This window comes from Rhodococcus sp. SMB37 (assembly GCF_004345605.1).
In the GTDB taxonomy this organism is placed as follows: Bacteria; Actinomycetota; Actinomycetes; order Mycobacteriales; family Mycobacteriaceae; genus Rhodococcus.
The window spans coordinates 1-114590 of sequence record NZ_SLVY01000004.1; the positions used below are offsets into that span (position 1 = coordinate 1).

The 114590-nt window shown below is 66.2% G+C and carries 119 protein-coding genes, 2 tRNA genes and 1 riboswitch (1 of these 122 running past the window's edge); of the genes, 73 read left to right on the forward strand and 48 right to left on the reverse strand.

Annotated features, from left to right (window positions below; translation table 11 throughout):
- Nucleotides 1-121 precede the first annotated feature (121 nt).
- The 5 genes from EV641_RS07705 to rpmB form a co-directional block, all read right to left on the reverse strand.
- The gene (locus EV641_RS07705; protein ID WP_132471390.1) at nt 122-985 is read right to left on the reverse strand and encodes a DUF559 domain-containing protein; all 864 of its coding nucleotides are present in this window, start codon (nt 983-985) and stop codon (nt 122-124) included.
- 178 nt (nt 986-1163) lie between these two features.
- Nucleotides 1164-1421, reverse strand: a complete 258-nt coding sequence (rpsR, locus tag EV641_RS07710; RefSeq protein WP_054719669.1) for a 30S ribosomal protein S18 — start codon at nt 1419-1421, stop codon at nt 1164-1166.
- 10 nt (nt 1422-1431) lie between these two features.
- Nucleotides 1432-1737, reverse strand: a complete 306-nt coding sequence (rpsN, locus tag EV641_RS07715; protein ID WP_132471391.1) for a 30S ribosomal protein S14 — start codon at nt 1735-1737, stop codon at nt 1432-1434.
- Between the two features lie 2 nt (nt 1738-1739).
- Nucleotides 1740-1904 carry a 50S ribosomal protein L33 gene (gene rpmG, locus EV641_RS07720; RefSeq protein ID WP_054719658.1) on the reverse strand — a complete coding sequence of 55 codons (165 nt, stop codon included), beginning with the start codon at nt 1902-1904 and terminating at the stop codon, nt 1740-1742.
- Entirely contained in the window at nt 1904-2140 is a 237-nt protein-coding gene (gene rpmB / locus EV641_RS07725) for a 50S ribosomal protein L28 (protein WP_054719655.1), read from the reverse strand. The genes rpmG and rpmB overlap by 1 nt, the downstream gene beginning before the upstream one ends.
- A 118-nt stretch (nt 2141-2258) precedes the next feature.
- Here rpmB and EV641_RS07730 point away from each other — a divergent pair, with 118 nt between their 5' ends.
- From EV641_RS07730 to EV641_RS07770, 9 genes are all read left to right on the forward strand, one after another.
- Nucleotides 2259-3500 (forward strand): GTP-binding protein, encoded by a 1242-nt coding sequence (locus EV641_RS07730; RefSeq protein WP_132471392.1) that lies wholly within the window; start codon nt 2259-2261, stop codon nt 3498-3500.
- Entirely contained in the window at nt 3497-3754 is a 258-nt protein-coding gene (locus EV641_RS07735; RefSeq protein ID WP_132471393.1) for a type B 50S ribosomal protein L31, read from the forward strand. The genes EV641_RS07730 and EV641_RS07735 overlap by 4 nt, the downstream gene beginning before the upstream one ends.
- Before the next feature lie 84 nt (nt 3755-3838).
- Complete coding sequence (locus EV641_RS07740; RefSeq protein WP_132471394.1) at nt 3839-4987, forward strand: RNA-guided endonuclease TnpB family protein; 1149 nt, start codon at nt 3839-3841, stop codon at nt 4985-4987.
- Between the two features lie 137 nt (nt 4988-5124).
- Complete coding sequence (locus EV641_RS07745; RefSeq protein ID WP_054720727.1) at nt 5125-5814, forward strand: response regulator transcription factor; 690 nt, start codon at nt 5125-5127, stop codon at nt 5812-5814.
- Between the two features lie 8 nt (nt 5815-5822).
- Nucleotides 5823-7202, forward strand: a complete 1380-nt coding sequence (locus tag EV641_RS07750) for a HAMP domain-containing sensor histidine kinase (RefSeq protein WP_132471395.1) — start codon at nt 5823-5825, stop codon at nt 7200-7202.
- A gap of 149 nt (nt 7203-7351) precedes the next feature.
- Nucleotides 7352-8578, forward strand: coding sequence for a trypsin-like peptidase domain-containing protein (locus EV641_RS07755; protein ID WP_132471396.1), 1227 nt, complete (start codon nt 7352-7354; stop codon nt 8576-8578).
- A gap of 74 nt (nt 8579-8652) precedes the next feature.
- Complete coding sequence (locus EV641_RS07760; protein ID WP_241996929.1) at nt 8653-9150, forward strand: molybdenum cofactor biosynthesis protein B; 498 nt, start codon at nt 8653-8655, stop codon at nt 9148-9150.
- Nucleotides 9151-9963: 813 nt separating this feature from the next.
- Complete coding sequence (locus tag EV641_RS07765) at nt 9964-10773, forward strand: MspA family porin (protein WP_132471398.1); 810 nt, start codon at nt 9964-9966, stop codon at nt 10771-10773.
- A 53-nt stretch (nt 10774-10826) separates the two neighbouring features.
- Nucleotides 10827-11465, forward strand: coding sequence for an MspA family porin (locus EV641_RS07770; RefSeq protein WP_132471399.1), 639 nt, complete (start codon nt 10827-10829; stop codon nt 11463-11465).
- An 85-nt stretch (nt 11466-11550) separates the two neighbouring features.
- Here the strand turns inward: EV641_RS07770 and mscL (EV641_RS07775) are convergent, their stop codons facing one another.
- From mscL (EV641_RS07775) to EV641_RS07790, 4 genes are all read right to left on the reverse strand, one after another.
- The gene (gene mscL / locus EV641_RS07775) at nt 11551-11979 is read right to left on the reverse strand and encodes a large conductance mechanosensitive channel protein MscL (protein WP_132471400.1); all 429 of its coding nucleotides are present in this window, start codon (nt 11977-11979) and stop codon (nt 11551-11553) included.
- 120 nt (nt 11980-12099) lie between these two features.
- On the reverse strand, nt 12100-12798 hold the full coding sequence (locus tag EV641_RS07780) for an SAF domain-containing protein (protein ID WP_132471401.1): 699 nt from the start codon (nt 12796-12798) through the stop codon (nt 12100-12102).
- A gap of 111 nt (nt 12799-12909) precedes the next feature.
- Complete coding sequence (locus EV641_RS07785; RefSeq protein WP_132471402.1) at nt 12910-13197, reverse strand: FmdB family zinc ribbon protein; 288 nt, start codon at nt 13195-13197, stop codon at nt 12910-12912.
- A gap of 61 nt (nt 13198-13258) precedes the next feature.
- Nucleotides 13259-13861, reverse strand: coding sequence for a 5-formyltetrahydrofolate cyclo-ligase (locus tag EV641_RS07790; protein ID WP_132471403.1), 603 nt, complete (start codon nt 13859-13861; stop codon nt 13259-13261).
- A 61-nt stretch (nt 13862-13922) separates the two neighbouring features.
- On the opposite strand from EV641_RS07790, the gene EV641_RS07795 reads away from it, so the two are divergent.
- The 5 genes from EV641_RS07795 to EV641_RS07815 all read left to right on the forward strand — a co-directional run bounded on the left by EV641_RS07795 (nt 13923) and on the right by EV641_RS07815 (nt 18137).
- The gene (locus tag EV641_RS07795; RefSeq protein ID WP_054716083.1) at nt 13923-14834 is read left to right on the forward strand and encodes a UTP--glucose-1-phosphate uridylyltransferase; all 912 of its coding nucleotides are present in this window, start codon (nt 13923-13925) and stop codon (nt 14832-14834) included.
- A gap of 63 nt (nt 14835-14897) precedes the next feature.
- Nucleotides 14898-16160, forward strand: a complete 1263-nt coding sequence (gene glp / locus EV641_RS07800; protein WP_132471404.1) for a gephyrin-like molybdotransferase Glp — start codon at nt 14898-14900, stop codon at nt 16158-16160.
- Nucleotides 16157-16792, forward strand: a complete 636-nt coding sequence (locus tag EV641_RS07805) for a GNAT family protein (RefSeq protein ID WP_132471405.1) — start codon at nt 16157-16159, stop codon at nt 16790-16792. Before glp ends, EV641_RS07805 begins: the two co-directional genes overlap by 4 nt.
- Before the next feature lie 265 nt (nt 16793-17057).
- Nucleotides 17058-17912, forward strand: coding sequence for a gephyrin-like molybdotransferase receptor GlpR (gene glpR / locus EV641_RS07810; protein WP_132471406.1), 855 nt, complete (start codon nt 17058-17060; stop codon nt 17910-17912).
- A gap of 149 nt (nt 17913-18061) precedes the next feature.
- A tRNA-Ala gene (locus EV641_RS07815) sits at nt 18062-18137 on the forward strand.
- Between the two features lie 69 nt (nt 18138-18206).
- Here the strand turns inward: EV641_RS07815 and EV641_RS29680 are convergent.
- Both EV641_RS29680 and EV641_RS07820 read right to left on the reverse strand, forming a co-directional pair.
- Nucleotides 18207-18440 carry a helix-turn-helix domain-containing protein gene (locus EV641_RS29680; RefSeq protein WP_241996935.1) on the reverse strand — a complete coding sequence of 78 codons (234 nt, stop codon included), beginning with the start codon at nt 18438-18440 and terminating at the stop codon, nt 18207-18209.
- A complete protein-coding gene (locus EV641_RS07820) occupies nt 18359-18958 on the reverse strand; it encodes a cupin domain-containing protein (protein ID WP_241996938.1) in 600 nt (199 codons plus the stop codon). The genes EV641_RS29680 and EV641_RS07820 overlap by 82 nt, the downstream gene beginning before the upstream one ends.
- Nucleotides 18959-19002: 44 nt before the next feature.
- On the opposite strand from EV641_RS07820, the gene EV641_RS07825 reads away from it, so the two are divergent.
- A complete protein-coding gene (locus EV641_RS07825; RefSeq protein ID WP_054713306.1) occupies nt 19003-19428 on the forward strand; it encodes a pyridoxamine 5'-phosphate oxidase family protein in 426 nt (141 codons plus the stop codon).
- Here EV641_RS07825 and EV641_RS07830 read toward each other — a convergent pair.
- From EV641_RS07830 to EV641_RS07865, 8 genes are all read right to left on the reverse strand, one after another.
- The gene (locus EV641_RS07830) at nt 19391-19774 is read right to left on the reverse strand and encodes a TfoX/Sxy family protein (RefSeq protein WP_054713305.1); all 384 of its coding nucleotides are present in this window, start codon (nt 19772-19774) and stop codon (nt 19391-19393) included. The genes EV641_RS07825 and EV641_RS07830 overlap by 38 nt on opposite strands.
- Nucleotides 19774-20226, reverse strand: a complete 453-nt coding sequence (locus EV641_RS07835; RefSeq protein WP_132471407.1) for an SRPBCC domain-containing protein — start codon at nt 20224-20226, stop codon at nt 19774-19776. Before EV641_RS07835 ends, EV641_RS07830 begins: the two co-directional genes overlap by 1 nt.
- Nucleotides 20219-20554 (reverse strand): metalloregulator ArsR/SmtB family transcription factor, encoded by a 336-nt coding sequence (locus EV641_RS07840; RefSeq protein WP_054713303.1) that lies wholly within the window; start codon nt 20552-20554, stop codon nt 20219-20221. The genes EV641_RS07835 and EV641_RS07840 overlap by 8 nt, the downstream gene beginning before the upstream one ends.
- Before the next feature lie 132 nt (nt 20555-20686).
- Complete coding sequence (locus EV641_RS07845; RefSeq protein ID WP_132471408.1) at nt 20687-22024, reverse strand: LLM class flavin-dependent oxidoreductase; 1338 nt, start codon at nt 22022-22024, stop codon at nt 20687-20689.
- Nucleotides 22021-22797 (reverse strand): 3-oxoacyl-ACP reductase, encoded by a 777-nt coding sequence (locus tag EV641_RS07850; RefSeq protein ID WP_132471409.1) that lies wholly within the window; start codon nt 22795-22797, stop codon nt 22021-22023. The genes EV641_RS07845 and EV641_RS07850 overlap by 4 nt, the downstream gene beginning before the upstream one ends.
- A 58-nt stretch (nt 22798-22855) precedes the next feature.
- Nucleotides 22856-22947: riboswitch (TPP riboswitch) on the reverse strand.
- A gap of 43 nt (nt 22948-22990) precedes the next feature.
- Complete coding sequence (locus tag EV641_RS07855; protein ID WP_132471410.1) at nt 22991-23581, reverse strand: DUF998 domain-containing protein; 591 nt, start codon at nt 23579-23581, stop codon at nt 22991-22993.
- Between the two features lie 4 nt (nt 23582-23585).
- Complete coding sequence (locus tag EV641_RS07860) at nt 23586-24353, reverse strand: ABC transporter permease (protein WP_132471411.1); 768 nt, start codon at nt 24351-24353, stop codon at nt 23586-23588.
- Nucleotides 24350-25102, reverse strand: a complete 753-nt coding sequence (locus EV641_RS07865) for an ABC transporter ATP-binding protein (RefSeq protein WP_054713300.1) — start codon at nt 25100-25102, stop codon at nt 24350-24352. The genes EV641_RS07860 and EV641_RS07865 overlap by 4 nt, the downstream gene beginning before the upstream one ends.
- Before the next feature lie 112 nt (nt 25103-25214).
- Between EV641_RS07865 and EV641_RS07870 the strand changes: the two genes are divergently transcribed.
- The 4 genes from EV641_RS07870 (at nt 25215) to EV641_RS07880 (ending at nt 28182) form a co-directional block, all read left to right on the forward strand.
- Nucleotides 25215-26318 carry a histidine kinase gene (locus EV641_RS07870; RefSeq protein ID WP_199233181.1) on the forward strand — a complete coding sequence of 368 codons (1104 nt, stop codon included), beginning with the start codon at nt 25215-25217 and terminating at the stop codon, nt 26316-26318.
- Nucleotides 26300-26959 (forward strand): response regulator transcription factor, encoded by a 660-nt coding sequence (locus EV641_RS07875; RefSeq protein WP_241996939.1) that lies wholly within the window; start codon nt 26300-26302, stop codon nt 26957-26959. Before EV641_RS07870 ends, EV641_RS07875 begins: the two co-directional genes overlap by 19 nt.
- Before the next feature lie 175 nt (nt 26960-27134).
- Entirely contained in the window at nt 27135-27278 is a 144-nt protein-coding gene (locus EV641_RS29415; RefSeq protein ID WP_199233201.1) for a hypothetical protein, read from the forward strand.
- A gap of 46 nt (nt 27279-27324) precedes the next feature.
- A complete protein-coding gene (locus tag EV641_RS07880) occupies nt 27325-28182 on the forward strand; it encodes an SDR family oxidoreductase (RefSeq protein WP_132471412.1) in 858 nt (285 codons plus the stop codon).
- Here the strand turns inward: EV641_RS07880 and EV641_RS07885 are convergent.
- Nucleotides 28159-28683, reverse strand: coding sequence for a DinB family protein (locus EV641_RS07885; RefSeq protein WP_132471413.1), 525 nt, complete (start codon nt 28681-28683; stop codon nt 28159-28161). The genes EV641_RS07880 and EV641_RS07885 overlap by 24 nt on opposite strands.
- A 20-nt stretch (nt 28684-28703) precedes the next feature.
- Nucleotides 28704-29183, reverse strand: a complete 480-nt coding sequence (locus tag EV641_RS07890; protein ID WP_054713298.1) for an FABP family protein — start codon at nt 29181-29183, stop codon at nt 28704-28706.
- Nucleotides 29184-29263: 80 nt separating this feature from the next.
- On the opposite strand from EV641_RS07890, the gene arcA reads away from it, so the two are divergent.
- Complete coding sequence (arcA, locus tag EV641_RS07895; protein ID WP_132471414.1) at nt 29264-30475, forward strand: arginine deiminase; 1212 nt, start codon at nt 29264-29266, stop codon at nt 30473-30475.
- Between the two features lie 25 nt (nt 30476-30500).
- Here arcA and arsC read toward each other — a convergent pair whose 3' ends face one another.
- Complete coding sequence (gene arsC, locus EV641_RS07900) at nt 30501-30848, reverse strand: arsenate reductase (glutaredoxin) (protein WP_054713296.1); 348 nt, start codon at nt 30846-30848, stop codon at nt 30501-30503.
- 127 nt (nt 30849-30975) lie between these two features.
- Between arsC and mscL (EV641_RS07905) the strand changes: the two genes are divergently transcribed.
- From mscL (EV641_RS07905) to EV641_RS07930, 6 genes are all read left to right on the forward strand, one after another.
- Nucleotides 30976-31419 (forward strand): large conductance mechanosensitive channel protein MscL, encoded by a 444-nt coding sequence (gene mscL / locus EV641_RS07905; RefSeq protein ID WP_054713295.1) that lies wholly within the window; start codon nt 30976-30978, stop codon nt 31417-31419.
- A gap of 99 nt (nt 31420-31518) precedes the next feature.
- Entirely contained in the window at nt 31519-31878 is a 360-nt protein-coding gene (locus EV641_RS07910) for a GntR family transcriptional regulator (protein WP_054713294.1), read from the forward strand.
- A gap of 457 nt (nt 31879-32335) precedes the next feature.
- Nucleotides 32336-33940 (forward strand): BCCT family transporter, encoded by a 1605-nt coding sequence (locus EV641_RS07915; protein ID WP_132471415.1) that lies wholly within the window; start codon nt 32336-32338, stop codon nt 33938-33940.
- A complete protein-coding gene (locus tag EV641_RS07920; protein WP_054713293.1) occupies nt 33937-34347 on the forward strand; it encodes a hypothetical protein in 411 nt (136 codons plus the stop codon). The genes EV641_RS07915 and EV641_RS07920 overlap by 4 nt, the downstream gene beginning before the upstream one ends.
- Nucleotides 34344-35645 (forward strand): cyclopropane-fatty-acyl-phospholipid synthase family protein, encoded by a 1302-nt coding sequence (locus EV641_RS07925; protein WP_132471416.1) that lies wholly within the window; start codon nt 34344-34346, stop codon nt 35643-35645. The genes EV641_RS07920 and EV641_RS07925 overlap by 4 nt, the downstream gene beginning before the upstream one ends.
- 97 nt (nt 35646-35742) lie before the next feature.
- The gene (locus tag EV641_RS07930; protein WP_132471417.1) at nt 35743-36516 is read left to right on the forward strand and encodes a hypothetical protein; all 774 of its coding nucleotides are present in this window, start codon (nt 35743-35745) and stop codon (nt 36514-36516) included.
- Between the two features lie 45 nt (nt 36517-36561).
- Here EV641_RS07930 and EV641_RS07935 read toward each other — a convergent pair whose 3' ends face one another.
- Nucleotides 36562-38115: a phospholipid carrier-dependent glycosyltransferase gene (locus tag EV641_RS07935; protein ID WP_241996945.1), complete on the reverse strand. Its 1554-nt coding sequence runs from the start codon at nt 38113-38115 to the stop codon at nt 36562-36564.
- 23 nt (nt 38116-38138) lie between these two features.
- Here EV641_RS07935 and rsmI point away from each other — a divergent pair, with 23 nt between their 5' ends.
- From rsmI to EV641_RS07950, 3 genes are all read left to right on the forward strand, one after another.
- Nucleotides 38139-39005 carry a 16S rRNA (cytidine(1402)-2'-O)-methyltransferase gene (gene rsmI / locus EV641_RS07940; RefSeq protein ID WP_054716592.1) on the forward strand — a complete coding sequence of 289 codons (867 nt, stop codon included), beginning with the start codon at nt 38139-38141 and terminating at the stop codon, nt 39003-39005.
- 77 nt (nt 39006-39082) lie between these two features.
- Nucleotides 39083-40480: a sodium:alanine symporter family protein gene (locus EV641_RS07945; protein ID WP_054716581.1), complete on the forward strand. Its 1398-nt coding sequence runs from the start codon at nt 39083-39085 to the stop codon at nt 40478-40480.
- Between the two features lie 329 nt (nt 40481-40809).
- The gene (locus EV641_RS07950) at nt 40810-44784 is read left to right on the forward strand and encodes a WD40 repeat domain-containing protein (RefSeq protein WP_241996946.1); all 3975 of its coding nucleotides are present in this window, start codon (nt 40810-40812) and stop codon (nt 44782-44784) included.
- Here EV641_RS07950 and EV641_RS07955 read toward each other — a convergent pair.
- The 5 genes from EV641_RS07955 to EV641_RS07975 form a co-directional block, all read right to left on the reverse strand.
- Nucleotides 44729-46021 (reverse strand): aminodeoxychorismate synthase component I, encoded by a 1293-nt coding sequence (locus EV641_RS07955; protein WP_132471419.1) that lies wholly within the window; start codon nt 46019-46021, stop codon nt 44729-44731. The genes EV641_RS07950 and EV641_RS07955 overlap by 56 nt on opposite strands.
- Before the next feature lie 12 nt (nt 46022-46033).
- Nucleotides 46034-46933, reverse strand: a complete 900-nt coding sequence (locus tag EV641_RS07960) for an RNA polymerase sigma-70 factor (protein WP_132471420.1) — start codon at nt 46931-46933, stop codon at nt 46034-46036.
- Nucleotides 46930-48078, reverse strand: a complete 1149-nt coding sequence (locus EV641_RS07965; protein ID WP_199233182.1) for an FAD-dependent oxidoreductase — start codon at nt 48076-48078, stop codon at nt 46930-46932. The genes EV641_RS07960 and EV641_RS07965 overlap by 4 nt, the downstream gene beginning before the upstream one ends.
- 118 nt (nt 48079-48196) lie before the next feature.
- The gene (locus EV641_RS07970) at nt 48197-49342 is read right to left on the reverse strand and encodes a DUF2786 domain-containing protein (RefSeq protein ID WP_132471421.1); all 1146 of its coding nucleotides are present in this window, start codon (nt 49340-49342) and stop codon (nt 48197-48199) included.
- Between the two features lie 44 nt (nt 49343-49386).
- On the reverse strand, nt 49387-49884 hold the full coding sequence (locus EV641_RS07975) for a MarR family transcriptional regulator (protein WP_132471422.1): 498 nt from the start codon (nt 49882-49884) through the stop codon (nt 49387-49389).
- A gap of 112 nt (nt 49885-49996) precedes the next feature.
- Here EV641_RS07975 and EV641_RS07980 point away from each other — a divergent pair, with 112 nt between their 5' ends.
- Nucleotides 49997-50512 (forward strand): DUF1772 domain-containing protein, encoded by a 516-nt coding sequence (locus tag EV641_RS07980; protein WP_241996949.1) that lies wholly within the window; start codon nt 49997-49999, stop codon nt 50510-50512.
- Between the two features lie 12 nt (nt 50513-50524).
- On the opposite strand, the gene metG is transcribed toward EV641_RS07980, so the two are convergent.
- On the reverse strand, nt 50525-52081 hold the full coding sequence (gene metG / locus EV641_RS07985) for a methionine--tRNA ligase (protein WP_132471423.1): 1557 nt from the start codon (nt 52079-52081) through the stop codon (nt 50525-50527).
- Between the two features lie 22 nt (nt 52082-52103).
- Here metG and EV641_RS07990 point away from each other — a divergent pair, with 22 nt between their 5' ends.
- The 6 genes from EV641_RS07990 (at nt 52104) to EV641_RS08015 (ending at nt 57478) form a co-directional block, all read left to right on the forward strand.
- Nucleotides 52104-52934 (forward strand): TatD family hydrolase, encoded by an 831-nt coding sequence (locus tag EV641_RS07990; RefSeq protein ID WP_132471424.1) that lies wholly within the window; start codon nt 52104-52106, stop codon nt 52932-52934.
- Between the two features lie 42 nt (nt 52935-52976).
- Nucleotides 52977-54035, forward strand: coding sequence for a maleylacetate reductase (locus tag EV641_RS07995; RefSeq protein ID WP_054717926.1), 1059 nt, complete (start codon nt 52977-52979; stop codon nt 54033-54035).
- A gap of 109 nt (nt 54036-54144) precedes the next feature.
- Entirely contained in the window at nt 54145-54609 is a 465-nt protein-coding gene (locus tag EV641_RS08000) for a DoxX family protein (protein WP_054717923.1), read from the forward strand.
- 372 nt (nt 54610-54981) lie between these two features.
- Nucleotides 54982-56109 (forward strand): resuscitation-promoting factor, encoded by a 1128-nt coding sequence (locus EV641_RS08005; protein WP_054717920.1) that lies wholly within the window; start codon nt 54982-54984, stop codon nt 56107-56109.
- A 39-nt stretch (nt 56110-56148) separates the two neighbouring features.
- Nucleotides 56149-57054: a 16S rRNA (adenine(1518)-N(6)/adenine(1519)-N(6))-dimethyltransferase RsmA gene (gene rsmA, locus EV641_RS08010; RefSeq protein WP_054717917.1), complete on the forward strand. Its 906-nt coding sequence runs from the start codon at nt 56149-56151 to the stop codon at nt 57052-57054.
- 220 nt (nt 57055-57274) lie between these two features.
- On the forward strand, nt 57275-57478 hold the full coding sequence (locus EV641_RS08015) for a cold-shock protein (protein ID WP_054717914.1): 204 nt from the start codon (nt 57275-57277) through the stop codon (nt 57476-57478).
- A gap of 80 nt (nt 57479-57558) precedes the next feature.
- Here the strand turns inward: EV641_RS08015 and EV641_RS08020 are convergent, their stop codons facing one another.
- Together EV641_RS08020 and EV641_RS08025 are read right to left on the reverse strand one after the other, a co-directional pair.
- Nucleotides 57559-57828: a hypothetical protein gene (locus EV641_RS08020; RefSeq protein WP_132471425.1), complete on the reverse strand. Its 270-nt coding sequence runs from the start codon at nt 57826-57828 to the stop codon at nt 57559-57561.
- A 67-nt stretch (nt 57829-57895) separates the two neighbouring features.
- Nucleotides 57896-58864, reverse strand: coding sequence for a YafY family protein (locus EV641_RS08025; RefSeq protein WP_132471426.1), 969 nt, complete (start codon nt 58862-58864; stop codon nt 57896-57898).
- Between the two features lie 86 nt (nt 58865-58950).
- Here EV641_RS08025 and EV641_RS08030 point away from each other — a divergent pair, with 86 nt between their 5' ends.
- The 5 genes from EV641_RS08030 to EV641_RS08050 all read left to right on the forward strand — a co-directional run bounded on the left by EV641_RS08030 (nt 58951) and on the right by EV641_RS08050 (nt 65063).
- Nucleotides 58951-59877, forward strand: a complete 927-nt coding sequence (locus EV641_RS08030; protein WP_132471427.1) for a 4-(cytidine 5'-diphospho)-2-C-methyl-D-erythritol kinase — start codon at nt 58951-58953, stop codon at nt 59875-59877.
- A gap of 50 nt (nt 59878-59927) precedes the next feature.
- The gene (locus EV641_RS08035; protein ID WP_132471428.1) at nt 59928-61715 is read left to right on the forward strand and encodes an ABC-F family ATP-binding cassette domain-containing protein; all 1788 of its coding nucleotides are present in this window, start codon (nt 59928-59930) and stop codon (nt 61713-61715) included.
- Nucleotides 61716-61950: 235 nt separating this feature from the next.
- Complete coding sequence (locus EV641_RS08040; protein WP_054720288.1) at nt 61951-62388, forward strand: DUF6069 family protein; 438 nt, start codon at nt 61951-61953, stop codon at nt 62386-62388.
- 148 nt (nt 62389-62536) lie between these two features.
- Nucleotides 62537-63964 (forward strand): wax ester/triacylglycerol synthase domain-containing protein, encoded by a 1428-nt coding sequence (locus EV641_RS08045; protein ID WP_241996950.1) that lies wholly within the window; start codon nt 62537-62539, stop codon nt 63962-63964.
- Nucleotides 63965-64175: 211 nt separating this feature from the next.
- Nucleotides 64176-65063 carry a universal stress protein gene (locus tag EV641_RS08050; protein WP_132471429.1) on the forward strand — a complete coding sequence of 296 codons (888 nt, stop codon included), beginning with the start codon at nt 64176-64178 and terminating at the stop codon, nt 65061-65063.
- Between the two features lie 25 nt (nt 65064-65088).
- Here the strand turns inward: EV641_RS08050 and EV641_RS08055 are convergent, their stop codons facing one another.
- Nucleotides 65089-65688, reverse strand: coding sequence for a hypothetical protein (locus tag EV641_RS08055; RefSeq protein WP_241996952.1), 600 nt, complete (start codon nt 65686-65688; stop codon nt 65089-65091).
- A gap of 118 nt (nt 65689-65806) precedes the next feature.
- Between EV641_RS08055 and ppsA the strand changes: the two genes are divergently transcribed.
- Both ppsA and EV641_RS08065 read left to right on the forward strand, forming a co-directional pair.
- On the forward strand, nt 65807-68092 hold the full coding sequence (gene ppsA, locus EV641_RS08060; protein WP_132471430.1) for a phosphoenolpyruvate synthase: 2286 nt from the start codon (nt 65807-65809) through the stop codon (nt 68090-68092).
- The gene (locus EV641_RS08065; protein ID WP_347238227.1) at nt 68089-69087 is read left to right on the forward strand and encodes a nitroreductase family protein; all 999 of its coding nucleotides are present in this window, start codon (nt 68089-68091) and stop codon (nt 69085-69087) included. The genes ppsA and EV641_RS08065 overlap by 4 nt, the downstream gene beginning before the upstream one ends.
- Nucleotides 69088-69141: 54 nt before the next feature.
- On the opposite strand, the gene EV641_RS08070 is transcribed toward EV641_RS08065, so the two are convergent.
- Together EV641_RS08070 and EV641_RS08075 are read right to left on the reverse strand one after the other, a co-directional pair.
- The gene (locus tag EV641_RS08070) at nt 69142-70053 is read right to left on the reverse strand and encodes a universal stress protein (protein ID WP_054717174.1); all 912 of its coding nucleotides are present in this window, start codon (nt 70051-70053) and stop codon (nt 69142-69144) included.
- Nucleotides 70054-70144: 91 nt separating this feature from the next.
- Entirely contained in the window at nt 70145-71680 is a 1536-nt protein-coding gene (locus EV641_RS08075) for an acetyl-CoA acetyltransferase (RefSeq protein ID WP_132471431.1), read from the reverse strand.
- Nucleotides 71681-71772: 92 nt separating this feature from the next.
- Between EV641_RS08075 and EV641_RS08080 the strand changes: the two genes are divergently transcribed.
- From EV641_RS08080 to EV641_RS08095, 4 genes are all read left to right on the forward strand, one after another.
- Nucleotides 71773-72420 (forward strand): TetR/AcrR family transcriptional regulator, encoded by a 648-nt coding sequence (locus EV641_RS08080; RefSeq protein ID WP_132471432.1) that lies wholly within the window; start codon nt 71773-71775, stop codon nt 72418-72420.
- Nucleotides 72421-72511: 91 nt separating this feature from the next.
- Complete coding sequence (locus EV641_RS08085) at nt 72512-72997, forward strand: nuclear transport factor 2 family protein (RefSeq protein WP_054715495.1); 486 nt, start codon at nt 72512-72514, stop codon at nt 72995-72997.
- 41 nt (nt 72998-73038) lie between these two features.
- The gene (locus EV641_RS08090) at nt 73039-73473 is read left to right on the forward strand and encodes a VOC family protein (RefSeq protein ID WP_132471433.1); all 435 of its coding nucleotides are present in this window, start codon (nt 73039-73041) and stop codon (nt 73471-73473) included.
- A gap of 60 nt (nt 73474-73533) precedes the next feature.
- Entirely contained in the window at nt 73534-74571 is a 1038-nt protein-coding gene (locus EV641_RS08095) for an enoyl-CoA hydratase/isomerase family protein (protein ID WP_132471434.1), read from the forward strand.
- Between the two features lie 23 nt (nt 74572-74594).
- Here EV641_RS08095 and EV641_RS29685 read toward each other — a convergent pair whose 3' ends face one another.
- Together EV641_RS29685 and EV641_RS08105 are read right to left on the reverse strand one after the other, a co-directional pair.
- Nucleotides 74595-75209, reverse strand: a complete 615-nt coding sequence (locus tag EV641_RS29685; RefSeq protein WP_054715487.1) for a hypothetical protein — start codon at nt 75207-75209, stop codon at nt 74595-74597.
- A gap of 105 nt (nt 75210-75314) precedes the next feature.
- Nucleotides 75315-77009 carry a peptide chain release factor 3 gene (locus EV641_RS08105; protein ID WP_132471435.1) on the reverse strand — a complete coding sequence of 565 codons (1695 nt, stop codon included), beginning with the start codon at nt 77007-77009 and terminating at the stop codon, nt 75315-75317.
- Between the two features lie 205 nt (nt 77010-77214).
- Between EV641_RS08105 and EV641_RS08110 the strand changes: the two genes are divergently transcribed.
- A complete protein-coding gene (locus tag EV641_RS08110) occupies nt 77215-78849 on the forward strand; it encodes a fatty acyl-AMP ligase (protein ID WP_132471436.1) in 1635 nt (544 codons plus the stop codon).
- Nucleotides 78850-78900: 51 nt separating this feature from the next.
- Here EV641_RS08110 and pth read toward each other — a convergent pair whose 3' ends face one another.
- From pth to EV641_RS08130, 3 genes are all read right to left on the reverse strand, one after another.
- A complete protein-coding gene (gene pth, locus EV641_RS08115; protein WP_054715483.1) occupies nt 78901-79473 on the reverse strand; it encodes an aminoacyl-tRNA hydrolase in 573 nt (190 codons plus the stop codon).
- Nucleotides 79474-79619: 146 nt separating this feature from the next.
- Entirely contained in the window at nt 79620-80222 is a 603-nt protein-coding gene (locus EV641_RS08120; RefSeq protein ID WP_054715479.1) for a 50S ribosomal protein L25/general stress protein Ctc, read from the reverse strand.
- 211 nt (nt 80223-80433) lie between these two features.
- Complete coding sequence (locus EV641_RS08130) at nt 80434-81606, reverse strand: aminotransferase class V-fold PLP-dependent enzyme (protein ID WP_132471437.1); 1173 nt, start codon at nt 81604-81606, stop codon at nt 80434-80436.
- 155 nt (nt 81607-81761) lie between these two features.
- Here EV641_RS08130 and egtA point away from each other — a divergent pair, with 155 nt between their 5' ends.
- Genes egtA through egtD form a run of 4 tightly spaced genes read left to right on the forward strand, consistent with a single transcriptional unit; the run spans nt 81762 to nt 85993 of the window.
- Nucleotides 81762-82988 carry an ergothioneine biosynthesis glutamate--cysteine ligase EgtA gene (gene egtA / locus EV641_RS08135; RefSeq protein ID WP_132471629.1) on the forward strand — a complete coding sequence of 409 codons (1227 nt, stop codon included), beginning with the start codon at nt 81762-81764 and terminating at the stop codon, nt 82986-82988.
- A 2-nt stretch (nt 82989-82990) separates the two neighbouring features.
- Nucleotides 82991-84298, forward strand: a complete 1308-nt coding sequence (egtB, locus tag EV641_RS08140; RefSeq protein WP_132471628.1) for an ergothioneine biosynthesis protein EgtB — start codon at nt 82991-82993, stop codon at nt 84296-84298.
- A complete protein-coding gene (gene egtC / locus EV641_RS08145; protein WP_132471438.1) occupies nt 84291-85040 on the forward strand; it encodes an ergothioneine biosynthesis protein EgtC in 750 nt (249 codons plus the stop codon). Before egtB ends, egtC begins: the two co-directional genes overlap by 8 nt.
- Nucleotides 85037-85993 carry an L-histidine N(alpha)-methyltransferase gene (gene egtD / locus EV641_RS08150; protein WP_132471439.1) on the forward strand — a complete coding sequence of 319 codons (957 nt, stop codon included), beginning with the start codon at nt 85037-85039 and terminating at the stop codon, nt 85991-85993. Before egtC ends, egtD begins: the two co-directional genes overlap by 4 nt.
- A 26-nt stretch (nt 85994-86019) precedes the next feature.
- Here the strand turns inward: egtD and EV641_RS08155 are convergent, their stop codons facing one another.
- Nucleotides 86020-87792 carry a GMC family oxidoreductase N-terminal domain-containing protein gene (locus tag EV641_RS08155; protein WP_132471630.1) on the reverse strand — a complete coding sequence of 591 codons (1773 nt, stop codon included), beginning with the start codon at nt 87790-87792 and terminating at the stop codon, nt 86020-86022.
- 2 nt (nt 87793-87794) lie between these two features.
- Entirely contained in the window at nt 87795-88469 is a 675-nt protein-coding gene (locus EV641_RS08160) for a hypothetical protein (RefSeq protein WP_132471440.1), read from the reverse strand.
- A 162-nt stretch (nt 88470-88631) separates the two neighbouring features.
- Between EV641_RS08160 and EV641_RS08165 the strand changes: the two genes are divergently transcribed.
- Nucleotides 88632-90047, forward strand: a complete 1416-nt coding sequence (locus EV641_RS08165) for an amidase (protein WP_132471441.1) — start codon at nt 88632-88634, stop codon at nt 90045-90047.
- 99 nt (nt 90048-90146) lie between these two features.
- On the forward strand, nt 90147-90566 hold the full coding sequence (locus EV641_RS08170) for a cupin domain-containing protein (protein WP_132471442.1): 420 nt from the start codon (nt 90147-90149) through the stop codon (nt 90564-90566).
- A gap of 12 nt (nt 90567-90578) precedes the next feature.
- Here EV641_RS08170 and EV641_RS08175 read toward each other — a convergent pair whose 3' ends face one another.
- Nucleotides 90579-91412, reverse strand: coding sequence for a helix-turn-helix domain-containing protein (locus EV641_RS08175; RefSeq protein ID WP_199233183.1), 834 nt, complete (start codon nt 91410-91412; stop codon nt 90579-90581).
- Between the two features lie 15 nt (nt 91413-91427).
- Here EV641_RS08175 and EV641_RS08180 point away from each other — a divergent pair, with 15 nt between their 5' ends.
- Together EV641_RS08180 and EV641_RS08185 are read left to right on the forward strand one after the other, a co-directional pair.
- Complete coding sequence (locus EV641_RS08180; RefSeq protein ID WP_054720550.1) at nt 91428-91946, forward strand: hypothetical protein; 519 nt, start codon at nt 91428-91430, stop codon at nt 91944-91946.
- 100 nt (nt 91947-92046) lie between these two features.
- Nucleotides 92047-93261, forward strand: coding sequence for an MFS transporter (locus EV641_RS08185; RefSeq protein WP_132471443.1), 1215 nt, complete (start codon nt 92047-92049; stop codon nt 93259-93261).
- Here EV641_RS08185 and EV641_RS08190 read toward each other — a convergent pair.
- Nucleotides 93212-93475, reverse strand: a complete 264-nt coding sequence (locus EV641_RS08190) for a LuxR C-terminal-related transcriptional regulator (RefSeq protein WP_054715870.1) — start codon at nt 93473-93475, stop codon at nt 93212-93214. The genes EV641_RS08185 and EV641_RS08190 overlap by 50 nt on opposite strands.
- A gap of 149 nt (nt 93476-93624) precedes the next feature.
- Here EV641_RS08190 and EV641_RS29690 point away from each other — a divergent pair, with 149 nt between their 5' ends.
- Together EV641_RS29690 and EV641_RS08200 are read left to right on the forward strand one after the other, a co-directional pair.
- Complete coding sequence (locus EV641_RS29690) at nt 93625-93768, forward strand: alpha/beta hydrolase fold domain-containing protein (RefSeq protein WP_241996961.1); 144 nt, start codon at nt 93625-93627, stop codon at nt 93766-93768.
- 148 nt (nt 93769-93916) lie between these two features.
- The gene (locus tag EV641_RS08200) at nt 93917-95002 is read left to right on the forward strand and encodes a hypothetical protein (RefSeq protein WP_132471444.1); all 1086 of its coding nucleotides are present in this window, start codon (nt 93917-93919) and stop codon (nt 95000-95002) included.
- Nucleotides 95003-95091: 89 nt separating this feature from the next.
- Here the strand turns inward: EV641_RS08200 and EV641_RS08205 are convergent, their stop codons facing one another.
- The 5 genes from EV641_RS08205 to EV641_RS08225 form a co-directional block, all read right to left on the reverse strand.
- Nucleotides 95092-95757: a hypothetical protein gene (locus EV641_RS08205; RefSeq protein WP_054715873.1), complete on the reverse strand. Its 666-nt coding sequence runs from the start codon at nt 95755-95757 to the stop codon at nt 95092-95094.
- A 183-nt stretch (nt 95758-95940) separates the two neighbouring features.
- Nucleotides 95941-96570 carry a DUF2461 domain-containing protein gene (locus EV641_RS08210; RefSeq protein ID WP_132471445.1) on the reverse strand — a complete coding sequence of 210 codons (630 nt, stop codon included), beginning with the start codon at nt 96568-96570 and terminating at the stop codon, nt 95941-95943.
- A gap of 33 nt (nt 96571-96603) precedes the next feature.
- Nucleotides 96604-97581, reverse strand: coding sequence for a ribose-phosphate diphosphokinase (locus EV641_RS08215; RefSeq protein ID WP_054715861.1), 978 nt, complete (start codon nt 97579-97581; stop codon nt 96604-96606).
- Nucleotides 97578-99047, reverse strand: a complete 1470-nt coding sequence (glmU, locus tag EV641_RS08220; RefSeq protein ID WP_132471446.1) for a bifunctional UDP-N-acetylglucosamine diphosphorylase/glucosamine-1-phosphate N-acetyltransferase GlmU — start codon at nt 99045-99047, stop codon at nt 97578-97580. The genes EV641_RS08215 and glmU overlap by 4 nt, the downstream gene beginning before the upstream one ends.
- Before the next feature lie 81 nt (nt 99048-99128).
- Nucleotides 99129-99200 (reverse strand) — tRNA-Gln (locus tag EV641_RS08225).
- Between the two features lie 210 nt (nt 99201-99410).
- Here EV641_RS08225 and EV641_RS08230 point away from each other — a divergent pair.
- The 15 genes from EV641_RS08230 to galE form a co-directional block, all read left to right on the forward strand.
- The gene (locus EV641_RS08230; protein ID WP_054715858.1) at nt 99411-100004 is read left to right on the forward strand and encodes a TetR/AcrR family transcriptional regulator; all 594 of its coding nucleotides are present in this window, start codon (nt 99411-99413) and stop codon (nt 100002-100004) included.
- A 206-nt stretch (nt 100005-100210) separates the two neighbouring features.
- Nucleotides 100211-100849, forward strand: coding sequence for a ScbR family autoregulator-binding transcription factor (locus EV641_RS08235; RefSeq protein ID WP_054715855.1), 639 nt, complete (start codon nt 100211-100213; stop codon nt 100847-100849).
- 9 nt (nt 100850-100858) lie between these two features.
- Nucleotides 100859-101188 carry a helix-turn-helix domain-containing protein gene (locus EV641_RS08240; RefSeq protein WP_054715852.1) on the forward strand — a complete coding sequence of 110 codons (330 nt, stop codon included), beginning with the start codon at nt 100859-100861 and terminating at the stop codon, nt 101186-101188.
- 24 nt (nt 101189-101212) lie between these two features.
- The gene (locus EV641_RS08245) at nt 101213-101851 is read left to right on the forward strand and encodes a PIN domain-containing protein (protein WP_132471448.1); all 639 of its coding nucleotides are present in this window, start codon (nt 101213-101215) and stop codon (nt 101849-101851) included.
- A 95-nt stretch (nt 101852-101946) separates the two neighbouring features.
- Nucleotides 101947-105603 carry a transcription-repair coupling factor gene (gene mfd, locus EV641_RS08250; RefSeq protein ID WP_132471449.1) on the forward strand — a complete coding sequence of 1219 codons (3657 nt, stop codon included), beginning with the start codon at nt 101947-101949 and terminating at the stop codon, nt 105601-105603.
- Nucleotides 105604-105610: 7 nt separating this feature from the next.
- Nucleotides 105611-106273 carry a MazG family protein gene (locus EV641_RS08255; protein ID WP_054713803.1) on the forward strand — a complete coding sequence of 221 codons (663 nt, stop codon included), beginning with the start codon at nt 105611-105613 and terminating at the stop codon, nt 106271-106273.
- 221 nt (nt 106274-106494) lie between these two features.
- The gene (locus EV641_RS08260) at nt 106495-107403 is read left to right on the forward strand and encodes a glycosyltransferase family 2 protein (protein WP_241996962.1); all 909 of its coding nucleotides are present in this window, start codon (nt 106495-106497) and stop codon (nt 107401-107403) included.
- A gap of 3 nt (nt 107404-107406) precedes the next feature.
- Nucleotides 107407-108186 (forward strand): NAD-dependent epimerase/dehydratase family protein, encoded by a 780-nt coding sequence (locus tag EV641_RS08265; RefSeq protein WP_054713801.1) that lies wholly within the window; start codon nt 107407-107409, stop codon nt 108184-108186.
- On the forward strand, nt 108176-108592 hold the full coding sequence (locus EV641_RS08270) for a hypothetical protein (protein WP_132471450.1): 417 nt from the start codon (nt 108176-108178) through the stop codon (nt 108590-108592). The genes EV641_RS08265 and EV641_RS08270 overlap by 11 nt, the downstream gene beginning before the upstream one ends.
- The gene (locus tag EV641_RS08275; RefSeq protein ID WP_132471451.1) at nt 108589-109557 is read left to right on the forward strand and encodes a glycosyltransferase family 2 protein; all 969 of its coding nucleotides are present in this window, start codon (nt 108589-108591) and stop codon (nt 109555-109557) included. Before EV641_RS08270 ends, EV641_RS08275 begins: the two co-directional genes overlap by 4 nt.
- An 11-nt stretch (nt 109558-109568) precedes the next feature.
- A complete protein-coding gene (locus EV641_RS08280) occupies nt 109569-110378 on the forward strand; it encodes a polysaccharide deacetylase family protein (RefSeq protein ID WP_241996963.1) in 810 nt (269 codons plus the stop codon).
- A complete protein-coding gene (locus tag EV641_RS08285; protein WP_199233184.1) occupies nt 110371-111771 on the forward strand; it encodes a hypothetical protein in 1401 nt (466 codons plus the stop codon). Before EV641_RS08280 ends, EV641_RS08285 begins: the two co-directional genes overlap by 8 nt.
- Entirely contained in the window at nt 111762-112748 is a 987-nt protein-coding gene (locus EV641_RS08290; protein WP_132471452.1) for an EAL domain-containing protein, read from the forward strand. Before EV641_RS08285 ends, EV641_RS08290 begins: the two co-directional genes overlap by 10 nt.
- A gap of 186 nt (nt 112749-112934) precedes the next feature.
- Complete coding sequence (locus EV641_RS08295; RefSeq protein ID WP_241996964.1) at nt 112935-114302, forward strand: sugar transferase; 1368 nt, start codon at nt 112935-112937, stop codon at nt 114300-114302.
- A gap of 73 nt (nt 114303-114375) precedes the next feature.
- Nucleotides 114376-114590, forward strand: the beginning of a protein-coding gene (galE, locus tag EV641_RS08300; RefSeq protein WP_132471453.1) for a UDP-glucose 4-epimerase GalE. Its footprint extends 793 nt past the window's final position; the window shows 215 of its 1008 coding nt (coding positions 1-215); it begins with the start codon at nt 114376-114378; its stop codon lies off the right edge, out of view.

Genomic DNA, 114590 nt, shown 5'->3' on the forward strand with positions numbered 1-114590 from the left:
CAATATCCGGCCGCGGAAGACACTCGGCTGGAGGAAGCCATGTAACGTGCTCGCGGAGTTGATCGCGGGTGTTGCGTTAGCGTCCTGAATCCGCCAGGTACACGCGACGACAGGTGCACACTCAAACCGGAGCGCCGGCGGCGCGAAGCCGGAGCCGGACCCTGTTCACGATCGACGCCGGCCGGCGTCGCAGCTGCTCGGAGTTCACCCGGATCATCGACCAGCCGAGCGACTCACACGCCTCGTATCGCTCGATGTCCCGCGTGCGTTGTCGTTCGTCCGTCCAATGATGGATTCCGTCGTACTCGACGGCGGTCCGCCACCGTCGCCATCCCATATCGGCTCGCGCGAGTATCCGGGAGCCGTCGACGATCGGCACTTGCGTCTCGGGGACGGGAAGCCCGCCGCGGATGAGTAACAGCCGAACACGGGTCTCCGGAATCGACTCGGCTCCGGGGTCGACCTGAGGGAGGACGTCGCCCAGCTGTGTGAGTCCGCGCTCGCGGGGATGACGCTCGGCGAGCTCGTGGATGTCGCGGGGAGTGAGGTGAGTGACACGGCACAACGCGTCGAGCTGGGCGATCGCATCGTCGGGGTCGAGCCATCGGCCCAGGTCGAATCCGGTCCGCGCCGGTGTGGTGACAGCCATCGAGTCGAGGCGACACACCTCGTCGTCGAGGAGAGTGTCGCCGTGGATCACGAGTCCTGCCGCGGCACGTCGGCTACCACTGCGGATGAGTTCGGCCGGCGCGCGCGTATCGATCCACTTGCACCCGTGCAGGGCAGCAGCCGACCAGCCGGCAAGTACGCCCCTGCGTCCCGACCACAGCCATGCTGCCTGCGCACGAAGTATCGGCGTCACCGACACTTTCGGATCGATATACACGCCCCGGTGTACCCGGCGAAAGCTCCGGAGCTGCCCCTGAGTCAACCGGCCCGCAGTCACCGCTTCGGTGCCGAGGAACGGAACGTCGAAATCCCCCACGTTCGAGACATTGCCTGATGTAGGCAGTTCGCGGAAGTGCCGATTCGCGCCCTGTGGATAACTTGATCGAGTGTGCACAACTCGGCGCGGAAACGTCCGAATTACGACAACAACTGCACACTCGACGACGAAGGCGCCCCTCCCGAATGTTCGGGAGGGGCGCCTTCGAGCGTGTGTCCTACTTGCTGCTGACGTAGGGCAGCAGAGCCATCTCGCGCGCGTTCTTGACGGCGATGGCGACCTCGCGCTGTTGCTGCGGGGTCAGGCCCGTGACGCGGCGGCTGCGGATCTTGCCGCGGTCGGAGATGAACGTGCGGAGCAGGTTCACATCCTTGTAATCAACATGGTCGATCTTCGCCGCGAAGAGGGGGTTCTTCTTCGGCTTGCGGCCCTCGACGGCCCGCGACTTCTTCGACGGCCCTCGTTTGACTGCCATGTTTCGCTCCTCACCAGCTCGACTTGTGGACGCCGGGCAACTCCCCGCGGTGGGCCATCTCGCGTACACGTACTCGCGAGAGCCCGAACTTACGCAGGTGGCCGCGTGGGCGACCGTCGGCAGCGTCTCGATTGCGCAATCGTACCGGACTGGCGTCGCGGGGCAGGCGCTGGAGGGCGGCCTGTGCTGAGGCGCGCTCCTCGTCGGTGCTCGTCGGTCTGCGGATCGTGTCCTTCAGGGCTGCGCGACGCTCGGCGTAGCGCGCGACTATCAGCTTGCGTTGTTCGTTGCGGGCGATCTTGGACTTCTTGGCCACGGCTACTTCTCCTCTCGGAAATCGACGTGCCTGCGAAGCGTCGGATCGTATTTTCGCAGGACCAGGCGGTCGGGGTCGTTGCGGCGGTTCTTGCGGGTGACGTAGGTGTATCCGGTCCCGGCCGTCGACCGGAGCTTCACGATCGGCCGGATCTCGTTTCGTGCCATCAGATCTTTTCTCCTCTCGCGCGCAGCCGGGCGATCACTGCGTCGATGCCGTCGCGGTCGATGGTCTTGATGCCCTTCGCGGAGAGGGTGAGCGTGACGCGTCGCCCCTCGGACGGGACGAAGTACGTCTTGCGCTGGATGTTGGGGTTCCAGCGCCGGCTGGTGCGGACGTGGGAGTGCGAGACGGATTTCCCGAATCCGGGGGAGCGCCCGGTGACCTGGCAGTGCGCCGACACGATGTGTCCTTCCTGTCGGCCGCCCCGTAGAGCGTAACGACAATCATTTTCGACAAATGGCGGGGCCGACTGTACGCTGCCGAATGGCTAATGACAATCATTATCGAAAGGAGGCGCGGTGGATACCAGGACACCGCTGATCCTCGTGGCGGGTCGGGGCGGAGTCGACACTCGTGATGCAGGCGCGGCACAGGTCGCCAACGGGTTCCTGCGGACGGGCACGATCGTCGTCCACCACGACCTCTCGCACGTCGGCGATGGCATCGTGCACCGCACGGTCACCACGTCGGACGATCGGCGACACGAAGCACTCGAACTCGCGCACGCCTGTGTGTCCTGCACCCTGCGGGAAGATCTCCTGCCGTTGCTGCGCCGGCTGCACAGACGATCCGATGTCGACCGGATCGTGCTCCACCTCGACCCGCAACTCGAACCCGAGGCACTGAGCTGGGCGATCGAGCACGTCGTCGTCGCAGATGTCGTCGGGCAGATCGACGGTCCCGCCTCCCGTGACGTGCGCATCGACGGAGTCGTCACGTGCGTGGACGCCGCCACGTGGATGACCGATGCCACCGGCGACGAGGACATTGCGACCACACCCGACGACGAACGCACCGTCGCCCAGGTGGTGGTGGGACAGGTCGAGTTCGCAGACGCTCTCGTCGTCCGGCCCGGAGCCGACGGCTGGGCACAGGCCCGGCTCCACGCCGTCCTGGCCAGGCTCGCACCCGACGCGCCCATCGCGTGGAGCATGAACCCCGACGTCGAGGCACTGCTACAGCGGATCCCGTCCAGCGCGCGACGCGGGGAGATCTCCGATGCACACTCACCGCTGTTGCGCGGCCAACCACCGCTCGACGACGACTGCGGCATCCGGCTGCTCGAATTCGGCGCACAGCGACCCTTTCATCCCCAGCGACTCCACGAGGCGATCGACGTCCTGCTCGACGGAGTCGTGCGCACTCGCGGCCGCGCCTGGGTTGCGACCCAGCCCGACAATGCGCTGATCATCGAGTCTGCGGGGTGTGGACTGCGCGTCGCGCACGGTGGACCGTGGCTCGCGTCGATGCCTCCCGGACAACAACAGGGCATCCCCGATGCACGCCGTGCCATGGCTGCTCTGCGCTGGAGCGACACCTACGGAGACCGCGACAGCTCTCTCGTCGTGCTCGTCCACGACGCCGATCCCGACACCGTGCTCGGTGCATTGCGACACGCCCTCCTCACCGACGACGAATTCGCCCACCCCGAGCTGTGGCCGACGTGGGACGACCCGTTCGGCCACTACCACCAGGACCCGTGCGCAGATCTGCCGACCGAACGCACGGAATCAGGCTCTGAAATGAGAGGTCACCCATGAAATCCGGTCTCCACCCCGACTACCACCCGGTCGTGTTCCAGGACGCGAATACGGGATCGACGTTCCTGACGCGCTCGACGATCACCTCTGATCGCACGGTCGAGTGGTCGGACGGCAATACCTATCCGCTCGTGGTCGTCGACGTCACCAATGAGTCGCACCCCTTCTGGACAGGAACGGCCCGCGTGCTCGACGCCGCCGGACGCGTCGAGAAGTTCGAACGCAAATACGGGACCAGGCGTCCCCGCTGCTGACCGGAGAACGTAGCGCGCAAGCCTGGTCCTTCAGGGCCGGGTCAGCGCATCAATCATGTCGGTGGTCGTGGCTACGGTCTTGCTGTGCAGCTTCGATACCAGTACCGCGTCTACCCGACGCCCAGGCAGCAGCACATGCTGGCCCGCTCGTTCGGATGCGCACGGGTGGTGTTCAACGATGCACTCCGGGCACGGCAGGACGCGTACGCGGCCGGGGTGACGCTCTCGGACACCGACGTGCAGAAGCAGGTGGTCACCGCAGCGAAGAAGACCCCACCACGGGCGTGGCTGGCCGAGGTGGCGTCGGTGGTGTTGGTCCAAGCCTGTCAGGACGCGCGGCGCGCGTACCGCAACTGGTTCGACTCGATGTCGGGGAAGCGCAAGGGCCGCAAGGTCGGCCCGCCGCGGTTCCGGTCCCGCAAAGACAACCGGCAGGCGATCCGGCTCACCCGCAACGGGTTCTCGCTGCGCCCGAACCGGAAGCTGTACATCGCGAAGGTCGGCGAGCTGAAAGTGTCGTGGTCGCGGGATCTGCCGTCGGTACCGTCGTCGGTCACGATCATCAAGGATGCCGCGGGCAGGTACTTCGCCAGTTTTGTCGTCGAGACGACCGACGATCCGTTGCCGGAGTGCGACGCGGAGGTCGGTATCGACCTGGGGCTCGCGACGTTCGCGGTGCTCTCGGACGGGAAGGTCATCGAGTCCCCGAAGTTCCTCCGCCAGGCCGAACGGCGGTTGAAGAAAGCGCAACAGGCTCTGTCCCGCACACAGAAGGGATCGAAGAACAGGGTCAAGGCGCGTATCCGTGTCGCCCAGGCCCATGCCATGGTGGCCGATGCCCGCAAGGATTGGGCGCACAAGCAGTCCACGGTGATCATCCGCGAGAATCAAGCGGTGTTCGTCGAGGATTTGTGTGTCACCGGGTTGGCGCGAACCAGGTTGGCGAAGTCGGTGCACGATGCCGGGTGGGCGATGTTCACCCGCATGCTGGAGGAGAAAGCCGCCCGGTATGGGCGGACCTTCGTGAAGGTGGACCGCTGGTTCCCGTCGAGTCAGCTGTGCTCGACGTGTGGGGTGCTCGACGGGCCGAAACCGCTTTCGATTCGGGAGTGGCAGTGCGCGGCGTGTGGGGTGGTTCACGACCGCGACCTCAATGCTGCGAAGAACATCCACGCCGCAGGACGTGCGGAGTGGTTAAACGCCTGCGGAGGGACCGTAAATCCTGCCGTTTAGCGGGAGGTAAGTCCCTGTGAAACAGGAACCCACCGGAGTGGCGCGTGGTGCTGCGGGAGGAATCCCGGTCGTTCACGGCCGGGAGGACGTCAACCGTTCTCAGGCACCTCTCAGCGGTCGGGGCCAAAATGGTGCGCATGCGCATCTTGGTGGTCGACGACGACCGGGCGGTGCGGGAATCCCTGCGCCGGTCACTCAGCTTCAACGGCTACACGGTCGAACTCGCGACCGACGGGCAGGACGCGCTCGAGAAAGTGGCCGCCGCCCGCCCGGACGCGATGGTGCTCGATGTGATGATGCCCCGCGTCGACGGGCTCGAAGTGTGCCGTCGGCTGCGGAGCACGGGCGACGACCTGCCCATCCTCGTGCTCACCGCCCGCGACTCGGTGTCGGAGCGAGTTTCCGGCCTCGATGCCGGCGCCGACGACTATCTGCCCAAACCGTTCGCACTCGAAGAACTCCTCGCCCGGCTCCGGGCCCTGCTTCGCCGCGCCACCCCGGATCCGGACGGTGGACTCGAAGACGCCATGCGCTTCGAAGACCTCACCCTCAACCCCGCGACACGCGAGGTCACCCGCGGGGACCGGCAGATCAGCTTCACCCGCACCGAGTTCGCGCTCATGGAAATGCTCATGGCGAACCCGCGTCGGGTGCTCACGCGTAGCCGGATCCTCGAGGAGGTGTGGGGCTACGACTTCCCGACCTCGGGCAACGCCCTCGAGGTGTACGTCGGATATCTGCGTCGCAAGACGGAGGCCGGCGGTGAACCGCGGCTCATCCACACGGTGCGCGGCGTCGGTTACGTGCTGCGCGAGACTCCTCCGTGAGTGGGCAGATGAGACCCCCCATGCTGTTGACCCGGTCGGTGCCGTTGCGCACCCGGGTCACGCTGCTCGCCGCGGGGGCGGTGGCTCTCGCGGTTGCGGTGACGTCCATCGCCGCCTACATGGTGGTTTCGCGTGCTCTCTACTCCGACATCGACAAGCAACTGCAGGCCCGTGCGTCTGCACTCGTCGAATCCAGCACGCTGATCACCTACGACCCCCGCTACATCGGCGGTGCCCAGCTCTACAGCTCCGATATCAGCGTCGCGCTCGTCTACCCGGATCTCGGCCGATACGTACCGCCCGGATCGTCGGTACCGATCGGCGCGCCGGAACTCGCCGTCGCGGAAGGTGAGCTGGAGTCGTCGTTGCGGACTGTCGACCAGCAGCGGGTCCTGGCGCAACAGATCCCCGACGGCAGCACCATCGTCATCGCGCAGCGGTTGCGACCCACGGTGGAGGTGCTCAACCGCCTCGCGAGCGTGCTGTTCGTCGTCGGCGGGTGCGGAGTGGTGCTCGCCGCGGCCGTCGGCGCGACAGTGGGCCGCACCGGTCTGCGGCCCGTGGCGCGGCTGACCGCCGCCGCCGAACGTGTCGCGAGGACCGATGACCTGCGACCGATCCGGGTGACCGGGCACGACGAACTCGCGCGCCTCACCGAGAGCTTCAACATGATGTTGCGGGCGCTCGCAGAATCGAGGGAACGACAAGCACGGCTCGTCGCCGATGCCGGCCACGAATTGCGCACGCCCCTGACGTCCCTGCGGACCAACATGGAACTGCTCATCGCCGCGAGCCGCCCGGGGGCGCCGAGCCTGCCCGACGAGGACATGGCCGAACTCCGCGAAGACGTCGTGGGTCAGATCGCGGAACTGTCGACACTGGTCGGCGACCTCGTCGATCTGGCCCGGGAGGAGGCGCCGGAGACGGTATTCGAGGCCGTCGACATCGCTGAGGTCGTCGATCGCAGCCTCGAGCGCGCACGGCGACGTCGCACGGAGATCGATTTCACCGCAGTCACCGAACCGTGGTTCGTGTTCGGCGACCACGCGACCCTCACCCGTGCAGTGGTCAATGTCCTCGACAACGCCGCGAAGTGGAGCCCGGCCGACGAGGACGTGGTGGTGAGGATGCATCAGATCGGCCCCGGGCTCATGGAATTGACCGTCGACGACGCCGGGCCGGGTATCCCCGAGGAAGAGCGGGAGCTGGTGTTCGAACGGTTCTATCGTGCGACCACCGCGCGGTCGATGCCCGGTTCGGGGTTGGGATTGGCGATCGTGCGGCAGGTCGTGATGAAGCACGGCGGGACGATCGCGGTGGACAGATCGGAACGCGGTGGTGCGCTCATCCGCATCGTGCTTCCGGGCACGCCACAGCTCGACGCCTAGTAGTGCACAGAGCCCAGGAGTGGACAGAAGGGTAATTGCCAGGAAACTGTGAGCCGATTCTTCAGGAGCTTCTCAGCCGACAGGTCCATATTGGATGGAGTACACACCCTCCACTCGGATCGACTCGAAGGACGAAGGCGACGAACGAAATGACCGACGACCCCACCCACGGTTCCGGACAGCCTGCGCCCGGACAACCCGGTCCCGCGCAGCCGCAGCAACCCCACCAGTACGGAACCCCACCGACGGCTCCTTACCAGCAGGCACCTCAGCCCACGCAGCCGCGGAAGTCCGGACGTACTGCCCTCGTCGTGGGCGCCATCGCCTTGGCGGTCGTCAGCGGCGGTATCGGTGGCGCAGTGGGAGCATTGTCGATGCGCGATTCCGGGTCGGGCGCCGGCGTGACGAACGCACTCGACTCACCTAGGCCGGAAACCACGACGGTGGCGAATGCCCCCGAGGGAACCGTGCAGGCGGTCGCGCAGCGGGTCGTGCCCAGCGTTGTGCGCATCGAGGTCGTCGGACGCACCGGTGCCGGTGAAGGGTCGGGGGTCGTTCTCTCCTCGGACGGGCTGATCCTGAGCAACAACCACGTCGTCACCGGAGCCGGTCAGGGAGCCGAGCTCACGGTGTACTTCTCCGACGGATCGTCTGCGCCGGCCAGCGTGGTCGGGACGGACCCGATCACGGACATCGCGGTCATCCGCGTCGAAGGTCGCGACGATCTCACCCCGATCGAGATGGGCAACTCCGACAATCTTCAGGTGGGGCAGCCCGTGGTGGCGGTCGGGTCGCCGCTCGGTCTCGAGAGCACCGTGACCTCCGGAATCGTGTCGGCCCTGAACCGGCCCGTCTCGACCAGCGGCGAGACCGGTAACCAGAACACCGTCATCGACGCGATCCAGACCGACGCCGCCATCAACCCGGGCAACTCCGGTGGTGCGCTCGTCGACATGGAAGGCAACCTGGTCGGAATCAACACCGCCATCGCGACCTCGGGTCAGCAGTCCGGGTCGATCGGACTCGGCTTCGCGATCCCCGTCGATCAGGCGCGGCGCATCGCCGACGAACTCGTCGGCACAGGAACCGCGACGCATTCGCTCATCGGTGTCCAGGTCCCGGCACAGGCAGCCGTGAACGGGGCCGCCGTCGCCGAGGTCGTCCCGGACGGGCCTGCCGAACGTGCCGGGATCCCCGCCGGTTCGGTCATCACGAAGGTCGACGACCGGGTCGTCACAGACGGCGATTCCCTGATCGCCGCGATCCGCTCGCAGGCACCCGGCACCACGGTGAGCGTCACGTACACCGACGCCCAGGGCAACAACCCGACGACGGTCGATGTTCAAACCGCCTCCGACGCGGATGGTGGCCGATGATTCAGGAGGCAGACATCATGGAGATTGTCGAACATACAGCGCGTCCGGAAGACCTGCGAACTACCTTTGACTCCATGGAACTCGAAGCCCCCCGAAAGGGCCGCGCACTTGTCGTCATCGTCGACGACCGCGTCTCGCACGGAGACAGCCCCGACTCGACCGGCCCACTGGTGACGGAACTGCTTGTCGAAGCCGGTTACGTCGTCGACGGTGTCGTGTCGGTCTCGGCCGACGAGGTCGAGATCCGCAACGCGCTCAACACCGCGGTGATCGGGGGAGTGGATCTCGTGATCTCCGTCGGCGGAACCGGCGTGACCCCGCGCGACGTGACCCCGGACGCGACCGCGGACGTGCTCGATCACGAGGTCCGGGGGATCGCCGAAGCTCTGCGGTCGTCCGGTCTGGCATCGGGAGCCGTCGACGCGGGTCTGTCGCGCGGTCTGGTCGGGGTGTCGGGTTCGACGCTCGTCGCGAACCTTGCGTCGTCGCGTGCGGCGATCCGCGACGGTATGGCGACGTTGTTGCCGCTCGCGACCCACGTGATCGACGAGTTGTCGCGAGTGGAGGAGTAGCACCATCTCTGCCGACGACAAGACGGACGGCGACAAGAACGACAGCACTGCACCGTCGGACAGCACTACGCCAGAGCAGAGGAGCCGCGCCCGGATCGACCGGGCGCGGCTTGCTCGGATCTTCGGTGACGCACTTCCGGACACGACGAAGGACGAACGCGGGGTCGGTGAAGACCGATCGGGCGACTCCGACGAATGGCTCGAGCGCCAGGTACCGCCCCATCACGGCGGACTGTGATATCAGTCACTTTGCATAGGGTAACTTAAGTCTTGCGCCCGGCTCAGTGTCGGCGTGTCGCAACCCGTTCGTAACGCCATGTTTCCCCGCGAGGTGGGGCTGCGGCGCGCGTGGTGAGTGTTCATGGTCACAGACCCACCCCATGTATCTGCACTGAAAGTGCACGTAATCGCGGCAATTACCTGCATGAATGTCCGAATCTTGATGACGGCACCCAATGGGTGCAGGCCAGTCCGAAATCTTGGGGTGAATCCCGGTAGCGCATATCTTGCGTTTCCCGCTTGTGTCTGACTGTGTTTCGTGAGAGTTCCGGTGGTCAGCTGTAGCCATTGCCTCGAGATTGGTCACGGTCTAATCTCCTCACAGGTTCGATCAGGTCAAGGAAAGGTCGCAGGGGCCAGCCTTTGATCACGAATCGGTAACGCAAACCGTGCGGACGTTGATCAACAACGAGTTCACCGGCGGCAACGACCGGCGGTGAGCTCTGTGTGGGATACGCCTCGCGGACGGCTAGGGCGACCAAGTTGTCGGACGCGGGCGCGCATACCGGCACGCAGAGAACGGATGAGGCATTCATGAAGATTCAGACGCGACGCGGTTTCCGAACCGCCCGCAACGCCACGGTGGCGGCGGCCGCTGTGGCCGGTCTGGTTCTCGGATCGGCCGGGGCAGCAAGTGCCGAGGTCAATGATCAGAACCGGATCGTCTCCGACGGCCACGAGGTCATCGTCACCCAGGAGGACACCTTCATCAACGGTGTGCCCCCGATCGGTGGCAGCCCGCTGAGCCGTGAGTGGTTCCACAACGGTCGCGGCCTCGCCCACATCGTCGGACCCGAGTCAGCTGACTTCGAGGCAACGACCTTCCAGTTCGGCTACCAGGTCGCGTGGGCGGCATCGCTCGACGGTGCGATCGGGTTCAGCTGGACCACTCCCAGCCTGGACACCGACATCAAGGCGACCCGCCCCGCGGTGTACACGCCTGTTGAGATCCCGAAGCGCGACGAGAACGACAATCTGATTCCGGCGTTGGACGATAAGGGCAAGCCCGTACTCGACGACAAGGGTAATCCGGTCTACGAGACCGAGACCTTCTATCAGGACAGCGGTGAGAGCGGCGATCTCAAGGTTTCCGAGGTCACGAACAAGGTCGGCAGCATTCTTCCGCAGGCCACTGCTGCTGTCGAGCTGACCCCGGCGCCGGGCATTGCGGAACTCGTCGTTGCCGAGGGCCAATTCGACGGCGACTTCAAGGAAGTGCAGATCGCGAACGTCCACGGTGCTGCCACCGGCGTCATCGGTCCGGTCTCGGTTCGCCCGTTCGTTCGTGCGATCACGGACAACGGCGACAACGTCACCACCTACGGCCAGGTCTGGACTCTCTGAGTCCGGTCCGAGCAATCCCGCAGTAAATCCCCACCACCTAGTACGGAGTAATCATGGGAATCAAGTCGCGTGGCTTCAAGGCCGCTCGCAACAGCGTCCTGGCCGGTGCCGCCGTTCTCGGCATGGTCGTCGGTGCCTCGGGTGCCGCTTCGGCCGAGGTCAACGACCAGAACCGCATCGTCTCCGACGGCCTCGAGGTCGTCGTGACGCAGGAAGACACCTTCATCCACGGCGTCCCGGCACTCGGCGGCAGCCCGTTCAACCGCGAGTTCTTCCACAACGGCCGCGGCACCGTGAACCTCCTCGGGGAGAATGCTGCGAAGGAATCCGGCACCACCATGCAGTTCGGCTACCAGTTCGCATGGGCAGGCAGCATCGACGGCGCCATCGGCGTCACCTACTCGACGCCGGGCCTTGGTGTGGACGCCAAGCTCGGTGGCGACGTCACTGCAAAGGTCACCGATATCCTCCCGCAGGCGTACGCCGAGCTCGAGCTGACCCCGGCTCCGGGCATCGAGGAACTCGTCGTCGCCGAGGGCGAGTTCGACGGCGACTTCAAGACCGTTCAGTTCTCGAACGTCCACGGCACCGCCTCCGGCGTCCTCGGCGCTGTCCAGGTGCGTCCGTTCGTCCGCGCGATCACCGCGAACGGCGACAACGTCACCACCTACGGTCAGGCCTGGACCGTCTAAGACGGACCACCCGGCGTAAGCCGGCGCTCCACAAGCTGGGCCCGCTCGCACTGCGAGCGGGCCCAGCTTCGTCTGCCTGTAGCGGCTACTCCGGCAGTGGCTTTGCGTGTGCTCCGCCCTGACCCGACTGCGCAGCCTGGGATTCGAGGATGTCGCGGATCTGGATCAGCAGGTCTTCGGCGCTGGCCTTCTCGTCGGATTTCTCGGTCGCGAAGCGCTTCTTCGCCGCGTTGGCCGGGACGATGAGCACGAAGTACACGACCGCCGCGATGATGATGAAGTTGATGGCCGCAGAAATCACGGCGCCGATGTTGATGAAGGTCGACGGGTTGTCGGCGAGGATCTGGAAACCCCACCCCATCTCGTTGTCGCCGCCGAGAGCGGCGATGAGTGGGTCGATGATGTACTCGGTGAAGGCTGTCACGATGGCGGTGAACGCGGTGCCGATCACCACCGCGACGGCAAGATCGAGGACGTTGCCCCTCAGCAGAAAGTCCTTGAAACCCTTCAGCATGGCGCTTTCCCTTTCGGCCTGACCGCATGAATGCGGCATCGACGTGTCCGTGAGGCGGCGTGTTCCGCATCACATGCCGATAGAGGGACGATAAACCGCGGAGACCGTCTATGTGGTCTGTCAGTGGAGGGTGACGGTCAATGCGCTCGTCAGCGACGCGGCCGCCACCGACATGGCCTGCTCCTGCTCCAGAGCAACCAGGATCACGCGTTCGCGCTGATCAGAGGACTCTTCGTGCTGGGCGAGCACCACCACGGCTCCTCGGGCCAGCACGTGGGCATCGCCCATCGCGGCATCGGACTCGCCGGTGACGGTGAGGACGTCCACTTTGTCTCCCGCGCGCAACAACCGGCCGACCCCCGCGTCGGCAAGCCGGATGGGCACGACCCGCGCATCGTCGGCACCGACGGCGGCAGCCGCAAGCCGGGGGCCGAGGATTCTCGTATCGACGAGCGCTTCGCCGGCAGGTACCGGACCAGCGAGTGTGTGGCCTAGGGCGTCGGCGAGATCGGTGAGCGTGCCCGTGACGAGAGCGGAGGTGTCGCGATCGGCGAACTCGACGTCGTCGGCGGTGAGCGCGACACCCGGAGTCAGATCACGAGCCGCGACCACCACAGCGGTTCGTTCGGTGGCGGGATCGTTTCGGAGCGCGAAGACCGCGGCGAGGACGACGAGGAGTGCCGCGATGACGCGCCTGACGGCAACGCTGCGGGCCCAACCGGGGTGCAGCAGGGGCCGGATGCGGTCGGGAAGGTTCGGCTCCAGCGACGACGCGGGTCGCGGAGCGAGGTCACGAAACGGCGAAAGTCCGACGGGCATGGTCCGAACCTAGGGCTCGGATCTGCCCGCCGGACCTGAGAAACCGGCGAATCGGGCAACCTGTGGATGAACATGGTGCCTGTGGACAACTCCGGGGAGGAGTCGGGATCGTCAGCTGGCAGCTGCGGCCGTCGAGGTCGACGTCGTGGACGCCGCGGCGGGCGCCGGGTCGGACTTGGTCTCGGTCTTGGCGGGAGTAGCGGACTCGCTCGAGGTGCTGCCGCTGCGCGAGTCGGTGCGGTAGAAGCCGCTACCCTTGAAGACGATGCCGACGGAGTTGAAGAGCTTACGAAGCTTTCCGGCGCATTGGGGGCATTCGGTCAGCGACTCGTCGCTGAACGACTGCACGATATCGAACTTGTTGTCGCAGGTCGTGCAGGCATAAGAATAAGTGGGCACCGGGGACTCCTCCGCGTATGAGATCGGCTTTAGCACTCTACAGTCGACAGTGCCAACAAATCTAGGGTCTGTGTTGTTCCGCACGCTCGCCGGAGCCGAGGCGGACCAGCCCCGATCCCGGCGTGAGCGCCCACCCCATACGAATGTCGTGCGGATCCTCGGGCAGTTCGTCGACGAGTTCGTCGTCGCGCACCACCGCAACGATCCGCGCATCCGGCGCGGCCAGGTGGAGCGTGCGGTCGTAGAACCCGGCGCCCCGGCCCAGCCGCACGCCACGACGATCCACCGCCAGAGCCGGGACGAGAACGGTGTGTGCCCGGCCCACGGTCTCGGGCGGCAGTACGTCGCCTGTGGGTTCGTGAAGCCCGAAACCTGCCGCGACCAGTGTGTCGGCGCCGAGGAAATGCGCCCAGCACAGCGGTGTGTCCGGCCGGGTGATCGGTACGAGGACTTCGGCTCCTGCATCGGCCAGTGCGTCGAGCATCGAGATCGCACCGGGTTCGGACCCGACGGGCACGTACGCGCACACGGTCGTGTCGGCGGGAACGAGTGTTGCGGCTAACGTGGCCAAAGCGGCATTCTCGCTGCGGCGCCGTTCGGTGCTGAGGATGCGCCGTCCATCGAGGACCTTGGTGCGCCAATCGGCCTTGGTCGGGGGATGCATAGTCGTCAACCTTAGGATCACCGAGCCATCACTTCGCCGGCAAAAGTTAGGGTGGGAACTTATGACGAACAATTCGACCGAGGTCGCGCGGCATTTCAGAACCGCGGTCGTGCCGGCAGCGGGTATGGGTACGCGTTTCCTTCCCGCCACCAAGACCGTGCCGAAGGAACTGCTCCCCGTCGTCGACACGCCGGGCATCGAGCTGGTGGCGGGCGAGGCTGCCGAATCGGGTGCCGAGCGTCTGTTGATCGTTACCTCGCCCGGCAAGGACGGCGTGGTTGCGCACTTCGTCGAAGATCTGGTCCTGGAGTCCAAGCTCGAGGCGAAGGGCAAGTACGAGCTGCTCGCGAAGGTCCGGAAGTCGTCCGGAATCCTCGAGGTGGACTCGGTGATCCAGGCGCAGCCGCTCGGGCTGGGGCACGCGGTGTCGTGCGCCGAGGATGCGCTGGACGACGACGAGGACGCCATCGCGGTGCTGCTGCCCGACGATCTCGTGCTGCCCGTCGGTGTCCTGGAAACTATGCAGAAGGTGCGCACCAAGCGCGGCGGTTCCGTGCTGTGCGCGATCGACGTGCCGAAGGACCAGGTGAGTGCCTACGGCGTGTTCGACGTCGAGGTCGTGCCCGACGCCACCAACCCCGACGTGCTCAAGGTGCTCGGCATGGTCGAGAAGCCGGCCATCGAGGATGCGCCGTCGACCTTCGCTGCGGCGGGCCGCTATCTGCTCGACCGCGCGATCTTCGACGCGCTGCGTCGCATCGAACCGGGTGCAGGTGGCGAACTCCAGCTGACCGACGCGATCGCACTGTTGATCTCCGAAGGTCACCCCGTGCACGTCGTGGTTCACCGCGGCACTCGACACGATCTCGGAAATCCCGGTGGCTACCTGCGTGCTGCGGTTGACTCTGCGTTGAACACCGAGGAGTACGGCCCCTCGCTTCGTGAGTGGCTGGTCGAACGTCTCGAACGGTGACGTCGACCGGGTGATCTGTGAACGGTGACGCTGGGTAGTGCGGGCTGGAGGACGAGTAGCGGTATGCGGTCGGTTGAGGATCAGCAGACCAGGGTGACGGCGGCGGCCGTGGCACCCAGGCCTGTGCGGGTGGCGATCTCCGAGGCACAAGGCCTGCTCTGCGCAGAAGAAGTGGTCACCGAGCGGCCGTTGCCGGGATTCGACCAGGCCGCGATCGACGGCTATGCGGTCCGCAGCGTCGACGTGCAGGCGGTGGGCGCTCGCCCCGATCCGGAATCCGGCGAGGAATCCGCCGAGGTGACGCTGCCGGTCGTCGGCGAAGTTCGTGCGGGCTCGCGCCAGCCGATCCGGTTGCAGCCGCGACAGGCCGTGCGCGTCGATACCGGTGCGGCGCTGCCCACACTCGCCGATGCCGTGCTCCCGCTCGAGAGCACCGATCGGGGCGACGCCCGGATCAAGGTCCTCGAACCGGTCCGGTCGGGCGAATACGTGCGACGCACCGGCGACGACGTGCAGCCCGGCGACGTGGCGGTGCGCGCGGGCGCGATCATCGGCGCCGCGCAGGTGGGTCTGCTCGCTGCGGTCGGGCGCGACAAGGTGCTCGTGCATCCGCGGCCGCGACTGTCGGTGATCTCGGTCGGTGGCGAACTGGTCGACATCGACCGCACGCCCGGGCCGGGGCAGGTCTACGATGTGAACTCCTATGCGCTGGCTGCGGCCGCGCGTGACGCCGGCGCCGACGTCAATCGGGTGGGGATCGCGAGCACCGAGCCGAAGCGGCTGCGTGAGGTGGTCGAGGGTCAGCTGATCCGTTCCGAGATCGTGGTGATCGCAGGTGCTGTCGGTGGCGGTGCGCTCGACGACGTCCGCGAGGCCCTGACCGATCTCGGGAAGCTCGAGGTCGAGCGGGTGGCCATGCATCCGGGTTCCGTTCAGGGATTCGGGCAGCTCGGACGCGACGAGGTGCCCACCTTCCTGCTTCCGTCGAATCCGGTCAGTTCTCTGGTCGTGTTCGAGGTGATGGTGCGTCCGCTCATCCGGATCGCGCTGGGTCGACGTCAACCGATGCGCCGGATCGTCACGGCCCGCACGGTGGCTCCGATCACGTCGATTCCCGGACGCAAGGGATACCTGCGCGGGCAGCTCATGCGCGACGAGGCGACGGGCGACTACCTGGTGCAGGCCCTCGGTGGCGCTGCGGGCGGGTCGTCGCACCTACTTGCGACACTAGCGGAAGCGAATTGCCTGGTGTTGGTTCCGCCGGATGTGTCCGAGATCCGCACGGGCGACCCGGTGGATGTGTCGTTCCTCGGGCAGCGTGGATGAGTCGTCACCCCGGGTGGCCGGCCGATCTGGGGCCGCTTCGCGTCGCGGGTGGGTTGGTGACGGTGCGGTCGGTGCGTCTGAGGGATGCCGCCGCGTGGAGTCGGCTGCGCACGCGTGACCGCGACCATCTCGAGCCGTGGGAGCCGACGGGGGAGTCTGCGTGGGAGATGCGCCACCACATCTCGGTGTGGCCGGGTCTGTATCGGAGTCTGCGCGCGGAGGCCCGCAAAGGGCTGATGGTGCCCATGGCGATCGAGCTCGATGGTCGGTACTGCGGCCAGATCACCGTGGGCAACATCGTGCGCGGTGCGCTGCGGTCGGCGTGGATCGGGTACTGGGTCGAGAAGGAAGTCAACGGGCTCGGGGTGGCGACGGCGGCCCTCGCTCTCGGGCTCGATCACTGCTTCGGCCCCCTCGGTCTACACCGTGTCGAGGCGACGGTGCGTCCGGAGAACGAGCCCAGCCGCGCGGTCCTGCGCAATGTCGGCTTCCGTGAGGAGGGCCTGCTGCAGCGGTACCTCGATGTGCACGGACGGTTTCGTGATCATCTTCTCGTTGCGATGACGGCCGAGGAAGTGCCAGGCTCGGTCGCAGACCGATTGGTGAGCAGTGGCCGCGCGACCTGGGCCTGAGTGTCCGTCTCTGTCCGATTCGGGGTGAAGCATGTGCTGCGTGTAATGCAAGTTACGTGCAACATGAGTAACAATCCCCAGCGCAGATATATATCTGTGTGACTAGAGTGAAGAGTGTGTCACATGGTTTCGCGTGACTCGTGTGACGGCAGTAGCCGTCTGAGTCGGCGTTTCTGTAGGGATAAGAGTGATGATGCCGTTAACCTGGGAAAGGTCAGTGGCGTCGACGGACTGGTAGGCGACAACTGGGAGGAGGGCCGCCGCAATGCCGAACTCACTCCTGTGGATCGGGCTGGTTGCCGTGTGGTTGTTCGTCCTGGTTCCCATGCTGGTCACGAAGCGTCCTCGTATCCGTCAGACGACCGACGCCGCACTCGCAACACGGGTTCTGCATCGCGGTGACGAGAAGCCGAAGGCCCCCCGTGGGCCCGCGGCGGGTCACCGCACTGATCCGAACTGGCGTCCGAGTCGTGATCACACGCACCGCCATGCGGAGGCTCGTATGAACACTCAGACCGACGACAGGCCCGACACCGAACTCGAATTCACCGATCTGGACGATGCCGCGCCGGGCAACTCCGACGAATACCAGTACGAGGTCGACGGGCCGCCGGTTCGGCAGAGCGTTCCGCGCCGCCGCGGCCGAGGCGGATTCGATCCGCAGGCCGACGCAGAGGCGTCGGCCGAACGTTACGAGTTCCGCCAGCGCGCCGTTCTGGGGCTGCTCATCGGCGCAATCATGACTGCGGCGCTGGGCTTGATCCTGTCGCCGGTGATGTGGTGGGCATGTGGCCTCGTGGTGGCAGCGTTCGTCGGCTACCTGTTCTATCTGCGCCGCCAGGTCCGACTCGAACAGGATATTCGTCGGCGCAGAATGGCCCGACTGCAGCGGTCGGCGGCAACCGGGGTACATGTGCGCGGCGAGGGGGACTTCGGCGAAGTTCCGTCGCGGCTCCGACGCCCGGGGGCGGTGGTTCTCGAACTCGACGACGAAGATCCCGAATTCGAGCATCTCGACAGGTTCGATGACGAGTACGACGACTACGCCGACCCCGACTACGTCGGCCCGGGTTACGACGAACCCGACGACTTCCCGGTCCGGCGCGCCTCCGGCGCATGACCGGAAAACCGGAAGAATCGACTTCGAAAAGCCCACACCACCCGGTGTGGGCTTTTCTGCTCGTGGAGCTATGACCTGCGTGTATGGACCGATTTCGTGTTGGCGGTCTGCGTTTGCTAAGGTTTGCGAGTTGGTTCTACGGAACCTTCGGGGCTGTGGCGCAGTTGGTAGCGCGCTTCGTTCGCATCGAAGAGGTCAGGGGTTCGATTCCCCTCAGCTCCACCATTTTCGAGGGCACGATCTCAATCCGGATCGTGCCCTTCGTCGTAGGTTGCGTTGCGTGTCCGACCGACGTCACGCCCCGGTTCGCCGGAAGTCGCTCGGGTTGGTGCCTCGAACTCGTTTGAATGCTGCGCTGAATCCGAACGGATCGGAGTACCCGACGGCGCGGGCAACGTCCGCTATGGTTGCCCCCTTCTGCTCGATCAGTAGATCCGCTGCGAGTGTCATGCGCCGGCGGGTGAGGTAGGCCAGCGGAGGTTCACCGACCAGATCGGCGAACCGCTTGGCAAGGGTCGACCGCGACACCCCGGTGCGGTGGGCGAGCGAAGAAACAGTCCACGGCGCCGCCGGGCCGGTCGAACGACTCGCGCAGCGTGCACACCAGCAACCAATCCAGCAGTCGGTCCAGCACGACCTGCTGCCTCCGGAACGTCGATGGAAGCCTCGGCTGCGAGGTGGTCCAGCACGGCATCGCCTGTGCCCCCGGCGCCCACGCGCAGCACGACAGGAAGCTCGTCCAGCAGCGGGCGGCTGATCGCACTGCGCACCGGGTAGGAGCCGACGATCAGTGTGGTGCCGCCGTTGTCTTTGGAGTCACTCCAGCCTCTCCGATGTCGAGTGCCGCCCTCCTCGGGCGCTGCGCAATGCTCACCACACGCGATCGGTTCCGCCCTCGTACCGACTTCGTCCACGAAGGTGAACGTCCCAGGCCCCCGCACAACGATCGTCTCGTGGTCACCGAGTGGCTCGGGTGGGCAATGTTCCGTGACGATCCAGCTCGACCCACCGACAACGGTGCACAACGTCAGGGGCGCGCCGTCCACGAAATGCAGTGCCCAAGGCGGTGACTTGATCTCATGTTTCCGTCATAAGCACCGCTGCCGATTCGCTGACCGGCCAGGACCTGGAGTTCCTCGGTCGCCCGCTCCACGGGTTCCTGACCGTGGCCGGAGGGCCGCACCCGCAGCCCCGGCCGGTGTGGTTCGAGGCCACCGCCGAGGGCAACGTCCAGATCTTCACTTCTCCCGACTCACTGAAAGTACGGCGTCTGCAACGTGATCCCTGGGCCTCGATCGTCGTCGCCGCCCCGGTCGGCGAACGTGAACGGTGGATTTCGGTCGCCGGCCGCATCACGGTCGAATCCGATGGGGCGCACGAATTGTGTTCACGACTGGCCGCTCGCTACTGGGATATCGGCGACCCGGACCGTGCTTCCGTCCTCGCCGAAATCCTGGCTGCAGAACAGGTTCGCATTGTCATACGCCCCGAGACCGTGCGCCGGTACGCGCTTTGACCGCTGCTTTCCCGCGCGCGAGCCGGTTGTGGTCCATCGCGATCGCGACCCAGTAAGACAGGCTCTCGTCGTCGCGGATCGCTTCCGCAGCGACGTCGATCCAGCCGGGGCCCATCGTGCGTCCGGCGCCCATTTCGGCCTGCGTCGCTCCGGGTCTGCTGAGGAGCTCGTCGTGTCGGTCTGCGGCGACGCGCACCAGCAGACCACCGTCTTTCAGCGCGCTGACGACCATTTTCTCGTCGACCATGAACGCTCGACCGCCGAACATCGATACCTCGCGCGTCACCGACTCCGCGTCGAGCAGTTCGCGGAGGCGTTCGATCAGGGCAGTCTGCGCGGCAGTCATCAGCGCCTCCTTGGGCCATCCTGCTCGAGCGGCTGCCACTCGTCCGGTCCGGCGTCGCCGCCGGAGCCCGCGGTGGCCAGACGGGGGAGAAAATGTGCCCACCCGTGGGCGTGCCCGGGCACTTCGGTGTCGGGAAGGTCGGAGTGGATGAGGTCGACGCGGGTGCCGCCGGCAACGGCGGTGAGCCGGAACTCGACCGTCGATGCTCCGACGGGCAGGACCGTGTTCCCCACAAATCCCCACGAGACGACCACCCGAGTGGGGTGGTCGACGTGAAGATACTCGCCGCGCACCGGATATCCGGCGATGTCGACGGCGAAGCTGCCGCCGGGTCGCGGGTCGAGTTCGGCATACTGGCCCATCCACGCTGTCATCCCGGAGTTCGTGGTGAGGTACTCGAACACCGTCTCGGGAGACGCGGCAATGTCGATCGAATCTCGGAACTCAGCCATGGTTCTCGGCCTCCCTCGCCTCGATCACGGTCTTGAGCGCGGACAGCTTCCGCGGCCAGAAATCGTCGAGGTACGAACGCACCGCGGCAAGACCGTCGGTGTCCACTGCGAACAGATGGCGTGTGCCGTCGCGAGTGCTGGCTGCGAGGCCCGCTTTCCGGAGCACGCCGAGGTGGTGCGACGTCGTCTGTTGGGACAATCCGACTTCCTCGGCGATGGAACCCACCGGGTGTGGACCGGAGCGAATGACCCGTAGGATCGCCCGCCGGTTCCCGTCGGCAAGCGCCCGCAACGCACTGTCGAGGTTCACCGCGGCCTCGGCACCCATTGTTCGCCTCCGCTCGTCGAGTGTCACGACAATAACACAAATATGTATTTGTACTCATGGCTATACGTGGACTTGGGCACTCGGGACGGTGATCCGAAATGAATCATTGGCCGACGCACCGTGGTTCGTGCTCTATCCGACCACCGCACTGTGCCTGTGTGGCAGTGCCGGCACCTCCAGCTCCAGCGAATCGCGCAAGGTTCTGCCTGGGTACTCGGTGCGGAACAGGCCGCGACGCTGCAATTCCGGCACCACGAGGTCGACGAAGTCGTCGAGGGAATCCGGGTAGGCAGGGCACATCAGGTTGAAGCCGTCGCAGGCACCGGCGACGAACCACTCCTCGATTCGGTCGGCGATCGACTCGGGTGTGCCGATCATGGTGGCGTGACCGCCGCCGGCAGCGAGAAATCCGAGCAGCTCTCGCAGGGTCGGTCGTTGCGTCTCGATGATTCGTTGCACCGTCGCGTACCGCCCCTGTGGGCCGGTGAATTCCGAGATGGGCGGCAGGTCCGAGACCGGAGCGTCGAGGTCGTGGCCGGTGTAGTCCTGGCCGGTGAAGGCCCCGAGCTGGGCGAGTGCGCCCTCGATGTCGAGATACGCGTCCAATTCCGACTTCTTCGCCTGCGCTTCGTCGTCGGTGCGTCCGACGTAGGTGACGAGACCGGGCAGGATCGCGATCGATGTCGCGTCACGTCCTGCGGCGGCGGTGCGGGCACGTAGGTCGGTGGCGAATTCGAGCGCCGCCGGAAGATCCCAGGCAACCGAATACACGGCCTCGGCGTGGCGGGCCGCAAGGTCACGTCCGGTGTCCGAGGCGCCGGCCTGGAACAACACCGGGCGTCCTTGCGGGCAGCGCGGCACCGTGAGCGGACCGTCCACACTGAAGTGCCTGCCGCGGTGATCGATCCGGTGGACCGCGGCGGCATCGAGGAAACGCCCGGCCGAACGGTCCGCGATCACGGCGTGCTCGTCCCACGAATCCCACAGCGCGACAATCGCGTCGATGAACTCCTCCGCCCTTCCGTACCGTTCGGCGTGGGCAGGCAACGAACCGAATCCGTGGTTGCGGGCTTCGGCGTCGAACATCGATGTCACGATGTTGGCGCCGGCGCGTCCACCGCTGATGTGATCGAGCGACGCGAGCATGCGTGCCGCGTGGAACGGCGTGTAGAAGCTTGCTGACACCGTGGTGACCAGCCCGATCCTCTCGGTGGCCCGCGCCATCGCCGACAGCGCGGTGATCGGTTCGAGAAACCACGTCGTGCCTGCCGTATACGCGGGGTTCACACTGTGGCCGTCGGCGAAGAACACCGCGTCGAGGCATCCCCGCTCGGCGGTGCGTGCGAGTTCCTCGAAATAGGCGATATCGCCGATGCGCTCCGCGGCGGAGTCCGGGTGCCGCCACGCCGAAGAATGGTGGCCGGTGCCATATAGAAATGCGTTGAGATGCAGGGTGCGCACCGCCATCAGTTCATCACCAGTCCGCCGTCGACGACGAGGTTCTGCCCGGTGACCGCGCGCGACCAGTCGGACGCGAAGAACAACACGGCGGCGGCGAAATCCTCCGGAGTCGTGACCTTACGCAGCGGTGTCGAGCCGGCGATCAGGTCGAAGACCTCCGGGGGTGTAGCGGACGATGCATCGGTGGTGCGCAGGAGCCCGCCCGACACCATGTTCACGCGGATGCCTTCGGGGCCCAGATCCGCAGCGAAAGTACGGGTGGTCGACAGCAGCGCCGCTTTGGCTGCGGTGTAGTCGTGGTACGGCACGACCGGGTTCTGGAACAGGTTGGTCCCGATGTTGACGATGCTGCCTCCGCCGGCTTCCCGCATTCCCGGCAGAGCGGCCTGGATGGTGTTCACTGCACCACCGACGATGCCTTCGAGCTGGGCTGCAAACGCGCCGTAGCCGATTCGATCCGCTTTTTCGCGGGCGTCACCGTTGAACGAGAAGTCGGGCAGGGCGTTGTTCACCACGGTGGTCACCGGACGGCCGAAATGTTCGCGCGCGCGCTCGAACACAGCCTCTACTTGTGTGCGGTCGGTGACGTCGGCCTGCACGGCAATCGCGCGTTCGGTGCCGATGCTCTCGGCGAGAGCGCGGGCCGTGTCGCTGCTGCGCCGGTAGTTCACGACGACGGACGCGCCTTCGTCCGCGAAAGCCTGTGCGATGCTGCGGCCGAGCCCTCGACCGGCACCGGTGACCAGGACGATCCGATTCTCCAGCGATGTTGTTGTGGGCATTGTCGTGACGCCTTCCCTTCGGACCGAAGGGATACGCAGGCGGCATCGGACCGGTGGTCTGTCGCCGACTCGGCATCCCTTCGCTCGCATGATCGAGATCAGGTGCTACGGGTGTGTTCTCAGCCGTGTCCGGCACCCCGTGTCGAGTTTCCAACGCCAGGTTAGCATCTCGATTCGACCATGCTGCAGTGCGTCACGTTCCGGCGTGGAGGAACAGCAACGCGAGCCACACCCAGCCGACCGTGATCACCATCCGCTGCACAAGTCCGGCGAACCGGGAATCGTTCTCCCACGCCTGACCGAACACGACGAAGCCGATGGTCAGCGCGACGGCGGTCGACCCCGAGAACCAAATCCATCCAGCGCCGGGCACGGTGAACACGGTGACGATCGCGGCTGCCGGAAGTGAGGTGAACACGACCGCGCCTGCCTGGTCGTGAATCTTGTGGCGGCGCGTGTATTCCGTCGGTGTCCGGTCCGGTGTGCCCGGCGGATATCCGCGCATGGCATCCATCGGGAAGAGTCCCGAGATCATGAGCGACACCCCGAACACCCCGATCGCCACGCCGAGCAACACACTGCCGAATGTGTGGGCGACGCCGACCGCTCCGACGGTCACTGCTGCACCGCACACGATGAAGTTGGTGGCCTGAATCCAGCCCCGGCGGCTCAGCGCGAGCGCGCTGACGGGCTGGCGCACCGGGTGGTAGCCGGGGCGGGACCACCCGTCGACGAGGAAGATCACGACGAAAACCGTGAGTGCGATCGAACCGATGATCGTCACTCGATCATTCCCACCGGAAGAGCGCAGCTGCGACCACGACACCGACCACGATCGTCACGCCGAGCGCGGCGAAGTGGGCCGGGTCTGCGGGGCTTCCCGCCCAGGCTGCGGACATGGCCTCGACCGAGGCGCCGAACGGCAGCCACTCTCCGACCGTCGCGACCGGGTCGGGGAGCGCGTCGCGGCTACCGAACAAGCCGCCTGTCGCGCCCAGGGCGAAGAAGGCGACAAGTCCGATCGCCACCGCGGAGTTCGGCGTCGGGGACACTGCCGCGACGATCATTCCCACGGCGTACATCGCCGCCATCGCGAGCACGAACACACCGACGGCGGTGCCGAGATGCACGGGGGGACTGGCGTCGAAGAAAGCAGTGGCGACGACGATCGCTACACCGAGCCCGACCAAGGTCTGCAGCACGCTGACCACGACCTGGGCCACCAGGACCATCGCGGGCGACGCCGGCGTCACCGACAGTCGTCGCAGAATGCCCGTGCGCCGGTAGTACGCGAGGAAACTCGGCATATTGATGACGCCGATCGAGGCAATGATGATCGTGAACACCAGTGGGAGCACGAAGACATCCAGCACAGTGCGCCCGTTCGCCACTTCTTCGGTGCTCGCCGACGAGGCACTCATCACCAGGATCAGCAGGGGAAGGCCGATCGGAACGACGAGACCCGCCGTGTCGCGTGCGACCATCTTCGCCTCGCACACGATCAGCGTGAGCCAGGCAGCGGGCCCCGGACGATAGGTTTCGACCACGGTGCTCATTCCGTCTCCTCCAGTTCTCGTCCGGTGAGCGCGACGAACGCGTCGTCGAGGTTCTCCGCCGCCGCTCGTGCGACGAGGCCGTCCGGGGTGTCCAGTGCGACGATGTTTCCTGCGTCGAGCAGCGCCACGCGGTCGCAGAGGTGCTCTACCTCTTCCATCGCGTGGCTGACCAGCAGAACTGCGACGTCGTCGCCGCGCAGACGCTCGATCGTCTTCCACATCTGTCGCCGCGCGCGGGGATCGAGGCCGGTGGTGAGTTCGTCGAGGATGACCACACGTGGTCGTCCGACGAGGGCGAGCGCGATCGACAGCCGCTGCTGCTGGCCGCCGGAAAGCTTCTCGAACCGGATGCCGCGTTGCTCGGTGAGGCCGACCATCTCCAGAAGTTCGCAGGCAGGCATGGGTTTCGGATAGAAGGTGCGATACAGCCCGACGAGCTCGGCGACGGTCAGCGAACCGTGCAGGGTGGCCTGCTGCAACTGAACACCCAGAACCTGACGGAGGCGGGAGCGGTCACGGTGCGGATCGAGGCCGAGGACACGCACACGTCCCCCATCGGGATTCCGCAATCCCGCGACCATCTCGACGGTCGTGGTCTTCCCCGCGCCGTTCGCGCCGACGATGCCGAGGGTCTCGCCGATTCCGAGTGTGAAGCTCATGTCGTCGACCGCGACCTTGTCGCGGTACCGCTTGTGGAGGTGTTCGGCAACGATCGCCTGTGGAGTGGTGCCCGGGGCGCTGGTGTCCATGACTCCGACGTTAGGAGCCGAGCGTGGGTGATCGCGCGTGCCGGATGTCAGGGATGCCGACCATGACTTTCGGCACCCGCCCGGTGTCGCGGTCGCGGCTTAGAGTGGTGACGTGCATCGATGGACACCAGAAGGGCTGTCGGGCGTGGCGATGCTCGTCGTCTCGGTCGTGGTGGGCGGGCCGGTACTGTTCGGCGCCGCTCGGACGGAGATCCCGCGCGCCGTATGGATCGTGCTGTTCGGTGTCCTGCTTGTCGCCCTCTTCGCCGCCGCTGTGACCACACGTCCATCCACGATCGGCAAGGCGTCGTGGGCGGTGGCGGTCGTCGCGGCATGGGCTGTGGTGTTGACCGCGCCGGAAATGGGTCTGCTTCCGATTCTGCTGGTCGTCGTCGCAGCCGTGAGCGTCTACGTCGTGCCGGTTCGTATCGGCCTGATCGTGGTGGCGCTCAATACCCTCGTCATCGGGTTGGCCACGGCGCAGCAGACCGGTGATGCGGGTGCGACGATGCTGACCGGAGGCTTCTACCTCTTGATCCAGCTGGCGACGGTGTTCAGCTCGGTGTCGCTGTTGCGGGAGCAACGAATGCGGCGAGAGTTGACGGAGGCCCATGTCGAGTTGCAGGCCGCGACCGTCCTGCTGTCGGAATCTGCGCGCACCGCCGAACGATTGCGGATCTCCCGCGACTTGCACGACCTCATCGGTCACCAGCTCACTGTTCTCGCGCTGGAACTCGAGACGGCGCGGCATCGAGACGGTGAGCGGGCCCGTGAACATGTCGAGCGAGCGAACCGAGTCGCGCGGGAGTTGCTCGCCGATGTCCGGTCCACGGTGGGGGAACTGCGAGTCGAGCCACTCAACCTCGCAGCCGCCCTGGAGCAGGTGGTGCGCGACCTTCCCGGGCTCGATGTGCAGATCGACGTCGCACCCGACGTGGATGTCGGAGAAGAGCACGCGGCCGCTTTCGTGCGTGCTGTGCAGGAGATCGTGACGAACGTTCTCCGCCACGCCGATGCGCGCGTGCTCCGAATCGAGATCTCGTCGGAGGGCGGCGGTGCTGTCCTGTCCGCGGTGGACGACGGTGCCGGAACCCGCAAGCTGCGTGTGGGCAACGGTCTCCGAGGCATGGCCGAACGGTTCGAGGCCCTCGGTGGGCATGCCACCTTCGACGGGAACCGCGGTTTCCGGGTCAGGGCGTGGGTACCGGCCTCATGATCCGTGTCGTGGTGGTGGACGACCAGACACTCGTGCGGCAGGGGATCACGAGTCTGCTGGAGGTCGCCGAGATCGAGGTGGTCGGTGAGGCCGACGACGGCCGTGCGGCCCTCGGCGTCATCTCGTCGACCCGCCCGGATGTGGTTCTGCTGGACCTCAGAATGCCCGGGTACGACGGAATCTGGACGCTCGAACAACTGCGTGAGCAGGACACGGCGGTGCCGGTGCTCGTGCTCACCACCTTCGACGATGATGCACTCGTACTCGATGCGCTCCGCGCCGGAGCTCGCGGGTACCTGCTCAAGGACGTCACTCTGGACCAGCTGACGCACGCGGTGCGCACACTGGCCGACGGTGGCACACTCATCGCCCCGTCGATCACCGACCGCCTGCTCCGGGCGATCCGATCCGGACCGTCCCCGACCGGGCCCGACGCCTCGCCCGCGCAGGACCTCACCGACCGCGAACTGGAGGTACTGCGCCTGATGGCAGCGGGCTTCGGCAACCGTCGGATCTCCGAGGCGTTGTTCCTCGCGGAGGGCACGGTCAAGAATCACGTCTCCTCGATTCTGCTCAAACTGGGAGCCCGCGACCGCACCAACGCGGTACTGAGAGCGCTCCACGATGGAGTTCTGCGCTGAGTGGGTCGCGGGCGGTTCCTGCCGACTTCTCGATGGCCGGGCGGCTGCTACGCATGGCGGCGCGTTCGCACACAGACATCGGCGTGCTGTGAGGAGAGTATCGATCTCGTAATCGCACGTCCGGCTATGGCGCGGACCAGGAGAACCCGGCACACTGTGTGACATGGACCATAGGATGAGTGACGACGAATTGCGGCGTGCCATTCGGGTGCTGCGCGACCGAGCGGACCTCGCACGAAACGAGGGTCGCCAGGACGACGCCGACATGCTGGAACGGACCATTCACGAATACCAGCAGGAGATGTCGCAGCGGCTCTGAGTGAAGGTTGCGGGTTATGGAGCGTCGTGGCGGTTAGGGTGACGCCATGGCGATCAAAGATCTGCGCGGCACGAGGTTTCTGATCACGGGCGCGGCCAGTGGAATCGGCCGTGCGCTCGCTCTGGCGGCGGCCGACGAGGGTGCCGAAGTCATCCTCACCGACCTCCACGCTGATGGCCTCGACGACGTCGTGACGGAAGTCCGCAACCGCGGTGGGGCGGTGCTGCATTCCGCGGCGTTCGACATCTCCGATTACGACGCCGTCACCGCGTTCGCGAACGAGGTCCACGAGCGATGCGAGTCGGTCGACGTCGTCGCCAATGTTGCGGGGGTATCGGTGTGGGGCACGGTCGACCGGCTCGAGCACAAGCACTGGAAGCTCATGGTCGACGTCAACCTCATGGGGCCGATCCATGTCATCGAGAACTTCGTACCGCCGATGATCGCGGCGCGACGTGGCGGGCACATCGTCAACGTGTCGTCGGCTGCGGGGTTGCTCGCGCTTCCCTGGCACTCGGCGTACAGCGCCAGCAAGTTCGGACTGCGGGGTGTGTCGGAGGTGCTCCGCTTCGACCTCAAACGCGACAAGATCGGTGTCTCGCTCGTGGTGCCGGGCGCGGTGGCGACGCCGCTGGTCGACACGGTGCAGATCGTCGGGGTCGACCGCGATGCTCCCGCAGTTCGCAAGCTCACCGGGCGATTCGTGAAGCATGCGGCCTCACCCGAGAAGGTGGCGGGTTGCATCCTCACGGGAATCAAGAAGAACCGCTTCATGGTGTACACGTCGTTCGACACCCGGTTCGGTTTCTGGTGGGCCCGAAAGTTCGCGCCGCCCTACAACCTCGTCATGCAGGGCGCCAACGACTACTTCCGCAAGGTCCTACGTTCGAGCATGACGAAGTAGCCGGAGCTGGCCGATCTCGGCGACGTTCTTCGTGAGTTCGACGTCGACCCATGCGACCGTGTGAGCGACGGTCTTGTCCGGGTCGCCCTGCCACGGAAACGGCGCGGGCGAATCGAGGTCGTCGTCGGTCATCGCGTCGAGGACGGCCACCCACTCGTCGTGCAGGTCGCGTAACCGGGCGATCGAGGCCTCACCGCTACCCGGCCACGTGATCTCGGTGCGGTCGCGTGGGGTGCGGCCTTGCATGTGGTCCAGTGTCACCGTCCACCACCACTCGATGTGCCACATGACCCACGCGATCGTGGGAACCGGAATCGGATCGAGTTCGGCCTCGTCCCAGTCGGGGATCCACAGGCCGTCGGCGCGTTCGTGGACCGTCCAGCAGAGGCCGGTGGGCTCCCACAGGAAATCGTCCGGCACGAGCTGATCGAGGTGAAGTTCGAACAGTGACCAGGTCAGGTCGAACTGCCAGCGCAACAGGCCTTGTCGAGAGGACGGCATTCCCCGTATCCCTTCGGGTTTCAGTTCGCGCGCTGGAGTTGCGCGCGAAGATGGTGGGTGAGCGGTGTGTCGGCGTGTGCCATCCACAGGTCATAGGTGAGGGTGTCGCCGTCGAGGACGTATCGGCGTGCGAGTTCGTGTACCGGCTTCGAGTCGGGGGAGCGTTCGAGTACGACAGTGACCAGGTCGAGCACGCCGTGGCTGAGCCGGCCGCGCTGGATCTCGACGAATCCGGTGGGTTGCGACACGAGTAGTTCGATGTCGTTGCCGCTGTTCCGGAGATATCCGTTCTCGGTGTGGAGCGGTCGGGCCTCAGTGCGGTGGCGGGTTCGGCTCACGTACATCAGGAACGGTTTTCCGGGGATCGAGGCGAACTCGATCGTCTCGTCGTACGAGAAGTCTTCGATGGTGGGGTAGTGGCCTTCGCCGCCTCCCACCCAGCGACCCGCGAACGCAGCAAGTTCGCCGAGAGGATCGTTGTCGGCCGGATTGTCGGACATGGGGAACTCCTCGCGGGCTGCGCGTGTGTGGGCTGGGCGTGTGCGCCCTCCATCCTCCCGTAGAGAGTTACCGTTGTCGCATGAACCAGCAGTGGGGTGTCGATTCCGAGGTGGGAGCGCTCACCTCCGTGATGCTGCATCGACCCGGCGCGGAACTCGAACGGCTCACACCCCGGAACAACGATCAGCTCTTGTTCGACGCGTTGCCGTGGGTGGCGCGGGCCCAGGAGGAACACGACGCGTTCGCCGACGTGTTGCGGAGTCGCGGTGTAGAGGTGCTCCTCCTTTCGGACCTGCTCACCGAAACCCTCGAGGTCTCCGGAGCGGCGCGGGTGCAGAGTATTTCGTCGGCCGTCGATCCGCGTCGGCTCGGTCACGCTCTGGCGCAGGAACTCGCCGGCCACCTGCGCACCACACCCGCATCCGAGCTCGCACGAATCCTGATCGCCGGAATGACTTTCGACGAACTGCCGGCGGCGGGGATGGGTTCGGCGCCGTCGCTCGTGCGAATGATGCATCACGGCCCGGACTTCGTCATCAACCCACTCCCCAACCTGCTCTTCACCCGGGATTCGTCGTTCTGGGTGGGTTCGCGCGTGGCGATCTCGACACTCGCGCTGCCCGCGCGTCGACGGGAAACCAACCTCACCGACCTCATCTATGCATTCCATCCGAAGTTCCTCGGTGTGCGACGCGCGTACGAATCGCACACAGCTCCCGTCGAAGGTGGCGACGTGTTGCTTCTCGCACCCGGCGTGATCGCAGTGGGAGTCGGGGAGCGGACCAGCCCGGCAGGGGCAGAAGCATTGGCGCGCAGTGTGTTCGAAGATGGCCTGGCGCATACGGTGCTCGCTGTGCCGATCGAGCAGCGACGGGCGTCGATGCATCTCGACACGGTCTGCACGATGGTCGACGTCGACGCCGTCGTCATGTATCCCGCCATCCGCGACACGTTGGAGGCATTCACGATTCGACGAGAGGACGGCGCTGCGCGGATATCGGGGCCTCGGCCCTTCCTCGAGGCGGCGGCCGACGCAATGGGAATCGAGAAGCTCCGGGTGATCGACACGGGGCTCGATTCCGTTGTCGCGGAACGGGAACAGTGGGACGACGGCAACAACACCCTCGCGGTTGCGCCGGGCGTGGTCGTTGCGTACGAGCGAAACGTCGAAACCAACACGCGGCTCGAGAATTCCGGAATCGAAGTGCTGCGGATCGCCGGGTCGGAGCTGGGCTCCGGCCGCGGCGGTCCGCGATGCATGTCGTGCCCGCTCGCGCGGGCGGCACTGTAGGTCGGGTCGGGGTGAGGCGGACCGTTCAGAGAATGTCGCGGACCTTGTCGACGGGGCGCGCGAGCACTGTTCCCTTGTCGGTGACGACAAGGGGGCGTTCGATGAGGATGGGATTCTCGACCATCGCGACGAGCAGTTCGTCCTCGGATGCCTCGGTGAGGTTCAGCTCCTTGTAGAGCGATTCCTTCTTGCGGATCGCTTCGCTGGGCCGTAGACCCGCGTCATCGAGGAGCTTGCGTAGTCCGTCGCGCGACGGCGGGGTCTCGAGATACTTCACGATCGTCGGTTCGAGGCCCTCCTCGCGCAGAAGTGCGAGGGTGTTGCGAGACGTGCTGCAGCGAGGATTGTGGTAGATCGTTGCGGTGTGTGCCATGTCTCGATTGTGCACTGCCGCTGGGAACGCCGGAAATGTCTCTGTTGAGGTCGGAGGCGGGGCCCTTTAATATTTCCGAGTTGATATACCTACTCGAAGTGGCTCTATTGTGAAAGGCCCGGGGGATATGCTCAAAGGTTTCAAGGACTTTCTGCTGCGCGGAAACGTCATCGAACTCGCAGTTGCCGTCGTGGTCGGCGCCGCTTTCACTGCGATCGTCACTGCGTTCACCGACAACATCATCAACCCGCTCGTTGCGGCGGTCGGCGGCGACGACGAGATGGGCTTCGGCTTCAAGATCATTGCGTCGAACGAAGCGACCTTCATCAATCTGGGCGCCGTGATCTCCGCGATGATCAATTTCGTCATCATCGCCGCAGTCGTGTATTTCGTCCTGATTGTGCCGGTCAACGCTGCGAAGGCGCGGTTCGCACCGGACAAGGAGCCGGAGGACGAGCCGCTGAGCGAGACCGATCTGCTCATCCAGATCCGCGACCTGCTCGAGACGGGCAGCTACAACACCGTCGACGACGACACAGACGGTCGCCACAGCGACAAGGTGCGCGTCTGACCTTCGCGATCGCTCGACCGGACCGGCGGTCCCGTGTATTGCGGGGCCGCCGCTCTTCTTCCGGTCGAAACCTCTGAAGGACGCTGCTAGCCTGCAGTAATGCTCGATATCGTGATCGATTCGGACTCATCCGTCCCACCGTTCGAGCAACTCCGACGGCGGATCGTGGAACTTGTCCGGGATGGGGAGTTGATCGCCGGAACGAAGCTGCCCACCGTGCGTGGAATGGCAGAGACCCTCGGGATCGCGCCGAACACGGTGGCGAAGACCTATCGGGAGCTCGAGCAACTCGGAGTACTCGAAACACGCGGACGGGCCGGGACGTTCATCGCGGATTCGGGCGACCCGACACGCTCGCTCGCACAACAGGCGACGATCGAGTACGTCGCATCTGCGCGTGTACTGGGAATGTCCGACGAGGAGATCATCGAGTTCGTCGAGGCCGCGCTGCGCGCCTGACGGACGACCTTCGCGCGATAGCACAGCGTAGCCCGCCGCCCTCACCTCGGTGCTTCGGCAGAATCGGTCGCGGAGATGAGATGATCGAGAACCATGGCACGGAACAACCACTACGAGGCGTTCCCGCGACAAGTCTCGACCTTTGCAAGTCCACGCTGGATGCGGCCACCTGATCAGGGACTTTCGGGTCCCGGCTGTCCCACGCGGCACCGGCAACATATGGAACAAATTGCACTTCGAATGATTTCGCCGCAACGATAGATCCATCGTCGGCATTCCCGAAACCAGATCGACTTCCTGGGCCCGCCACGCCACTCGAGTCAACGGCGTCATCCACTACCGTCGCCACGCACCGGGGGAACAGTGGCTCGGACGGCGCAGGAAATACCGCACAGTGTGCCGATCGAGTTCAGCGAAAGCGGCACAATTTCGAGTCAATGAAGGAAAGTTGGGACATATGACTGTGCCAGACGACCGGACTCACGACGCAGAAGCCGCTGTGGCCGTCGGACCACCGGATACTCCGTCGACCGACCCACCGCGCATCCGCACAGACCGCGTCGTGTTCGGAATTTCCGCGGCCCTGGTTGTCGCCATAGTCGTGTGGGGCCTCGCGGCTCCGGACAGCTTCAACTCCGTGACCGGATCCGTTCTCGACTGGATCGTCATCGAGATGGGCTGGCTGTTCGTCATCAGCGCCACAGCGTTCGTCATCTTCGTGTTGTGGATCGCGGTGAGCAGATACGGGAAGATCCCGCTCGGCAAGGACGACGAAGTACCCGAGTTCCGCACCGTCAGCTGGATCGCCATGATGTTCAGCGCCGGGATGGGCATCGGACTGATGTTCTTCGGCGTGTCCGAGCCGGTGTCGCACTATGTGACACCGCCGCCCGGCACAGATGGTGGAACGGGCGTGGCGATGGCGACCACGATGTTCCATTGGAGCCTCCACCCGTGGGCGATCTACGCGGTAGTGGGTCTGGCGATTGCATACGGCACCTTCCGAAAAGGCCGGAAGCAACTCGTGAGCGCCGCGTTCATCCCGCTTCTCGGACGCCGTACCGAAGGTCCCCTCGGCAAGCTCATCGACATCCTCGCCCTGTACGCAACGCTGTTCGGAACTGCTGCGTCGCTCGGCCTGGGCGCACTTCAGATCGGATCGGGATTCGAGGTCACCGGGTGGCTCGAGGTCGCCGGTGTGGGGCTTCTCGTGGCGATCGTCGCGGTACTCACCCTCGCGTTCGTCGCGTCCGCCGTCTCGGGTGTCGCGAAGGGCATCCAATGGTTGTCCAACATCAACATGGTGCTCGCCGGAGTGCTCGCGCTGTTCGTGTTCGTGCTCGGACCGACGATCTTCATCCTCAACCTCATCCCCACCACGCTGGGCGCCTACGCCGCCGACCTTGCCGAGATGTCCGCTCGTACTGCGGCGTCCGGACCGGAAGCGGGCGAGTGGTTGTCCAGTTGGACGATCTTCTACTGGGCCTGGTGGATCTCATGGGCGCCGTTCGTCGGGATGTTCCTGGCGCGGATCAGCCGTGGTCGCACCATTCGTGAGTTCGTGATCGGCGTGATGATCGTGCCGAGTGTCGTGAGCTTGTTGTGGTTCGCCGTCTTCGGTGGCGCCGGGATCAATCAGCAGGAGGAAGGGTACGACATCGCCGATGCCGGAAGTGTCGAAGCGCAGCTGTTCGGGATGCTCGATCATCTGCCGCTCGTGGGCATTTCCACCGTCGTCGTGATGGTGCTCGTCGCGATCTTCTTCGTCTCCGGTGCCGATGCGGCATCGATGGTGATGGGCAGCCTCACGCAGCGGGGAACGCTCACACCGAGTCGCGGCATCGTGGTGTTCTGGGGTGGCCTGACCGGTGGTGTAGCAGCGCTGCTGCTGTGGACGGGCGGCTCCGAGGCGCTCAACGCACTACAGACGATGACGATCATCGCGGCCGCCCCGTTCGTCATCGTGATGATCGGCCTGTGCGTGTCGCTGTACCGCGACCTGAGACGAGATCCGCTGATCACCGGTGGTCGACGACGGCGATTGCTCCGACGCGTCGAGTGACCTCCGAGCGTGCGGCCTTCGCGGTCGAGGTGACGGATCCGCAACCGGGATGCAGTGTCCTCCTGATCGGAGCGAAGACCGCAGCCGACGCGTTCGCGGTGCGTGTCGGACAAGGAGGCGTGATCCGTACCAGCGTCACCTTGGCCGACGCGACCGGCGCCTCCGATCTCGTCTGTGCGTTCGGGGTGCCGGAGTTCCGCGGTAGCGATGTGTCGCGGCTCGCCGGCATCACCGACCTGCTCGGACCCGCCGGGCAATTGTGGGTGTTCGATTCGGCGGGGCACGGCGATTCGGCCGGGTCGCTGTCGATGCAGATCAGCACGACGCTTGCGCGTGCAGGACTCGCGATCGTCGACATACTCGAAGGCCGGTGCGTGATCGCGCTCTGTGCCATGGTGAAGGGATGAGCGCCGCACGCGACCTCCTGTCTACCTTCGAAGAGTTTCTGCGAGTGCCACTTCCAGTCCACCTCCGGTGCTGGGACGGCTCGGAAGCGGGGCCGCCCGATGCCGCTGCACGAGTCGAATTCCGCAACCGCCGGGCGCTGCGCCGCGTGCTGTGGGCCCCCAACGAACTCGGATTGAGCCGGGCCTACATCAGCGGCGACCTCGCGGTCGACGGCGATCTCTATGCGGTTCTCGGTATCCCGGACCTAGTCGGCAGACTCGGCAGCCGCCCGCTGCGCGACACCTCGCCGCGTGAGCTCGCGCGCCTTGCCCGGAAGTTCGCCGCACTCGGCATCGTCGGGCTCCCGCCGCGACCACCATCGGTCGAGATTCCTCGCCGGCGCGGCGCCCTGCACAGCAAGCGGCGCGACGCGCAGGTGGTCTCGCATCATTACGACGTCGGAAACGACTTCTACAGGTTGTTTCTCGGCCCGTCGATGGTGTACTCGTGCGGCTACTGGGCTCGGCCCGACACCGGTACCGGTGGCCTCGAGGACGCACAACACGACAAGCTGGATCTGGTCTGCCGCAAACTCGGACTCGAGCCGGGCATGCGACTGCTCGACGTCGGATGCGGGTGGGGATCGATGGCCCTGCATGCGGCCCAGCATTACGGCGTTGACGTCGTGGGCGTCACACTCAGCGCCGAGCAGCGCGACTTCGCGAGGGCACGAATAGCCGATGCAGGAATGTCGGATCGCATCGAAATTCGGTTGCAGGACTACCGGGACGTCGACGGGAGTGCTTTCGACGCCATCTCGAGCATCGGAATGTCGGAACACGTGGGGGCCGCCAAGCTCCCCGAGTATGCGCGCCACCTGCACGAACTTCTCGTCCCTGGCGGTCGGCTGCTCAACCACGCGATCGCGTCGGTGGTGTACCGGCCTGAACCCCCCAGCCGCCCCGCGACATTCATCGACCGCTACGTGTTCCCCGACGGAGAGATCCTGCCGCTGAGCCGGACCGTCGACGCGTTCGAGCGTGCCGGGCTCGAAGTCCGCGACTCCGAGGCGCTGCGCGAACACTATGCGCTGACACTGCGCGCATGGGTCGCCAACCTACAGGAATCGTGGGACGAGGCTGTGTCACTCGTCGGCGCCGAACGTGCCCGAACCTGGTTGCTGTACCTCACGGCGAGCGCACTCGGTTTCGAGGAACCCGGACGTTTGACGATCCACCAGGTTCTCGCAGTACGGCCCACCGGCACGGGTGCGAGCGGAATGCCCCGAACCCGTCACGAATGGCTCGCAACCGGGTGACGCCGCAGTCTCGGATCGGTGCGCCTGACGGGAGTTGTCGGCACCTCGCAGTAGCGTGACCGCAGCCCGCTGTTGCATTGCGAGAGGGGAGACACGGATGGCCCGCACAGACCGCTTCGACGGAATTCTGGAACGGGGCTGGAACCGTTTCCGTACCCGACTCGCCGGACGGATCGCGGCGCTCGGAAGGGGCGAGCAGATCGAACTCGCAGCAGAGACTGCAGGTGATCACACCACCTTGGTGAAAATCGTGGCGCTCGACGCACGGAGCATCGAGGTCGAGATGACAGGCTCCGCACCGCGCATCAGCCCTGCACGTCAGGCCGACGAGATCGCGCAGCGGATCGTCTCGGCACTGCGCGAGAACTACAGCGTGCTGCACCCCACCTTCCTGCGAAGCGACGAACCCGACGCCCCCCGCACATTGCGCTCCCGCGTCGGTGAGGCACTGCGTCTACAGTTCGGCCGGCCGATCCCCACCGACGCAGACGGAGACTATGTCGTCATCGTCGATTCGCAGGCGGTGTTCGTCGTGGTCGACGACAGCGCTCGCACCATCCAACTCTGGGCGCCGCTGCTGCACGGCATCAGCGGGCGCGCGCAGGCTGCCGAGGAATTGCTCGAACTCAACCGCGCATGGCCGCACATCAAACTTCTTCTCGTCGAAGACAGGCTGGTGGCGACGATCGACGTGATGGGCGACCCGTTCGTACCCCGACACCTCATCGACCTCTTCGGCGCCCTGAGAGCGCTCCTCGGCACAGTCGACACCGGATTCGCGCAGCGCTTCGACGGGGAGCGATACACCGGCGACACCGACGCAGAGCCCACGCTGTTCGACGAGCCGACAGTGTTCGACGAGCCGAGCTGATCTTCGACGAGGTGAGCTGAACAGACACCCGGCTGGTCTGGAGCATCAACGCCAGCTGGGCAACCACAGCTCGTTGTGCCAGTGCCCCACCGTGATGGGCAGCCCGGTCAGGATCGGCCACAACCACACGAAGTTCGCGACCACCAGACCCACGTAGAGACAGACCACGAGCAGACCGGTGGTTCGCCGCTCCGGCGACGCGTGACGCTGACCCAGCACCTCACCGAGAACGAGCGTGACCCCCATGACGAGGAACGGCGCGAGCGGAACCGCATAGAAGTAGTACATCTGCCGATCGAGACTCGCGAGCCACGGCAGAATGCCCGCCCCGTAACCGGTGAGCACTGCCGCCCAACGCCAATCGCGGCGCACCAGCATCTGCCACAGACCCCACCCGAGGACGGGCACCGACACCCACCACAGGGCCGGAGTGCCGATGAGCATCACGGCCTTGACACATTCGTCGGCTCCGCAACCGTCGATGTTCGACCCGTCCGCGAAGTAATACAGCATCGGGCGCAACCCCATAGGCCACGTCCAGGGCTTCGACTCCCACGGATGGATGTTGCCTGCGGAGTTGGTCAGACCGGAATGGAACTGCAGGACACTTGCGCTGTAGTACCACAGCGACCGCAGTGCGTCCGGCACGAACGAGAAGGCGCTGTCGTGGCCGATCTGATTGCCTACCGCGTGTCGGTAGACGCCGGTCTCACTGGCGAACCATGACCAGAAGGTCGCCAGGTAGACGCCGATGGGAATCAGCACCAGCGCGTACAGCGCGGGACCGATGTCCCGGAGTGCGGTGCCGACCCATGGTCGTTGCACACCGTAGGACCGGCGCGTAGCGAGGTCGAATGCCACCGACATCAGACCGAAGAACGCGATGAAGTACAGCCCCGACCATTTGGTTCCCACGGCCAGCCCCAGCAGAACGCCGGCTCCGAAACGCCACCACCGCACCCCGAAACGAGGCCCCCACACCGAGTCGCCGAGACGGCCTTCGGCGTACACACGGGCCATACGCTGCCGGATGTCGTCGCGGTCGACGAGCAGGCATCCGAACGCGGCGACGACGAACACCGCCTGGAATATGTCGAGCATGCCCATACGCGAGGAGACGAACGTGACTCCGTCGACGATGAGGAGCAGCCCGGCGACGGCACCGAGCATCGTCGACTGCGTCATCCGGCGCACGATGCGCACCACCAACAGCACCAGGACGACGCCGGCGACGGCAGACGAGATCCGCCAACCCCAGCCGTTGTAACCGAACAGTGCCTCGCCCACCGCAATGAGCTGCTTACCGATCGGCGGGTGCACCACGAGCCCGTATCCGGGGTTGTCCTCGATCCAGCCGCCGGTGAGGACCTGCCAGCCCTGCGGGACATAGTGTTTCTCGTCGAACACCGGTGTCCTGGCGTCCGTCGGATAGTTCAGCATCGTGAAACGCGTGATGGCGGCGAGCACCGTGACGAACGCCGTGACGACCCAACCGCGTGCCCGATCGGTCGGGCCGGACGGTGGAGGGGGCACTTGCGGAGCGGGGCTCAAGAGGCGACGGGGCGGGGCCTCGGAAGGGCGCAGGTCCGTCGCGATCACAATCCGATCGTAGGCTGAACCGCATGCAGGCAGAGAATCCGGGACAACACGCGAATCCGGGACAGGGTCGGCTCGTGCTGGCCGCAACTCCGATGGGCGATATCGGCGACGCATCCAAGCGGCTTTGCGACGCGCTGGCCACCGCCGACGTCGTCGCAGCTGAAGACACCCGTCGCACTCGGTCTCTCGCTTCCGCGCTCGGCGTGACGATCACCGGCCGTGTCGTGAGCTTCTACGACCAGGTGGAAGTGTCGCGGGCGCCCGCGCTGATCGCCGATATGGAAGGCGGCCGCACGGTGCTGCTCGTCACCGACGCAGGCATGCCGTCGGTGAGCGACCCCGGTTATCGGCTGGTCTCCGCATGCGTCGAGGCGGGTCTGCCCGTGACGTGCCTGCCTGGTCCGTCCGCCGTCACCACCGCACTCGCACTGTCGGGTCTGCCCGTCGAACGTTTCTGCTTCGACGGATTCCCGCCGCGCAAGCAGGGCCAGCGCCGCACATGGCTGGCGACCCTCGCGACCGAGCCTCGGGCCGTCGTGTTCTTCGAAGCGCCGCACCGATTGGCCGCGAGCCTCGCCGATGCCGTCGAGGTCCTGGGCGGACAGCGCCGCGCCGCGGTGTGTCGCGAGCTGACGAAGACCTACGAAGAGGTCAAACGCGGAACTCTCACCGAACTCTCGGAGTGGGCAGCGGACGGGGTTCGGGGTGAGATCACCGTCGTGCTCGAAGGCGCCGCTCCGCGCAGTAGTGACCCGGCCGATCTCGTCGATGACGTCGAAGAACTGGTCGCGGACGGAATGCGGCTGAAAGACGCGTGTGCTCACGTCGCGGGGAGTGCCGTGTCGAAGAAAGAACTGTATGACGCGGTGCTGGCTGCTCGGCGAGTCTGACCTCTCCACCGGCACACCCCGGGCCTACACTTTCCCTCCATCGGATTCAGCCATCGGCGGACGAGCAGGAGAAGTGTATGGACGCTGTCAACGATTTCCTCGTCGAGGTGGCCGGGGTGGTGTGGGGGCCGTATCTGCTCATCCCCCTACTCCTCGGAACGGGCCTGCTCCTGACCATCCGGCTCCGCGGAGTGCAGTTCCGCAAGTTGGGGCCCGCACTGAGACTGGGGTTGATCACCCGTAACGACCCCGGTGCCGCCGAAGGCGACATCTCCCAGTACCAGGCGTTGACCACCGCGCTGGCAGCTACGGTGGGTGTGGGCAACATCGCCGGTGTCGCGACGGCCATCTATCTCGGCGGCCCCGGTGCACTCTTCTGGATGTGGGTCACCGGCCTGGTCGGTATGGCGAGCAAGTACTCGGAGGCGTTCCTCGGGGTCAAGTACCGCACCAAAGATGCCAAGGGGGAGCAGAGCGGCGGTCCGCAGTATTACCTCGCCCGCGCGATCCCGAACAAGTTCGGCCTGGTGCTGAGCCTGGTGTTCGCCGTGTTCGCGGTGCTCGCGAGCTTCGGTATCGGCAACATGACGCAGGCCAATACCGTCGCGACGCAGATGGACGGCACGTTCGGGGTGCCGACATGGCTCAGTGGCGCCATCATGATGGTGCTCGCCGCCGCGGTGCTCCTGGGTGGAATCAAGTCGATCGGCAGGGTCACCGCGGGGTTCGTGCCCGCCATGATCGTTCTGTACGTGGGTGCGGGCATTCTCGTGCTGGCCGTCAACGTCGGCGAGATCCCCGCGGCCCTGGGCCTGGTGTTCACCGACGCCTTCACCGGAACGGCCGCGACCGGCGGATTCATCGGATCCGTGTTCATGGCCGCGATGCGCTACGGAGTCGCGCGCGGCATCTTCTCCAACGAGTCGGGCATGGGTAGTGCCGCGATCGCGGCCGCCGCAGCCCGCACGACACACCCCGTGCGTCAGGGTCTGGTGTCGATGACCCAGACGTTCATCGACACCATCATCGTGGTGACCTTCACCGGCATGGTCATCATCACCACCGGTGCCTGGCAATCGGGCGAGGAGGGTGCCGCGATGACCTCCACGGCCTTCGCAGACGGTCTGGGCGGCGAGTGGGGCAGCTGGATCGTGGCGATCTCCGTCGTGTTCTTCGCGTTCTCGACGATCCTCGGATGGTCGTACTACGGCGAACGCTGCGTCGAACGTTTGGTCGGCCGAGGCGGCGTCGTGCCTTATCGCGCGATCTTCGTGGTCGTGGTGTTCATCGGCGCGACCACCGAGCTCGAGGTGGTGTGGAACTTCTCCGACGTGATGAACGGTCTGATGGCGTTGCCGAACCTCATCGGCCTGATCCTGCTGTCCGGGATGATCGCGCGGGAGACGAAGGCGTACCTCGACCGCGACCCGTACCTGCTCGGGGAGCCACCGACCCGGGAATCCGACAAGGCGTAGCCGGTACGCAGTACCGAACACAGGTACGCGACCGCGAAAACGCGACGGCCGGACGATCATCGATCGTCCGGCCGTCGCTCTCCCGATTCAGGACGCCCGCCGCACCGAAGGGAACTACCCCTCGATCAGTTCCGCTCGGCGCCGAGCACTCGCCCTGGTGCAAGGTGACCTTGCGTGGTGATCAGTTTTCCGTCCGTTGGCAACGCTCTCCAATCCTGAAACACTGCGGAACGGGTATCATCCCAGCTCGGACATGGTGAGGAATTTTTCCGCAGCGGACTTTCGACGGCGGATTCTCCCGCGGAAGGCAGATCGGAAGGGCGCGGAACGTGAGTGCGGACGAGGACGCGACGCATGGCGCAGACCATCGGCGCTTCTTCGCCGACCAGCTCCTCATGTTGTTCGCCGCTGCGGGTCGTCCTGCGCTGAAGAAGGTCGTGTCGGGCGCGTCCGCCATCTCGCGCGCAGTCGGAAACGACCGCACCGTGTCGGTGCAGCGGATCAGCGACTGGCGTAGCGGTAAGCGCGTCCCCGCGAGCTTCGAGTCGGTCCACCCGGTGCTCGTCGTGTTGATCCGCTCCGCCCGCGAACTCACCGCCGAGCCCCCGGCTCCGGGCCTCTACTCCCTCAAGCAGTGGGAGACGTGGTGGAAGGCCGCGCGAGGTGAGACCGGTGGCGGCCGGTCGACGGACAGGTCACCCACGGTGATCGTGGACACGCGACCCTACAAGGGGCTGTCGGCCTATCGCGCCGACGACGCGCGGATGTTCTTCGGCCGGACGCAGAGCATGCGCATGCTGGCCGACACCGTCGTCGCGGCGCACGGACAGGGACCGGTGATCGTGACCGGCGCGTCCGGGGTGGGGAAGTCCTCACTCGTCCAGGCCGGTCTGATCCCGTTGATGTGCGGTGGCGGCGACTGCGTCCCGGTGGTGTTCACCCCGGGCTCGGACCCCGTGGGCCGTCTCGTGGAAGCGTTGCCGACTCTCGCCGGAATCGATGAGCTATCCGGCGATGCCGCGGCCGACCGGACCGCGGTGCACGAGGCGATGGCCACCGAAGCGGAGAAGTCGTCGGTGTCGACGCTGTTGGTCGTGGTCGACCAGTTCGAGGATCTGTTCACCCAATGCGACGATCCCGACAGCCGCACACTCTTCCTGACACTGCTCGAACACATGTCGACGGCCGGCGACACCGATGCTCCCGCGCACGTCGTTGCGACGATGCGTTCCGATTTCTACGAGCAGGCCGTGACCTACCCGGCGCTCGCCCGTGCGCTCGAACGCCGGAGCAAGGCCGTCCAGCCGTTGGACCGGGACGATCTCGTCGAGGTCATCTCTGCGCCGGCCAAACTGCTCGGTGTACGTCTCGAACCGGGACTCGTCGACCTGATCCTCCATGACCTGGGCGTGCTGGCGCCGGGGGACATCACGGGAACCGAGTTGCCGCTGTTGTCGCATCTGCTCGACACGATGTGGGACAAACGCACCGGTGGCGCGCTGACCGTGGCCGGCTATCGCGCGACCGGCGGCGTGCGCGGGTCGATTGCGGCCAGCGCCGAGCGAGCCTGGGAAAGTCTCGGCGAACGCGACCGCGAGATCGTGCGGACGTTGATGGTCCACCTCGTCTACGTGACGAACACGGGTACCGATGTGAAGATGGCTCGCCCGCTCTCCGTGCTTCTCGCGGTGGGAAGCGAGGACCGCGCGACCGCGGCGAGAGTCGTGGACCATTTCGTGTCGGCGCGCGTGCTCGTCGTCCACGAGGGGCACGTCGAACTCATTCACGACGCGGTGATCGTGGCGTGGCCGCGTCTGAAGTCGTGGATCCAGGAGGATCGGCAGTTCGCGGCGTCGCGTCAGCAGATCGAGGCCGATGCTGCGAACTGGATCGAGAGCGACCGCAACAGGGGCCTGCTCTATCAGCGCGACCGGATGGATCTGCTCTCCGAACAGGGCGCGCGTTTCGGTGGCAGGGCGGCGGGGGAACGGTCCGTCGCCGCGATCAGTCCGGCCGCCCGCGAGTTTCTCCGGGCGTCCCGACGGCAGGTCGATTGGCAGCGACGTCGCCGCGGCGCAGCACTCGCAGGGCTGGTGCTGCTGACGATCGTCGCCCTCGTGATGGGTGGTCTGGCGTGGGTCGGCAAGAACCGCGCCGACGACGAACGTAAGGCCGCGCAGTTCCAGCAGGTCGTGGCGCTGTCGGATTCGACCCGCTCGGACGATCCGACGGAGTCGGCGCATCTCGCGCTGGCCGCGACCTCTCTCGAAGGCGACAGTGATGTCGCCTATTCGAGACTCCTCGCCACGCAGGGAGTGCCGTTGGCCAGAGTCCTGGTCGGGCATACCGGGCCCATCTACGGAGTCGCGGTCTCGCCCGACGGTGCGACGTTGGCGTCGGCCAGTGATGACGGCACGGTGCGCCTGTGGTCGTTGGCGGGGGACATCTCGGCGATCGGCGACCCGCTGGTGTCGTCGTCGAACTACATGGCGTCGGTGTCGTTCAGCCCGGACGGGCGTTATCTCGCCGCCGGCGGCGGCGACGGGAGTGTGTGGATCTGGGACATGTCCGACCGTGGCTCACCGCGACCGGTGCTGGACCATCGCGTGCTGGGATCGGGTGCTGTGCACAACGTCCGATACAGCCCGGACGGGCGGACACTGGCGGTGCCCTACGACGACGGTTCCGTCGTGCTCCTCGACACCTCGGAACCCGCGACAGGGCGGTTCCCCGATACACGGATACACGGTCACTCGGGCGGGGTACGGACTGTCTCGTTCCGCACCGACGGTTCGGTGCTGGCCACCGCCAGCGACGACCGCACGGTGCGACTGTGGGACGTGTCCGACCGCTCGGCGCCGGCCCCTCTGGGTGAACCCCTGACCGGGTTCGGTGATGTCGCGCATTCTGTCGGGTTCAACGCGGACGGCACCCTCTTGGCTGCGAGCAGCGATGACGGTGTGTTGTGGTTGTTCGACACCACCGATCCGCGGGCACCCGAGCAGTTCGGGACACCGGTGCGGGCACACACCGGTGGCGTGTGGAGTGTGTCCTTCCTGCCGGACGGCGTCACCTTGGCAAGCGCATCGTGGGACGGCACCGCGAAGCTGTGGTCGGTGGACAAGGAAGCGCGGCGGATCGACGAGCTCGCACCCGCCCTCACAGGACACGGTGGTGGTGTACCCGCACTGACGGTCACCCCCACCGGCGACACGATCATCACCGGGGGTCAGGATGCGAACCTGCGCATCTGGACCATGCCGCATCGCCGCGTGTTCGTCTCCCCGGCGGCGTTGACACTGCCCGTCACCGACCGGACCGGCGACATCGTCGCCACCGGCAGCTACGACTCGGTCGTTCGGCTGTGGCACGTCGATGACGGAGGGTGGTCCCGCGTCGGCCAGGTGGAGCTCACGCGTCCGCTCGGCGGCGGCTACGTGAGTGCACTGTCGCCGTCGGGTGACATTCTGGCGGCCGCGGCAACCTCGGGTGGCAGCGTCGAGTTGTGGAACGTCGCCGAGCCTGCGGCGCCCAGGCGGCTGGCCGCACCGCTCGTGCTCGCCACCCGATTCACCTCGGCCCTCGCATTCGGTCCGGAGGGCACGACCCTGGTGACGGGCAACGACGATCATTCGGTGCAACTGTGGGATCTGTCCGATCCGGCAGCGCCCGAGCCGTGGGGGGAACCACTCGGCGGACCGACCAACCTGGTGCGGCACGTCGCGATCAGCCCTGACGGACGCAGCCTCGTCGCGACCAGCGCCGACGGCCGGATCTACGCCTGGGACATCACGGACCGGACTGCTCCCCGATCCGTGGCCGTCACCGAGGGACACTCCGCGGGCGTGAACGGTCTGGCGTTCACCCCCGACAGTTCGGTTCTCGTCACCGGTGGTGACGATCATCAGGTGGTGGTGTGGGACCGCGACGACGCGGGAGGTTTCACTGCCCGCGCCACGCCGCTGCGCGGGCACACGGGCACGGTGTACTCGGTGTCGGTGTCGCCCGACGGTGAGCGCGTCGTCAGTGGCAGCGATGACGGCACGGTCCGATTGTGGGATGTGTCGGATCCCGACGGCATGCGCGCGGTGGGTGGGCCGATCACCGATACCGGGGTCGGGCGGTGGCAGGTGATGTTCCATCCCAACGGCACGGTGATCGCCGCGGGTGGTGACGGCGTGTTGCGCACCTGGAGTCTGGACCCCGACACGGTCGTCGAGCGGATCTGCTCCGCGACCTCGGGACAGCTCAGGGAACTCCTGCCGCAGTTCGGACTACCGCTTCCGCACGACGAGGTGTGCTGAGCGACAGGGTGCTCGCTGCCTTGTCGAGGCATTCCTGCCATTCGGCCGCGGGGTCGGAGTCGATGGTGATGCCGCCGCCCACCCCGAGTGCGCAGGTTCCGTCTGCACCGAATTCGACGGTGCGGATCGCGACGTTCAGTTCGGTGCCCGCGAGCGGACTCGCCATACCCACTGTGCCGCAGTAGACGCCGCGCGACGACGGTTCCCACTGCTGCAGCAGTTCACGGGCACGAGTCTTCGGGCACCCCGTGACCGAGGCGGGCGGGAACGTGGCATCGAGGAGATCGCGGACGGACACGCCGGGACGGGCAGTCGCGGTGACGGTCGAGACCAGGTGCCACACACCGGGTGCGGGCCGGACGGCGAGGAGTTCGGGCACGGCGATGCTGCCGGGTTCGGCCACCCGGCCGAGGTCGTTGCGGACGAGGTCGACGATCATGATGTTCTCTGCGACATCTTTGACGGATGCCTGCAGATCGTCGGGGTCCCGGTCCAGCGGGAGTGTGCCCTTGATGGGGCTCGAGGCGAGTCGGTGACCGTGACGGGAGACGAACAGTTCCGGAGACAGTGACGCCACCGCACCCCAGGGGCCTTCGAGGTAGGCAGCGCGGTCCGGGCATGTACGGGTGATTGCGTCGGAGAAGAAGGCGAGGGGGCTGCCGGTGTAGTCGCCGGTGAACCGGGTGCACACGCATGCCTGGTACACCTCGCCCGCGCGGATGGCATCGAGGCACTGCTCGACGCCGTGTCGGTGGGCATCACGGTCCGGCAGGGACCAGTCGATGTCCCAGCGTGGTTCGGGGCTCGCTGTGTTGTCGACCGTCACTGCGGGATCGAGTACCGCGCGGGCCAGCGCATCGGGACACGTGTCGTCGGTGAGGGTTTCGTACCACCAGCACCCGTCGGGGTCGAGACGCAGGACTGTGTCGGACCAGCCACCCGCCGCGGCGGGAAGTGCGGAGGGGTGCGAGGTGGTCGTGTCCGGGTAGGCGAGGTACCCGATCCACCCGCCGCCGATGAGGGGTCCACCGGCCCGGACCTGTGCGTCCGGGCAGGTGAACGACTCCGCGGCCGACACCGGCGCGACTTCGAGTGACGGCGCAACCACGGCCGCAGAACCGAACCAGGCTCCGGTGAGCGCAGCCGGCGGAGGTATACCGAGGCGCCGGGCGCGCTCACCGAGAGCGCCGAGTACCTGAGCGGGTGTGCCTCCGCGTCCGAGTCGTTCCATCCGCATACGACAAGCCTGTCACGATGGAGACGATGCCCCGAATCGGGTCAGCTTGTCGGGGTTGCGCACCGCGTACACGCCGGTGATCAGGCCGTCTGCGATCTCGAAGAGGAAGACGAGGTCGAGTACGCCGCGCGAGTACACGATCACGCCCGGTGCGGTGTTGACGATTGCTGTGTCGATCGTCATGTCGGGTAGTTCCACGCGTGCGAGTCCGGAGAACAGGCGCGCAACCTTCTGCGCGCCGTGGACCGGCACCTTGGCCGCTGTGACCTTGCCTCCGCCATCCGCGATGTAGACGGCATCGGGTGCGAGCAGCCGGAGCAGTCCGTCGAGATCGCCGGTCATCGCGGCCGCGAAGAACTCACCGACCACACGGTCGGTCTCCGCGTTTGCCGGTGTGAAGCGCCGTCGCCGCTCCTGAACGTGGTCGCGGGCGCGGTGGGCGACTTGCCGGACGGCGGCCTGGGTGCGGTCGACAGCGTCGGCGATGTGCGCGTAGTCGAACCCGAACACCTCGCGCATCACGAACACCGCCCGCTCGAGCGGGCTCAACGTCTCGAGGACCAGCAGCATCGCCATCGACACCGATTCGGCGAGTTCGACTTTCGCCGACGGATCGGTGCCGCCCTCGTCCGCAGCGGTGAGGAGCGGTTCGGGCAACCACGGCCCGACGTAGTCCTCACGCCGCCGCTGTGCCGAACGCAGCGAATTGAGTGCCTGCCGCGTGACGACCTGCGCCGCATACGCGCGAGGATCTTCGATCGTGTCGGGATCGACCTTCGCGTACCGTAGGTAGCTGTCCTGGAGCACGTCTTCGCTGTCGGCGACGCTGCCGGTGATCTCGTAGGCGATCGAGAACAGCAGGCCACGGTGGTCGGTGAACACCTGGGCCGACGACGTGTCGTCGGAGTTCACCGCGCCACCACTGCGTCGGTGGCGGGGCCCGCCGGGATGTAGGGCGCGTGGCCTCGGGCTTGGCGTTGCATGAACCAGATCGTGCCACGCAAGATGCCTTCCTTGGCGAGAGCACCGGGCCTTCCTCGTACCGCCGTCGCGCGGGGTGTGTCGGCGGACGTGGTGAACTGCAGCGCGGCCCGACTGCGGCCCAGCGAGATGCATTGCGCGGTGAATCCGAGCGACAGCGGGTCGGGGTCGCGACCCTGCAGTACATCCCACACGGTGCCGGCGCCGTGCACGCCGAGCGGAATAGCGGCCTGGCAGCTCATCCGGACGTAGGGCCGGTCTGCGATGGTGACGGCGTCGCCCACGCCGATCACGTTGCTGCGGTTCGTCGACCGAAGTGTGGCATCGACGCGCAGGCGACCGGAGTCGTCGACGTCGAGTCCGCTGCGGTGTGCGAGATCGGGTACCGAGAATCCTCCTGCCCACACCGTGAGGTCGGAGGGCGACTCGGTGTCGTCGTCGAATCGCACAATGCCGTCGGAGATCTCGGTGACGGCCACGCCTGCCAGGATCTCGATTCCCAATCCGGTCAGGGTGCGTCGCAGGTATCGGCGGGTGCGGTCGGGGAGGTCCGGCCCCGGATCGCCGACGAGGGTGTAGCGGTGCTTTCGGTGCGCCGAGGCGAGTTCGGTGACGGTTTCGATGCCGGTGAATCCGCCGCCGACGACCGTGACGGTGGCGCCGTCGGGCAACGCCTCGATCGCGGTATGCAACGCCGACGCCGCTTCGAGGTCGGACACCGAATACGCCCGTTCGCCGCCCGGGACGCCCACGCGGGCCGGTCCGCTCCCGACCGCGTACACAACGGCGTCGCATGTCGATACCGATCCGTCTCCGAGTAGCACTGCACCGTCGTCGATACGTTCGACGGTGCCCACACAAAGTTCGGCGCGGGGATGGAGCAGGTCGGTGAGGACGTGCGTCGCCGATCCGGTCGCGGCCGCATGCTGGTGCAGCCGGGTTCGTTCGACGAACACCGTTCGCGGATTCACCACGGTCGCCGCGACGTCGGGGTGTTCGGAGAGCAGTCTGTTCGTCGCCATCACTCCGGAGTACCCGGCACCGACGACCACCACGTGGAATCGGATGTTGTTCATGGTCTTCGCCCCAATACAGTCGTGTCGAAATGCAGACGTGTCGAATGTGTCAGTGATGGGACACCGCCCGGATCGAGAATGTGACACCCGGCAGAAAAGGATCTCGGAGTGGTGGCGCTCAGTGGCCCAGCGGCGACTGTCCTGGCTCGAGCAATGCGTTCTCGGCGGCGTCGCGTCCGGCATGGAAACCGTCGGAGTCGACACCGCGACCACCCGAGGATCGGGTGGTGGGGAACAGGCGCCGGAACTCCGCGTCGACGGCCTCGGAGCGTCGCGCGAGAATGGGCGCGAGATCGGTCATGGGTACCCGCGCGTCGGCGGCGGCCTCGGCCGTGGCGTGGGCCTGGACCTCGCGGAGTCGCTCGCCGATGCGGTTCGCGAAACCGGTGAGGAAGGCGCGGCGGAACGAGGTGGCGCCGCCACCGCGTCGGCCGGCGGTTCCGGCCGAGTTCATGGCGCGGGTGCTCTGGACGAGCAGCGACGTGAACAGCATTTCGACCTGCTCGAGGTCGACGACCGTGCCGACGATGGTCGCGATCTGCACGCGCGTGAACCACACCGTGCGGACCCGGTTCGCGTCGCCGATCGCGGTGAGCAGCAGTACTTTCTCCTTCGCGTAAGGACGTTCGAGGTGGAGGCGTCGTCCCCTCACCGGGTCGGTGGCCGACCCGGCGCTGTCGAGGACGGCCGCACCCACCGCGTACCGGGTCATGAGCTCCTGGGCCTTGGCGGTGAATGCCTCTGCTTCGTCGGGGAATTCGGTGGATTCGGCCTTCGAGAGCAACCCGCGGATGCGTTCGAGCACACGCGGATCCGGGGCGGAGGGAGCGGTGCCGTCCGGTGCCGTGCGTATCTCAGGCCACAGCGACGGAGGCGTGGTCAGGTGGGTGAACCGGGGGAGGTACTTCCATGTGTAGGCGAGCCCGTCGACCTGGAACCGCGACACGTGCGGCAGTACGCGGAACAGGCTCGCCTCGAACGGGCGGTCGGGTTCGGTGATACGAGCGATCGCGGGGTGGCGGTCGCCGATCGTGCGGACTTGGTGCAGCCATTCGGTGGGTGCGCGATGGGCTGCCCGAGTGCGGTGGGCATCGAACAACACGGACGCGGCGGCGAGGGGGACGTCGGTGGGGTCGCCCGAGTGCGCGGCCATGTGGAGTACGTCGGCGGGCTGCCACCCGCGCTCGTAGGCGCCGTTCAGCTCGTCGAGCAGAATCTCGGCGCGCACCTCATCGGTTCGAATGTATGTTCCATTGCTCGGCATGGACAGAGTGTGGCGGACGGCACCGACAGGTTCCGCCGCCGCAGTCAGGAGGGGTCTTTCGGGGGGCGACCATGGTTGTGCAGTGCAGCGGTTTCACGTCCGACCGTGTCGGCGAGACCACTCGTCATACGCAGCAGAATCTCGAGTTCGGCGTCGGTGTAGGTGTCCAAATGGGTGGCGACCGCGGAACCGAGGCCGGCGAACAAGGGGGCGACCGTGTCGGCGGCCGCCTCATCTGCGAGTTCGACGAGGACCCTGCGGCGGTCGGTGGTGTCGCGAGTGCGTCGGACGTATCCCGCCCGCTCGAGCCGGTCGATCATCGCGGTGACCGCGCCGCCGCGGGTGATGCCGATCCGGTCCGCGAGCTGCCCCGGTGTCCGGGGGCCGTCGAGGCCGAGGATGTTCAGGCACGTCAGATCGGTGACCGCGATGCCGAGATGGGAGGCAACTGCGGAATGGAACATCACCGAGCGTGATGCCTGGCGCCGCAGTGCGTCGTCGAGCGAATTCAGTACCTCGCTCCGGGTTTTCCCTGATGGCATCACGCGCCCTTCGGAATATTCTCTCTAATACAGAGCAACTCTAAATCAGAGAATAACCTGACAGGGGTGAACGATGAGAAAAGCCATACCAACACTGTGCCTGTGTCTGCTGGTGGTTTTCGTAGGAATCCAGTTCGGTGCCGGCTGGTACGAGAAACTCGTGGTCGTCCCACTGTGGTCCGACGCTCCGCCCGACCGGATGCTCGGGATCATGCACGACTCCGGCATGTACTCGGCCGGACGGGTGTTCTGGCCGTTCGTCTCGCCGGTAGTGGCACTTCTCGCGGTGGTGAACCTGGTACTGGCGTGGCGCGCGACGTCACCGAACCGCCGATGGTGGCTGGCAGGTTCCTCACTGATGACCGTGTACGCCGTGTTCAGCTACGGATACTTCGTCCCGCAGATGCTGCTGTTCCAATCCGGCGGCGATCAGTGGTCGGCGCAGGAGATCGAGTCGTTCGCGACGTGGTGGACCGGCCTGAACTACGTGCGCATGCTCATCGGCGGCCTCGGCTGGTTGTGTGCGCTGCGGGCCCTGTCCCTCTCCTCGGCGCCGGAGGTTGAGGTGGAGGCACAACCCGAGACGGCAGAGTCCGGGCCGCATCGGATGCAGCCCGGACCCGGATGACGCGTTGGGTGCTCAGTCCTCGTCGACGAAACGCGGGAACACCGGCGATGGTGCAGGTAGCGCGGTGCCCGGCACGAGACGTGTCGCGATATCGGAGAACTGCCGGGCCTCCGGCCCCTGACCGAGCAGATCGAGGATCGTGGAGCCCGCATCCGGCATCACCGGCTGGACCAGGATGCCCACGACCCGCACCACCTCGAGCGTCACGTACAGCACCGTGGCCATCCGTGCGGGATCCGTCTTGCGCAGCACCCACGGCTCCTGCGCCGAGAAGTACCGGTTGGTCTCGCCGAGCACATGCCAGATCGCTTCGAGGCCGAGGTGGATCTGTTGTTCCTCGAACTCGGCGCGGACCTTCTCGAGCAGCGCATCGGCCTGCGCGAGCATCGCCTCGTCGTCGGTGGTGAACTCACCGGGCGTCGGAACCTGCCCGTCGAGATTCTTCGCGACCATCGTCAACGACCGCTGCGCGAGGTTGCCCAGATCGTTGGCGAGATCGGCGTTGATTCGGGTGACGATGGCCTCGTGGCTGTAACTGCCGTCCTGGCCGTACGAGATCTCGCGGAGCAGGAAGAAGCGCAGCGGATCGAGGCCGTACTTCTCGACCATCTCGATCGGGTCGACGACGTTGCCGACCGACTTCGACATCTTCTCGCCCTTGTTGAACAGGAAGCCGTGCACGAACACCCGCTTGGGCAGTTCGAGACCGGCCGACATGAGGAACGCCGGCCAGTACACAGTGTGGAAGCGGGTGATGTCCTTGCCGATGATGTGCAGATCGGCCGGCCAGTACCGCTTGTACGACTCCGACTCGGTGTTGGGGAAACCGGCGCCCGTGAGGTAGTTCGTCAGGGCGTCGACCCACACGTACATCACGTGATCGGGATGGCCGGGAACGGGCACACCCCAGTCGAAGGTGGTGCGGGAGATCGACAGGTCCTTGAGTCCGCCCGAGACGAAGCTGACGATCTCGTTGCGCCGTGTCGCGGGCGCGATGAACTCGGGATGCTCGTCGTAGAGTTTCAGGAGCTTGTCCTGGTACGCCGACAAGCGGAAGAAGTACGTCGATTCCTCGGTCCACTCGACCGGCGTGCCCGTGTCGGTGGACAGGCGCGACCCGTCGTCCTGCAGGGTGGTCTCGGCCTCGGTGTAGAACGCCTCGTCGCGCACCGAGTACCAGCCCGCGTAGGTGTCGAGGTAGATGTCGCCGTTGTCGACCATGCGCTGCCAGATCGCCTTGCTGGCCTCGAGGTGATCGTCGTCGGTGGTGCGGATGAACCGGTCGTACGAGACGTTGAGGAACTTGTCGAGAGCCTCGAAGACATCGGAGTTGCGCCGCGCGAGTTCCGTGACGGAGATGCCTTCCTTCGACGCCGTCTGCTGCATCTTCAAGCCGTGCTCGTCGGTGCCGGTGAGGAACCGGACGTCGAAGCCGTCGAGGCGCTTGAATCGCGCGAGAGCGTCGGTGGAGATGTACTCGTACGCGTGCCCGATGTGCGGGACCCCGTTGGGGTACGCAATCGCGGTGGTCACGTAGTACGGCGGTCGGGTGGGATCAGCGGCAGTCATGATGGCCATTACTTTATAGGGCGTGAGTAGAAGTCGTCCCGCCCCCGAAGCCCCGGAACCGCTGGCACCCCTCGTCGATGCCCATACCCACCTCGATGCGTGCGGTGCGGTCGATGCTGCGACCACCGCGGCGATCGTGGACCGGGCGGCCGCGGTGGGTGTCGGTCGGGTGGTCACGGTCGCCGACGACCTCGCCGCCGCGCAGTTCGCGGTGCGAGCCGCGCACTGGGACCCGCGGGTGTTCGCGGCCGTGGCGATCCATCCCACGCGAGCGAACAGCCTCGACGATGCGACACGCGCCGAGATCGAGCGGCTCGCCGCCGACCCGCGGTGCGTCGCGGTGGGGGAGACCGGCCTCGATCTGTACTGGCCGGGCAAACTCGACGGTTGCGCCGAACCTGCCGAGCAGGAAGAGGGATTCCGCTGGCACATCGATCTCGCGAAGCGCCTCGGCAAGCCGCTGATGATCCACAACCGCGAGGCCGATGACGATCTGCTGCGGGTACTGCACGACGAGGGTGCGCCCGAGACCGTGATCTTCCACTGCTTCTCGTCGGGTCCCGAGATGGCGCAGGCGTGCGTCGACGCCGGCTACCACCTGAGTTTCTCGGGCACCGTCAGTTTCAAGAACGCCAAGGCGCTGCGCGAGGCCGCGCCCCGCGTGCCGCGCGAGCAGGTCCTCGTCGAGACCGACGCGCCGTTCCTTACCCCGCATCCGTTCCGGGGCGCACCCAACGAGTCGTACTGTCTGCCCTACACGGTGCGGGCCCTCGCAGAGGTGCGCGGCGACGACGCGCTGGAACTCGCCGCAGCGACTACTGTGAATGCCGAACGGGTGTACGGACTTTCGTGAAGAGGCCCTGCATCGGCACTGCGGACGTGAGACCGTGGCTGCATGCACAACTTCGTCTACACGGCACAACCGGCCCGGGTGATCTTCGGTATGGGCACCGCGTCGACGGTCGGCGACGAGGTTCGCCGACTCGGTAGATCGCGCGTGTTGCTGCTCGGTGGCGAACACGTGCGTCCGCAGGCGGATCTCGTCGAACGTGCGCTCGGGTCGTTGCAGGTGGCGCGGTTCGACGGTGCGGTGATGCACACGCCCGTCTCCGTGACCGAGCGTGTTCTGAAGTACGTCACCGAACATCAGGCCGATGCGGTCGTCGCCGTCGGTGGTGGATCGACCACAGGTCTGGCGAAGGCGTTGGCCGTGCGAACCGGGATCGATCAGGTGATCCTGCCGACCACCTACGCAGGTTCGGAGGTCACGCCCACGCTCGGAGAGACTGCGGACGGGGTGAAGACGACGCGGTCGTCGCCCGACATCCTGCCGGAGACGGTGATCTACGACGTGGAGTTCAGTGCCGGTCTGCCGGTGCCGATGGCCGTCACCAGCGCCGTCAATGCGTTGGCACACGCGGTGGAAGCGTTGTATGCCGAGCACGCCAATCCCATCGTCGACGCCCTCGGGTTGCAGGCGATCGCCTCGATCGGCAGAGGACTTCCTGCGCTCGGTGTGGACGGGGCGGACCTCGAGGGCCGCTCCGATCTGTTGCTCGCCGCGTGGTTGTCGGGGGTGTGCCTCGGGTCGGTGGGGATGGCCCTGCATCACAAGTTGTGTCACGTTCTCGGTGGATCGTTCGATCTTCCGCACGCCCCGACACACACTGTGATGTTGCCCCACGTCATGGCCTACAACGCGCCGTCGGTCCCGGGTGTGATGGCCGGAATCGCCGAAGTGCTCGACGTGGACAGCGCACCCGCCGGTGTCTACGACCTCATCGTTTCTGCGGGAGGGCCGACGACTCTTGCGGATCTCGGTATGCGTGAGGCCGATCTCGACGACGCCGCACGGCGGGCGACCGAGAAGACATATCCGAATCCGAGGGAGGTGACGTACGTGGGGGTGCGCCGACTGCTCGGCGAGGCGTTCTCCGGGACACGTCCGGAGTGACTCCGGCGACATGGTCGCCTTTCAGTTGAACCTACAACCTTCGGCCTGTTACTTTGGTTGAACAGTCAACCAGAAGGGGCCTTTCGGCCTCGGAACCGAAAGGCTTTCCATGAACGTTTCCTTCGTCCGCGACATCGGCATCCTGATCGCACGGGTCGGCCTCGGCGCGATCCTCCTGACCCACGGGCTTCAGAAGCTCACGGTGTGGGGCCAGTCCGGCACCGCTGCGGCGTTCGAGGGGATGGGCGTGCCCGCGCCTTCCCTGGGCGCATTCGTCGCGACCTGGGTCGAGATCCTCGGCGGTATCGCGCTGATCCTCGGTCTGTTGGTCCCCGTCTTCGGTGCCCTGCTGTTCGCCGTCATGGCAGGCGCGTTCGTCATCGTTCACGTCGGTAACGGCGTGTACGTGGCCGACGGCGGCTTCGAACTCGTCGCCGCGCTCGGCCTCGGAGCACTGCTCCTCGCTGTAGTGGGTGCGGGACGTTTCAGTGTCGACCACTTCCTCGCGCCGAAGCTCCCGTTCCTCTCGCGGGAAGCTCCGGTGCAGCGGGAACCGGCTCGTAGCGCCGCGTGATCGATCTCGGTGGTCGCAGAGGCGACTGCCGATAGCAGCCGAAGGGCGCATCGCAGGTGATTTCCGGTCACCGCGATGCGCCCTTCGCTTGTTTTCTCCTTGTCGCCGGGGGGTGCTCCGACCGGAAGATCAACGGCGCATGCCGCCCTCGGTAGGAAATTCATCAAGACCGAGAAGAAATGTTATTCCGGCCACAATATCGGCGAATCGGGCAAAGGGTGATCTTTTGTAGCAACACGTGTTGTTATCGAAAATGACGATTCATAACCAGATGGTTATCTTCATAATTCCAGGTAGAGCGCGTGAAGTTGTCAATTCAATTCATGTTCGTTACCGTGCCGTGATCCGAGTCGTCGTCTGTCTGGAATTGTTGTGTCACCCTTCACCAAGATCAACCGAATCAAATCGCCGGTGTTCTTCGCAGTTGTTGCGGCGCTGTTCGTAACCCTTACGGCCGGCGGTATCACCGCACTTGTCAAGCACAAGGACGTCACGCTCGACATCGACGGAGAGCAGCGCGCCTTCGGCACGATGAGCTCGAATGTCGGCGATATCCTTGCCGCCGCCGGCTACGAGGTCGAGGAGCATGATGTTGTCGCTCCGGCTGTCGATTCCGCGGTGTCCGACGGCGACACCATCGTGCTGCGTCAGGCCCGCGAGGTCGCGCTCACCGTCGACGGTCAAGAGCGCACTGTGTGGACCACGGCGCTCACTGTCGACGAAGCCCTGGCGCAGTTCGATCTGAACGATGACGTGTATGTCTCTGCATCGCGTTCGCACCGCTTGCCGCTCGACGGCACCGAGCTCGAGGTCGTCAGCCCCAAGACCGTGCAGTTCGCCGACAACGGTGCGCCGGCCGCACCTGTGCGTCTCGCGGCCCCGACCGTGGGTGAATTCCTGAAAGTGCACAACGTCGCCCTCGAGCAGGCCGACAGCGTGAGTCTCCCCCACGATGCCGCGCTCGAAGAAGGTATGGAGATCGTGGTGACCCGCGATCGCGTCGACAGCCGCACCGAGACCCTGCCGATCGAGGCGCCGCAGAACCGGGTCGACGATCCGAACATGACCGAAGGCGAGACCGCGCTTGACAACCCGGGTGCTCCCGGTGAGCGTTCCGTCACCTTCGACGTCCACACCGTCAACGGTGTCGAGGTCGGCCGTACCGAGACGGCGTCGAACGTTCTGACCGAACCGCAGCCCGCGACCCTTCGTGTGGGCACCATGCCCAAGCCTGCCGTCCCCGCGTCCGGTCGGGCGTCCACCTGGGATTCCATTGCGCAGTGTGAGGCCACCGGAAACTGGTCCATCAACACCGGAAACGGCTTCTACGGTGGCTTGCAGTTCACCCAGCAGACGTGGGCCGGATTCGGCGGTACCGAGTACGCGCCGCGAGCCGATCTGGCCACCCGCGAACAGCAGATCGCGGTTGCCGAGAAGGTTCAGGCAGCACAGGGCTGGGGCGCATGGCCGTCCTGCACCAGCAAGCTCGGCCTCCGCTAGGACGACATGCCGTCTACTCCGGTGCGCTAGGTTCGCCTCGTGCAAGCAGACGATTCAGACGCCACCCCGGCTTCTCCGCGCGGCCTCGCCGCGTTGCTCGGACCCGCAGAGGTCCGGACGCTCGCGGAGGAGTTCGGGGTGCGTCCGACGAAACAACTCGGTCAGAACTTCGTGCATGACGCCAACACGGTGCGGCGCATCGTGTCGGCCGCAGGAGTCGGCCGCGACGACGTGGTGCTCGAGGTCGGGCCAGGGCTGGGGTCTTTGACCCTGGCCCTGCTCGACGTCGTCGACCGTGTGGTCGCGGTGGAGATCGACCCCAGGCTGGCCGAGCGGTTGCCCGCGACGGTCGCTGCTCGTGCCCCGCAGCTCGCTGATCGCCTCGACGTGGTGCCGATGGATGCGATGAAGGTATCGATCGCCGATCTTCCGTCGCAACCGACCGCGCTCGTCGCGAATCTTCCTTACAACGTGGCGGTTCCGGTGCTGTTGCACCTCTTCGCCGAAATCCCCTCGCTGCGCACCGCTCTGGTGATGGTGCAGCTGGAAGTGGCTGATCGCCTTGCCGCGCAACCGGGCAGCAAGGTCTACGGCGTGCCGAGTGTGAAGGCCCGCTACTTCGGCGATGTTCGCCGCGCGGGCTCGGTCGGGCGTTCGGTGTTCTGGCCTGTGCCGAAGGTCGAGTCGGGTCTCGTACGCATCGACCGCTACGAAAACCCGCCGTGGCCCACCGATCCGGGGCATCGCAAGACCGTGTTCGCCGCGGTCGATGCTGCATTCGCTCAGCGCCGCAAGACGTTGCGTGCCGCATTGAGCGGTTGGGCGGGATCGCCCGCCGAGGCGCAGCGGCGCCTTGTCGCAGCGGGTATCGAACCGTCGACACGGGGGGAGCGGCTCGATGCTGCGGCATTCGTCCGGCTCGCCACGATCGGAAATGAGGGCTGAGTCACCGTACGGTGGCATCGGGGCGCGATGTGTGGTCTACTTGAGTCTGGTCGTTAGGTAGTGTGTTTGTGGTTAACCCTCGCACATTTCTAGTTGCGAGCGGATGCGATACCACCACGGAATCGGTTCAGCCGTCGAGTGACAGACCCGGAAGTCGAGACCGACTTCCGACGAGACAGGACGGCGAACGAGCCTCCTGCCTGCAAGTGAAGGAACAGCAATGGCTGAAGGTACTGTGAAGTGGTTCAACGGCGAAAAGGGCTTCGGCTTCATCGCTCCGGCCGATGGTTCGGCTGACGTCTTCGTGCACTTCTCCGAGATCCAGGGCCGCGGCTTCCGCACCCTCGAGGAGAACCAGCGCGTGAGCTTCGAGATCGGCCAGGGCCAGAAGGGCCCGCAGGCCACCGGTGTCAACGTCATCTGACACAGGCTTCTCATCAGCAGGGCCGGCACCCGTTTCGGGTGCCGGCCCTGCTGTGTTCGTTTGTCGAGAATCGAACTGCGTCAGCCGATGACGGCGCCGTGCCCGACGATGCCGACATCCGAGGAACCGGTCGACGAGCCCGTCCCGTCGGCCGAACCGGTGGCGATCCCAGCGGATCCCGTCGGCGGGTTCACGCAGTCGACCATGTTCAACGAACGCAGGACGAGGTCGCCCAGGGAGCACACGCGAGGTGCAGGTGCAGGCTCAGCTGATGCGGTGCCTGCTGTACCCAGGGCAGCTGCCAGTGCGAACGCGCTGACCGCGACGGTGCTTCGCAGAACTCGTCTCATGTATTCCCTCCAGATCCGACGCCGGTGATGTGATGACGGCGATCGCCCGAGCATAGATGCGCTGGGGTCACGCGCGCGAGTACCTGTCGGCGAGAAACCGGAGACGCTCACTCTGCGCCCGGCAGGCGTCGCGCAGGCCGGCAGGTTCGAGCACAGTGAAGTTCACGTCGAAGGCGACGAGCCACTCGGCGATACCGTCGAGCGACCGTCCGCCGAGCACGATCGCGCAGGTTTCGGCGTCGATCTGCTCGAGGCTTCCCCACCTGTCGTCGACCATCGGGGTGATGGTCTCGAACGGCGCGTGCAGCAGCACCCTTGCGGTCACCGGCGCCGCGCCGCGCGCGATGCCGCGCGAGACGAACTCTGCCGCCCCTCCCGGTGGAAGCTCGCGCGGAACGAACCGCGGGCCGGTGGGGATCTTCGGCTCCATGCGATCCACGCGGAACGAGCGCCAATCGTCGCGTGCGAGATCCCACGCCACGAGATACCAGCGCAGTCCCGCGCGCACCACCCGATACGGCTCCACTTCCCGCCGCGACGACGTGCCGTCGTGTGTGCGGTAGTCGAAGCGCAGACGCTCGTGGTTGTGGCACACGGTCGTCACGGTCGCGAGCAGTTCTGCATCGACCGCGGAGGCAACCGGACCATGATCGACGACATCGACCTTCAGGGCCTCGAGTCGATGCTGCAACCGTGAGGGCATGACCTGCCGCAGTTTTGCGAGAGCGCGAGTCTCGGCGTCGCCGATGCCGGTGACCGCGTCGTTGGTGCCGGAGCGCAACGCGAGTGCGACGGCCACGACCTCGTCGTCGTCGAGCAGCAAAGGCGGCATCTCGGCGCCCGCGCCGAGCCGGTATCCACCGCCGACGCCGACATTCGCGTCGACGGGGTATCCGAGGTCGCGGAGCTTCTCGACATCGCGCCGGACCGTGCGGGTGGTGATCTGCAGCCGCTCGGCAAGCTCGGTGCCGGACCATTCCCGTCGCATCTGCAGGAGCGACAGGAGACGCAACAAACGGGCGGAGGTTTCGCGCATGATCAGACTGTGTCACGGATAACGGACAGTTTCCGTCCTCGATTGTGGGCATTGCTGGGGTCGCAGCGCGGGTAAGCTGTGTATTCGTGCTGTCCGTCGTTCCCGCCTCCGTCACCGTGCGGGCTCCTTCCAAGGTCAACCTGCACCTCGCGGTCGGGGACCTACGCCCCGACGGCTACCACGACCTGCGCACAGTGTTCCAAGCGCTGTCGCTGCACGACGAGGTGACCGTCGCCCCCGCCGACACCCTCCGCGTCGAGGTCCGTGGCCCCGACGCGGCGTCGGTGCCCACCGATTCGTCGAACCTCGTCTGGCGCGCCGCGGAGATGGTCGCCGAACGCGCCGGGCGCACTCCCGACGTCGTGATCACCATCGACAAGGGGATACCTGTGGCCGGAGGCATGGCCGGCGGTAGCGCCGATGCGGCCGCTACGCTCGTTGCCCTCGACGCGCTGTGGGGGCTCGGTGCCGGCCGCAGCGATCTCGACGAGATCGCCGCCCAGCTCGGCAGCGACGTCAACTTCTGTCTGCACGGCAACACCGCGCTCGGAACCGGACGCGGCGAACAACTCGTGCCCGTCCTGTCTCGCGGCACCTTCCATTGGGTGCTCGCGATCGCGAAGGACGGCCTGTCCACTCCCGTCGTCTTCCGCGAACTCGATCGACTGCGCGCGAACGGTGATCCGCAGCGCGTGGGCGACGCCGACGAGTTGCTGCACGCGCTCGGCGCCGGCGACCCACACGCGCTCGCTCCGCTGCTCGGCAACGACCTGCAGTCGGCCGCGCTGTCGCTGAACCCGGCGCTGCGCCGCACGCTTCGGGCAGGGGTCGAAGCGGGAGCTCTCGCCGGCATCGTGTCCGGCTCCGGGCCCACCTGCGCGTTCCTCGTCGACGATCAACGCGCCGCCGTCGAGGTGAGCGCCGAACTCTCAGGCGCCGGGGTGTGCCGAACCGTGCGTATCGCGTCGGGTCCGGTGCCGGGCACGCGCGTCGTCGATCCCGCTCGACCCTGACACTCCCAAACCGATACACCGATACACAACTCCGGAAGGCTCTGCACCACGTGGCGAATCTGATCAACCTCGAACAGGTCTCGAAATCCTTCGGCATCAAGCCGTTGCTCGACTCCGTGTCGCTCGGGGTGGAAGAGGGCGAACGCATCGGCGTGGTCGGCCTCAACGGCGGCGGCAAGACCACGATGCTCGAGGTCCTGGCAGGCCTCGAGGAACCGGACTCCGGTCGTGTCAGCCGGGTCGGCGGCCTGCGCATGGCCGTGGTGACCCAGCGCGGGGTGCTCCCTGAAGGCTCGACGGTCGGTGACGTCGTGCTCGGCCCCCTCGGTGTCGCCGAACACGAGTGGGCGGGCGATGCGCGCATCCGTTCGGTACTCGCGGGAATCGGCATCGACAAGCTCGGTCTCGACGCCGTCGTCGACGGATTGTCCGGCGGCGAACGGCGACGTGTCGCGCTGGCGGCCGCGCTCGTGCAGGAACTCGACCTGCTCGTGCTCGACGAGCCCACCAACCACCTCGACGTCGAGGGCGTGCAGTGGCTGGCCGAACACCTGCTCGCACGGCGCAGCGCACTCGTCGTCGTGACACACGACCGGTGGTTTCTGGACACCGTCGCGACCCGTACGTGGGAGGTCGTCGGCGGCAAGGTCGAGTCGTACGAAGGCGGTTACAACGACTGGATCTTCGCGCGGGCCGAGCGTTCCCGCCAGGCCGATGCGATGGAGGAACGTCGGCAGAACCTGGCGCGTAAGGAGTTGGCGTGGCTGCGTCGCGGCGCCCCGGCGCGCACGTCCAAGCCCAAGTACCGCATCGAGGCCGCGGAAGCGCTCATCGCCAACGTTCCGCCACCGCGCGATTCGGTGGCGCTCGCGTCGTTCGCGAAGCGCCGGCTGGGTCGCGTCGTCATCGAACTCGAAGACGCCACCCTGGCCACCCCGGACGGTCGCGAACTCGTCCACGATCTGACGTGGCGGCTCGGGCCGGGGGAGCGGATCGGTCTGGTCGGAGTCAACGGATCCGGGAAGACGACGTTGCTGCGCACCCTTGCAGGCGAGCGCGAACCCGCGTCCGGCAAGCGCATCGAGGGGCAGACGGTCGAGATCGGCTGGCTGCGACAGGAACTCGACGATCTGCCCACCGACATGCGGGTGCTCGACGCCGTCAAGGACGTCGCCGAGCGAATCATGCTGGGCGACAAGGAGGTATCGGCCGGTCAATTGGCGGAACGGCTCGGCTTCACCCCGGCCCGTCAGCGCACTCCTGTCGGCGATCTCTCCGGTGGGGAACGTCGTCGCCTGCAGCTGACGCGCGTGCTCATGGCGGAGCCCAACGTGCTGCTGCTCGACGAGCCCACCAACGACCTCGACATCGACACCCTGCAGCAACTCGAAGATCTGCTGGACAACTTCGCCGGGACACTCGTGGTCATCAGTCACGACCGGTACCTGGTCGAGCGTATCTGCGACTCGACGTGGGCGTTGTTCGGCGACGGCAAGCTCACCAACCTGCCCGGCGGCATCGAGGAATACCTGCGACGGCGCGCGGCGATGGGCGACGGCGGGGTGTTGTCGGTGGCGTCCCAGGTGTCGAAGGGCTCCGAGGCGTCGGCGCCTAAGCGGGACGGTGCCGCCGAACGTGCTGCGCGTAAGGAACTCTCACGTCTCGAGCGGGCGATCGCCAAGCTCGACGAGCGCGAATCGAAGCTGCACGTGCAGTTGGCAGACGCGGCAACCGATCCCGAGCGACTGCAGAAGCTCGACGCCGAGCTGCGTCAGGTGGTCGCGGACAAGGAAGCCGCCGAGGAACAGTGGATGGAGCTTGCCGACACGCTGGACTGACCTTCTGTCGGCGCGTCCGCGCGTGCCCTGAGCGAATGTACCCTCCGTCTCGTTGGATCGACTGGGTGCGCCATTCACTCACCGGAACTGTGCGCGGACCGAGGCTCCGCGTCGAAGGCCCGCGGTGCAGCACCGTGCACGCCGAACACGAGCACGCTCTCTTCTCTTGACCTCGAGTCAACTCGAGGTTGCAGGCTGGGCACAGTCAGTTGAACCCGCCCAAGAGGAGAGCAACATGTCTGTCACCCGAACATCTTCTGTTTCATCGGCATCCGTGTGGTCGCGCGACTACGGACGTCCCACGATCGTCGTCGCTTCGGTCCTCGCCGCGTTGGTCGCCAACCTCGTGCTCTGGCTGGTGGGGCTGCTGGCCGGTGGATCGTTCGAGCACACCGACGCCGGGGCGATCGTCAGTGCGGCGCCGGGTGGTGTGGTGCTCATGACCGTCGTCCCCCTCGCGGCCGGGCTCACCGTCGCAGCGTTGCTGAGCCTGTGGTGGAATCCGATCGTGCGGATCGCGCAGGTCGTCGGTGCGCTCCTGCCGCTCGCGACCATCGCAGGAACTCTCAGCGCGGACTTCGACGCGGCGAGCACTGTGATGCTCGTCCTGATGCACGTCGTCATCGCTGCGGTGGCGGTGCTCGGGCTCGAGAAGATGCGCGTGCGCATCTAGTGCGACACCGCTCGTGCCGTCCGGTCCCGATCCTGCCGTCCGGGGCCGGACGGCGACGGAACGTTGCATACTGGACCTGGAGCGAACCGACCGGGGGACTGCCCGATCCCGGAGTCAACCGGCCGTCCTGACAGGCAGGGTGGTCACGATGATCGCGGTACCGCACGGATACATGTCGCAGGCGGATTACATGTCGTGGCGGATGGAAGAGGATCCGATCCTGCGTTCGACGATCGTCGCTATCGCGGTGGTCGATCGCGATCCTGACTGGTCTCGGTTCGTAGATATGATGCAGAGAGGCACGCAGCGGGTGCCCCTCTTCCGACGAAAGGCTGTCACCGATCCCCTCGGCCCGGCGCCGCCCCGCTGGGTGGACGACCCGGACTTCGAGCTCGGCTGGCACCTGCGCCGATTCCGGGTGCCGGCCGGAAGAAGCTGGGATGCCGTACTCGACTTCGCGCGCACTGCCGCGATGACGGCTTTCGACAAGGAACGACCACTGTGGGAGTTCACCGTGCTCAGTGGACTCGACGGTGGCCGGGCGGCCCTCGTGATGAAGGTGCATCACTCACTGACCGACGGGCTGGGCGGCATGCAGATCGCCCGGGAAATAGTGGATTTCACTCGCGAGGGCGCAGCCCGCGACCAGCCCGCTGATGTCGTGGAGAACGCAGCGGACGCCGAGAACTCACCGATCGGGGCGCTCGGCTGGTACTGGGACACCGCCGGCAGTCTCACCCGTGGGCTGCCGGCGGCGCTGGTGCGGCAGGGTACGCAGTGGGTGCGGCGCCCGGTCGGCAGACTACGCAGCAGCGCTGCCCTTCTGGATTCCACTATGCGTTTCACGCGCCCGGTGCTCACCACTCTTTCCCCGGTGATGACCGAACGCAGTACCCGGCGACAGGTGGCCGCCCTCGACATCCCACTCGACGCACTCGGCGGGACCGCCGCGGCCGCCGAATGTTCTATCAACGACGCCTTCCTGGCGTCCGTTCTGCTGGGCATGGCGGGGTATCACCGGCTCCACGGTGTGGAGATCTCCGAGTTGCGCGTGACATTGCCCATCAGTCTCCGCACTGCGCACGATCCGATGGGAGGCAATTGCATCACTCTCGCGCGTTTCGGGCTGCCCGTCGACATCGCTGAACCCCGCGAATTGATGCGGCACGTCCACAGGATCGTCGAGGCGTGGCGCAACGAACCGGCGGTGGCACTCTCGTTCGGTATCGCCGGCGCTTTCAATCTGCTCCCGGCATCCATATTGGGCAACATGTTCAAGCACGTGGACTTCGTCGCCTCGAACGTGGTGGGATCGCCTGTACCAATGTTCATCGCCGGATCGGAAGTGCTGCGGTACTACGCATTCGCGCCGACCCTGGGGTCGGCATTCAACGTCACACTGATGTCGTACGTGTCGCACTGCTGCGTCGGCCTCCACGTCGACGCCGACGCCGTTCCGGACCTCGACATCTTCACCGAAGCGATTGCAGACGGATTCCGGAAGGTGCTCGGGTGGTATCCGGACGCAGAAGAGAGGGTGGTGAGGCGCCTCCGTGACACGTCCGGGGAGTTCTGACAGATCGTGCACGCTCATGCAGACGACGTGAGCAGCGCGGACTTGCTGGAGGGCGAGAGCCTCATCGGGGCGGCAGATACCGTCGAGCACATCGTCCGTTTCCGCTTCGGGACTCGTTCTGCGAAAGTAGGACCTTCTGCCCTACGGACACCGCCCGGATGCGGCGACGATGAATGTGCCGAAGAAGTCCAGATCTTTTCGAGGTGGCACGATGAATGCACACCGCCCGATCATCGTCGGTGTCGACGGATCACCGTCTTCGTCTCAGGCGGTGTCATGGGGCGCGCGCGAAGCCCTCCTGCGGGATGTTCCCCTGCAACTCCTCACCACGGTGCCGGTTCTCGCGCTCCGCGGCATCCCGATCGGCATGCCCGCCACATTCTTCGAAGAAGAGGAATCGGACGGCAGGCAGCGGCTCGCGGCAGCTGCGAAACACGCAGATGAGACGGTACCCGGTGGCACCATCGAGATCGAGACCCACATCTGTACCGGGACTCCACCGGACGAGCTGATCGAGCGCTCGAAGTCTGCGTCGATAATGGTCATCGGAGCCGCGAGACGCGGGCCGTTCGGGTGGCAGCATCTCGGCTCGGTCAGCGCAGCCGTGGCGGCACACGCGCACGCACCCGTGGTGGTCGTGCGTGCCCTACCGCATGTCGAGGTCACGGACATCGTCGGCCCGGTGGTCGTCGGCGTGGACGGATCGGAGAACAGCGAAGCTGCGATCACGATGGCATTCGAAGAGGCGTCGTTGCGCGACGCGGAACTGGTCGCGGTGCATGCCTGGTCGGACTTCGAGATGCGAGCGTCTTTCGATCACACGCTCGACTGGGAAAGCCTCCAAGGCAACGAGCAGGCTGTGCTGTCCGAGAAACTCGCCGGCCGCGCGGATCAGTTCCCCAATGTGCGGGTTCGCTCTGTGGTTGTAATGGATCGGCCGGTGCACCATCTGCAGCTGCAGGCAGCAGATGCGCAGCTGCTGGTGGTCGGTAGCCGCGGGCGAGGCGGATTCGCGAGCATGCTGCTGGGATCGACCAGCCGCGCCCTGCTGCATTCCGTCACCTGCCCCGTGATGATCGCTCGCAGCCGGCCGTCGTGAGGGTGGAATGCCCGGTGGCGGTTCATCAGGTGTGCAGCGGTGGCGTGGTCCGACGGAGCCGCCACCACGATTCCTCAACCGAACGATCCACGTCAGCCTCATGATTCACCGATCCGGAAACGAATACATCTCGGCGCTGGCCGGTGAGAACATGGAAGCGGATCGAATCACGGTGGGACACCACGGCAAGCGGCCACCACAACGTGCGCACGTAGTCCTCCGCGAGACCGGTACCGTCCCACTGGTAGACACCTCGATACCGACCCTGGTCGTCCGCGGTGAGCCAGAGTTTGGAGACGAAGCCGGGGAATCCCGCGAACAAGGCTGTGTTGAGCAGGCTTTCCGCCCGAAACACGGCATGTCCCCATCCCCGTACACCGCGCAACCGGAAAGCGACGACAAGAACAGCCGGATCGACCGGTACGGCGTTCACGATGGTTTCCCGGTACACAGTGCCGATGGTGCCGTCGGCGAAGGTCATCTGTCGGCCCAGGTTCCGGTGCGGCTGGTGCAAGCGACATGTCGCGATCAGGCTGCCGGTGCGGGCGACACATCGTGCGAGGTGCACGATGGCACTCGTCCAGTGTTCGGGAGTGACCGTTCCCTCGGAGCGATCGGTCGGCATCTGTCGACGATATCCGAGTCGGGTGTAGCAAGTCTCGGATCCGGCGCTCCCAATGCCCGGAGTCGGGTCATCGTGCGTGGAGGGGAACCGCTCTGCCATGGAACCTAGGGAGACACCGATGGATGAACACAGTATGTGGATACGACCGATCGATACCGTGGGTGCCGACGATGCACCCACGGTGGGTGGAAAATCCGCAAATCTGGGCGAGCTCACACGAGCGGGTTTTCCGGTGCCCGCCGCGTTCGCCGTCACTGCCGCTGCGTACATCGACGCGATGCAGGCCGCGGGAGTACGCGCTCGACTGGCCGCCGAGGCGGTCCCGGCTCCCGACATCGACGACGACACACTCATTCGGACTTCCGCCGAACTTGCCGCGCTGGTGACCGATGCCCCCGTTCCGCGCGAGATGAGGAAGGGCATCGTCTCTGCGTACGAGGCTCTCGGCGTGGATGTTCCGGTGGCGGTGCGCTCGTCGGCGCCTGCCGAGGATGCGGCGGACACCTCCTTCGCCGGCATCCACGAGTCCTACACCAACATCATCGGTGCCGACGCGGTCGTGGGTGCGGTGCAGGCGTGCTGGGCATCTCTCTGGTCGGAACGGGCCCGCACCTACCGCGGGTTGCGCGGGGTGACGGATGAGCCGTCCATTGCCGTCGTCGTGCAGGTGATGGTCGAGTCCGAGGCCTCGGGGGTGGTATTCACTGCAGACCCGCGAAGCGGTGACCTCGATCGCATCGTGATCGAGGCGGCGCTGGGTCTCGGTGAGGTGGTCGTCGGCGGCCAGGTCGAGCCCGACACCTATGTCGTCGCCAAGGACGCCTTCGAAATACTCGATGTGCACCTCGGTCATCAGGAGTTCCGGATAGCGTCGACCGACGCGGGCGACACACGCATCGCGGTCGACCCGGCCCGCAGCACCCGCGTGCTCGACGACGAACAGATCGACCGCGTCGCGCGTCTCGCCGCGGGAGTCGAGCAGCATTACGGGCGCCCTCAGGATCTCGAGTTCGCCTTCGCGGAGGGCGCGTTGTGGATCGTGCAGACCCGCCCGATCACCACACTCGACCGGTCGGCAGTCGAGGCTCCGTCCGGCGACGGTGTGGTGACACCAATGCTGACCGGCCTCGGCGCCGGTCCCGGGACGGCCACGGGCAAGGTCCGTGTGCTCCACGAACTGGTTGACGGCAATCGCCTGACCGACGGCGAGATCATCGTCGCACCCATGACCCGACCGGATTGGCTGCCGATTCTGCGGCGCGCCGGTGGCATCGTCACGGACGGCGGCGGCATCACCTGCCACGCGGCGATCGTCGGACGCGAGCTCGGTAAACCGGTCGTGGTCGGTGCACGCACCGCAACCACAGATCTGCGGGACGGGCAGGTGATCACCGTCGACGGTGACGTGGGCGCTGTGTTCGAGGGGGAGATACACGACGCGGTCGGTCCGTCCGCCGCGGCAACACCGGCCCTGGCGGTGCAGCGTGTCGCTCCGACCGTCACGGCGACGTCGGTCTACGTCAACCTGGCCACTCCGGATGCTGCGGAATCGGTCGCGGCCACCGATGTCGACGGGGTCGGCTTGTTGCGGGCCGAGTTCATGATCACCGAGGCGCTGGCGGGGGAGCATCCGTCGCACATGATTGCACAGGGTCGGCGCGAGGAGTACGTGGCGAAGATGGCCGACGGGGTCGCCCGGATCGCCGCGGCGTTCATGCCGCGGCCGGTGGTGTACCGGGCGATCGATCTGCGCAGTAACGAGTTCGCGGATCTTGAAGGCGGCGAGGTCGAGCCGGACGAGGAGAACCCGATGATCGGGTATCGCGGGTGCTTTCGCTACGTTCGCGATCCTCAGCTGTTCTCGTTGGACCTCGATGTGCTGCACCGTGTTCGGGTCAGGTATCCCAACGTTCACCTGATGATCCCGTTCGTGCGCACCCGATGGGAACTGAAGGAGTGCCTTGCCCAGCTCGACGCGCACCCCCTCGGGGCTGATCGCCGGATGCGGCGCTGGATCATGGCAGAGGTGCCGTCGGTGGTGTATTGGTTGCCGGAATACGCGAAGCTCGGCATCGACGGCGTGTCGATCGGCAGCAACGACCTCACGCAGCTGATGCTGGGTGTGGACCGGGATTCGGAAGTGTGCAGGGAGCTGTTCGACACGCTCGACCCAGCCGTCCTCGATGCGATCGACCACATCATCGACAGGGCCTCCGCGGCGGGGTTGACCACGTCGCTGTGTGGCCAGGCGGCATCGACGAGCACCGAGCTCGCAGAGCACTTGGTGCGGCGGGGCATCACGTCGGTGTCGGTCACTCCCGACGCTGCGTCGCGGACCAGAAGGATGGTGGCGCAGGCCGAACAACGGATCCTGCTCGATCGCGCACGCGAGGTCGGGCGGTGACACCCGCGGAGGCGATGCCGGACCGCCGTACCGTCGAGTCCGCGGTCGCGCTGTCCAGCCGCGCGCCGTCCCTGCACAACAGCCAGCCTTGGCGGTGGATTCTCGGTGCGGATGCGTTGACGCTCTTCACCGACAACGATCGCATTCTGCCGGCCACTGATCCGTCCGGTCGCCAGATGGTGCTCTCTTGCGGGGCGGCGCTGGACCATGTGCAGAGAGCGCTCGCCACGGAACGGTGGTGCTCGGTGATCGAGCGGATTCCGCATTCTCCGCACCGGCAGTGCCTGGCGACACTCCACTTTCGCCGTGTGGACGAAGTGTCTGATGTAGACGTCCGATTGGCGACGGCGATCCCGGGGCGCCGCACCGAGCGGTTGCCGATGGACCCACCGCCGCAGTGGCGGCAGACCGTCGGCTTCCTGCAGGAACTCGTCGAGGAGGCCGACGTACACCTCGACGAGATCAGCGAGCACGAACGACCTGCACTCGCCGGCATGTCCCGGCAACTCAGTGGTGAACGCCGTTCCGACCCGGCCTACCAATCGGAACTTCGCTGGTGGACCGGGCACGCGGCGTATCCCGATGGTGTGCCTGCCGAAGCGCTGCCGATTCCTCGATGGACGGTCGCGACAGAACGGGAGTTCCCTGCCGGTCGCGCAGCGAGCGACATTGTCAGCGTAGAAGAAGACCGCGCAGCGATCCTGCTGCTCTCGACCACCACGGATTCGCGGCTCGACTGGTTGCGATGCGGTGAGGCACTGTCGACAGTCCTTCTCGCCTGCACCTCCTACGGACTGGCGACCTGCCCGGTCACCCACCTCACCGAATCCGGGGCTACCCGAACCTCTCTCGCTTCACTGGCCAGCGGCGACGGTGTGCCGCAGGTGCTGATCAGGGTGGGCCTACGGACGCCCACCCGTTCGGGACCAACGACGCCGAGACGGCCCCTCTCGGAAGTGCTGTTTCGGGAGCGTCATGGAGATGCGCGATCGTGAGTGGCGAAAACGTACTCGTTCGGCAGGGGAGGGCAGCACCTCAGACCACGGCTGTCAGGACTGATGGGGGCGCACCACCATGACCGGGCACTGGGCTTGACGCAGCAGCGCGTTGCTGGTGGAACCGAGGAGCAATCCGGTGAACCCGCCACGACCTCGACTGCCGACCACCAGAAGTTGCGCCTGTTCGCTCCACTCCTGCAGGCGGGACCGAGGCCCATCGAGGTAGAGCTTACGGTCGACGGTGACGTCGGGATAGCGCTCGCGGTACCCGGCCAGCTGCTCGGCCAATATTGCGTTCTCGTTTTCCTCGAGCGACTGCGGGTCGAGTGAGGGAGGAAGCGACTCGAACGTTCCGACCTTCATATCGCTCCAGACGTGCACCGCCACCAGGCCGACGCCGCGCCACGACGCCTCCTCGAACGCACAGGCCACAGCGGCCTCACTCAGCGGGCTGCCGTCGGCGCCGACGACGACGGGACGCACGTCGGGTGTTGCAACCGGTTCGGTTCCACGGACGACCACGACGGGGCAACCGGCGTGAGAGGTGACTGCGCTGGGTGTGGAGCCGAGCACCGCCTCGCCCAGTCGGCCATGGCCCGAGGCGCCGAGTACCAGGATTCGCGCCCGAAGGGAAAGTTCCACGAGCCAAGCAGAGCCACCCGTCATCGACGTCGCAGTGGTGATCTCGAGGTCCGGGGCGGTGGAGCGCGCGATCTTCTCGGCGTCCGACAGGACCACACGCGCTTTCTCCTCTGCCCATTCGAAAACCTCGGCGGGCCGGAAGAACGGCATGTCGGTCCACCCAGTGGGGCCGAAGTCCACGGCGTGGACGATGTGTAGCGTCAGCCTGCGTCCTGCAGCCGTAGCCGCGGCCCACCGCACGGCGTGGTCGGATGCGGACGATCCGTCGACTCCGACCGTGATGTGGTTGTGGTCCTGTGGCACTGCACCATGAGGTTTCACAACTCGAGGCTATCGCGTGACCGGTCGCGCGCAGTGGGCTTCGGCCTCGATGCTCCGCGACGTGACGAGGCACGTCACGTCACGTCGGGACCTACGTCGTGAACGTCTCTGTCATCGGGGCGGTAGTCGGAGGGAGGGTCACTATGCCGCCGCGGTCGACGACGTGCACGGTGGTACCGATGATGTCGGCGCCTGCGGCGAGGATCCGCGCACCGGCGGCGTCGGTGTGCCCCGACACGCGGCGGCCGTCGGGGGTCGTGCCGATGAGGAACCCGATGGTGGGGGTGCCGTCGCGGCCGAATTCTGCGGTGGCCGTGACGATCTCGATCTCACCCGAGTAGTCGAGCGCGGGCTCGGTCTCGGACGCGGACAACAGGACCGGCTCGGGATCGCCGATGTACCCGTTGCTGTGCGGTGTGCATCCGAGCACCACGACATGCTGGTAGGTGAGGTACCCGCCGTTGCCGTGCACGAGAGCGAGCTCGCCGTCGGTGCGCAGTCGACGCGCGACCGCGACGATCGAATGCAGCGTGTAGCTGTTGAGTGGTCCCCCGAAGAACGAGTGGCCGCCGGTGACGGTCGGGACGGTGTCGCGTGGGAGCCCGAGGTGCTCGACGAGCAGCTTGGGCACCACCGGGAAGCAACTGTAGGCATCGATGATGTCGAAGTCGCTTGCGTGGAGGTCTGCGCGGTCGAGCGTGCGGCGGAGCGCGTCGGCGAGCGCGGCGGAGTGGCCGAAATCGGCGCGGGCGAGCACGTCCGTCGGTTCGGTCGCACCAGCGCCGCCCCAGACGTAGAGAATCCGGTCGTCGGCGACGCCGAGTTCACGTGCTGTCGCGAGTGAGGTGACGACGACGGCCGCGGCCTGGTCTACGAACGGCATCGCATTCATCAGCAGGGGATAAGGATCGGTCACCGCGCGGTTCTTCGGACCGACGGTGCGGATGTCCTCGGAGGTACGCACGTCCGGATTCCACGAGACCGGGTTGTCCGCCGCGATCTCGGAGAACGTGCCGTAGAGCTCCGCGGACCACTCGATCGACTTCTCGCGGGAGTGCCCGAGCCGGTGACTGAGCCGGTTCTCGAACAGCGGGTACACGCGGGTGGGAACCACCATCGCGGCGCGCTGCATCGCGGCGCTGCCCAGGTCGTCCGGATCGAATGCCGGGGGGCCGCCGGGGGCGGCGATCCAGCCGAGTGCGGCCGGGTCGGTTCCGGCCTTGAGTGCATTGCTGATGGAGGCCTGGGCCTCGCCTCCGACGAGAAGCGCGACGGAGCTGGTGCCGTTCGCGATGTCGTATGCGATCCGGTCGAGCTGTGCGGCCGGCCAGTGGCCGCCGATCGGGGTCGTCGACGTGTGCTCGGGGGCGGCGCTGATGCGTTCGGCGAGTAGTCCGGGCAGGTCGTCGTACGACCAGCTCGCGGTCTTCACCGCGCGGACGGTGTCGATGCGGGAGACGAGTTCGTCTGCGAGACCGGTGTCGGCCAGCGCGGCGCGGGTCGCTTCGACGATCAGGTCGAGTGGTTCCCGGGGGTCTGCGGGTGCGCCGGCGCGCCCTGATCGCAGGTCGCCGACGCCGATCACGACCGGTGTCCGTGCTGGCTCTGTCCGTGCAGGGTCTGTCATCGAGGGCCTCGTGGTCGTCGGGGGTGGCACTCCGAGCGTAATACGGACTGATTCAGTCTGTATATCGAGGTGTGGTCTGGCACACTCATCGCGTGACCGATACCCCCGCTCGTCGCCGCGGCAGGCCACGCGACGCCGACCTCGAGGACCGAGTGTTCGATGCCGTGCTCGAGGTGTATGCCGAAACCAGTTGGCGCGGCTTCACCCTCGACGCCGTGGGTCGCCGGGCCCGTGTAGGGCGGGCCGCGCTGTACCGGCGGTGGGATACCAAGGACGAGCTTCTCGTCCAGGCGCTCGAGGCCCGCAGTCCACTTCCTGTCCCGATCGACACCGGCGCGCTGCGTTCCGACCTGACCGAACTCGCGCGACAACTCCTGCACGGGTACCGCACACCATCAGGCCTCGTCAGTCTACGCGTGGCGCTCGACTCGCGAGTCAATCCGGAGTTGCTCGCCCATCTGACCCGGACGCTCAATCGCAGCCGGATCCTCGCGGCGCGCACCATCGTGCACCGTGCGGTCGAGCGCGGTGAACTCGATCCCGGAACTTCCGTCACGCTCCTGCTCGAAATCGTGACCGGGGCCGTACTCAGTCACGCACTGTTCGGGCTCTCCGACCCCGCGCCGGACGACGACGACGCGTACGCGGACCGCATCGTCGAGGTGGTCGTCGGAGCACTGCACGGTGCGGGATCGGTGTCCGATCCGAAACGCAAGAGCCAGAGCGTAATCGAACTGTAATAGAGCTGACCGGCGGGTCTTTCATTCGGACATCGTCCGGCCGTGATCCGGGATAGCCTTGCAACAGGTACGCGGTGATGGGAGATCAGCGATGGATCTGGAGGCAATGGAGCAGATTGCGCAGGTCAAGTATCGCTACGCGAGAACCCTCGATACGAAGAACTGGGAAGAACTCACCGACACTCTCGTGCCCGAGGCCACCGCGGTATACGGCGAACATCTCAGTTTCGAATCCCGCGACGTCTTCATCAACTTCCTCGAGAACACACTCGGCCTCCACATGGTCACAGAACACCACTGCAGTCACCCCGAGATCCGGATCGACGAGAGCGGCCGAACGGCAACGGGAACATGGCTGCTCGCGGACACCGTCATCGTTCCGGAAGACGGCATGATCCTGCGTGGGTCGGCGTACTACCACGATCGGTACGTCCGCTGCGACGACGGTGCCTGGCGGATCGCGCACACCGGATACGAACGTAACTGGGAGACGGTCGTATCCCTGGCGGACATGCCCTCGTTCCGGCTGAGCAGCAACCGATGGGCAATGCTCCAGCAGCCTCCGCGCGCGTCCTGAAATCGCACGAGATGGTGAGACGTCCGAAAGGAGGGGTGCCCATGGCGACCCCCGACGACACGGTGTTTCCTCCGGCCGGCGCGATCCCGTATCTCACGGTGGGGCACGGCCGCGACGCAATCGACTGGTATGGAAGCGCGTTCGGTGCAACGCTGCAGGGTGAGCCGATCTTCATGGACGACGGCAGGCTCGGCCACGCCGAACTGGGCTTCCCGACGGGCATGGTGTATCTCGCGGAGGAGTTCCCCGAGATGGGCCTGACCGCACCGGCCGGGGGAGCGACGTCGGTGAGCCTGATGCTTCCGGTCGCGGACACGGATACCGTCCTCGAACGTGCCCGCGCCGCCGGCGGGAGGGTCGAACGGTGGATCTCGGAGAATCACGGTCACCGGAATGCCACATTGATCGACCCGTTCGGGCATCGGTGGATGCTTGTCGGTCCGCTCACCGGGAGTCCGGCGACGGGTGAACCGTAGAATTAGCCGACCCGCACGCACAGGTCACGCTTGTCGTGCGCGACCGGTAGGCTCCGGCCCGTGAAAGAGTCGTTCATCCGCACACACGTCGCCAACGGGGTCGGCGAGGTGCAACTCGACCGGCCCGAAGCGCTCAACGCGCTCGATGGGTCGATGATCCGAGACATGCACGCTGCATTGCTGCAGTGGCGTGACGACGCCGCTGTCACGGCGGTACTCGTCACGAGCCGCTCCGACCGGGCCTTCTGCGCGGGTGGCGACATCAAGCCTGCCCGCGAATCGGTGCTGGCCGGCGATTTCGACACGGTGCGCGAATCCTTCGCGGCCGAGTATCGACTCGACGCGCTCGTGGCCACCTACCCGAAGCCGTATCTCGCGGTTCTCGACGGCGTCACTCTGGGCGGCGGTCTCGGAATCTCGGTGCACGGCGCGGTGCGGGTCGTGACGGAGAAAGCATCGTTCGCGATGCCCGAAACCGCGATCGGATTCATCCCCGACGTCGGATCGAGCCACTTTCTTCCCCGCCTCAGAGGCACCGCCGTGCGCTGCGACGCGGTCGGGATGTACCTGGCTGTGACGGGAGCTCGGATCGGGGCAGGTGATGCGCTCGCGGTGGGCCTCGCGACCCATTTCGTTCCCAGCGATCGCGTCGACGATCTTGCCGACCGCATCCGCGCGGGTTTGTGGCAGGCTGCCCTCGACGAATTCGTCGTGCCCGCACCGGCATCCGAGCTCGAACAGCGCTTCGCCGACATCGAGGCCGTGTTCGGAGACGGAACGATCGACGACATGCTGGGTCGGCTCACCGATACCGACTCAGACATCGATGCCGAGTGGGCCGCGCGGACGCTCGCAGCGGTGCGCGCCCTGTCGCCGACCAGTGTGTGTGCCACGGTCGAACTGATGCGGCGCGGTGCCGAGAGCACCCTCGAAGAATGCCTCGCTCGCGAACTCGGGGTGGCCGTGCGTATCAGTGCGGTCCCGGATTTTGCGGAAGGTGTGCGCGCCGCGCTGGTCGACAAGGACCGCTCACCGCGATGGTCGCCCTCGCAGGTCGAGGAGGTGGATCCGAAGACCGTCGCCGCATTGTTCGACTGAGCGGTGCAGCGGCCCTGAGTGGTTCAGCGGATGAAGCGGTGTGGTGATTGCAGATCGACCACAATCGGCTGACCACCGAGCGTCGCGTGGATCTCGGGCTTCTCGAGACCGCCTGCCACCAGATATTCACCGAGGAGTTGCAGCAGTTCGTCGGTGTCGATCGTCGGGTCGATCCCGTGGGACGACCGCGAACCGAGCTCGCCGTGGGCCAGACGCGCAGCGATCCGCACCGACGCGACACCCATCGAATTACGGCGTGCGGGCGCGCCGGACTTCGAGGCGGTGCCGAGCGTGCCGGAGGCATCGGTGCTCGATCCGTTGGTACTGGTCGTGCTGCCGTTGGTGCTGGTGCTGCTCGTCACCGAGGACGTCCCTTCGTTCGTGGTTCCGGCGCCCACCCCGCCGGCCGGGTTGCGGTCGATCGCGTGCACACCCGGTGTGTCACCCGCGGTGAGCACTGTCATCGGTGTGCTGCTCGGGAGCGGTGTGCTCGGCAACGGGTAGACGAAGGTGCCCGACCGCTTCGGGGCCTTCGACCGCCCACCCGACCGGGACTGCCCGGCTTCGGTGGCGCTGGTCTCGGTCGTCCCGCCCTTCGGCAGTTCTCCCGACGGCACGGACGATGCATCGTCGTTCATTGGAAAGCTCCTGAAATCACCCGAGCGTGCGTGCTCGACGGCAGCAAATTACCAGGAGGAGGGTGTCCGCGTCACCCCGTATGTCCGGTATTTACTGTTGACGGATCAATCCGTCGCGGCGACCAAGGGCTCGAGGGTGAGGTCGGGGAGTTCTTTCTGGATGTACTGCAGCCGCCACTTGTCGCTGACGAGTGCGAGCAACACGCCGTCGGACCGCTCGAACACCTCGACGCCACGCTGACGGTTGAGTTCGGTGGTCGACTCGGCATCGGTGCGGCGCGCCAGCGCGTATCCGAGCGGCTCGATCTTCGGGTCGACGTTGTACTCGGCCTTCATTCGCGCCGCGACCACCTCGAACTGCATGGGGCCGACCGCCGCCATCACCGGCGACGCATCGCCGCGGATGTCGTTGCGGAGGATCTGCACGACGCCCTCGGAATCGAGCTGGTCGACGGCCTTGCGGAACTGCTTGTACTTCGACGCGCTCTCGGCCCGCAGGATCGCGAAGTGCTCGGGTGCGAACGACGGGATGGGCGGGAACTCGACCTTCTTGTCGACGAACAGCGTGTGGCCGGGGGCCAGGGCTGTGGCGTTGACCAGGCCGACCACATCGCCCGGATAGGCATTCTCGACGGTGGTGCGTTCGCGTCCGAATACGGTCAGTGCGTACTTCGTCGCGAACGGCTTGCCGGTCTGGGCGTGGGTGACGACCATGCCGCGTTCGAACACACCCGAGACGACGCGCATGAAGGCGAGGCGGTCGCGGTGGGCGGTGTCCATTCCGGCTTGCACCTTGAACACCACGGCGCTGAACGGGTCGTCGACCTCGCGGGGTGTGTCGTCGATGGCCAGGCGGGCCCGCGGCGGCGGGGCAAGCGCAACGAGGGTGTCGAGGATCTGGCGGACACCGAAGTTGAGCATCGCGGATGCGAAGATCACCGGCGATGTCTGGCCCGCCAGGAACAGCTCCTGGTCGTGATCCTGCCCGCTCGCCGACAACAGTTCCGATTCCTCGGCGGCCTCGGTCCAGGTGTCGCCCTCGCGTTCGAGCGCGACCTCGGGGGTCAGGTGCTCCTCGGGGGCGATCTTCGCGCCGCCCGCGGTGCGCGTGAACTTGATGTATTCGACGGCTTCGCCCGCGTGTTCGTCGAGACCGCGCCGAAGCAGGCCGCGGAAGTCACCTGCGATACCCACGGGCCAGAACAGTGGCGTCGGGGTGAGTCCGATCCGCTCGTCGATTTCGTCGAGCAGTTCGAGAGGTGTCTGACCGGGGCGGTCCCACTTGTTGATCACTGTGATCACCGGGATGCCACGGTGGCGGCACACCTGGAACAGCTTCAACGTCTGCGGCTCGAGGCCCTTCGCGGCGTCGATGAGCATCACGGCCGCGTCGACGGCAGTGAGCACGCGGTAGGTGTCCTCGGAGAAGTCGGAGTGGCCGGGGGTGTCGACGAGGTTGATGACGTTGACGGTGTCGACACCGTCCTCGGACTTCGGTGCCTCGGAAGACGCGTAGTTGAACTGCAGCGCGGTGGAGCTGACCGAGATGCCGCGGGCCTTCTCCATTTCCATCCAGTCGGACACGGTGGATTTGCGGCCCGCTTTGCCGTGGACGGCGCCGGCCTCCGAGATGACCTTCGCGTGCAGTGCGAGGGCCTCGGTGAGAGTGGACTTACCGGCGTCCGGATGGGAGATGACAGCGAACGTGCGCCGCCGCAGCGCCTCGGAACGGATTTCGTTCGACGAAGCGGGCTTCGCGGCGTTGGTGGATTCGCTGGCGGAGGCGGGCGGGGTACTCAACGCGGGAAACCTCTCGAAACTTCTGGTGGGGGACTATCGCAGGCAACTCGTCCATGTTACTAGGCGATTCGGTGTCGTTTTCCCTGAGATTCGATCACGTTTCCCGGGAGAGGGTCCCCGGTCGACCGATTCGAGGTCACTCTGATTCGTGGGGTCGGGATTTCGACACAAGAAGGCTCGGTCGTATCGGAACGAGGAGTGTTTCGTGAGCAGGTTCACTGATGAGATGTACGCGACGGGGCGCGAAAGTACACGAGGTCTGATCACCGGCGAGCCGGACTCGCCGCGTCGGCAGACCTGGACGCAGATCCACGAGCAGGCTCGCTGCATGGCGGGGTGCCTGGCAGCGGGTGGGGTCGCACGGGGGGACGCGGTCGCGGTCCTGGCCGGACTTCCCGTCGACATCGCCCCGATCTGTCAGGGCGTGTGGATGCGCGGCGCAAGCATCACGATGCTGCACCAGCCCACCCCGCGCACCGATCTCGACGGATGGACGCGCGACACGGAGACCGTGTTGCGCATGATCGGCGCGCAGATCGTGGTGCTAGGTGCTCCGTTCGACATCGCGGAACCGCTGCTCCGGGAGCGTGGCATCGAGGTCGTCACCACCTCGGAACTGCGCGCGGGCAGGGCGATCGACCCGGTCGAGACCGCGGAGTCCGACATCGTGCTGCAGCAGTTGACGTCCGGATCCACTGGTTCGCCGAAGGCCGTGCAGATCACGCACGAGAACTTCTACGTCAACGCGTACGCGATGTTCGAACGCATCAAGTTCTCGCTCGACGACGACGTCATGATCAGCTGGCTGCCGTTGTTCCACGACATGGGCATGGTCGGATTCCTCAGCGTCCCCATGCAGATGGGCGGCGAGGTCGTCTCCGTGACTCCGCTCGACTTCCTGCGGGCACCGATGTTGTGGGCGGATCTCATCACCAAGTATCGCGGGACCGTCACTGCTGCACCGAATTTCGCGTATTCACTACTGGCGCGCAAGCTCGCTCGGGCCGCGGACGGTGCGGTGGATCTGTCGTCGGTCAAATGGATGTGGAACGGCGCTGAACCCGTCGACCCCGACACGATGAACGCTCTCGCGGAGGCGGGAGCCCGATTCGGGCTCGACCCCACGGCCCTTGCCCCTGTCTACGGGATGGCGGAGACGACGCTGGCGGTGTCGGTGCCTGACCCCGGCCACGGACAGGTGCTAGATGTCGTCGACCCGGATCTGCTCGAGTCGGGCGGGATGGCCGTGCCGTCGGCCCACTCGAACGCCCGTCGCATGCCGACGCTCGGGCACCTCGTCGCCGGACTCGAAGGGCGGGTCGTGGGTCACGACGGGCAGGAACTCCCCACCCGCGGGGTCGGGATCATCCAGTTGCGTGGCAAGGCCGTCACACGCGGATACGTCACGGTCGACGGGCCGGTACCCGCGCAGGACAGCGAGGGCTGGCTCGACACCGGCGACGTCGGCTACTTCACCGAAGAGGGTCTCGTCGTCGTGTGCGGAAGGGTCAAGGACGTCATCATCATGGGCGGACGCAACATCTATCCCACCGATATCGAGCGCGCCGCGTGCAGTGTGGCCGGGGTGCGACCGGGCAATGCCGTCGCGATCCGGCTGGATGCGGGTGACAAGCGGGAATCGTTCGCGGTGGCGGTCGAAACCAACCTCATCGACCACCTCGACGAAGTGCACCGTATCGAGCACGAGGTCGTTCACGCGGTGTGCGCGGAAGTGGGGGCGCGTCCCCGCACGGTTGCGGTGCTCGGCCCGGGCAACATCCCGAAGACGTCGTCGGGCAAGCTGCGCCGCGGCACGTCGGCATCGCTGCTTCACCACTGATGCCGCCGGTGCGTGCTTTCGGTAGTGGCCACTACCGAAAGCACGCACCGGTCAGTGGATGCGGTTCTGGGCGCCCTCGAGACCGAGTTTCAGGAGCAGTTCGACGGCGTCGGCGCCCTCTTCGCAGAGCACCCCGAGGTCCTTGCGCTCGGTGGAGGAGAAGGGTTTGAGTACGAAGTCCGCCGGATCTTGACGCCCCGGTGGCCGGCCGATCCCCATGCGCACTCGCAAGTAGTCCTTCGTGCTCAGCGCCGAGGACGTGGACCGCAGACCGTTGTGTCCGTTCTCGCCGCCGCCCTGCTTGAGGCGGATCGTGCCGTAATCGAGGTCGAGTTCGTCGTGGATCACGATGATGTTCGCGGGCGAGACGGAGAAGAACTTGGCCAGACCCGCGACCGGACCACCTGACACGTTCATGTACGTGCGGGGCTTCGCGACGATCACCTGCCGTCCGTCGAGGCGGGCCTGCACGATCTCGGCGTTGCTCTTCTTGTGTGCGCTGAACTTCCCGCCGACCCGGTCGGCCAGCACGTCGGCAACCATGAAACCGATGTTGTGTCGAGTGGTCTCGTACTTGGGGCCGGGGTTTCCCAGCCCCACGACGAGCGCGGTGTCCTCGCTCACGTGCAGGTTCTCCCTCGAACTTTGTGTGGCTGCATGATGTGTGGCTGGGTTCTGCTCAGCAGAACGCGCGTGCGGCGCGCCACCCCGAAGGATGACGCGCCGCACGAAAGACTTCACTGAACCCGAATGATTCGAGCAGGTCAGGCTCAGGCCTCTTCTGCTTCCTCGGTCTCGTCGGCTGCTGCATCTTCGGCGTTCGCCTGGGCAGCGGCCTCGACGATGTTCACGATCAGCAGCTCGGGATCGTCCTGCAGGGTCGAGCCCGCGGGAAGCTCGATGCCTCCGGCGAGGATCTGGGTGCCGATGGGAGCACTCTCGATCGACACCGAGATCTCCTCGGGGATGCTGAGGGCGTCGGCCTCGAGCTTGATCGTGCTGACCTCGTGGACGACCAGCGCACCGGAGCCCGCGATGCCGGTGAGGACGACGGGCACCTCGACGGTGACCTTCTCGCCCTTCTTCACCACGAGCAGGTCGGCGTGCTCGATGTTACGGCGGATCGGGTGCGTGGTGACCGACTTGGTGAGGGCGAGCTGCTCGGTGCCCTCGATGTCGAGGGTCAGGATGGCGTTGGTGCCGTGGTTACGCAGAACGGCAGCGAAATCGAGGCCGGGAAGCGACAGGTGCTTGGGGTCGGTGCCGTGGCCGTACAGGACGGCGGGGACCTGGCCGGCACGACGGGTGCGGCGGGCGGCGCCCTTGCCGAACTCGGTGCGGACAGCGGCGACGAGACGGTTCTCGTTGGACATGGTGCAACGGCTCCTACGCTAGTGAACTCTCACGGGGTCGGTCTTCTCGACGAATGCGGGACCGGACACGCGCGGCAGTGGAGCGATTTCTACGCCCTGACGGAGCCGCAGCCGCGTCGATCACGGTGAGCCAGCGATTACGCGGTTCACCCTCGCCGAGACAACTCGACATACTTTACCGGATCCGAATGCGCAACGCGAACGGGCCTCGTTATGTGAGTGAGCGCACCGCGACGAGGAAGCGATCGACGTCGGCCGGGGAGACGAAATAGTGCGGTGACGCACGGACCACGGCATCGAGTTTCCGCTGCGACATATCGAGGAGGGTGGAGCTGCGTGAGCTGACGGTGACGGTGATCGCCTGCGCGGCGAGCGCGTCGCGCACCGCAGTGGGCTCGATGCCGTCGACGGTGAATGACACGATCCCATTGAGCGGCGCGCCGCGATCGTGCACGGTGACACCCGGGATCCGCTCGAGCCCGTCGCGGGTGTGCTCGGCGCGGTAGCCGATGGCCTCCACCACGGCATCGAGTCCGAGGTCGAGCAGATAGTCGATGGCTGCGCCGAGCCCAAGCCTGGCCGCGACGTCGGTCTCCCACATCTCGAAGCGCGACGCGTCGGGTGCGAGTTCGTACGTGTCGGGGGACGTCCACGTCGCGCTGTGCAGATCGATCATCGCCGGCTCGAGGTCGAGGATCAACCGTGGTCGCACGTAGAGGAACCCGGTGCCTCGCGGGCCGCGCACCCATTTGCGGCCGGTGCCCGAGAGCGCATCGACGTCCAGTTCGGGCACACTCACGGGCAGTTGCCCCACAGACTGGCACGCGTCGAGCAACACCAGCGCGCCCACCGCATGCGCAGCGTCGGCGACCTCGCGGACCGGGTTGACGAGTCCGCCGTTGGTCGGTGCGTGCACCACCGAGACGAGTTTGACGCGCTCGTCGAGCAGCTCGCGCAGTGCCTCGACGTCGATGCGTCCGGCGTCGTCGGAAGGAACCACCTCGACGCTCGCGCCGGTGGCACGGCCCCGTTGCAGTGCCGCGACGGCGTTGGCGGCGTACTCGGCCTGCGAGAGCAGGATGCGGTCGCCCGGTTCGAGCGGCACCGCGTAGAAGAACGACGTCCATGCCCGCGATGCGCTGTCGGACAACGCCATGGAGGTAGCGTCGACCCCGAACAACCGTCCTAGGGAGGCCTTCACTTCGGCCAGGTCACCGAGTCGCTCGTTGGCGGCCGCGTATCCACCGACTTCGGCCTCGCGTCGTAGGTGGGCAACGACGGTGTCGACGACCGGAGTCGGAGGGAGTGAGGACCCCGCACTGTCGAGGAACACCCGTTCGAAACAGCCGGGTGTGTCGCGGCGGGCCTGTTGCACATCGAGCATGGAAGTGGGCCTCCATTTCCTGTCGGCAGGATCTACTGGCCGAATCTAGTGTGGTCGGTGTGGCGCCGGAGCGTTCTCTGGGCGTTGCGGCGATGTGCGCGTTAGGCTCGCTCAGTGACCTGGCCCACCGACGAAGGAGGGTGGATCGAGTGGTGATGGCGATGGACGCGGCGATGCCGCGCGCCGACAAGGAGCTCGGTCCGCGTGCTTCCGCGGAGGAGTACGTACGTCGGGTGAGTTTCCGCTTCGGCCCACCGCGGCTGATCGGCGCGGAACTCGAATGGCTGACGGCCCGTGCGGACGGAACCGCGTCGCGGCCGGAGCTCTCGTCGATCGTCGAGGCACTCGGACCCCACGCCCCGAAGGCCATCGCGCCGTCGTCGTCGGCTCGCCCGCTCCCGTCGGGCAGCGCGATCAGTCTGGAACCGGGCGGGCAGGTGGAATTGGCGAGCGTGCCGTGTACGTCGGCGCGGCAGACGGTGGATCGTCTGGTTGCCGACGCGAAGATGCTGCGATCGCTGCTTGCGCGCCGCGCAGTGTCGATGCTCGACTGCGCGACCGACGAGATCCGGCCGCCCCATCGCTTGCTTCGCACGCCGCGATACTCCGCGATGGAATTGCGGTTCGACCGAATCGGCCCCCTCGGGCGGCTGATGATGAACAGCACGGCCGCGGTGCAGGTCAGTGTCGATGCGGGCGCCGACGACGTCGAACTCGCTCGCCGCTGGGAGCTGCTCCACGCGATCGGTCCCGCATTGATCGCCGCGTTCGGGTGTTCGCCCGCGCTGCGGGGCGCTCCGGACGGGGCATGGGTGTCTCAGCGGATGCGTACCTGGCTGTCGCTCGATCCCGAGCGCACCGCGATGGTGGCCGACCCGCAGAAGTATCCGGCCTGGGCGCTCGACGCCCCGTTGCTGTGTGTCCGATCGGCCGGCCCTGAGTGGCACGCACCACCCGGCGCCTCGTTCGCCGAGTGGCTGAACGGAAGTCTCGACGACGAGCTCGGTCGTCGGCCCACTTTCGCCGACCTCGACTATCACCTGACGACACTGTTCCCGCCGGTGCGCCCGTGCGGGCATCTCGAGGTTCGGTATCTGGACGCACAGCCGGGCGACCTGTGGCAGGTGCCGATCGCGACCATCGAAGCTCTGCTGAGGAGCCCGGAGGTCATGGCGGAGGCATCGGCGATCGCCGAACCTGTCCGTCAGCTCTGGGTCGATGCTGCGCAGCAAGGTCTCGCTGCCGTCGAATTACGCGCCGCCGCAGTGGGATTGTTGTCCTTGGCTGCGGAGTCGTCCCCGGATATGAGGTTCACCACGGCGCTCGACGCCGCCGCGGCGCGCTGCATGCGCGGGCAGTTGCCGGGGGTGGCCGAACGGTGAGGATGCTGCGCGACCGTCTCGAACGTGATCTCGAACGCGCTCGTGCACGGACACATGCGCTCACAGGTATCGACGATTCCGAACTGACGCAGCAACATTCGCCGCTGATGAGTCCTCTGGTCTGGGACCTCGCGCACATTGCGAATCAGGAGGAACGTTGGCTGCTGCGTGAAGTCGCGGGGCGCGGCTCGGTGCATGAGGGGATCGACGAACTCTACGACGCGTTCCTGCATCCTCGCGCGAGCCGGACCGCGCTTCCGTTGCTCGGTCCGGACGATGCGCGCCGGTACGCGGAACGGGTGCGTGAACTGTCACAGAAAGTGCTGCAGAGCAACAACTTCGATGACGAACTCACCCGCGACGGTTTCGTCTTCTCGATGATCGCCCAGCATGAGCAACAACACGACGAGACGATGCTCGCGACCCACCAGTTGCGTGCCGGACCTCCGGTGCTCGACGCCCCGGAGGCTCCGCGCGAGGCGACACCCCCCGAGTACGAGCGGGTGTCGATCCCGGCGGGGGAGTTCGAGATGGGTACCTCGGACGACCCGTGGGCGCTCGACAACGAGAAACCCGTGCACCGGGTGTACCTGCCCGCCTTTGCGCTCGACACCCTGCCCGTGACCAACCGGCACTTCGCCCGATTCATCGAGGACGGTGGATACCGGCGCCGCGAGCTGTGGAGCGACGAGGGGTGGGCGCACCGCTGCGACGTGGGTCTCGAGGCGCCTCAGTTCTGGCACCGCGATGTCGACGGACGTTGGTGGCGACGCAGTTTCGGACGGGAGCTGCCTGTGCATCCGGACGAACCCGTCGTGCACGTGTGTTTCCACGAGGCCGATGCCTTCGCACGCTGGGCGGGCGCGCGTCTGCCCACCGAGGCGGAATGGGAGAAGGCCGCGCGGTGGGATCCGGAGACGGGACGCAGTCGACGGTACCCGTGGGGAGACGACGACGCCGGCCCGGAGCACGCCAATCTCGGCCAGCGCCACCTGGGTCCCGCAGTGGTGGGTGCCTACCCGGAAGGGGCGTCTCCGCTCGGCATACATCAGCTGATCGGTGATGTGTGGGAATGGACATCGTCGGGTTTCGACCCGTACCCGGGCTTTCGTGCATTCCCGTACCGGGAGTACTCGGAAGTGTTCTTCGGCGGCGATTTCCGCGTGCTCCGCGGTGGGTCCTTCGGGACCGATCAGGTTGCGTGCCGCGGAACGTTCCGGAACTGGGACCATCCGATCCGCCGACAGATCTTCGCCGGATTGCGCCTCGCACACGATGTGCCGGAGTCGGCCGAGGCCCCTGATGTGTAGGCACCTGGGATACCTCGGCCCGGTCGAGTCGGTTGCGTCCTTGCTCACCGACGGCCCGAATTCGCTCATGCGGCAATCGTGGGCGCCCACAGACATGCGTGGTGGTGGCACTGTCAACGCCGACGGTTTCGGTGTTGCCTGGTGGTCGGACGTCGGTGCCCTCGGCCGATACCGCTCGGCCCTGCCGATCTGGTCGGATCCGTTCGTCACCGAAGGGCTGCCCACGATCCGGTCCGAGGCCGTGATGATCGCTCTCCGATCCGCAACGGAGGGCATGCCGGTGGAACGTAGTGCCAGTGCACCGTTCTCGGATGGGCGCTGGGCCTTCAGTCTCAACGGTGTGGTGCGCGGCTGGCCCGGATCGCTGGTCGAACTCGCGGAGAATCTTCCGGTGTCAGAACTGCTCGAACTGGACGCCCCCACCGATTCCGCTGCGCTGTGGATGATGTTGCGTTCGCGACTCCGTTCGGCCGAACCGGAACCCGCGCTCATCTCACTCGTCCACGATGTCATCGCGCGAGCGCCGGAATCACGTTTGAACATGCTGTTGTGCAACGGCAGTGGTATGTGGGCAACCGCGTGGCATCACTCGTTGTGGACGCTCGTGGACGAGAACGTCGCGATCGTGAGCTCCGAACGTTTCGACGACGACCCGCGCTGGCAGGAAGTCGCCGACAAGCACCTCGTCAATGCAATCCCCGGCAAGCTGGTCGTCACTCCCCTGGAGGTATCCGCTACGTGACCATCGACGTGTTCATCACGCCCGAAGAATTGGACGAGACACTGCGTGCTGATGCGCGACGTGGCCTCACCTCCACCCCCAAGCGTCTGTCGCCGACGTGGCTGTACGACGAGCGGGGAAGCGAGTTGTTCGATCAGATCACGTTGCTGCCCGAATATTATCCCACCCGAACCGAATTCGCGTTGCTGCAGGACCACGCCGCGGATATCGCGGAGGCGGCGAAACCCGAGGTGCTGGTGGAGCTCGGATCCGGCTCGTCGGAGAAGACCCGGGTGCTGCTCGACGCGCTGAAACCGTACATCCATACGTATGTACCGCAGGATGTGTCCGAGCCGGCATTGAGCGCGGCGGTGCGTCGCCTGTCCGTCGACTACCCGGAGCTCACAGTGCGCGGCGTGGTCAGCGATTTCACCGGTTCCCTCGAACACCTGCCCGCCGGCGGACACCGCATGGTGGCGTTCCTCGGCGGCACGATCGGCAACTTCGAGCCCGCCGAACGCATCGAGTTCCTTTCTCACCTCGGGACGATCCTGAACACCGACGAATGGCTGCTGCTCGGCGCCGGCCTGGTCGTCGACCTCGATGTCCTCATCCCGGCGTACGACGACGCCGCTGGTGTGACAGCCGAATTCGACCGCAACGTACTGCGTGTGGTGAACCGCAGGCTCGACGCCGATTTCGATCCCGACAAGTTCGTGCACCGCGCCGTGTGGGACGCGGAGAACGAATGGATCGAGATGCGACTCGAAGCGACCGAGGCGATGACGGTGCACGTCCGCGAATTCGATCTCGAACTGAGCTTCGCTGCGGGAGAACAGATGTGCACGGAGATCTCTGCGAAGTTCCGGCTCGACGGCATCGGAAGAGAGCTCGACGACGCAGGCTTCACCGTCCGGCGCGAATGGGTCGATCCCGACGGGAGATTCGCGCTGTTCGCCGCATCTCGTCGATGACGCTCCGGAGGAAGGTCGCCTTCGGTCTACAACCCGCGCGAGACCACCGCATGCGTGACCCGATCGTCGATCGACGAGACCGGGTTCTCGCGGCCCACCCATCCGTCGCCGCCGAAGTACGTCTCGACGATCTTCTCGGCGGTGCGGGTCGCGAGGGCCTGTGTGGTCAGCGTGGGGTTGGGGCCACCGAGGCTGTTCGGGAGCGCCGAGTTGTCTGCGATGTAGAGCCGCTTGACCCAGCGTGCTTCCGCGGAGGAGTCCAGGATCGAATTCTTCTCGTCCGAACCCATTCTCATGCTCGATTGTGCGTGCAGGATCAGCGGCGGCCAGTCGCAGCGATGCACAGACTTCGCCCCCGCCGCGCGCATCAACTCGACGGCCTTGCGGGTGCAGTACTCCCGGTTGCGTCGGGTGCGGTCGGATCTCGTGCGGTGCTTCACCGTCACACGCGGCACGACGCCGTGCTCGTCGGACGGCAGCAGACCGGGCACGCTCACGCGGTTTCCGGGTTCGACATCGTCGTCGGTGATCACGAGTGCGCCGAGCACGCGGTCGGCGTCGGAGAGGGTGGTCAGCAGATCGCGACCGACCAACCGGCCGAGGCTGTCGGCTCCCGCAGCATCGACCACGCCGCCCGCACGACCGTAGCCGTGGATACCCGAGTCGCTGTAGCCCAGCGAATACGCCAGCAGCGCCGGCGGCATGCCCACCTGCTCGATCGCGCCGTATCCCGGAAGGTCGACGCGCGCATTGGAACCGGCTCCACGCGTCTCGCCGGTGTACTCGTCGAAGACACCGAACACCGCGTCCATGTGGTGGTCGGTCAGGCCGCGACCCACCCACTCGTCGGGGTCGGGGAGTTCCGAGTTGAGCCACAGCCGCGGCGACTCGATCGCGCCTGCGGCCAGCACGACAACCTTCGCTTCCGCTTCGTGCTCCTCGCCGTCGGCCGTCCGGAATCGCACGCCGTGCGCGACCGTCTCGCCGGAGACCTCGCGGACGAGGATCTTCGTGACTCCGGCATCGGTCATGAGGGTCACGGGCCTACCGTGCGGTGACCACGCGTCGGCGGTGAGCATCATCGGTACGTACGAGTTGTCGGTGGAGCGGCGGGCCTTGAGATTCCGCGGCGCACCCAGCGGCAGATAACAGCCCTGGTAGCAGTGCCCGCACATCGTGCAGCCGCGGGCCTGGGGATGATGCAGCAGCGCGGGGTCGCGAGTGCGTCCGGCGGTGCCGCCGGGTTGCAGGATCGCGTTCTGCTGCGAGCGATGCGCAGGTCCGGTGGTATCGAGCGACGTCTGGTGGGGGAGACCCATTGCTGCGGCGCCGCGCAGGAACACCTGTTCCTTCGTGCCCATCGGTGCGGTCTGCACGGGCAGTGTCGCCTCGACCCACTCGTAGTAGCGGCGCAGTTCCTCGTATCCGAACGGGAACAGGTGCTCGGTGTCGTACATGTCGCGGTCGGCGCCGTCGTATCCCTCGAACACTCCGGGCACCGCGCGGGGCGAGTTACCGAAGTAGTGGAGGGTCGCGCCACCGACGCCGGAGACCTGCCACACGAACGAGTTCTGCGGCAGGTCGCGCAGCCACGGCCCGGCGGATCTGTCGCCGGGGCCTTCGCGGAGGAACCCGGTGATCGGGTTGTTGGCGTCGTTCTCGAAGTGCGTCCACTGGTTCTCCGGGTCGTCGAAGCGTGGCCCGGACTCGAGCACCAGCACATCGAGACCCCGTGCGGCGAGTTCCTTCGCGACGACCGGCCCGCCACCACCGGCACCGATCACGATGACATCGGTCAACGTCATCCTTCCGCTCGATCGACGCCGCCGTAGTAGCCCTGGAACTCGTCCCACCCGTCGCTCACGCCCTCGTATCCGGTCAGCTCCCAGCCCACCGGGCGGCCGGTCAGCTCACGGAGTTCGCCATCGAATGAGGAGACCTCCGAGTAGGCGACGAACGCGGCGAGTGTGGGAATGGCATTGACCGCGTACTCGATGGGGCGGCCGGGAAACTGTGGCTCGGTGTCGAGGAGTTCGAAGACGTGCGCCTTGGTGGCGTGCGACAGGTTCGCGAACGGCGATGCGAACGGTCCCGCTACGGATGCCGGTCCGGCGGTCACCGCGAACAGGTCGACCAGCGCCGCGATCGCGGAGGAGCCTGTGACAGCGATGCCGAGCATGTCTATCAGGGGGATCGGGACGGCGAGGTCGAAGGTGCGTTCGAGAGTCTCGGCGGCGCCCGGTGTGACTCCGCCGGGAACCTCGGTCGACACACCCTGGTGCTGCGAGTACGGGTCGTTTCCGGGCGCCACGAACGCGAGGATGCCGTTGATCGTGTCGCGGACGGAGTGGCTCGACGGTGTCGGTTGTGCCGTAGCCTCACCGGCGAACGACCAGGCCACGCTGGTCAGTACCGCGCCGGTCGCGACGACACCCCCCAGGAATCGTCGTCGACTCCACAGTGCATTCGTCTCCACGCCACTCCCTCCCGGTCCGGGCAAAGCTTACGGACTTTCCCTGTGGATCTCAGTGAACGCCGTTCCGAAACCCTGTCGGCGACCAGTGACCGGGATCGGACACCGCGTGACCGCGAACCGTCGTGATAGACGGGAAGGGATGCCCGGCACGAGAGGACTTCGATGGACAGTCAGTTCGACGACCATGACATGACCGCACTCGCCGAGGCGATCGCACGCGGCGACCTCTCGCCGCGGGAGGCCTTGGAGTGCTCCCTCCGCCGCCTCGACGAGCGTAATCCGACGGTGAACGCGGTGGTGAGCGCACGCGCAGAACAAGCGCTCGCCGAGGTCGATGCGGGTCTTCCGGACGGCCCGCTCAGGGGCGTTCCGTTCCTGATCAAGGACCTGCACGCGGACGTCGAGGGCCTGCCTACCACTCACGGCTCCCGGTTGTTCGCCGGGCGGATCGCCGGCCGCGACAGCGAACTCGTCGCCCGCTACCGACGGGCGGGACTGGTCGTTCTGGGTAAGACCAACACTCCCGAATTCGGGCAGAATGCGTCCACCGAACCGGTGTTGTTCGGACCCACCCGGAACCCACGCCGGCTCACCCACAGTGTCGGCGGATCGTCCGGTGGCGCGGGAGCCGCTGTCGCTGTGGGTATCACCCCGGCGGCGCACGGCAGCGACGGTGGCGGGTCCATCCGCATCCCGGCGTCTGCGAATGGCCTTGTGGGGTTGAAGCCCTCGCGAGGCAGGATGCCGTCGGCGTCGCCGATGGGCTCACCGATGTCGGTGGAGCACGCACTCACCCGCAGCGTGCGCGACACGGCGTCGCTGCTGGATCTGACGTGTGGGCCGCAGACCGGAGCGCCGTTCGGAATCGCCCCGCCCGCACGGCCGTACGTGCAGGAGGTGGGTGCGGATCCGGGACGGTTGCGGATCGCGCTGAGCACGGTGAAGCCGTCCGGTGACCCGGTGCACCCGGACTGTGTGGCTGTGGCGACGGATGTTGCGCGGAAACTCGAGGCGCTCGGGCACCACGTGGAGGTCGCGACACCGGACTACCCGCAGGACGCACTTTCGGTGTCGTTGCAGACGATGATGGCCGCGCCGATGGCCGCGCTCGTGAACCGGCGGCTTGCCGAACTCGGCCGCGAGCTGCGCGACGACGATCTCGAGACATTGCCCCGCGTGCAGTACGAGCGGTGCACCACGATCACCGCCGCAGACCTCAGCGCCGCCTACACGGAACTCGAACGCGCCGGATACGAGATCGGTCGATTCTTCACCGCATACGACCTGCTGCTCACACCCACGTTGGGACGCCCGACCCCAGGCCTCGGATTGCTCGACGTGATGGATCTCGACGCGATCTGGAAGAACTCCGGTGACTACGGCGTGATGACGAGCCCGTTCAACACGACCGGGCAGCCCGCGATCTCCCTGCCTCTGGGTGCGGACTCCACGGGGCTTCCGTTGGGAGTGCAGCTGGTCGCTGCCCACGGTCGTGAGGATCTGCTCCTGCGGATCGCGTCGCAGCTCGAGGCGGCGCACCCATGGGACACCATGCCCGTGTGGCCTGCCGTCGAGTGACCGGTCGGCCGTTCGAGCAGCCGGGCACAGCCAAGGGCACAGCGTGATGGTCTCATTTCTTCAAGACAGGGCGGGGACCTCGTTGACAACCTGTTGTGCATGAACCTTCAGTTGACAGACTCCCGCGTTGCCGTAAACCTGCAGTCCACCCCTTTACACCTCGGTCTCGGATGCCGATCCCGACCGGTCGAGGGGTTCACGTTCGAACCTGCGACCCTCGACGCCTACGCGGCGGCGATCGCCGACGACGGCATCGAGGGCCGGCTCGTCGTCCTCATCGACGAGCATGGCCGAGGGAACCACTGGGAGCGGCACCCGGCAGGTGAGGAGGTGATTGTGTGTATCAGCGGCGCGATCACCGTCGTACGTGAGATCGGCGATGGGACCGAGCAGGTGACTCTCGGTCCGGGTCAGGCCACCGTCAACCCTGCCGGCGTATGGCACGCGGTCGACGCGGACGGTGACGCTCGGATCCTCACGATCACTCCCGGGCTCGGCACCGAGCACCGGGGCCGGTGACCGTTGACGGCGCTAGTGAGCGAGTAGTTCGCTGCCGCGCCAGGCGGTCGGGGTGAGGCCTGTGAAGTCGCGCCAGTCCCGGACGAGGTGGGCTTGGTCGGCGAATCCGGTCGCCGAAGCGATTGTGGACCATGTGGGCGGGGTACCTGCCGTGGCGAGGACGTAGGCGTGCTCGAAGCGCAGAACACGTGCGGCTTCTTTGGGTGTCAGGCCGATCTCGCTGTGGAACTGCCTGGTCAGGTGGCGTCGACTCCATCCGAGTTCGGCTGCCAACGATCCGATCTGGACAGCGCCGCGGGAGCTCGACAGTCGCCGCCATGCCTCGCGGACCTCGGGCCGGATGGGAGCACGTGCCGCTGGGCTCGTGTCGTGACCGCGCACGGCCGCCAAGAGGACGTCATCGACGGCGGCGAACCGCTCACGCCACGAGCGAGCCTCGCGGCTCCGCTCGGTGAGTTCACGACCGAGTCCGCCGAGGATGCGGCCGACGTCGACCACGTCGTTCGCGAGGGCAGCCGCGGGCATCCCGTAGACGGCTCGGGCTCCCATTGGAGTCAGCGACACCTTGACGCCGTGCTGACGACCGTCGTGCCCGATCGCGACGGCTTTCGAAGTCAGGCCACCTACAAGGGCATCGAACCGCCCGTCGCGAACCGTGCATCCCTCGACCGGAACGACTTGGATCGGCTCGGACAGTGAGACGACAAGCGTGAGATAGCGCCCCGGTGCGCCCCGGTGAATGCCAGGTGGAAACCCGTGCTGCTCGAAACCGTCATACGACATGACGTACCCACGCAATGCCGGGGAGGGCTGCGCTGTCACCTGTGTCGCTGAACCCACAGTCACCCCATCAATCTACGCGTGAGCGCCACGAGCGCTCCAAGGGCGAGCCTGCCCGGATTCGCCCTCGATCGCTGGAAGAAGCGCAAGCAGCTGCCGACCGAGCCTTCGCCGGGCTGGTTCGAGGACTGTCTCGGCCGCGTGGTCGACAGGCTCCGGTCCGAGACCGATGCGGAGATCGGCCTGGCCTCCATTCCCGTGCTCGGACAGGACCCGGAAGCATTGCCGGCAGAGGCGTCGTCGCGGTACAGCGCGATGATCGCTGACCTTGCCGCCGGCCAAGGTGTCGTCTATCTACCCGTCCATGAGCGGCAGGTCGCCGAGCTCGCGGCCGAGCGGCCCGCCGTTGTCCCCTACGAGGAGATGACCGCGGCGAGGTTCCTCGCCATGCTCGCCGAGCGTCGGATCCTGGGCCGCAGTCTCGACATGATCTCCGATCGGAGAGGGCTCCTCCTTACCGTCGATCACGTCCACCAGAACAGCAAGGGCGCGGCCCTGATCGCCGAGACGCTCGAAGCCGGGCTGCTGCGTCGGCATTGAGCCGCAGTCGACTCCCTGACGCCTCACCGGCGAACGACCACACCACGGAGCGGCGCGGCTCGCTTGGACGGACCGTCCGGACACGGCAATGTTGGGAACCATGCCGGCCCGTCCCACCCTCACGTCACCCGCCCTTCTGCTGATGGCGGTCGCGACCGGGCTGTGCGCGGGCGGCAACTATTTCAATCAGCCCCTGCTCGAGTCGATCACCGAAGCCCTCGGCACAACCCATTCGGCGGCGGCGTCGACCGTCACGATCGCGCAGGTCTCCTATGCGCTGGGGCTGATGTTCCTGGTGCCACTCGGAGACATGCTTCCGCAGCGGCGCCTGGCGGTCACCCTCATGTTCGCGGCCGCGGCCGGGCAGGCGATCAGCGGTTTCGCTCCGAACATCGGTGTACTCATGGCGGGCACGGCGATCGCCGGGTTGTTCTCGGTCGCGGCGCAGGTACTCGTGCCGTTCGCGGCGACCCTCGCGGCACCGGAACGGCGAGGTAGAGCAGTGGGCACAGTGATGAGCGGGCTTCTCGTCGGCATCCTGCTGGCCCGCAGCATCGCGGGAATCCTCGCCGAATTCGGCGGCTGGAGCACCGTGTACCGGGTCTCGGCCGGCGCAATGGTGATCGTGGCCATCGCGCTGTGGCGGGTGTTACCACCGAGCACACCCACCGCCGGACAGCAGAGTTACGGCGCAATCCTCCGTTCGCTCGCCACCCTCGTGCGGACGTATCCGCGCCTCCGCACGAGGGGACTGCTCGGGGCGATCTCGTATGCGTCGGTCAGCGTGTTGTTCTCGACGATGGCGTTCCTGCTGTCGGCGCCTCCGCACGGACTCGGCGAACTGGAGATCGGGCTCGTCGGCCTGGCCGGCGTAGCCGGTGCACTCGCGGCGAACACAGCGGGACGCCTGGCCGACCGCGGCTACGGGCCGACAACCACGGCGGTCGGTGTCGTCGTGCTCATCGCGTCGTGGGGTGCGCTCGCCGCGGGTGGGTCGTCGCTGTGGTGGTTCGTGGTGGGCATGCTCACCATCGACCTCGCACTCAACGCCATCCACATCACCAACCAGAACATCATCTACGGACTCGACCCGGACGCCAGGTCGCGTGTGAACTCGGTATACATGACCACCTATTTCGTGGGGGCGGCATCGGGATCAGCGCTCGGCGCGCTCGCCTGGGCCCTCGCGGAATGGACCGGCGTGTGCATCCTCGGGGCGCTTCTCGGCGGATGCGCCGCGGTGCTGTGGTGGATCGACCTGAGACTCAGCCGTCGTGAGCAGTCACCCACGTCGCGATCCGTGTCCGGGACGTGACCCCGAGCTTTGCGAGGATCCGTTCGACGTGCCCGTCGACTGTGCGGGGAGAGATGACGAGTTTGTCGGCGATGGCACGATTGCTCATCCCGTCGGCCACGAGCCGGGCGATCTCGAACTCCCGTTTGGTCAGCGGCGAGGTGTTCTGGGCCGCTCGATTCGGTGCGGTGGTGCTCTCACCCAGGGCGAACGAGACGGCCTGATCGATTGTCATGTCGTCCGGCGGAGACGAAAGCCTTTCGAACACATGGTCGCCGAGAGCCGTCCGGGCCGCGTCTCGGGCGGCATGCGAATTACCCGAGTGTAGACGGCGACCTGCCACTGCGCATCTATGTTCCGGAAGGCACAGGACCGCGGCCCGTCGTGCTCTACCTGCACGGTGGCGGCTTCATCGGTGGCAGCATCGACGTCGCCGACGACCCGTGCCGTGCCGTCGCGAACGGGACGGGCGCGATCGTCGTGTCGGCCGAGTACCGACTGGCGCAGGAGGCAACCTCGCAGCCGTGACGGCGCTGCGCACCGTGACGAGGGTGGACCGCGGTTGCGCGTGCAGGTGGCGCGCGCCGAGCGGGGCCGATTTTCGCGCAATGACGTAAGTTGGTGTGGGTCGGCCTTGGCAATTATTTGACGATTACTTGGGAAGTCGGTGGTCGGCGTGCGGGGAGGAACGCGTTCGACGGCTGCTGCCGTCATCGCGTGCATTGCCGTGCCATCGGCTCTGACGGGATGCGCGACGGTCCTGGCCGGGACTCCGGTCGAGACTCCGGCTGCTCACGTAGACTACCTCGCCCCCAACACCCACAGCCGCTCGATCGACCCGTCCGACAAGATGCTGCTCGAGGTCGCGGAGAGGCTACGGCGGCTCGATCCATGCGGGTTGCTCCCGGAATCGGTGGTTGCCGGCTACGGCGAAGTGCGTCAGTTCGGGCCGCAGGAAGCACTCGATACGTGCACCGCCGTCGCACATCCGTCGGGGGGAGCGAAGTACGACGAGCTGGAGGTGACCATCGACCTGTCGCCGGTTCCGGACACCGATGGTCAGCGCGACTGGTCTTTCGGCGACACCGAGGTCTACAGGAACACGACCACGCACAACAATTCCCTCGGCTGCACGCTGACGTTCGCGCTCGACATCCCCGTCACGGTGACGGCCGACGCGGTACCACCCACACGGTTCGCGACGATCGCGGTCACGCAGTACCGGTCCGAGGATTCGAGCGGGGAAAGTGTGCCGGTGTGCGCGGTCGCGGCGGATACCCTCTCGGAGACACTGACACTCGTGCCCTCGTTACCGGCGAGGCCGACGAGTGGCCTGGGCCGAATCCGGCTGGCGGCGGCCGACCCGTGCGAGATCGTTGCGAGCTTCGCGCCGGAAGAGCTGGTCGGGTGGCAGATCGACAGCGACCCGTACCGGTGCGTCCTCACTCAGCACCAGGAGGAAGCCGCGCCGACGACATGGAGCATCCACTACGGGCTCGAACCCGAATTCGCGCCGCCGGAAGACGACGACACCCGTGAGGTGGTGTTCGACGGCCTGACATTGCATGTCCGCGAGACAGGCGACTCCTGCCGGATCGCGGCGCCGGTCGAATCGGTGATCGATACCAATCGGCCGGGGGCGGAGCGCTACAACAGGTCGAGCGGCCGCAACGTTCCCGCGGTGGTCCTGATGAGCGACACTCCGAACTGCGACGACCTCGTCCCGCTCACAGTCGACATCGCCGACGGTGCTCTTACCTGACGGCTCGCCGTCGTGCCCTCACTTGACCCGCCTGCTCCATGGGTCTCGGGCATGTGATCGAAACGCCCGAGACCGACGGGGCAGTTGCTCTACTTCGCGGCGCTGAGCCGAGCCTTCTCCAATGCAGCGAGAGTGCGCAGCACCGTCGCCTTCTGCTTCTCGAGATCGCTGCGACGAGCACGGGCTGCGAGCCCGGACTGCTCGGCGACCAACGCGAGCTGTGCATCGATCGTGGAGAGCTGATCGAGCAACGCGAGTGCGCGGCTCTGGATCTCGTCCAGATCGACGCTCGTGGTCGCTGCGGCCGCGGCAGGGGTACGACGCGACGTCGACGACGCCGAGCTCGACGAGCCCGACGCGGATCTCGACTTCGTCGCGGCGGGCTTGTCGGCGACGATGGCTGCGGCACGGGGACGCAGAGCTTTGCGGACGAGCGCGGGGTCCGGCTGCTCGTCGAGTCGAATGTCGTTGAGAGCACGGCGCGCATCGCGTGCGGCGACCCGGTACTCGTACTCTTCTTCGTCGTCCGACTGCAAGGTCCCGCCGATGGGGCGCAGACCGTAGGTGCCCATGAACCGCCGGGCCTCGTCGATCACGGATTCATGGCGGACGCAAGTGGCACAACGGGGTTCGTTTCGGAACTCTTCGACCGAGTCGGTATCGCCGCACCAGACGCAGGCGCCGGGCGACCACCTCCGCGCAATCCGATTCGTCGGGGTTTCCATGGGGGCCTCGAGAGTCTGCGCGTCGATCACGAGGAGCCACCTTAGGTCAAACACCGCGGGCTTCGTCGGCCGGGGTCCGATCCGACCTGCGGTGTTCCCCGGCGGCGTGACGAAGATCATCCATGGACGTGCGGTGACGGCCGGGTGGCGTGAGAATGACGACAAAGCATCTGCGCCGCACGGCATTTGCATACCGTTCGGTTTGCTCGGAGGTCAGGTCGCCGTAGCGGTGGTGAGCCACTGCACGAGCGGGCGGAAGGCGCGCCACGAACTGCGAACCTCGTCGAACGTTCGGGCGCTGTCGAGCCACGGGGGTGACACGTCGGTGCGACCGGCATGCAGCGCCTTGTGCCGCAATAGTGCGATGCGCGGATGATCCGCGGAGTACCCGCGCGGGCGGGTCTTCAGCGTTTCGCCACCGATCTCGTAGCCGGCGCGCTTCATGCGGCGGACGATATTGTCGAGTTCGGTGCCGCGACGCTCGTCGTCGATCGCAGACCGGAAGGCAGCAAGCTGAGCCGAGCTGCCGTGATAGAAACCTCCGGCGATCCGCAGACCCGCGGCGTTGATCTCGACGTAGAACCCGACGCCCGGCCCGGTCGCGACGTAGCCGCCCTGGTGGGTCTTGTACGGGATATTGTCTTTGCTGAACCGGACGTCGCGGTAGGGACGGAACACCTTGCCCGGGCCGAACTCCTCTTCGAGCTCACCGAGCAGGGCGAGCATCGGGCCGCGCACGCAGTCGTCGTAGACGGCCTTGTGCGCGGCCCAGAATGCTTTGCTGTTGTCGGCCTCGAGATCTTCGTAGAAGTCGAGCGCCGAGACGGGAAACCCTGAGAACATCCCGTCAGTGTGCCGTGTGGCGGTAGCCGGATGTCAGGCGACGCCGTTGAAGAGCGACGTGACGGATCCGTTCTCGAACACCTCACGGATCGTCTGCGCAAGCAGCGGAGCGATCGAGAGCACGGTGAGCGAGTCGAACTGCTTCTCCGGCGGAATCGGCAGCGTGTTGGTGACGATGACCTCCTGAGCGCCGCATGCAGCGAGGCGCTCGGCGGCCGGGTCGGAGAGCACGCCGTGCGTAGCGGCGATGATGACGTCCTTCGCGCCGGCCTCACGCAGGATCTTGACGGCGCCGGCGATGGTGCCACCGGTGTCGATCATGTCGTCGATCAGGATGCAGGTGTGTCCCTCGACCTCACCGACAACGCGGTTCGACTTCACCTGGTTCGGAACCAGCGGGTCGCGGGTCTTGTGGATGAAGGCCAGGGGAGCGCCGCCGAGGGTGTCGGCCCACTTCTCGGCGACACGCACGCGGCCCGAATCGGGGGAGACCACGGCGATGTTGTCGACGCCGTACTTACCTCGGATGTACTCGGCGAGCTGGCCCTGCGCGTGCATGTGGTCGACCGGGCCGTCGAAGAAGCCCTGGATCTGGTCGGTGTGCAGGTCGACCGTGATGATGCGGTCGGCGCCGGCAGTCTTGAGCAGATCGGCGATGAGGCGGGCCGAGATGGGCTCGCGACCGCGGTGCTTCTTGTCCTGACGGGCGTATGGGTAGAACGGCAGGATCGCGGTGATGCGCTTGGCGGAACCACGCTTGAGCGCGTCGATCATGATGAGCTGTTCCATGACCCATTCGTTGAGCGGGAACGGGTGGCTCTGCAGCACGAACGCGTCGGAGCCGCGGACGGACTCCTCGAAGCGGACGAAGGTCTCGCCGTTGGCGAAGTCGCGGGCGGTCTGCGGGGTGAGGGGGACGCCGAGTTCCTTAGCGACCTGCTCTGCCAACTCGGGGTGTGCCCGGCCGGAGAAGAGCATCAAGTTCTTCTGGTTGTCGATCCAATTGGTCACTGGTCCTGGCCGTCCTTCTGACGCTCGTTTTCGTGCTCTGCTTGCGACGCTGCCTCTGCAGCCGCGGTCCCAGCGCGGTTTCGCTGGACCCACCCCTCAATATTGCGCTGTGGCGCACCCGACACCGCCAGTGCCCCCGGCGGAACGTCGCGACGCAGCACCGTTCCGGCCCCCGTGTAGGCCCCGTCGCCGACGTTCACCGGTGCTACGAACATCGTGTCGGAGCCTGTGCGGACGTGAGAGCCCACCACGGTGCGGTACTTCTCCACGCCGTCGTAGTTCACGAACACACTCGAGGCACCGATGTTGGAATGTTCGCCGATTTCGGCGTCGCCCACGTAGGTGAGGTGGGGGACCTTCGAATGGGCGCCGATCTGCGCATTCTTGGTCTCGACGAACCCGCCGAGCTTGCCGTGTGCACCCAGCTCGGTGCCGGGGCGCAGGTAGGTGAACGGGCCGACGGTAGCGTAAGCGCCGATCGACGATCCGGATCCGTGAGTACGGATCACGGATGCTCCCGAACCCACTTGCACATCGGTGAGCGTGGTGTCGGGACCGATCTCGGCGTCCTCGGCGATCACCGTGCGGCCGCAGAGCTGGACGCCCGGATGCAGGGTCACATCGGGGGCGAGAACGACCTCGACGTCCACCCACGTCGTCGACGGGTCGAGGACGGTCACGCCGTCGCGCATCCAGCGCTCGAGAATGCGCCGGTTGAGTTCGGACGTCAGTGCGGCGAGCTGCACGCGGTCGTTGACGCCGGCAACACGTACCGCGTCGTCGGTGTGCACGGCGCGGACCACGTCGCCGTGGCCGCGCGCGATGCCGATCACGTCGGTCAGATACAGCTCGCCCTGTGCGTTGTCGGTGCTCAGCTCGCCGAGCGCTGTCCGGAGCCGGGCGGCGTCGAATGCGTACACACCGGAGTTGACCTCGGTGATGGCACGTTCGGCGGCGGTCGCGTCCTTCTCCTCGACGATCGAGGCGACGTCGCCGTCGGTGGTGCGGATGATGCGTCCGTAGCCGGTGGGTTCGGTCACCGTCGTGGTCAGGACGGTGACCGCTGCGGGCTCGGGATCAGCGTGTGTCCCGAGCAGGTCGCCGATGGTGTCGGCGTCGAGCAGCGGCACGTCGGCCGCAGTCACGACGACGGTCCCGGTGAAGTCCTCGGGGAGTTGTGTCAGACCACACTGGACGGCGTGGCCGGTGCCGTTCTGGGCGTCCTGGACCGCGATGGTGATGGTGCGTCCGAGTCCTTTTGCGATGTCGGCGACGGCAGCCTCGACGCGTTCCCGTTCGTGACCCACCACCACGACGAGGTGGGCCGGATCGACGGCGGACGCGGCATGCAGGGAATGCGAGAGCATCGAGCGGCCGCCGAGTGCGTGCAGGACCTTCGGGGTCTTGGATCGCATTCGCGTTCCTGCTCCGGCGGCCAGGACGATCATCGCGGTCTGCACTTGCATGTAGCTCCCTCGGCGCGGCGTGCGTGCACACGCCCCGACGACGCGCGCACTGGAGCTCGATGGCTCCGGCAAATGTCCCCGCTCCGCCGCCAGGACTCGAACCTGAACTATCTGAACCAAAATCAGAGGTGCTGCCGATTACACCACGGCGGACTGCGACACCCCCGGAGCACGAACCCCGGGGCATGCGCCCCTGATCTTCGCATGACACCGCACGGACGTCGAATGTGGGGCGGACATCGCGGGTATCGCTAGGGTGGTTCGGAACAAACCGAACGACGGTACCGCTGTGGTGCCGGCGGGAGAAGGAGTCAGGTGTCGCGATCATCGCAACCTCCGGCCGAACGGAATCCACGCATCCGCATGACCGGTACCCAGCGGCGAGAGCAACTGATCGAGATCGGCCGTGCGCTCTTCGCGGAACGCGGCTACGAGGGCGCGTCCATAGAGGAGATCGCGCAGCGGGCGCAGGTGTCCAAGCCGGTGGTGTACGAGCACTTCGGTGGTAAGGAAGGTCTCTACGCGGTGGTCGTGGATCGGGAGATGACGATCCTGATGTCGATGGTCACCGAATCCTTGACGCGCAATCGTTCGCGCGTCCGCGTCGAGCGTGCTGCTCTCGCGTTGCTCACGTACATCGAGGAGCGAACCGAGGGTTTCCGCATTCTCGTGCGCGACTCGCCGATGGCGGCGGAGGAAGGTACCTACTCGAGTCTGCTCAACGAGGCCATGCGCCAGGTCGGCCAGCTGCTCACCGGAGACTTCTCGCGGCGGGGTCTGAATCCCGAGCTCGCGCCGTTGTATGCGCAGGCGCTGGTGGGCATGGTCGCGACGACGGCCACGTGGTGGCTCGACGAGCGAACCCCCTCGAAAGAAGTGGTGGCCGCGCATCTGGTCAACCTGTGCTGGAACGGTTTGACGCGTCTCGAGGCCGATCCGACACTCGGAACCGACTGAGCATCCTGTCCGACCGTCTGTTCACCGCATCGTGTCGGTTTCGGGACCATGGTCACATACGTGCGGTCTGTCCGGTGGTGTTACGGTAACCCAAGATGTCGCCCATGCGGATGACATCCAGGTTCGCATGAGGCAGAATGCCCGGTTTCGTACCTGTCGTTGGGTTTACTCGCTCAACCGACACGGTCGTTCAACGAGGAGGCGGAATGGCGCGCCAGGTTCGGGCGGAAGTCACGCGCGAAGCTGTACTCGGTGGAGCAGCGGAAGTCTTCGTACGGCTCGGGTACGCCAATGCGAGCCTCAACGAGATCATCGACGAGGCGGGCGTCACCAAAGGTGCGCTGTACTTCCACTTCGGCTCCAAAGAAGAACTTGCCCGCGGTGTGATCGATGCAGGCTGCGAGCGGTTCGCCGTCGCGGCGCGCAGCAAGATGGAGCAGCGCGCACCCGCACTCGAAACCGCCATCGAAGTATCCGTTCTCAACGCCAGCCTGTCCGAATCCGACCGGATCGTACGGGCGATGTTCCGGCTGCTCGTGGAGATCGGCGACTACCACGGCAACGAGGTCGCGCCGTTCGGTTCGTGGTTCGACTCCATGCTGGACCTCATGCAGCGCGCCCACGACGAAGGCGACCTGGAACCCTCCATCGACGTGGAGGGGCTGGCGTATTTCCTCCTGCAGTCCCTGGTCGGTGCGCGCACCGTGTCCGCTGCGCTCGACAGGGCCGAGCAACTGACCGAGCAGATCGAATCGATGTGGTCGATCCTGCTGCCCGCGCTCGTCCCCGCGGACAAGCTCGGTTATTTCCTCCAGTTCGTGTCGCGACGGTTGCGCGTCTCGTAGGGTCGCGCTGTGGACTTCGGACCCTTCGACGCGAAGCATGCCCCGAGCGCACTTGCGCGCGCCATCGACGACCTCGGACCGGACGCCGCGATCACCTTCTCGGCGGTGCCTGCCCTGTTGACAGTCGGGCAGGCAGCCGATGTCCTCGGCAGTTCGAGGCATCACGTCGCACGGTTGATCGACACCGGTGCCCTGCCCGCAGAATTCCACGGCCTGCACCGCCGGGTGTCGCGGGCCGACGTACTGGCCCTCGCCGACAGGCAGAGCCGGATCCGCACCGAGGTGCTCGACAGTCTCGCCGAGCTGTCACGCCGCGAAGGTCTGTACGACGAGTTCTGACGATCTCGGGAAAGGGGGACGGCAGTGCCGGTTCGGGTGGTCTTGGGGGCGACCGCGTTGGTCCGACCACGAGTTCGTGACGTCGCGTTGGCTTTCGCCGAAGACGGTCATTGCCAACCTTTCTGGAGTGACGGAATCATCGCGGAGGTCGACCGCCGGTTGCCTGCGGATCTGTCTCGCGCGACACGGGACTACCTGTTCGCCGAACTCGAGCGTGCATTCCCCGAGGCGCGGGTGACGTGGCCGGCGACCGTGCTGCGGGAAGTGCCGTATGTCGTCGACCCCGCCGAGACGCACATGATGTCGGTGGCGCTGCTCTCCCACGCCGACGCCGTGGTCACCCGGACTCCCTCTCTGGCCGACGCCCTCGAACGGGTCGATGTGGAACCGTGGACCGTCGACGCATTCGTCACCTTCGTCCTCGACGCGGCTCCCGAGGCCGCGCAGCACACCCTGTTGCGTATGGTGCGTCGCCGCTGGTTGCCACCTCGGACCGATGCGTCCGAGCCCCCCGATACGTCCGCGGCCCTCGATGCGTTCGAGGCGAACGGTCCCACCGACGCCGAACTGCTCGGCCGGCTCTCCGAATGGGCGGGTCGGGCGCTCGGTGCCAGCAGTGCCGGTCTCCTCGCCGCCTACGCCGACGAGGCGCGGTTCGGGTAGCGCCCGGGCCGACGCCATGACCTGGCCGTCCGCACTTGTCGCCCCCACGGCATAGACTCGTCACGGTCTTCGTCTCACACTCAGGAGCGCTTTCCTTGTCCGCTGTGTCCCCGGCCGCCACCCCTCTGTCCGGATTGGCGCGGATCGCGCTGGCCGACGACCAGTTCCGCAAGGTCGCCGAACTCGCCGGATCCGCCGAACAGGCACTGGTCGCGCCGCCCGCCGTACGTCCGTTCGTCGCCGCAGCCCTGGCCGAGAAGGCTCCGCTGCTCGTCGTCACCGCCACCGGTCGCGAAGCCGACGATCTCACCGCCGAACTTGCGGAAATGCTCGGTGAGTCCGTTGTGCAGTTCCCGTCGTGGGAGACGCTGCCGCACGAGCGGCTGTCGCCGAGCGCCGACACCGTGGGCAAGCGACTGCAGGTGTTGCGCCGGCTGGCGCGGCCCGACGACCGCGACCTGGGCTCCGAACTGCGCGTCATCGTCGCGACGGTGCGCTCGCTCGTGCAGCCCATGGCCCCCGGCCTCGGCGAGATCGAGCCGGTCACCCTGCGGGTCGGCTCCGAACACGACTTCGACACCCTCGTCGAGCGGCTCGTCGAACTCGCGTATGCGCGCGTCGACATGGTGGGCAAGCGCGGCGAGTTCGCGGTCCGCGGTGGCATCCTCGATGTCTTCCCGCCCACCGCCGACCATCCCGTCCGCGTCGAATTCTGGGGCGACGAGGTCACCGAGCTGCGCCCGTTCTCCGTCGCCGATCAGCGCTCGATCACCGACGTCGAGGTGTCCACCGTCATCGCGACTCCTTGCCGGGAACTGTTGCTCACCGAGAGTGTCAAGGAACGTGCCGCACAGCTCGCGAAGGACAATCCGGCCGATGCCTCGCTCCTCGAGATGCTCGACAAGATGGCCGGAGGCATTCCCGTCGAGGGTATGGAAGCGCTCCTGCCCGTCCTGCAGCCCGGCGAACTGCAACTGCTCACCGATGTGCTGCCGTCCGGCACACATGTGCTGCTGTGCGACCCGGAGAAGGTACGGACCCGCGCAACCGACCTGATGCGCACCGGCCAGGAGTTCCTCGAAGCATCGTGGACGGCCGCATCGATCGGCGGCGCGGCACCGCTGGACGCGAGCAACCTCAAGGGTATCGACGGTAAGCCGATGGACCTCGCGGCGTCGGCATACCGGTCGCTGCGGCAGGTCCGCGAAACCGCGCAGGCAGGCGGCACCCCGTGGTGGACCCTCTCACCGCTCGCTTCGGGAGCCGACACCGAAACGGTACTCGAGGTGCAGTCGGCCCCCGAGGTCCGCGGCTCCGAGGACCTGCTGTCGATGCTGTTCGTGAACCTGCGCGCACACGTCACCACAGGTGGGCGCGCCGCGATCGTTGTCGCGGGTACCGGCACCGGGCTGCGCATTCTCGAGCGGCTGAAGGAGAACGAGGTCCCCGCGGCCAAGCTCGCACCCGGAGCCGAGCCCGTCCGCGGGCAGGTCGGGGTCATTAAGGGCGCGCTGCACGAGGGGCTCGTGCTTGCCGGCAACGGCGACAACCAGGTGCCGGGCCTGGTCCTCGTCACTGAAGCGGACCTCACGGGTAACCGCGTCACCGCAGCGGAAGGCCGTAAGACTCCGGTCAAGCGTCGTAACCAGGTCGACCCACTGGCACTGACCGCCGGCGACTACGTGGTCCACGATCAGCACGGCATCGGCCGGTTCGTGGAAATGGTCGAACGCACCGTCGGTGGTGCCCGCCGTGAATACCTCGTGATCGAGTACGCCGCAAGCAAGCGCGGCCAGCCCGGCGACCGCCTGTTCGTCCCGATGGAATCGCTCGATCAGCTCTCCCGCTACGTCGGTGGCGAGCTGCCTGCCATCAGCAAGCTCGGCGGGTCCGACTGGGCGAATACGAAACGTAAGGCGCGCAAGGCGGTTCGGGAGATCGCCGGCGAGCTGGTGCGCCTGTACGCGGCGCGTCAGGCCTCGCCCGGCCATCAGTTCGGCCCCGACACCCCGTGGCAGAAGGAGATGGAGGACGCCTTCCCCTTCACCGAGACGCAGGACCAGCTCACGGTCATCTCCGAGGTCAAGAACGACATGGAGCGGCCCGTGCCGATGGACCGCGTGGTGATCGGCGACGTCGGCTACGGCAAGACCGAGATCGCCGTGCGCGCGGCATTCAAGGCCGTGCAGGACGGCAAGCAGGTCGCGGTGCTGGTGCCCACGACCCTGCTCGCACAGCAGCATCTCCAGACGTTCACCGAACGTATGGCGGCGTTCCCCGTGACAGTGAAGGGCTTGAGCCGTTTCACCGATGCCGGCGAATCCAAGGAAGTCCTCGCGGGCATGGCCGACGGTGAGGTCGACGTCGTCGTCGGCACCCACCGCCTGCTGCAGACGGGGGTGCGCTGGAAAGACCTCGGCCTCGTCATCGTCGACGAGGAGCAGCGATTCGGCGTGGAGCACAAGGAACACATCAAGGCACTACGTACTCACGTCGACGTACTCACCATGTCCGCGACGCCGATCCCGCGCACACTCGAGATGAGTATGGCCGGGATCCGCGAGATGTCGACGATTCTCACCCCGCCGGAGGAGCGTCATCCGATCCTCACGTATGTGGGTGCCTACGCCGACAAGCAGGTGGCGGCGGCGATCCGCCGCGAGTTGCTGCGCGATGGTCAGGTCTTCTACGTCCACAACCGGGTCAGTTCGATCGAGAAGGCCGCCAAGAAGATTCGCGAACTCGTCCCCGAGGCGCGGGTCGTGGTGGCGCACGGGCAGATGAACGAGGACACCCTCGAGAAGACCGTGCAGGGATTCTGGGAACGCGAATACGACGTGCTGGTGTGTACGACGATCGTGGAGACCGGTCTCGACATCTCCAATGCCAATACCCTCATCGTCGAGCGTGCCGACGCGCTCGGCCTGTCGCAGCTGCACCAGTTGCGCGGGCGCGTGGGGCGTTCACGCGAGCGTGGCTACGCGTACTTCCTCTACCCGCCCGAGAAGCCGCTCACCGAGACGGCGTACGACCGGCTCGCGACGATCTCGCAGAACTCCGATCTCGGTGCCGGTATGGCGGTCGCGATGAAGGACCTCGAGATCCGCGGCGCCGGAAACGTGCTGGGTGCCGAACAGTCCGGCCACGTCGCGGGTGTCGGATTCGACCTGTACGTGCGGCTCGTCGGTGAGGCAGTCGAGGCATTCCGTGCCGCCGCCGACGGCACACCGATCACGACGGACGAGGCGCCGAAGGAGGTGCGGGTCGATCTTCCTGTCGATGCGCACATCCCCGCCGACTACGTCACCTCGGACCGCCTACGACTCGAGGCATATCGGAAGCTCGCCGCCGCCACCGACGACGCAGCCATCAGTGCGGTCGTCGACGAACTCGTCGACCGTTACGGTCCGCTGCCCGAGGAGGTGCGCCGACTCGTCTCGGTCGCGAAGCTGCGGTTGCTCGCGCGTGACTACGGCCTCGAGGAGGTGGCGGTCACCGGTACACAATTGAAGATCTCGCCGATGGAGCTTCCGGACTCGAAGCAGATGCGACTCAAGCGCCTCTACCCGACGGCGCAGTACCGTGCCACGAGTGGCACGGTTCAGTTGCCGCTGCCGCGGACCGGTGGGATCGCGTCCGACCGCGTGCGCGACGTCGAACTCCTCCAGTTCATCGCCGATTTCCTGCTGGCGATGGACGGGAAGCCGCAGGGGTCGGTGGATGTGCGGGTCGAGTCCGGGGCGCAGGTCTGAGCCGGCGATGACGGACACGGGAGACGCGCTCAGTAGAGCCACCGAGGTGATGGACAGGCTCTGGTCCTTCGGTGGATGGGAAATCACTCAGACACACGAGAGTCTGAGGCGGTATCTGGTCGAGGAGACCTATGAGGTTCTCGACGCCATCGACTCCGGTGATCCCGACTCCTTGCGTGAAGAACTCGGAGACCTGTTGTTGCAGGTGCTGTTCCACTCACGGATCGCGGAGGCCGCGGGGCAGTTCACCGTCGACGATGTGGCCGCGACACTCGTCGCGAAACTGGCCGCGCGCAGTCCGCATCTGACCAACGGGCACACAGGTCCGCTCGACGTCGCCGAACAGGAAGCGGCATGGGAGGCGGCGAAGGCGGTGGAGAAATCGCGACCGTCGTGCCTCGATGGCATCGCCATGGCGCAGCCGGCTCTGGCACTGGCCGACAAGGTACTCGAGCGGGCGCGACGGGCGGGATTGCCCGACGATCTCGTGCCGGATGGTCTCAGGTGCGTTCGCGTCGGCGAGTCCGGCGACACGGAGGCGGCATTTCGCGGCGTGGTTCTGGATTTCGCCGCAGCGATCCGTGCGGTCGAGAAGTCTGCGGCGGGCGGGGACGATCGGGGCGCTCCCCTCCTCGATGCGGAGGCGTGGCGCCGCCACTGGCGTCGCTGAGTTCGGGGCCGGCGACCTCGCGCTTCTTCGGATGAAGATACGCAAGGAATATTTATCGCTCTAAAACAAACCTGTGCGCTTTTTTATGCCTTACTATCGTACTCACGACAGGTTAATTACCGGGTAGGCAAACTCCGGGCAACGAATGTCGGGTTCGGACAAGCGGGATTTGCCACACGCGCCGAAGTGCGCCGTGCCCAGAGAGCAGATCGGAGTCCAGCATGACCCAGGTACGCCCGCCCAATGGGCTCGTGACCGGAACATCACCCGCGCGGATGGTCGACCCAACCGGGCATTTCCGGCCGGGAAGCCCCACGCGACCTTCCGGCGGCATCGCCGACAGTGCACGCCACGACAGTGCAGGCCACGACAGGGCCGACACCGCTGTCCCCACGCAGACGCCCACCGTCAGTTTGATCATCCCGGTCAGGAACGAAGGGCGGAACATCGCCTGGGTGCTCGAGCAGATCGTCGACGAGATCAGCGAGATCATCCTGGTGGACGGGAACTCGACCGACTCGACCCTCATCACCGCCAACAGCTGCCGACCGGACATCAAGGTCGTGCCCCAGGAAGGCACCGGCAAGGGCAGCGCGCTCAGAACCGGGTTCCTCGCCGCGACCGGCGACATCATCGTGATGATGGATGCCGACGGAAGCATGGCACCCCAGGAGATCCGGCACTATCTGCACTTCCTCAACAACGGATACGACTTCGTCAAAGGTTCACGGTTCATCGTGGGTGGCGGTTCACTCGACATCACCCCCTTCCGTCGCCTCGGCAACCGCTTCCTGTTGACCGTCTTCAACACCCTCTACGACGCCGAACTCACCGACCTGTGTTACGGCTTCTGTGCATTCCATCGTCGTTACCTGGAACTGTTGTCTCTCTCCGCGTCAGGTTTCGAGATCGAAGCCGAAATGGTGGTGCACGCCATGCAGGGTGGTCTGCGGGTCGTGGAAGTGCCCAGCCTGGAAATGCCGCGGCGGTCCGGAAAATCGAACCTCCACGCGGTCCGTGACGGCATCAGGGTGCTGCGCACCGTCCTCCGTGGACACAAATCGGGGATGTCCGGCTACCTCGCGCAGGCCCTGTCCCACGGCGGTGCCCCCGAACTCGCGAAAGAATGAACCGTGCGGACACTGGTCACCGGTGCCGCAGGGTTCATCGGGTCCGCTCTGGTCGACAGACTCCTCGCCGAGGGGCACCACGTGGTCGGAGTCGACGATCTCAGCTCGGGCACCACCGCAAATCTCGGACGTGCCATGCTCCGAAGAGATCCGAATGCGGGTCGATTCAGCTTGGTGCAGCGTGATATTCGGACACCCGAGCTGATCGGAATCGTGGCCGGAGTGAATCCGGAAGTCGTATTCCACCTCGCCGCGCAGACGGATCCCGCGGTGTCGTCGTCCGATCCGCAACTCGATGCCCGCATCAACGTGCTCGGCACGATCAATCTCTGCGAAGCGAGTCGTCGAGCCTGCGTGCGCAGGGTCGTCTACGCAGCATCGGGCCGTCCTCGGTGTAGCACCACGAGACTCGAATCCGACGTGGAGAACTATTGGGCCGCGCCACGATCGATCTACGAGGCGGCGAAACTCGCGGGTGAACTCTATCTGGGTGCATATGCGGAGATGTACGGGCTGGCGCCGATCTGCCTGGCGCTCGCCGACGTCTACGATCCGCGCGAGGATGATTGCGGGCAAGTGGAGTTCACCCGGGACCGCATCTGCATCGACGACGCCGTCGAAGCTCTCGTCCGTGCCGGCCGGGCACCCGTTTCGGTCACGGGCACCTACTACATCGGAAGCGGTGAGACCCAGGGGATCACCACAGATGTGGGAGGGGAGTTCGGGTGGACTTCTGTGGTCGGCCTGCGCCCGGGGGGAGAGGAAGTCCGTCGTGCTTCGTGACACCGCCGGGCGACTCCGCACGGTGATCAGGGCGCCGCGGGGAGCCGCACGACTCGAACATCGTCTCCTCGCCGCAGCAGTGACGGCGCTCGGGGGAGTGGCGATCGCCGTGAATGTTCCCGATATTTCGGGATTCTCGGGCCGACTGTGGGTGGTGTCGTTCGTCGTTGCGGCACCGCTGATCGCGATCGCCCGGCTGCTGCCGGGCATCAACGCCGTACTCGCTCTCATCGTCGGTGCCGCCGGCGCCCTCGTCATCAACGTTCTGGTCGTGCAGACGATGTTGTCGGTCGATGCATGGTCGCCTCACGCAGGTGTGGCCGCAGTGGGCTTTGTCGCGGCCTTGGTGTGGCTGGTGCCGAACGACCGGACCTCGCTTCCACATACGAAGGGCCAAGTCCCATGACCGCCGCAATACCTCCGCGCAGCATGACCATGGACGTGGTGATCTGCGCATACACACTCGAGCGCTGGGAAGACACCCTCGCTGCCGTCGAATCGGTGCGGAATCAGACGACGTCGCCACACGAGATCGTCGTCGTCGTCGACCACAATCGCGATCTGTACGAACGTTTCCGTGCCGCCCTGCCCGACGTGACCGTCGTCGAGAACCGGAAGCAACGTGGATTGTCCGGTGGCAAGGACACCGGCGTCGACGTCACCACCGGTGACGTGGTGGCCTTCTTGGACGACGACGCAGTCGCTCACCCCGACTGGCTCAGGCACTTCCGTGCCGCCTACATCGACGAGAACATCGTCGGCGTCGGCGGCACCACTCTCCCGGCCTGGGAATCCGAGCGGCCCCGGTGGTTTCCGGAAGAGTTCGATTGGGTTCTGGGTTGCACGTTCACCGGACGCGAACCGGGGGCGGTTCGGAACCTCTTGGGTGGCAACGCTTCGTTCCGCCGCGAGGTCTTCTCGGTGGCGGGGGGATTTCCGAGCCATATAGGCCGGACCTCGGAGCAGAGTCGACCGCTGGGGTGCGAAGAGACGGAGTTCTGCATCCGGGTTCGCCAACATCGCCCCGAGTGGACCTTCGTCTTCGAACCGCAGTCGGTGATCTGGCATCGCGTACCGGCTGCGCGGGAGACCTTTTCCTACTTCCGGTCCCGTTGTTTCGCCGAAGGCCTGTCCAAGGCTGCCGTGACTCGCAGCGTGGGTGTCGCGGATGGACTCTCGGCCGAGCGTAGTTACACCACTCGCACACTCACCCGAGGCATGGTGCGTGGGATAGGGGAGGCACTCCGCGGAGAACGAGCCGGGATCGAGCGTTCGTACGCCATCTCGGTGGGCCTGCTCGCCGCAGCAGCAGGTTACGCCCGCGGCGGTGTACCACTCCGTCGGCGACCTGCCATGACAGAGGCATCATGAACGAGGGCAGCATGAACGAGGGCAGCATGAACGAGTCGATTCCGGTGCTGATGTACCACTCGGTGTCGGAAAACCCCACCGCCGCGACCCGTCGCCTCTCCGTCGACCCCGGTGCACTCGACCGGCAGGTCGCATTCCTTGCGCAGAACGGCTACACCGGAATGACTTTCTCCCACCTTGCCGATGCGCTGGCGGGGGGCAAACCCCTGCCGGAGAAGCCGGTGGTGCTCACATTCGACGACGGATATGCGGACTTCGCGCAGGTCGCCTGGCCGATCCTTCGGAGCCACGACTTTCCGGCGACGGTGTTCGTCACGAGCGGCTGGATCGACGACGCCGGTACGAACGCGGCCGGGCATCCGCTGGGCCCGATGCTGAACTGGGCGCAGGTCAGGGAACTCGCGTCGGCAGGAGTCGAGATCGGGGCCCACAGCCACAGCCACGCCCAACTCGACCAGTGCGCGGACGCCGCGCTGTGCGACGAACTTCGCCTCGGACGGATCCTTCTCGAAGACTGTGTCGGTACCCCGGTCCGCTCACTCGCCTACCCCTTCGGCTACTCGACTCCACGGGTGCGGGTCGCTGCCAGAGCAGCAGGCTATCGGTGTGCGGCGTCCGTGCGGAACATTCGCGCGACCGCATCCGGCGACCCGTTCATGATCCCGCGGCTGACCATCCGCCGGAGTACCGACGACAACGACTTCGCGTCGATCATGAGCGGCGACAAGCAGTTCTACCTGCGGGACCGCGTCCTGACCGCGGGGTACGCGACTGTGCGCGGTGCCCGGCGCGCAGGTAGACGGGTCGTACGACATGGCTGAGACCGTGATCGCGATCGACGCCGCCGACGACGGCCCCACAGACGATCATCGTGGGACCGATCGGCCGGTCAGCGGTCGGGGAAACGGTTCGCTCTTCCTGCGGAACACCTATGCGCTGGTGCTCAACACCGGGATCACCGGCGCGCTCGGCCTGGGCTACTGGATCCTCGCCGCGCACTACTACGAGGATCCCGATGTCGGTCGCGGATCCGCCGCGATCTCGGCGCTGATGCTGTTGACCGGACTGGTATCGGCCAACTTCGCGGGCACGCTGAACCGCTTCATACCGAAGACCGGAAAGCGCACCGTGCACGTCGTCGTGTTCGTCTACCTCCTCACCTCCGGCGTGGTCGCCGCCCTTGCCGTAGCCCTTCTCTTCACGCTCGACCTGCTGGGTGGTCCGGCCTACGACATCCTGCGCGAGCCGAACATGCGCCTGTGGTTCATCTCCGCGGCGGTGGTCGCGAGTGTGATCACGGTGCAGGACAGTGTCCTGACCGGACTGCGCGTGGCGGTCTGGGTCCCGGTGTGGAACGCGGCCTTCGCCGTCACCAAACTCGGCCTGCTCGTGCTGCTGGCCGAATCGATGCCCCGCACGGGAGTGTTCTTCTCCTGGATCATCTCCATGTTCATCGTGGTGTTCCCGGTGAACCTGCTGATCTTCGGCAGACTTCTGCCTCGGCATGTGCGCGCATCGACGCACCACGTCGGGGTACGAGCAGCACAGGTCGGCCGGTTCTTCGCCGCCGACTACTTCGGTGCCCTCCTCCAGTACGGCACGATCTTCCTCGTCCCCGTCCTGGTGGCGCTGCGGGTCGCTCCGCACACATACGCGTACTTCTTCCTCGCGTGGTCCATCGCCAACATGATGAATCTTGTCGCCGTCAACACTGCCGTGTCCCTGGCAGTGGAAGGAGTGTGCGCCCCCGCGCGTTTGGCCGACTACTGCCGCGCCGCGCTCACCAGGACCCTCGGTTTGCTCGTTGTGGGTTTCGTCGTGGTCGGCCTCGCGGCTCCGTACGCCATGGGGCTGCTCGGCGACGGATACCTCGACGCCGTGCCACTACTGCAACTGCTGGCCTTCGCCAGCCTGTTCAGCGCAGTGGTGGACATCTACCTCGGCACGCTGCGCGCGCGGACCCGAAGTCGGCGGATCATCGTCGTACAGTCACTCCGGGCGACAGCCTTGCTGGGACTGGTCGTCCTCCTGCAGCCATACCACCAGGTGTTCGCGCGGTTCGGAGATCCGAGGCTCACCGCGGTGGGAGTGGCGGTGCTGATCGGTCAAGTCGTCGCGATGCTGACGGTGCTTCCGGATCTCGGGAGGCTCCTTCGGCGGCGCCCACAGCCGACCCCGAAGATCGGGACATACGAGGAGACCGTATGTCCCTGATCGACGCGGACAAGTGCCGGCCCGATCCGGACGAGATCGCCCCACGGTCCCCCCAGACCGGGGCGCGGCCGTCGCTGCCTCCGCACAACCGTCGGCAGCGTCTATCCGTGGTGATCCTCTGTATCGCGCCCATCGCGGCGGTCGCGCTGTACCTCGGCGGGCTGCGCAGCGTCGATCTCGACGACCACCTCATGCTCGAATACCAACCCGAGGTCGATCTGCGAACCGGCAGGATCCTCGGCCTCGAGGCGCTCGTGCGATGGAACCATCCGGTACTGGGGCAGCTGCAGCCGCTCGAGTTCATCGAGGTCGCCGAATCCACCAATCTGGCAGGTGAGCTCGGCGCCTGGGTGCTCGACACCGCATGCACACAGCTGGGGCAGTGGAAGCGTGATTTCCGAGAGCTCGATCTGGTCATGAGTGTCAACGTGTCGCCGGTCCAGCTGGTCTCTCTGGATTTCGACGTCTATGTGAAGCAGGTCCTCGAGCAGTACGGTCTGCTCGGCTCGGAGCTGTGTCTCGAAATCACCGAGAATGTGGTCGTCGGCGACCTGCAGCGTACGCGGTCCACACTCGCGAAGCTCGAGCGGTTGGGGGTTCGAATCGCGATCGACGACTTCGGAACCGGATACAGTTCCCTCGGGCATCTCAAGTCCCTGCCGGTCGACACTCTCAAGATCGACAAGGTGTTCGTGCAGAATCTCGATCGAAGCGAAGGTGACCGGGTCATCATCGATTCGATCGTGGGACTGGCCGCGTCGTTCGGGCTCGACGTGGTTGCCGAGGGCGTCGAGTCGGTGGGTGCAGTGAGCTACCTCCTGGATGTGGGTTGTGTTCGTGCACAAGGATTCCTGATGAGCAAGCCGAAGGGGTCCGAGGAGATCGAGCGATTGTTGGAAGTCGGTGCACTCGCGCTCCCTTGGAATGTCGACAGCAACGACGCCCGCCGAACGTTCCCCGGAGATGTTGCGCGATAGTCCTGAACTTGAAGTTTGTTATTGCGAATAAAACAGTCTCAAGGTACGGTTTGAGAGTCGGGGGTCCGACGGCTCCGAACAGGGGTGACCTTGATGTACAAGCGCATCGGCGAGTTTGCCGCAGTCGCCGCACCAGTACGTGATCCGATAGCTCCGGCTCGTGCATTCACGGCACCCCGAAGGATCGTGTCCGACCGTATCGTTCGTCCCGCGAGGTGGGAACGTCGTTACGAAGTGTCGGTGCTGTGCTGCGACCTGCTCTGCCTCGCTCTGGCAAACCTGATCGTCGCCGTCGGATACCACCCGACTGCCGGCCTCGCCGATGGGCAGAGAGTCGCCGTACTCGTGGTCTGCACCGTTGTCGCCGTGTTGTCGATTTCAGTTCAGAAAGTCTGGGACAGAAGAATTCTGGGTTCGGGTCCGGAGGAGTATCGCCGAATCGTCCGCGCGTACCTCTACGCGGTGGCGGCAGCGGCCATCCTCGCATATTCGCTGGGTGCGGATCAGGCCCGGGCATACATCTTCGGGGCGTTACCTCTCGCGCTGGTCCTTACCCTCACCGCTCGAAAAGTGCTGCGGATCATGGTGTTGCGTGCGCGAAAGCGAGGTCGATGCCTGCGCTCCGTCCTTGTCGTCGGGAATGCGGAAGAGACCCACGAACTCGTCAGTCGCACCAACGGATCGGAGGAATCGGGCTGGAAGGTCGAGGGCGTCTGTCTCGCGCCGGTACCGGAGGAAGATGCTCCTCCCGCTCCCCACGGATCACCCGTGGCGATCGATGACGTTCCGGTATTGGGAACCGACGCCGACATCATCCGGATCACCGAGGTGCACAAGTTCGATGCGGTCGCACTGCTCCCGTCCGACCGGTGCTCCTGCGCGCGAATGCGGAGGCTCGAGCGGGAACTCGAGGGCGTCGGAGCCGACCTCCTCATCGCCCCGGTTCTCATCGACGTCGTAGGTCCACGCCTGTACATCTCGCCCCTTGCGGGGCTTCCGCTCCTGCAGATGAGCGCCCCGCGATACAGCGGCCCGGCATGGGTGGTCAAGAACATCGTCGACCGGATTCTTGCGCTGCTGATTCTCGTCGTCATCTCGCCCGTTCTCGTACTCGTCGCTGCTGCCATCCGTTTCGACGGCCCAGGCCCGGTGCTCCTCCGTCGCGACCGAGTGGGGCGCGACGGCCGTACCTTCACCATGTACGTGTTTCGAGGCGATCTCGAGGCCGGGCGGCTCGGCCGATTCCTTCGTCGGCATTCCGTCGACGAGTTGCCCGAACTGTTCAACGTGGTCGGAGGCGACATGGCGCTTGTCGGCCCGCGGGCGCCAGTGGGGTCCGAGCCGGTGCGGTACGGCGATGGGGGTGGAGTGTGTCGCCTGGTAGTCAAACCGGGATTCACCGGATTGTGGCGGATCGGCGGGCGCAGCAATCTCTCGTGGGAGGAGGCGGCCCGGGCCGATCTCCGATACATCGAGAACTGGTCCTTCGCGATGGATCTGTTGATCCTGTGCAGAACTTTCGGTGTCGTCGTCCGTGGCGACAGAACTTGCTGACCCCGGTCGAATCGAACCGGGCGGGAAGACCTTTCGAATACGTACAACTCTCCCGACATGAAGGGTGGAAGCTATGTTGATGGTGACCGGAGGCGCGGGATACATCGGCACCCATGTCGTGCGCGCCCTGATATCGGGTGGCCGCGACGTCGTGGTGGTGGATGACCTCTCGGCCGGGCATCCGGAACTGCTCCCGGCCGGTGTGCCCGTCGAAGTGGGAAGTGTCCTCGACACCGACTTCCTGATGGACGTGATCGACATGTACGACATCGACGGTGTGGTGCACCT

Coding starts and splice junctions, on each gene's coding strand:
- EV641_RS08075 (WP_132471431.1), bottom strand. CDS start 71,680: ATGACAGACCCTGCACGGACAGAGCCAGCACGGACACCGGTCGTGATC.
- EV641_RS08275 (WP_132471451.1), top strand. CDS start 108,589: ATGACCGCCGCAATACCTCCGCGCAGCATGACCATGGACGTGGTGATC.
- EV641_RS07995 (WP_054717926.1), top strand. CDS start 52,977: ATGCACAACTTCGTCTACACGGCACAACCGGCCCGGGTGATCTTCGGT.
- EV641_RS07860 (WP_132471411.1), bottom strand. CDS start 24,353: ATGAGCACCGTGGTCGAAACCTATCGTCCGGGGCCCGCTGCCTGGCTC.
- rsmI (WP_054716592.1), top strand. CDS start 38,139: ATGCAGGCAGAGAATCCGGGACAACACGCGAATCCGGGACAGGGTCGG.
- EV641_RS07795 (WP_054716083.1), top strand. CDS start 13,923: ATGACGAACAATTCGACCGAGGTCGCGCGGCATTTCAGAACCGCGGTC.
- EV641_RS08280 (WP_241996963.1), top strand. CDS start 109,569: ATGAACGAGGGCAGCATGAACGAGTCGATTCCGGTGCTGATGTACCAC.
- EV641_RS08015 (WP_054717914.1), top strand. CDS start 57,275: ATGGCTGAAGGTACTGTGAAGTGGTTCAACGGCGAAAAGGGCTTCGGC.
- egtA (WP_132471629.1), top strand. CDS start 81,762: ATGGCGATGGACGCGGCGATGCCGCGCGCCGACAAGGAGCTCGGTCCG.
- EV641_RS08185 (WP_132471443.1), top strand. CDS start 92,047: ATGCCGGCCCGTCCCACCCTCACGTCACCCGCCCTTCTGCTGATGGCG.
- EV641_RS08230 (WP_054715858.1), top strand. CDS start 99,411: ATGACCGGTACCCAGCGGCGAGAGCAACTGATCGAGATCGGCCGTGCG.
- egtC (WP_132471438.1), top strand. CDS start 84,291: ATGTGTAGGCACCTGGGATACCTCGGCCCGGTCGAGTCGGTTGCGTCC.
- metG (WP_132471423.1), bottom strand. CDS start 52,081: ATGACTGCCGCTGATCCCACCCGACCGCCGTACTACGTGACCACCGCG.
- EV641_RS08050 (WP_132471429.1), top strand. CDS start 64,176: ATGAATGCACACCGCCCGATCATCGTCGGTGTCGACGGATCACCGTCT.
- EV641_RS07880 (WP_132471412.1), top strand. CDS start 27,325: ATGGCGATCAAAGATCTGCGCGGCACGAGGTTTCTGATCACGGGCGCG.
- EV641_RS07915 (WP_132471415.1), top strand. CDS start 32,336: ATGACTGTGCCAGACGACCGGACTCACGACGCAGAAGCCGCTGTGGCC.
- EV641_RS07765 (WP_132471398.1), top strand. CDS start 9,964: ATGAAGATTCAGACGCGACGCGGTTTCCGAACCGCCCGCAACGCCACG.
- EV641_RS08290 (WP_132471452.1), top strand. CDS start 111,762: ATGTCCCTGATCGACGCGGACAAGTGCCGGCCCGATCCGGACGAGATC.
- arcA (WP_132471414.1), top strand. CDS start 29,264: ATGAACCAGCAGTGGGGTGTCGATTCCGAGGTGGGAGCGCTCACCTCC.
- EV641_RS08130 (WP_132471437.1), bottom strand. CDS start 81,606: ATGCTCGATGTGCAACAGGCCCGCCGCGACACACCCGGCTGTTTCGAA.
- EV641_RS07890 (WP_054713298.1), bottom strand. CDS start 29,183: ATGTCCGACAATCCGGCCGACAACGATCCTCTCGGCGAACTTGCTGCG.
- EV641_RS08020 (WP_132471425.1), bottom strand. CDS start 57,828: ATGAGACGAGTTCTGCGAAGCACCGTCGCGGTCAGCGCGTTCGCACTG.
- glmU (WP_132471446.1), bottom strand. CDS start 99,047: ATGCAAGTGCAGACCGCGATGATCGTCCTGGCCGCCGGAGCAGGAACG.
- EV641_RS07755 (WP_132471396.1), top strand. CDS start 7,352: ATGACCGACGACCCCACCCACGGTTCCGGACAGCCTGCGCCCGGACAA.
- EV641_RS07885 (WP_132471413.1), bottom strand. CDS start 28,683: ATGCCGTCCTCTCGACAAGGCCTGTTGCGCTGGCAGTTCGACCTGACC.
- EV641_RS29685 (WP_054715487.1), bottom strand. CDS start 75,209: ATGAACGACGATGCATCGTCCGTGCCGTCGGGAGAACTGCCGAAGGGC.
- EV641_RS07735 (WP_132471393.1), top strand. CDS start 3,497: ATGAAATCCGGTCTCCACCCCGACTACCACCCGGTCGTGTTCCAGGAC.
- EV641_RS08285 (WP_199233184.1), top strand. CDS start 110,371: ATGGCTGAGACCGTGATCGCGATCGACGCCGCCGACGACGGCCCCACA.
- EV641_RS07770 (WP_132471399.1), top strand. CDS start 10,827: ATGGGAATCAAGTCGCGTGGCTTCAAGGCCGCTCGCAACAGCGTCCTG.
- EV641_RS08040 (WP_054720288.1), top strand. CDS start 61,951: ATGTCTGTCACCCGAACATCTTCTGTTTCATCGGCATCCGTGTGGTCG.
- EV641_RS08045 (WP_241996950.1), top strand. CDS start 62,537: ATGATCGCGGTACCGCACGGATACATGTCGCAGGCGGATTACATGTCG.
- EV641_RS07945 (WP_054716581.1), top strand. CDS start 39,083: ATGGACGCTGTCAACGATTTCCTCGTCGAGGTGGCCGGGGTGGTGTGG.
- glp (WP_132471404.1), top strand. CDS start 14,898: ATGCGGTCGGTTGAGGATCAGCAGACCAGGGTGACGGCGGCGGCCGTG.
- EV641_RS07830 (WP_054713305.1), bottom strand. CDS start 19,774: ATGACTGCCGCGCAGACTGCCCTGATCGAACGCCTCCGCGAACTGCTC.
- EV641_RS07865 (WP_054713300.1), bottom strand. CDS start 25,102: ATGGACACCAGCGCCCCGGGCACCACTCCACAGGCGATCGTTGCCGAA.
- EV641_RS08025 (WP_132471426.1), bottom strand. CDS start 58,864: ATGCGCGAAACCTCCGCCCGTTTGTTGCGTCTCCTGTCGCTCCTGCAG.
- EV641_RS08235 (WP_054715855.1), top strand. CDS start 100,211: ATGGCGCGCCAGGTTCGGGCGGAAGTCACGCGCGAAGCTGTACTCGGT.
- glpR (WP_132471406.1), top strand. CDS start 17,058: ATGCCGAACTCACTCCTGTGGATCGGGCTGGTTGCCGTGTGGTTGTTC.
- EV641_RS07910 (WP_054713294.1), top strand. CDS start 31,519: ATGCTCGATATCGTGATCGATTCGGACTCATCCGTCCCACCGTTCGAG.
- EV641_RS07840 (WP_054713303.1), bottom strand. CDS start 20,554: ATGGGTGCCGAGGCCGCGGTGAACCTCGACAGTGCGTTGCGGGCGCTT.
- EV641_RS07965 (WP_199233182.1), bottom strand. CDS start 48,078: ATGAACAACATCCGATTCCACGTGGTGGTCGTCGGTGCCGGGTACTCC.
- EV641_RS07975 (WP_132471422.1), bottom strand. CDS start 49,884: ATGCCATCAGGGAAAACCCGGAGCGAGGTACTGAATTCGCTCGACGAC.
- EV641_RS08170 (WP_132471442.1), top strand. CDS start 90,147: ATGAACCTTCAGTTGACAGACTCCCGCGTTGCCGTAAACCTGCAGTCC.
- EV641_RS08260 (WP_241996962.1), top strand. CDS start 106,495: ATGACCCAGGTACGCCCGCCCAATGGGCTCGTGACCGGAACATCACCC.
- EV641_RS08085 (WP_054715495.1), top strand. CDS start 72,512: ATGGATCTGGAGGCAATGGAGCAGATTGCGCAGGTCAAGTATCGCTAC.
- EV641_RS07930 (WP_132471417.1), top strand. CDS start 35,743: ATGGCCCGCACAGACCGCTTCGACGGAATTCTGGAACGGGGCTGGAAC.
- egtB (WP_132471628.1), top strand. CDS start 82,991: ATGCTGCGCGACCGTCTCGAACGTGATCTCGAACGCGCTCGTGCACGG.
- EV641_RS07955 (WP_132471419.1), bottom strand. CDS start 46,021: ATGCGGATGGAACGACTCGGACGCGGAGGCACACCCGCTCAGGTACTC.
- EV641_RS07750 (WP_132471395.1), top strand. CDS start 5,823: ATGAGACCCCCCATGCTGTTGACCCGGTCGGTGCCGTTGCGCACCCGG.
- EV641_RS07925 (WP_132471416.1), top strand. CDS start 34,344: ATGAGCGCCGCACGCGACCTCCTGTCTACCTTCGAAGAGTTTCTGCGA.
- EV641_RS08120 (WP_054715479.1), bottom strand. CDS start 80,222: ATGTCCAACGAGAACCGTCTCGTCGCCGCTGTCCGCACCGAGTTCGGC.
- arsC (WP_054713296.1), bottom strand. CDS start 30,848: ATGGCACACACCGCAACGATCTACCACAATCCTCGCTGCAGCACGTCT.
- EV641_RS08165 (WP_132471441.1), top strand. CDS start 88,632: ATGGACAGTCAGTTCGACGACCATGACATGACCGCACTCGCCGAGGCG.
- EV641_RS07745 (WP_054720727.1), top strand. CDS start 5,125: ATGCGCATCTTGGTGGTCGACGACGACCGGGCGGTGCGGGAATCCCTG.
- EV641_RS07805 (WP_132471405.1), top strand. CDS start 16,157: ATGAGTCGTCACCCCGGGTGGCCGGCCGATCTGGGGCCGCTTCGCGTC.
- EV641_RS08055 (WP_241996952.1), bottom strand. CDS start 65,688: ATGCCGACCGATCGCTCCGAGGGAACGGTCACTCCCGAACACTGGACG.
- EV641_RS08000 (WP_054717923.1), top strand. CDS start 54,145: ATGAACGTTTCCTTCGTCCGCGACATCGGCATCCTGATCGCACGGGTC.
- EV641_RS08190 (WP_054715870.1), bottom strand. CDS start 93,475: ATGACAATCGATCAGGCCGTCTCGTTCGCCCTGGGTGAGAGCACCACC.
- EV641_RS08210 (WP_132471445.1), bottom strand. CDS start 96,570: ATGTTCTCAGGGTTTCCCGTCTCGGCGCTCGACTTCTACGAAGATCTC.
- EV641_RS07780 (WP_132471401.1), bottom strand. CDS start 12,798: ATGCCCGTCGGACTTTCGCCGTTTCGTGACCTCGCTCCGCGACCCGCG.
- EV641_RS07970 (WP_132471421.1), bottom strand. CDS start 49,342: ATGCCGAGCAATGGAACATACATTCGAACCGATGAGGTGCGCGCCGAG.
- rpsR (WP_054719669.1), bottom strand. CDS start 1,421: ATGGCAGTCAAACGAGGGCCGTCGAAGAAGTCGCGGGCCGTCGAGGGC.
- EV641_RS07835 (WP_132471407.1), bottom strand. CDS start 20,226: ATGGCTGAGTTCCGAGATTCGATCGACATTGCCGCGTCTCCCGAGACG.
- rpmG (WP_054719658.1), bottom strand. CDS start 1,904: ATGGCACGAAACGAGATCCGGCCGATCGTGAAGCTCCGGTCGACGGCC.
- EV641_RS08090 (WP_132471433.1), top strand. CDS start 73,039: ATGGCGACCCCCGACGACACGGTGTTTCCTCCGGCCGGCGCGATCCCG.
- EV641_RS29415 (WP_199233201.1), top strand. CDS start 27,135: ATGAGTGACGACGAATTGCGGCGTGCCATTCGGGTGCTGCGCGACCGA.
- ppsA (WP_132471430.1), top strand. CDS start 65,807: ATGGATGAACACAGTATGTGGATACGACCGATCGATACCGTGGGTGCC.
- mscL (WP_054713295.1), top strand. CDS start 30,976: ATGCTCAAAGGTTTCAAGGACTTTCTGCTGCGCGGAAACGTCATCGAA.
- EV641_RS07760 (WP_241996929.1), top strand. CDS start 8,653: ATGGAACTCGAAGCCCCCCGAAAGGGCCGCGCACTTGTCGTCATCGTC.
- EV641_RS07850 (WP_132471409.1), bottom strand. CDS start 22,797: ATGCCCACAACAACATCGCTGGAGAATCGGATCGTCCTGGTCACCGGT.
- mscL (WP_132471400.1), bottom strand. CDS start 11,979: ATGCTGAAGGGTTTCAAGGACTTTCTGCTGAGGGGCAACGTCCTCGAT.
- EV641_RS08255 (WP_054713803.1), top strand. CDS start 105,611: ATGACGGACACGGGAGACGCGCTCAGTAGAGCCACCGAGGTGATGGAC.
- EV641_RS07790 (WP_132471403.1), bottom strand. CDS start 13,861: ATGCATCCCCCGACCAAGGCCGATTGGCGCACCAAGGTCCTCGATGGA.